Annotated in this window: 77 protein-coding genes; 39 read left to right on the top strand and 38 right to left on the bottom strand. The window is 58.6% G+C overall.

Translation table 11 applies throughout. The annotated features are described in order from the left end of the window. Positions 1–95: 95 nt before the first annotated feature. The gene (gene hslU / locus JKL48_RS13170; RefSeq protein ID WP_201983141.1) at positions 96–1,499 is read left to right on the top strand and encodes an ATP-dependent protease ATPase subunit HslU; all 1,404 of its coding nucleotides are present in this window, start codon (positions 96–98) and stop codon (positions 1,497–1,499) included. 78 nt (positions 1,500–1,577) lie between these two features. Here the strand turns inward: hslU and JKL48_RS13165 are convergent, their stop codons facing one another. The 9 genes from JKL48_RS13165 to prfB form a co-directional block, all read right to left on the bottom strand. Continuing rightward, positions 1,578–2,270 carry a hypothetical protein gene (locus tag JKL48_RS13165; RefSeq protein ID WP_201983139.1) on the bottom strand — a complete coding sequence of 231 codons (693 nt, stop codon included), beginning with the start codon at positions 2,268–2,270 and terminating at the stop codon, positions 1,578–1,580. Positions 2,271–2,303: 33 nt separating this feature from the next. Continuing rightward, positions 2,304–3,815 (bottom strand): SusD/RagB family nutrient-binding outer membrane lipoprotein, encoded by a 1,512-nt coding sequence (locus tag JKL48_RS13160; RefSeq protein WP_201983137.1) that lies wholly within the window; start codon positions 3,813–3,815, stop codon positions 2,304–2,306. A 102-nt stretch (positions 3,816–3,917) separates the two neighbouring features. Next, complete coding sequence (locus tag JKL48_RS13155) at positions 3,918–7,079, bottom strand: SusC/RagA family TonB-linked outer membrane protein (protein WP_201983135.1); 3,162 nt, start codon at positions 7,077–7,079, stop codon at positions 3,918–3,920. Between the two features lie 1,360 nt (positions 7,080–8,439). Continuing rightward, a complete protein-coding gene (locus tag JKL48_RS13150) occupies positions 8,440–9,162 on the bottom strand; it encodes a hypothetical protein (RefSeq protein WP_201983133.1) in 723 nt (240 codons plus the stop codon). A 42-nt stretch (positions 9,163–9,204) separates the two neighbouring features. Next, positions 9,205–10,890 (bottom strand): SusD/RagB family nutrient-binding outer membrane lipoprotein, encoded by a 1,686-nt coding sequence (locus tag JKL48_RS13145; RefSeq protein ID WP_201983130.1) that lies wholly within the window; start codon positions 10,888–10,890, stop codon positions 9,205–9,207. Positions 10,891–10,893: 3 nt separating this feature from the next. Beyond that, entirely contained in the window at positions 10,894–14,142 is a 3,249-nt protein-coding gene (locus JKL48_RS13140; protein ID WP_201983127.1) for a SusC/RagA family TonB-linked outer membrane protein, read from the bottom strand. Between the two features lie 265 nt (positions 14,143–14,407). Further along, positions 14,408–15,847 (bottom strand): SusD/RagB family nutrient-binding outer membrane lipoprotein, encoded by a 1,440-nt coding sequence (locus JKL48_RS13135; RefSeq protein WP_201983125.1) that lies wholly within the window; start codon positions 15,845–15,847, stop codon positions 14,408–14,410. Between the two features lie 20 nt (positions 15,848–15,867). Next, positions 15,868–19,101 (bottom strand): SusC/RagA family TonB-linked outer membrane protein, encoded by a 3,234-nt coding sequence (locus tag JKL48_RS13130; protein WP_201983123.1) that lies wholly within the window; start codon positions 19,099–19,101, stop codon positions 15,868–15,870. Between the two features lie 260 nt (positions 19,102–19,361). After that, a protein-coding gene (gene prfB, locus JKL48_RS13125) for a peptide chain release factor 2 (RefSeq protein WP_201983121.1) occupies positions 19,362–20,439 on the bottom strand; the annotation gives its coding sequence in 2 pieces (ribosomal slippage) (positions 19,362–20,378 and positions 20,380–20,439; 1,077 coding nt in all). A gap of 237 nt (positions 20,440–20,676) precedes the next feature. Between prfB and JKL48_RS13120 the strand changes: the two genes are divergently transcribed. From JKL48_RS13120 to JKL48_RS13110, 3 genes are read left to right on the top strand one after another with little or no spacing between them, the layout of a single operon-like run. Continuing rightward, positions 20,677–21,051 carry a CZB domain-containing protein gene (locus tag JKL48_RS13120; protein ID WP_201983119.1) on the top strand — a complete coding sequence of 125 codons (375 nt, stop codon included), beginning with the start codon at positions 20,677–20,679 and terminating at the stop codon, positions 21,049–21,051. 25 nt (positions 21,052–21,076) lie between these two features. Next, on the top strand, positions 21,077–22,636 hold the full coding sequence (locus JKL48_RS13115; RefSeq protein WP_236668777.1) for a sensor histidine kinase: 1,560 nt from the start codon (positions 21,077–21,079) through the stop codon (positions 22,634–22,636). Positions 22,637–22,691: 55 nt separating this feature from the next. Continuing rightward, positions 22,692–23,135: a response regulator gene (locus JKL48_RS13110; RefSeq protein WP_201983116.1), complete on the top strand. Its 444-nt coding sequence runs from the start codon at positions 22,692–22,694 to the stop codon at positions 23,133–23,135. A gap of 26 nt (positions 23,136–23,161) precedes the next feature. Here the strand turns inward: JKL48_RS13110 and JKL48_RS13105 are convergent, their stop codons facing one another. Both JKL48_RS13105 and JKL48_RS13100 read right to left on the bottom strand, forming a co-directional pair. Further along, positions 23,162–23,737, bottom strand: a complete 576-nt coding sequence (locus JKL48_RS13105) for a ribonuclease HII (protein ID WP_201983113.1) — start codon at positions 23,735–23,737, stop codon at positions 23,162–23,164. A 95-nt stretch (positions 23,738–23,832) separates the two neighbouring features. Further along, entirely contained in the window at positions 23,833–24,081 is a 249-nt protein-coding gene (locus tag JKL48_RS13100; protein WP_201983110.1) for a hypothetical protein, read from the bottom strand. A gap of 463 nt (positions 24,082–24,544) precedes the next feature. On the opposite strand from JKL48_RS13100, the gene JKL48_RS13095 reads away from it, so the two are divergent. The 9 genes from JKL48_RS13095 (at position 24,545) to JKL48_RS13055 (ending at position 33,944) form a co-directional block, all read left to right on the top strand. Next, the gene (locus tag JKL48_RS13095) at positions 24,545–25,129 is read left to right on the top strand and encodes an NUDIX domain-containing protein (protein WP_201983108.1); all 585 of its coding nucleotides are present in this window, start codon (positions 24,545–24,547) and stop codon (positions 25,127–25,129) included. A 93-nt stretch (positions 25,130–25,222) separates the two neighbouring features. Next, a complete protein-coding gene (locus tag JKL48_RS13090) occupies positions 25,223–26,047 on the top strand; it encodes a lysophospholipid acyltransferase family protein (RefSeq protein ID WP_201983106.1) in 825 nt (274 codons plus the stop codon). A gap of 26 nt (positions 26,048–26,073) precedes the next feature. Beyond that, positions 26,074–26,361 carry an Asp-tRNA(Asn)/Glu-tRNA(Gln) amidotransferase subunit GatC gene (gatC, locus tag JKL48_RS13085; protein WP_168671800.1) on the top strand — a complete coding sequence of 96 codons (288 nt, stop codon included), beginning with the start codon at positions 26,074–26,076 and terminating at the stop codon, positions 26,359–26,361. A gap of 4 nt (positions 26,362–26,365) precedes the next feature. Then, positions 26,366–29,146: a tetratricopeptide repeat protein gene (locus JKL48_RS13080; protein WP_201983104.1), complete on the top strand. Its 2,781-nt coding sequence runs from the start codon at positions 26,366–26,368 to the stop codon at positions 29,144–29,146. Positions 29,147–29,157: 11 nt separating this feature from the next. Then, a complete protein-coding gene (locus tag JKL48_RS13075; protein WP_201983102.1) occupies positions 29,158–29,877 on the top strand; it encodes an ABC transporter ATP-binding protein in 720 nt (239 codons plus the stop codon). A gap of 156 nt (positions 29,878–30,033) precedes the next feature. Beyond that, positions 30,034–30,582 carry a cob(I)yrinic acid a,c-diamide adenosyltransferase gene (locus tag JKL48_RS13070; RefSeq protein ID WP_201983100.1) on the top strand — a complete coding sequence of 183 codons (549 nt, stop codon included), beginning with the start codon at positions 30,034–30,036 and terminating at the stop codon, positions 30,580–30,582. Positions 30,583–30,739: 157 nt separating this feature from the next. Beyond that, entirely contained in the window at positions 30,740–31,804 is a 1,065-nt protein-coding gene (locus JKL48_RS13065) for a branched-chain amino acid aminotransferase (RefSeq protein WP_201983098.1), read from the top strand. A 220-nt stretch (positions 31,805–32,024) separates the two neighbouring features. Further along, positions 32,025–33,128, top strand: a complete 1,104-nt coding sequence (gcvT, locus tag JKL48_RS13060) for a glycine cleavage system aminomethyltransferase GcvT (protein ID WP_201983096.1) — start codon at positions 32,025–32,027, stop codon at positions 33,126–33,128. A 96-nt stretch (positions 33,129–33,224) separates the two neighbouring features. Then, positions 33,225–33,944, top strand: a complete 720-nt coding sequence (locus tag JKL48_RS13055) for a 2-phosphosulfolactate phosphatase (RefSeq protein ID WP_201983094.1) — start codon at positions 33,225–33,227, stop codon at positions 33,942–33,944. Between the two features lie 115 nt (positions 33,945–34,059). On the opposite strand, the gene JKL48_RS13050 is transcribed toward JKL48_RS13055, so the two are convergent. Together JKL48_RS13050 and dtd are read right to left on the bottom strand one after the other, a co-directional pair. Continuing rightward, complete coding sequence (locus tag JKL48_RS13050; RefSeq protein ID WP_201983091.1) at positions 34,060–34,386, bottom strand: nucleotide pyrophosphohydrolase; 327 nt, start codon at positions 34,384–34,386, stop codon at positions 34,060–34,062. Between the two features lie 25 nt (positions 34,387–34,411). After that, entirely contained in the window at positions 34,412–34,858 is a 447-nt protein-coding gene (gene dtd, locus JKL48_RS13045; protein ID WP_201983090.1) for a D-aminoacyl-tRNA deacylase, read from the bottom strand. Between the two features lie 96 nt (positions 34,859–34,954). On the opposite strand from dtd, the gene JKL48_RS13040 reads away from it, so the two are divergent. Then, on the top strand, positions 34,955–36,475 hold the full coding sequence (locus JKL48_RS13040; RefSeq protein WP_201983087.1) for a hypothetical protein: 1,521 nt from the start codon (positions 34,955–34,957) through the stop codon (positions 36,473–36,475). A gap of 10 nt (positions 36,476–36,485) precedes the next feature. Here JKL48_RS13040 and JKL48_RS13035 read toward each other — a convergent pair whose 3' ends face one another. The 4 genes from JKL48_RS13035 to JKL48_RS13020 form a co-directional block, all read right to left on the bottom strand. Then, positions 36,486–37,904, bottom strand: a complete 1,419-nt coding sequence (locus JKL48_RS13035; RefSeq protein ID WP_201983085.1) for a hypothetical protein — start codon at positions 37,902–37,904, stop codon at positions 36,486–36,488. A gap of 108 nt (positions 37,905–38,012) precedes the next feature. Then, positions 38,013–39,227 (bottom strand): OmpP1/FadL family transporter, encoded by a 1,215-nt coding sequence (locus JKL48_RS13030; RefSeq protein WP_201983082.1) that lies wholly within the window; start codon positions 39,225–39,227, stop codon positions 38,013–38,015. Positions 39,228–39,625: 398 nt separating this feature from the next. Next, complete coding sequence (mltG, locus tag JKL48_RS13025; protein ID WP_201983080.1) at positions 39,626–40,672, bottom strand: endolytic transglycosylase MltG; 1,047 nt, start codon at positions 40,670–40,672, stop codon at positions 39,626–39,628. A 167-nt stretch (positions 40,673–40,839) separates the two neighbouring features. After that, a complete protein-coding gene (locus JKL48_RS13020; protein ID WP_201983078.1) occupies positions 40,840–42,006 on the bottom strand; it encodes a ribonuclease D in 1,167 nt (388 codons plus the stop codon). Positions 42,007–42,317: 311 nt separating this feature from the next. Between JKL48_RS13020 and JKL48_RS13015 the strand changes: the two genes are divergently transcribed. Further along, positions 42,318–45,392 carry a SusC/RagA family TonB-linked outer membrane protein gene (locus tag JKL48_RS13015; RefSeq protein ID WP_236668775.1) on the top strand — a complete coding sequence of 1,025 codons (3,075 nt, stop codon included), beginning with the start codon at positions 42,318–42,320 and terminating at the stop codon, positions 45,390–45,392. Positions 45,393–45,443: 51 nt separating this feature from the next. Further along, positions 45,444–46,832 carry a RagB/SusD family nutrient uptake outer membrane protein gene (locus JKL48_RS13010; protein WP_201983073.1) on the top strand — a complete coding sequence of 463 codons (1,389 nt, stop codon included), beginning with the start codon at positions 45,444–45,446 and terminating at the stop codon, positions 46,830–46,832. A 243-nt stretch (positions 46,833–47,075) separates the two neighbouring features. Here the strand turns inward: JKL48_RS13010 and JKL48_RS13005 are convergent, their stop codons facing one another. Together JKL48_RS13005 and JKL48_RS13000 are read right to left on the bottom strand one after the other, a co-directional pair. After that, complete coding sequence (locus tag JKL48_RS13005; protein WP_201983071.1) at positions 47,076–47,987, bottom strand: prohibitin family protein; 912 nt, start codon at positions 47,985–47,987, stop codon at positions 47,076–47,078. Positions 47,988–48,072: 85 nt separating this feature from the next. Next, complete coding sequence (locus JKL48_RS13000) at positions 48,073–48,537, bottom strand: hypothetical protein (RefSeq protein WP_201983069.1); 465 nt, start codon at positions 48,535–48,537, stop codon at positions 48,073–48,075. A 151-nt stretch (positions 48,538–48,688) separates the two neighbouring features. Here JKL48_RS13000 and JKL48_RS12995 point away from each other — a divergent pair, with 151 nt between their 5' ends. Next, on the top strand, positions 48,689–48,979 hold the full coding sequence (locus JKL48_RS12995) for a hypothetical protein (protein WP_201983067.1): 291 nt from the start codon (positions 48,689–48,691) through the stop codon (positions 48,977–48,979). Here the strand turns inward: JKL48_RS12995 and JKL48_RS12990 are convergent. The 4 genes from JKL48_RS12990 to JKL48_RS12975 form a co-directional block, all read right to left on the bottom strand. Then, positions 48,976–49,401 (bottom strand): DUF2721 domain-containing protein, encoded by a 426-nt coding sequence (locus JKL48_RS12990; protein ID WP_201983065.1) that lies wholly within the window; start codon positions 49,399–49,401, stop codon positions 48,976–48,978. The two genes, JKL48_RS12995 and JKL48_RS12990, sit on opposite strands and share 4 nt — an antisense overlap. A 97-nt stretch (positions 49,402–49,498) precedes the next feature. Then, the gene (locus JKL48_RS12985; protein WP_201983064.1) at positions 49,499–49,807 is read right to left on the bottom strand and encodes a hypothetical protein; all 309 of its coding nucleotides are present in this window, start codon (positions 49,805–49,807) and stop codon (positions 49,499–49,501) included. A gap of 86 nt (positions 49,808–49,893) precedes the next feature. Further along, positions 49,894–51,189, bottom strand: a complete 1,296-nt coding sequence (locus JKL48_RS12980; RefSeq protein WP_236668774.1) for an S-adenosylmethionine:tRNA ribosyltransferase-isomerase — start codon at positions 51,187–51,189, stop codon at positions 49,894–49,896. A gap of 152 nt (positions 51,190–51,341) precedes the next feature. Beyond that, a complete protein-coding gene (locus JKL48_RS12975) occupies positions 51,342–52,142 on the bottom strand; it encodes a class I SAM-dependent methyltransferase (protein ID WP_236668773.1) in 801 nt (266 codons plus the stop codon). Positions 52,143–52,365: 223 nt separating this feature from the next. On the opposite strand from JKL48_RS12975, the gene JKL48_RS12970 reads away from it, so the two are divergent. After that, on the top strand, positions 52,366–52,965 hold the full coding sequence (locus JKL48_RS12970) for a hypothetical protein (protein ID WP_201983063.1): 600 nt from the start codon (positions 52,366–52,368) through the stop codon (positions 52,963–52,965). Between the two features lie 98 nt (positions 52,966–53,063). Here JKL48_RS12970 and priA read toward each other — a convergent pair whose 3' ends face one another. Continuing rightward, a complete protein-coding gene (priA, locus tag JKL48_RS12965; protein ID WP_236668772.1) occupies positions 53,064–55,607 on the bottom strand; it encodes a replication restart helicase PriA in 2,544 nt (847 codons plus the stop codon). 310 nt (positions 55,608–55,917) lie between these two features. Here priA and JKL48_RS12960 point away from each other — a divergent pair, with 310 nt between their 5' ends. Beyond that, positions 55,918–60,885 carry a fibronectin type III domain-containing protein gene (locus JKL48_RS12960; protein WP_201983060.1) on the top strand — a complete coding sequence of 1,656 codons (4,968 nt, stop codon included), beginning with the start codon at positions 55,918–55,920 and terminating at the stop codon, positions 60,883–60,885. A gap of 250 nt (positions 60,886–61,135) precedes the next feature. Here the strand turns inward: JKL48_RS12960 and JKL48_RS12955 are convergent, their stop codons facing one another. The 5 genes from JKL48_RS12955 to rpsF form a co-directional block, all read right to left on the bottom strand. Further along, a complete protein-coding gene (locus tag JKL48_RS12955) occupies positions 61,136–63,241 on the bottom strand; it encodes a thioredoxin domain-containing protein (RefSeq protein ID WP_201983059.1) in 2,106 nt (701 codons plus the stop codon). A 67-nt stretch (positions 63,242–63,308) separates the two neighbouring features. After that, positions 63,309–65,987: a GSCFA domain-containing protein gene (locus JKL48_RS12950; protein ID WP_201983058.1), complete on the bottom strand. Its 2,679-nt coding sequence runs from the start codon at positions 65,985–65,987 to the stop codon at positions 63,309–63,311. A gap of 100 nt (positions 65,988–66,087) precedes the next feature. After that, positions 66,088–66,531, bottom strand: coding sequence for a 50S ribosomal protein L9 (rplI, locus tag JKL48_RS12945; protein WP_201983056.1), 444 nt, complete (start codon positions 66,529–66,531; stop codon positions 66,088–66,090). A gap of 96 nt (positions 66,532–66,627) precedes the next feature. Further along, positions 66,628–66,861: a 30S ribosomal protein S18 gene (rpsR, locus tag JKL48_RS12940; protein ID WP_035561439.1), complete on the bottom strand. Its 234-nt coding sequence runs from the start codon at positions 66,859–66,861 to the stop codon at positions 66,628–66,630. A 57-nt stretch (positions 66,862–66,918) separates the two neighbouring features. Next, positions 66,919–67,296, bottom strand: coding sequence for a 30S ribosomal protein S6 (gene rpsF / locus JKL48_RS12935; RefSeq protein ID WP_201983054.1), 378 nt, complete (start codon positions 67,294–67,296; stop codon positions 66,919–66,921). A gap of 417 nt (positions 67,297–67,713) precedes the next feature. Here rpsF and JKL48_RS12930 point away from each other — a divergent pair, with 417 nt between their 5' ends. The 18 genes from JKL48_RS12930 to JKL48_RS12845 all read left to right on the top strand — a co-directional run bounded on the left by JKL48_RS12930 (position 67,714) and on the right by JKL48_RS12845 (position 89,390). Continuing rightward, positions 67,714–69,042: a c-type cytochrome gene (locus JKL48_RS12930; RefSeq protein WP_201983052.1), complete on the top strand. Its 1,329-nt coding sequence runs from the start codon at positions 67,714–67,716 to the stop codon at positions 69,040–69,042. 101 nt (positions 69,043–69,143) lie between these two features. Then, the gene (locus JKL48_RS12925) at positions 69,144–72,167 is read left to right on the top strand and encodes a TAT-variant-translocated molybdopterin oxidoreductase (RefSeq protein ID WP_201983050.1); all 3,024 of its coding nucleotides are present in this window, start codon (positions 69,144–69,146) and stop codon (positions 72,165–72,167) included. 11 nt (positions 72,168–72,178) lie between these two features. Further along, positions 72,179–73,636, top strand: coding sequence for an NrfD/PsrC family molybdoenzyme membrane anchor subunit (gene nrfD, locus JKL48_RS12920; protein ID WP_236668771.1), 1,458 nt, complete (start codon positions 72,179–72,181; stop codon positions 73,634–73,636). Continuing rightward, complete coding sequence (locus tag JKL48_RS12915; RefSeq protein ID WP_201983049.1) at positions 73,629–74,156, top strand: DUF3341 domain-containing protein; 528 nt, start codon at positions 73,629–73,631, stop codon at positions 74,154–74,156. Before nrfD ends, JKL48_RS12915 begins: the two co-directional genes overlap by 8 nt. After that, positions 74,156–74,902, top strand: coding sequence for a c-type cytochrome (locus JKL48_RS12910; protein ID WP_201983048.1), 747 nt, complete (start codon positions 74,156–74,158; stop codon positions 74,900–74,902). The genes JKL48_RS12915 and JKL48_RS12910 overlap by 1 nt, the downstream gene beginning before the upstream one ends. 6 nt (positions 74,903–74,908) lie before the next feature. Then, positions 74,909–76,216, top strand: coding sequence for a quinol:cytochrome C oxidoreductase (locus tag JKL48_RS12905; RefSeq protein WP_236668770.1), 1,308 nt, complete (start codon positions 74,909–74,911; stop codon positions 76,214–76,216). 98 nt (positions 76,217–76,314) lie between these two features. Continuing rightward, complete coding sequence (locus tag JKL48_RS12900; RefSeq protein ID WP_201983047.1) at positions 76,315–77,388, top strand: cytochrome c oxidase subunit II; 1,074 nt, start codon at positions 76,315–76,317, stop codon at positions 77,386–77,388. A 21-nt stretch (positions 77,389–77,409) separates the two neighbouring features. After that, positions 77,410–79,302 carry a cytochrome c oxidase subunit I gene (locus JKL48_RS12895; RefSeq protein WP_201983046.1) on the top strand — a complete coding sequence of 631 codons (1,893 nt, stop codon included), beginning with the start codon at positions 77,410–77,412 and terminating at the stop codon, positions 79,300–79,302. Positions 79,303–79,372: 70 nt separating this feature from the next. Continuing rightward, entirely contained in the window at positions 79,373–80,515 is a 1,143-nt protein-coding gene (locus tag JKL48_RS12890) for a COX15/CtaA family protein (protein ID WP_201983150.1), read from the top strand. A gap of 66 nt (positions 80,516–80,581) precedes the next feature. Next, the gene (cyoE, locus tag JKL48_RS12885) at positions 80,582–81,433 is read left to right on the top strand and encodes a heme o synthase (protein ID WP_201983045.1); all 852 of its coding nucleotides are present in this window, start codon (positions 80,582–80,584) and stop codon (positions 81,431–81,433) included. Positions 81,434–81,526: 93 nt separating this feature from the next. Continuing rightward, positions 81,527–82,114 (top strand): cytochrome c oxidase subunit 3, encoded by a 588-nt coding sequence (locus JKL48_RS12880; protein ID WP_201983044.1) that lies wholly within the window; start codon positions 81,527–81,529, stop codon positions 82,112–82,114. 22 nt (positions 82,115–82,136) lie between these two features. Next, the gene (locus tag JKL48_RS12875) at positions 82,137–82,910 is read left to right on the top strand and encodes a cytochrome c oxidase subunit 3 (RefSeq protein WP_201983042.1); all 774 of its coding nucleotides are present in this window, start codon (positions 82,137–82,139) and stop codon (positions 82,908–82,910) included. Positions 82,911–82,997: 87 nt separating this feature from the next. Continuing rightward, on the top strand, positions 82,998–83,342 hold the full coding sequence (locus JKL48_RS12870) for a cytochrome C oxidase subunit IV family protein (RefSeq protein ID WP_201983040.1): 345 nt from the start codon (positions 82,998–83,000) through the stop codon (positions 83,340–83,342). A gap of 3 nt (positions 83,343–83,345) precedes the next feature. After that, positions 83,346–84,020 carry a thioredoxin domain-containing protein gene (locus JKL48_RS12865; protein ID WP_201983038.1) on the top strand — a complete coding sequence of 225 codons (675 nt, stop codon included), beginning with the start codon at positions 83,346–83,348 and terminating at the stop codon, positions 84,018–84,020. After that, positions 84,004–84,579, top strand: coding sequence for a DUF420 domain-containing protein (locus tag JKL48_RS12860; protein WP_201983036.1), 576 nt, complete (start codon positions 84,004–84,006; stop codon positions 84,577–84,579). The genes JKL48_RS12865 and JKL48_RS12860 overlap by 17 nt, the downstream gene beginning before the upstream one ends. 38 nt (positions 84,580–84,617) lie before the next feature. After that, entirely contained in the window at positions 84,618–84,878 is a 261-nt protein-coding gene (locus JKL48_RS12855) for a hypothetical protein (RefSeq protein ID WP_201983034.1), read from the top strand. Then, positions 84,878–85,276 carry a DUF983 domain-containing protein gene (locus JKL48_RS12850; RefSeq protein WP_236668769.1) on the top strand — a complete coding sequence of 133 codons (399 nt, stop codon included), beginning with the start codon at positions 84,878–84,880 and terminating at the stop codon, positions 85,274–85,276. Before JKL48_RS12855 ends, JKL48_RS12850 begins: the two co-directional genes overlap by 1 nt. 268 nt (positions 85,277–85,544) lie before the next feature. Then, complete coding sequence (locus JKL48_RS12845; protein WP_236668768.1) at positions 85,545–89,390, top strand: sensor histidine kinase; 3,846 nt, start codon at positions 85,545–85,547, stop codon at positions 89,388–89,390. Between the two features lie 10 nt (positions 89,391–89,400). Here the strand turns inward: JKL48_RS12845 and JKL48_RS12840 are convergent, their stop codons facing one another. Then, the gene (locus tag JKL48_RS12840; RefSeq protein WP_201983033.1) at positions 89,401–89,994 is read right to left on the bottom strand and encodes a Uma2 family endonuclease; all 594 of its coding nucleotides are present in this window, start codon (positions 89,992–89,994) and stop codon (positions 89,401–89,403) included. A 157-nt stretch (positions 89,995–90,151) separates the two neighbouring features. On the opposite strand from JKL48_RS12840, the gene JKL48_RS12835 reads away from it, so the two are divergent. Beyond that, on the top strand, positions 90,152–93,964 hold the full coding sequence (locus JKL48_RS12835) for a hypothetical protein (RefSeq protein WP_201983030.1): 3,813 nt from the start codon (positions 90,152–90,154) through the stop codon (positions 93,962–93,964). 175 nt (positions 93,965–94,139) lie between these two features. Here the strand turns inward: JKL48_RS12835 and JKL48_RS12830 are convergent, their stop codons facing one another. From JKL48_RS12830 to JKL48_RS12820, 3 genes are all read right to left on the bottom strand, one after another. Then, positions 94,140–94,751 (bottom strand): 3'-5' exonuclease, encoded by a 612-nt coding sequence (locus JKL48_RS12830; protein ID WP_201983028.1) that lies wholly within the window; start codon positions 94,749–94,751, stop codon positions 94,140–94,142. Positions 94,752–94,941: 190 nt separating this feature from the next. Beyond that, a complete protein-coding gene (locus JKL48_RS12825) occupies positions 94,942–96,414 on the bottom strand; it encodes a DUF6056 family protein (RefSeq protein ID WP_201983025.1) in 1,473 nt (490 codons plus the stop codon). A gap of 169 nt (positions 96,415–96,583) precedes the next feature. Then, positions 96,584–98,560: a beta-N-acetylhexosaminidase gene (locus JKL48_RS12820; RefSeq protein WP_201983023.1), complete on the bottom strand. Its 1,977-nt coding sequence runs from the start codon at positions 98,558–98,560 to the stop codon at positions 96,584–96,586. 137 nt (positions 98,561–98,697) lie between these two features. Between JKL48_RS12820 and JKL48_RS12815 the strand changes: the two genes are divergently transcribed. After that, positions 98,698–100,506, top strand: a complete 1,809-nt coding sequence (locus JKL48_RS12815) for a hypothetical protein (RefSeq protein WP_201983021.1) — start codon at positions 98,698–98,700, stop codon at positions 100,504–100,506. Positions 100,507–100,514: 8 nt separating this feature from the next. Here the strand turns inward: JKL48_RS12815 and JKL48_RS12810 are convergent, their stop codons facing one another. From JKL48_RS12810 to JKL48_RS12790, 5 genes are all read right to left on the bottom strand, one after another. Then, a complete protein-coding gene (locus tag JKL48_RS12810) occupies positions 100,515–101,864 on the bottom strand; it encodes a DUF58 domain-containing protein (protein WP_201983019.1) in 1,350 nt (449 codons plus the stop codon). A 112-nt stretch (positions 101,865–101,976) separates the two neighbouring features. Beyond that, positions 101,977–103,044, bottom strand: a complete 1,068-nt coding sequence (locus JKL48_RS12805) for an AAA family ATPase (RefSeq protein ID WP_201983017.1) — start codon at positions 103,042–103,044, stop codon at positions 101,977–101,979. Continuing rightward, entirely contained in the window at positions 103,045–103,305 is a 261-nt protein-coding gene (locus tag JKL48_RS12800; RefSeq protein WP_201983015.1) for a hypothetical protein, read from the bottom strand. It lies immediately after the preceding gene. A gap of 13 nt (positions 103,306–103,318) precedes the next feature. Further along, positions 103,319–104,860, bottom strand: a complete 1,542-nt coding sequence (locus JKL48_RS12795; RefSeq protein ID WP_201983013.1) for a DUF4350 domain-containing protein — start codon at positions 104,858–104,860, stop codon at positions 103,319–103,321. Positions 104,861–104,877: 17 nt separating this feature from the next. Then, positions 104,878–105,648: a DUF4129 domain-containing protein gene (locus JKL48_RS12790; RefSeq protein ID WP_201983010.1), complete on the bottom strand. Its 771-nt coding sequence runs from the start codon at positions 105,646–105,648 to the stop codon at positions 104,878–104,880. Between the last annotated feature and the right edge of the window lie 141 nt (positions 105,649–105,789).

The raw sequence follows: 105,789 nt of genomic DNA, 5'->3' as shown, positions 1-105,789 counted from the left end.
AAGTAATTCGACCGATTGGACTACTTACTGCGGGCAAGATGCTTCGCTGCGCTCTGCATGACGTTCTTTTATCAACTTCTTCCCGTACATAGTTCATGCTCAATCAAGATTTTCTGACGCCGGCCCAAATTGTGGCCGAACTCGATAAATACATAATCGGCCAGCACGAAGCCAAGCGCCACGTCGCCATTGCCCTGCGCAACCGCTGGCGCCGCCTGCACGCTCCGCTGGATATGCAGGCCGAAATCGTGCCCAACAACATCCTCATGATTGGGGCCACCGGCGTGGGCAAAACCGAAATTGCTCGCCGCCTGGCTCATCTCGCCGATGCCCCTTTTGTGAAAGTAGAAGCCAGCAAATTCACCGAAGTCGGCTACGTGGGCCGCGACGTGGAAAGCATGGTGCGCGACCTGGCCGAGCAAAGCGTGAACCGTGTGAAAGCCCGCCGCCAGGAAGCCGTGAAAGCGCAGGCTGCCGAAGCCGTGGAAGAAGTCATTCTCGATGCTCTCATTCCGGCCATCAGCCAGCCGGCGGGTGCCAAAACCGGCCTCGGCTTCGGCAGTGGGGGAGGGGATGGCGTGCCTCAATCCGACGCCGAGCTGAACGAGCGTACTCGCGAGCGGTTCCGCCAAAAAATTAAAAACGGCGAGCTCGAAGACCGTAAGATTGAAATTCAGGTGCAGCAGGCCGGCCCCAGCGTGGGCATCATGGGGGCGCCTCCCGGCATGGACGAGGGCACGCTCTCGGGCATTCAGGACATGCTGGGCAACATGCTGCCCAAGAAAACCCGCAAGCGCAAAGTGACCGTGGCCGAAGCCCGCAAGCTTCTGCTCGACGAAGAAGCCGCCAAGCTCATCGACATGGACGAGGTGAAGGACGAGGCCATCCGCCAGTGCGAGAATGCCGGCATCATCTTCATTGATGAAATTGACAAAGTAGCCTCCAGCGGTGGCAGCGGCAAGAGCGGCCCTGACGTGAGCCGCCAGGGCGTGCAGCGCGACCTGCTGCCCATCGTAGAAGGCTCGGCCGTGAGCACCAAGTACGGCATCGTCAACACCGACCACATCCTATTCATTGCCGCAGGCGCCTTCCACGTCTCGAAACCCTCCGACCTCATTCCCGAGCTACAGGGCCGCTTCCCCATTCGCGTAGAACTGCAAAGCCTCACCAAGCACGACTTCTTCCGCATCCTCAAAGACCCTAAAAACGCCCTCACCAAGCAATACGAGGCGCTGCTAAAAGCCGAAGAAGTAGAACTGACCTTCGAGGATGACGCCTTGGAGCGCTTGGCTGAAATTGCCTCCGAAGTGAACGCCGAGGTCGAAAATATCGGCGCCCGCCGCCTGCACACTGTCATGAGCCGCCTGCTCAACGACATTCTCTACGACGTACCCGACAAGATTGGGGCCAACGCCCGCATCCTCATCACCGCCGCGCTGGTTGATGAGCGGCTGGGCGACATGGTGAAAAACCGGGATTTGAGCCAGTATATCTTGTAGTCACAAACGACCTGTAGGGTAAAGAAAAAGCCCTGACCGATTCGGTCAGGGCTTTTTCAATGCAGCAAGCAATAGTTGTTACAATGCTACGCGCACCCGCACCTGGGTTGGGATAATTTGTCGGCCATCTTCGAGCGTGAGCAGGAAGAAGTAGCTCAGTTGCACAGGTGCTGTGAGGGAGGCAACCGCAACCGGAGCTGCTCCAAGGAGGGCAAGGCCGGTGGCACCATTATCCAGCAATGGACCAACGCGGTTGCGGTAGTCGTTGTAAGCCAATAGGCTGGAATTGAAGGTGATGGTGTTGGTGCCATTGCCAGGGGTGACAGTAGTACCGGGATTCGCTGCATTGCCGTTGTAGTTCAAGGCCAGTTCGTTGGGTGTGATGGCCCGGGAAGGAACCGTAGCGGTGGCTACACTCGCAACGTTATTCTGCAAGTAGTTGAGTCCGGCGGCTCCGGTGGCGACGCGAGTAATCTCCTTAATCTTTCCCTTGTCTGCTGGAATAGAAAAAGTAATGGAGAAAGCTCCTGGTTGCGCGGTCGTAGGAGTAGCGGGCGACGGAGTAGTCGCGGGCGGTACAATGGCGGTTGCGCCCTTGACCTCGATTACTGGAAAGCGCTCGAAATAGGTTGCGTTTGTTACCGTAACAGGAATGTCCGCGAGGCTGTCCTGTAGCGGACCAAGTTGATTATCGCCGTATTCCTTCTTGCAGGAAAAGGTGCCAACCAACAGCAATAGCAAAGCACACAGAGAAATGACGTTATTTTTCATGAGAAGCATGTAATGATTAATAAGTAACGGGCATTAGCGAACATCCCACCACACCTTCTCCGTTGTATTGGGTGTGGGTTTGGGAGCATTGTTGGCATTGCCAGAAGTTTCTGAGGCCGGTAGCACGAAGCGGCGCGGTAAGGTGCCGTTGTCGCCTTGTGGATTGGCCACCAACGCCAGCCTAGGAAAGCCCGTGCGACGGTAGTCGTTGTAGGCCTCGTAACCGTTGCCGACCCAAGCAATCCACTTTTGGGTCATAATTTGGTTCAACTTCTGGTCGTCTGTGCCCGATAATATTGCCACCTTGGGATTGTTGGTGAAATAAGTTGTGATGGCGGCATCCGTTACCCCAGCTTTCTGCATCGATGCGCGGATAGCGTCTTGGTATAAACTTTGAACCGTGGCACCAGTGCTCCCTGTTGATGTACCCAGCACCAGTGCGGACTCAGCCATAATGAAGAGGCGCTGGAAATTGGTAATCAGGCGGATGGGAGCCGACCCCGATGAACCAATGAGGTAGGTACCGTAACGCGAACGATAGTTGATAGCCGGGCTGGCCGTCAGGTTCAGGGTTGGTACGGCGGCGCCACTGCCGTTCTGGTAGCCGGTGAAGACACCCACAGTCGTGACAGTTCCCGTGATGTTAACCGTTGTGGTTGGCGTTGGTGTCTGATTGAAGAAGAACGGCAGCCGCGGGTCGTTGCGCACAGCCATGCTGTCGAGCAAGCGTTGGCTGAGTAGCATATCGGCAGGGCGTTGTACGTAGCCGAAGTTGTAAATAGGGTTTTGGCTGTTGCCAGCGGAGCCAAAAGGAACTTCGAAATCTTCCGTGTTTGCTGAAATGTAGCTGGTGGGGCCTTGGGCCAACACTGCGTTGATGATGGTTCTGGCAAAAGCAGGGTCGCGCTTGCTAACCGTATTGGCCAGCTTCAGCAGCAACGTATTGCCCATTTTTTTCCACTTAGCCAAGTGAGCCTGCGTGAGCGCAGCGGTTGCGTTTGATGGGTTGCCGGCGCCGTATACCGGGTCGTCACTGCTCGTAGGATTAAAGGTGCTGGGCTTGTCGAGGTCAGCCAAGCCCTCTTTAACCAAGTCAAATAAACTCTGGATATTGAGGGACGCATTGCCCTTGTATATGTCTTCTTGCTTGTCGAAACGAGGTTGAAGTTTGTCCAGGAATTGCAACGATTCAGAATAAGGAATGTCGCCCCAAAGGTCAGTTGTCATGGCGAAGTTGTATGCCTTGAGCAACTTGCCGATGCCGGCATACGACGGGCTGTTGAGTCGGTTCGCGGCTTCAATCATTTTCTGGCTGCCTTTTAGCGAACCCGAATACAACTCGCCCTGCCATTGGTTGTCGAGACCTCCGCGGATGTTGTAACGGTCTTGGTCCAAAGCTTGGTTGGCCACACCGGCTACGTGCTGCACCAAAAGCGAAGTAATGCGGTTGATTTCGTTGCCGTTACTGAAGCCGGTTTCGATTATCGTGCTGGGAAGGAGGTTGGAAGGAGTGGCCACCAACGGGTTGTTGGGGTCGGTGTTCACATCCAAGAACTTATCTACGCTGCAGCCTCCGGTTCCCAGCAATACCGTTACCAGGGAAAGGCCTATGATTCTCTGTAATTTCATATCAAGAAGGAGAGAAGATTAAAAGGTAAAACGGAGGTTAACTCCGTAGTTGCGAGCATTCGGCGCGCCTTGGAGTTCGAGGCCGCGAATGTTGCCAGCACCCTGGGTGTTCGTCTCTGGGTCGAAGGGCGCATTGGGGGCATAGTAGAACAAGTTGCGGCCTGAGAACGTGATGCTGGCGCCGCCAATTGGAGTGCGCTCCAACAAGCCTTTAGGCAAAGAGTACCCCAGCGATACCTCCCGCAGACGAATTGCCGTGGCATCATACACATTGAGGTCGCTCTGCAAGCCAAACGAAGCCCAGTAGTTCTGTGCATCCACCTGGATGTTGTTCGGGCGGTAAGTGCCATCTCCGTTGGGAATCACGCCTTTAATTACCCGAGGAGCGTCCCGGTTGGCGCCAGTTTCTTTCAAGGTGCCAGCGCTTTTGTAGGAGCCCGTACTGAACGATACAACGTCACCGCCATAGATTTCATCCACCAGGAATGAAGCGGAGATGCCTTTGTAGCTAAATGTGTTCGTAATGCCTGCCTGCCATTTCGGGTTAGGGTTGGCAATCACCTGGTTGGTGAGGTCGGGGGCAAACAGGCCCGAAGTCGGGTTGATAATGTACTGACCAAAGTAGGGGCTGGCAGGGTCGGTCACCGTGGGCTTCTTGTTGCCGCGGATGACGCCGTAAGGCTGGCCTACTACAAAGGAAGGGCTGGTGCCTGTGAAGGTGTTGCCATTGATTTGCGACTCGGTCACGCCCTCCGAAATTTCCTTAACCTCGTTGCGTATGCGGGTGAAGTTGGAGTTGATATCCCAACGGAAACCGGCGGATTTGATGGGCGTAATGTTAACCAATGCTTCAAAGCCGGTGTTGTCCAAGCGACCAACGTTGGCGTAGCGTTGCAGGAAGCCCGACGATGGAGCCGTCGAAACCGGTACAATCTGGCTCTTGCTGATGGTATGAAAATACGTCAGGTCGAAAGTTAAGCGGTTATTGAAGAAGCCCAGATTGGTGCCCACTTCATATGAATTTGTGAACTCGGGCGTCAATGTTGCCCCACCGCCTGCCGTCTGTGCATAGTCGAAGCCCGCATACGTACCAGCAGTATTAGTCACAGGGAATGTGATGTTGGCGACGTTGTTGCCTACTGTGCCCGTAGAGCCATAGGTTGTTACAAGCGTGTAAATGGGAGCATCCCGGCCTACACGCGATGCGTTGGCGCGAATCTTACCGTAGGAGAAGTACTTATTGGAAATCTTAAACGCGTCGGTAAAGACAAAGCCCAATGTGGCTGAAGGGTAGAAGAAGGTATTGTTGGCCAGTGGCAGGGTAGAAGATTGGTCGGCGCGGCCGGTCAATTCCAAAAACAGATAATCGTTGTAAGCCAACGATAACTGCCCGTAATACCCTAGCAGACGGCGGGTTTGACTGGTTTCAAAAGTCCCTGTGTAAACTTTCGCGTTCGATGAATTGAAGAAGTTAGGAAAAATCAGGTCGCTGGCCTGGGAGGTAATGGTTTGCAAGCGGCGCTGGTTGATGTTTTGGCCCAGCAGCAAGTTTGCGCTAAGGCCATCCGTCAGAAGATTTTCCTTTTTCAAGGTTATCAACAGGTCACCGTTGAACTCCGAGCGGTAAAAAGACTGGTCAATAATTTGCCCGGTAGCCGCTCGAATTGAACCCAAGTCATATACCTGCTTGCGTCGGTCGGTATACGTATCGAGGCCGGCACGGTAGGCCACATTCAGCCAAGGCGTAAACTCATAGCTCAGGTTAGCCACGTTGATGAAGCGGGTCAGGTTAGAAGTCGTTTGGTTGCGCTCAAGGCTCCAGCGCGGATTTTCGGTAACGCCCGCAATGATGATGGGACGATACGATATGGGGTCGATATAGGGCAGGCCCATCAAATCGTAGCTGCGCGGGATGGACTGAAGCCGGCCAAACGCCGAGCCCCCGTTGCCCTGCTGCGGCCCTATCTGATTGGTTTGAATGAAATTGACCGAACCACCCGCGCGAAGCTTGTTAACCAGTTTCGTGTTGCCGCTCAGTTGTACACTGGTCCGGTTCAACTCAGAGAACCTCGTAATACCTTTCTGAAGCGTATTGTTGACGTTCAGCGATAAGTTCTGGTCAGCATTGCCACCGGCAATGTTTACCCCATTCTGCAGGATGGTGCCTTGCTTGAAAAAGTCTTTAATGTTGTCGGGGTAAGCCCGGTAATCCAACGTGCTGCCGTCAGCCAGCAGTAAGCCATTGGCCCGTGTGGGAGTGGTACCAAAGCGTGGTCCCCAAGAGAGCGTGGAGCCGGTGTTGGGGTCACCATTCGTGAGTTGGTCAACATACTGCGTCCCTTGGCCGTACTCATTCTGGAACTTCGGCAGGCCATATATCTGCTGAAATGAGAGGCCCGATGTTACCGTTACCTCCAACTTCTTGGTCAGGTTGCGTCCCGATTTTGTAGTGATGATGATAGCTCCCGAAGCAGCCCGTGAACCATAAAGCGCGGCGGCTGCCGGACCCTTAAGAATGTTGACGCTCTCAACATTCTCGGGGTCAATGTCAAGTGCTCGGTTTGATTGCTGTGCTCCAAACAACGTGTTCGAAGTGCGGTCGAGGTCGTTGCTGATAGGAATACCATCCACTACAAACAGGGGTTGGTTGCTGCCTTGCAGTGACGTAATTCCGCGGATGTTGATGTTCGTAGAGGCCCCAGGTAGGCCGCTGCCAGTTACAATAGACACACCGGACACTTTGCCCTGCAAGGCATTGAGCACGTTGGGTTCCGATTTTTGCGAAATCTGGTCGGCTTTGATTTGCTGCGTTGCGTAGCCTAGCGAGCGTTGGTCCCTCTCAATACCCAATGCCGTTACAACTACTTCGTTGAGTTGCTTAACATCTTGAGCAAGTGCGATGTTGAACTGCGACTCGCTGCCGATGGCACGCTCCTGCGACGCCATGCCAATCGAACTAAACACCAGGGTGCCCCCCGATTCAGGTACACTTAAGCTGAAGGCGCCATCGGCATTAGTAGAAACCCCATTGGTTGTACCTTTTAAGAGTACCGTTACGCCAGGCAGCCCACTATTGGTTGCTTGGTCCGTTACCCTCCCAGAAACAGTGCGCGTTTGCGCTACGGCGCCATGTAGAAGAGTAAACATGAGCAAAACACTCATGAGTAAGATTTTTTTCATGTGAGAAAAGTGAAGTGAGAAAAGGGTTTAAACTATGCAATTGCCAAAAATAGCACCTAACAAGAAATTTATAAGAAAATTGAAGCCTTTTTGTTTAAATAAATGCAAACAGTTGAAAATTCTACAACTAACTATTGAAGCTGTTTAGAAGGTTTGCCTCGGGTGCCTATTGGTCATCCTAAGCTCAGCGAAGAACCTTATCACGCCTGCAGAATCGCCGTTCCGTTGGGATAAGGTCCTTCGCTATGCTTACGATGACAGTGGTTTTTGCTTTCTAGACAGCCTCATTAGTAACTCAAGGTGAGAGGTTAAACTCAATTCGAATGCCAGTGCTATTGACATGTTGGTATATTACCAAGAAAAGACTACTACTATACCAGTGGGTGAAACGTTAATAGTTATCAAATTAATGATAGTCTGGTATTTAAGTAAGGACTTACTCAGTTGAAACGCTAAGCAGCTGATAATCAAAGTCAAGAGCGAAACTTAGCTTTTGTTATAAACCACTGATTTATAGTATGTATAGCATTCGAAGTGCGTAAGTCCTATAAGTAATGCATCGTGGTATAGTCTGCTATTAAGGGTATGTAATGCGGTCTGATAAAAATAGAGAGTGAATCAAAATGAGTTGCATTTGAGACCATAGTCGAACTGTTACGGTGACTGGTGGCCGAGGGCGGCGTGGCGGTACAAGCTGAATAGATTAGTATGACTGAGCCTGAAAGAATTAGAGCTCGGTTTTAAGCGGTAGGTGCTCCAGTTGGCGTGAAATACTGGCTGTTAACAGACTACGTAATACGCGGCCGGTGGTACACGTAGAACTGGCGCACAGGTATGCTAGGCGATGTGCTGGCAACTACTCGCAGGCACGGCTGGCTGAAGAAGGCTAATGTCCAAATGTGGCGTAGCGCCTCGGTCTTGAATGCCTAGCCTTATTTACGTTCAATGCAGGTCAATGTTGTCCAACTGGCTTTTGTTGCCCTAACAGGTGAGCTATAGCCTCTCTCCTGTATATGTCATGATTAGAGCAACTTCGGAGTCAGGGTACATGCTACACCATGTAGGGGCGGAGCCTGCCCCCGCCCGTCGTGGAACGGAATCGGTGAAGCGGCGCAACTAGCCGGGCGGGGGCAGGCTCCGCCCCTCCAGTCACTGACACCGAATGCGAGGTAAGCTACCTGAAAACAGGACTGCTCCAGCCTTACGACCCCTATTGGGCACTACCAGCTTGGGATTTCCTGCGACCATGCCTACTCAAGGCAAGCGCCTACTTCCACGTATATTCCAGTAGGGTAGCTATACGCAAAAGGCCAGCTTCCGCAAAGAAGCTGGCCTTTTAGAAAGTTGAGTGGGATTCGAGCTAGTCGCGAATTACTGCAACGGCTGCATAGGGGAAGTTTACCTGAGTGGTGGTAGCTAAAACATCTACTGTCCTAGCTACCGTGCCATTGATGTTATCAACCACCGAAGTCTTGGTTACAGGGGTAAGAATCACCCGGCTATCGTCATCCAAGATGTATTCAAAGGTGAAGACTACTGCATCCGAACCTTGCTTAATGGATATCAGGTTGGCTTGCGTATTAGAAGGCGCTTTTACTGTGAATAGATAGGGAAGGGGCAATGCAGGCGCTACCGTGCCGGTTTGGCCAATAATCCGCTTTAGGTCGGTCAGGGCATCTTGACTGTTGAGCGATATCGTAACCGGATAAGATGTATAAGTTCCGACCAGTACGCGTGCGCCGAAGCTGCCGCCACTAGCGACGTAACCACTGAAGCTGGCTCCCGTGAGCAAGCTTTTGTAAACTTCTACGGCCTTTACTTTTTTATCGCGTGTATTGTCAATGTTGAATGTGAACTCAAAAACCGGGCGGGTAGGGTTGGTTAAGTTCGCCAGCGCATTGTTGCTGGCCCGGGTACGGGCGAAGTCGTAGTGATTTTTATTTGGGTCCGACGAGATTTGCAGGTTGACCATTGGCACGGTCCCCGAAAGCTTGGGAGCTGGTAATTTGCTGTCCTCGCGGCATGACGAAAGCACGCCAACAGTTGACAGGAGCAACAGGAAATGATTTAGGTATTGTTTCATGGAACTTAACGATATAAGTTGAATGCAGCGGCTGGCCGGAGCCTAGCGTTCCCAAAAGATTGGAGTGCTGGGGTCTTTTTGGGTGCGGGGAGCATTGGGATTGAGCAGCAGGTCATAGGTGGGATAATACAGCCGCCGCGGGAATACCCCTGAACCCACTGTGCTGCCGTCGTCGGGCAACAGTCCCAGCGAAACGTTGGCAACCTGCGACGAGACCCGAATCTTGGGATGGTGGGTGCGCCGGAAATCTGTGTATACATCCACGCCGTACCCAAAACTGGCTACGTACTTCTCGTACATAATGACCTCCAGCTTGTCTTCGACCGTCGGCGCTGCGTTGTAGCGGGCCAGCATGGCCGTAACATAGCTTCGGATGTTGGGCGCAGGGTTTGCGGCCGACGCAGTATCTGGAATAATCGGGCTGGCATCGGCGGCAGCAACTACGTTTACCTTTTTGAATGCTGCTCGCACGCCTGCTTCCAGTGCCGTTGCGGCGGCAGCAGAGTTATTGAAAACCGTCAGTTGCAGTTCTGCCTCAGTGAACTTGCGGCTGTAGTAGGTGAGCAAGCGCTGGGGGGCCGAGGCTTTGCCTTTGCCCGCCGCCGAACTTACCTTATTGCCCAGACCATCATCGTATTTGCCCCCGATAGGATACAGGCCTTGCACTGTTTGCACCGCCGCCGTGGAAGCGGAACTGGTGAACGCGCCCGATGAACCGGGCCGCACGGTTACAAAGCGCGGGTCAAGTGGACTGATATAGTCCTGCTGGGTGGTGGTGCTGCCCTTCGCTATCTGGTTGTAGAAATAGTAGGGCACGCGCGGGTCATTTAGGGTCACCATACCCTCATAGAAATAGCGGCCAATACGGTTCTCGGGGTTAGCGCTATAATCCTGTGCGTAGCCGGGGTTGCGGTTGTCCGGGGTTACGGAGCTATTGTATACAATCTGAAAATCACCACCTTCTTCCATAAGCTGCGACGAAAGCAAAGGTGTAACCTGGCTTTGTACCACGGCATTGGAATTCGTCTTGCGAATCTGGTTGTACAGTTTCAGCTTAAGCGTACGGCCAAAGCGCTTCCACTTGTCAGGGCTACCCCCGTAAATCAGGTCAGCTGCACCGACGGTTCCTGTGGTCGGCTTGTCTAGGTTGGCTATGCCTTCGTCTATTAAGGCGAACAAGCCTTGAATGGAACCAGTGCCGTTGTAGATATCTGCATCCTTATCAAAGTGCGGCGCATCGTTAACGGCACCTTGCAAGGCTTCCGAGTAGGGTACATCTCCCCACAGGTCTACTATCTGGCTGAATACGTATGCTTTCTGAAGTTGCGCAATTCCCACATAGTCCCACCGCTTTTCGGCAGTGCCTTGGGTAATAACCAATTCGTTGTTCACAAGCATGCCACTGTAAAGGCCACCCCACTCGCCACTAAATGAGCCACTGGTTTGCTGAAAGTTGCCAATGTTGCGTGTGTTGTACAACTGTTGCATCAGCGACATTGTGTACTGGCTCAGGCCGCCCACGTTGTCGCCCAGGTTTTCGGCCATGGTAACCTGCGTCACTGGCAGCACTTGGGCCAAGGTAGCCGACGTGGGTGACAGCGGGTTTACGTTGACGTCGTAAAAATCTTTGCAGCCAGGCGCGACGGCCATCATGCCGAGGAAGGCTAGCGCAAAGCAAGTATTAGAAAGTTTCATGTCTATAAAAGTCAGAAGGCCAGGTACAAACAACGGTTAGAAATTTACCCGCAGGTTCACGCCGTAGCGCTTCGTGTTGGGCGCATTGGTGAGCTCAAATCCTTGCAGATTGCTGGCACCGAAAGTGCTTGTTTCTGGGTCAAAATTGCTGTTTTTGGGCAGGTTAGGCGAGTACCAATACAGGTTGCGGGCCGAAACTGAAAGATTAACTAGGCCAAATGGTGTTTTCCCGAGCAATTTCTTGGGTAAGTCGTATCCTAGTGTCACCTCTCGTAGGCGCACCGTCGTGGCATCGTAAATCGACTGAGCATTATAGCCATTGGTAGCGGCGCCGCCGCCAGCGCCAGCACTGGAGAAATAATAGTCGTTCAGCGAAATAGCTGTGGTATTACGCACGGCTTTTCCACTTGCATCCAAGACAGCGGACTGGGTAGCGGGGTTCCAGCTAACCCCATCGATAATAACCAAGCGGGTCCGGTCCTCCGTGTCTTTCGTTACCCCCCGGCCCAATTCTTCCTGTAGCGTCGACGAATACAACTGGCCGCCTTTGCGGTAGTCAACGAGCATATTAAGCGTCAGCCCCTTGTATGTAAACTGGTTGATGAAACTCATCAAAAAGTCTGGGTTGGGGTTCGCAATAATCTGCGGCGTGGGGTTGGGTATCAGGCGTCCAGTAATCGGGTTCACATATAGTTCCCCGTTGGGGTCGCGCAAAGGAGCGCTGCCTTGAATGACGCCGTAGGGCTGCCCTGGAATGAGCAACGCCTGCATGTTGAAAACACCGCCCAGGATTAGGGTGTCGCCCCGTGACGTTGTGCTTACTACGATGTTGCGGTTACGCGTAAAGTTGAAGGTGCTGCTCCAGCGAAAACCTGCTGCTTCAACCGGTACCAGCGTCAGTGCTACCTCAAAGCCCTTGTTGCTGATTTCGCCAAAATTGGTCCAGCGAGTGTTGAAACCAGTGGCGGTTGGGAGATAACGGTATGCAATCTGGTTGGTTGAACTCTTGTTGTAGTAGGTTCCATTGAACGAGATGCGGTTGCGGAACATGGTCAGTTCCGTACCTAACTCCAACTCGGTAGAAAATTCTGGGGTGAGACCCGGATTATTCACCGTAGTATTCAAGCTAATGGCTGATACACCATTAAAAGGAAATGCATTAGTCAGGTTTTGTGCATTGGGCACGTAACCCGGTGCGCCCGAACGGTAGGCAGGAGCATCCTTACCCACCCGGCCGTAAGCCACCCGCACCTTGGCCAAGTCCAACCAACGATAATCCAGTTTTAGCGCTTCGTTTAGCACCAATGCGACAGCCGCGCTGGAATAGAGGAAAGAACGGCCGGTATTGCCATGGCCAATGGCACCCAGTACGCCGTCCTTGTTCAAGGTCGAGGAAAAGTCGTTGCGTGCGGTCAGGGTTACGAAGGCGAAGTTCTTGTAGCCCAGTTGCGCATTGGCTAGCAGACCCATCAGGTGCCGATTCGAATACGCATAGCCGTATGTGGTTTTCTGAGCGGTGTTTTCGATGTTATCGATGCCAAAAGTGATGATATTCGTCCCGATGTACGATTTGCCATCGAATTTACGAGAGTTGATGTTTTGGCCCATGCTAGCAGTCAGGGTCAAGTCTTCCGTCAAATTTTTGTTGAAGTTCAGCAGTAAGGTTTGCTCAAACTCCGTGTTCTGGAGCGCATCCTCAATCACTTGGCTAACGCCGAAATTGGCCAATGAGCCCGGACGAATTACAGAGGTGCGCAAGTCAGTGTACGTGTTAATGCCGCCGCTGTAGCTGACGCTCAACCAATCCTTGATAGCATATGAAAGGCCCACGCTGCCCACAATGCGGTCAACCCGTGACTTGTAGATGGCATTCTCTACTGACCATAGGGGGTTATCGGCCTGAGAAGTCAGCCAAGCAAATACGGGACCTTTGGTTACCGGGTCTTGATAGGGGAGGCCTTGCAAATCAAGGCTGCGCGTCAGGAACATGGTGCGAGCGAACGCCGAGGCACTACCAGCCAGCAGGTTGTTGGCACCTTGCAGCGGCCCCTGCTGGTTCGTATTGGTGTAAGCCACGTTGCCGCTCACCGTCAGCTTGTTGAAACGACCCGAGCCACCAGCACTGATGTTGTTGCGCACAAACGACGAATTGGGAATGATGCCCTGCTGGTCGGCCCGCGAAATGATGGTGGTGAAGCTGGAGTTTTCGTTGTTGCTGCTCAGCGACAGCGAGTTTTCGAATAGGTGCCCGGTATTGAAGAAATCCTTTACATTGTTGGGGTACGCCTTGTACGGAATCTTGGCTTTGGCCGGAATATTGGGGAAATCTGGATTGCCGGCTTGCGGATGGGCGATGGAATCAGGCGCTCCTTGCGCAGTGTTGCCAAACTCCGGGCCCCACGAGCCATTAGCGCTGGAGTTCACGAAGTTAGCGCCAGCGCCGTACCGATTTTGATAGTTAGGCAAAGCCGCGATTTTTTCAATCGAGTAGCCGGTGGTGTACCCTACCTGGATGCCTTTGGCACCGCGCGCGCCGCCGCCGCCAGTCTTAGTCGTAATAACGATAACGCCACCAGCCGCCCGCGAGCCGTAGAGGGCCGCCGCCGCTGCCCCTTTGAGCACGTTGATGGAGGCGATGTTGTTCGGGTCGACGTCGGCCGTGCGGCTCGAATAAGAAGCACCGTTGGCAATTGGGTTATCCGACTCCGTTTGGGAGTTGTCGTACGGCACCCCGTCAACGATGAACAACGGTTGGTTTTCACCAAAAAACGACGTGTTGCCGCGGATGGTGATGCGCGACGAAGCACCCGGCACCCCGCTTGAACTGAGGATGTTTACACCTGGTACCTTGCCCGAGATGGTCCGCAACAAGTCGGGCTCGGATTTTTGCACGACTTGTTCAGACTTGATTTCCGAAACTGCGTAGCCCAGCGCCCGCTTTTCGCGCGAGATACCCAAGGCCGTAACCGTCACTTCATCCAACTGCTTGTTATCAACGGCCAGGGAGATATCCACTACACCGGAGGCCCCGACCGGCTGTTCAGAGGTGAGGTAACCCAGGTATTTGAATTGGAGTACCGCGCCGTTATTAACGTTCAGGGCAAAGCGTCCATCGGCATCGGTTGCGGTGCCAGTCGTGGTTCCTTTCACGATAACGCTCACCCCTGGCAGGCCTTCGTTCGTGCTTTTGTCGATGACGCGGCCCGACACCGGGCGGCTTTGGGCCCAGCTCCGCCCCACAAGGGTCAGCAGCAGGAGCAGGCTTAACAGTAAGGTTTTCTTCATTGAATGTAAAAGTGGGTGTGTTTGAGAAGGGAAAAAACTGTTAGGGTGGCAGTATTCTAAAAGTTGAAAGTACTGCTTTTTGATGAGTTTCCTCGGCCAGTAGTGGTAAACATGGCCCTGAGTACAAGATGTTGCATTCTAGAATATCGTATACTCACTAGGCTTCTGGTTCAACTCTATTGATGCAATACCAAACCAAAATGCATACAAAAATAAAAAGGGCTGCCAGTTACGGCAGCCCTTTTTATTTTATTTAAACCTTTCTCTAGAATTTATCCCAGAAAATCTTCGTCGTTACCACATCTCCACCAATGGTAGAAGCTGCGGCCGAGTTGTTGGCTGCATTCAGGTTTTTCTCCGTTGTTGGGTAAGGCAGGCGAACGGGGAAAGCCGAAATGGCAGATGTGGGAGCCGTAATCTTCGGCCAGTCCAGCCGCCGAACTTCCTTGTAGGCTTCTACTGGGTTGTTGTACAGGGCGTAGTATTTCTGAGTGCCAATCTTCTGCCGATAGTCACCGGCAGCTGTTGTATAAGCAACAGCAGGTTGGGCCAGATACGTTGCAGCACTGGCAGCAGTGAAGCCAAACGATTGGATTGAAGAAGTAATTGCCGCGTTGTAGTGCGATTCAGCAGTGCCGGTTACTCCCGTAAAACCACGGGCTACGGCTTCTGCCAGCAGAAACTCTACTTCCGAGTACGTTTGGAGCACACCTGGCAGCGTGGGGCTTTCTAGTGCTGCACCAGGTGCCGAGTTGTTGTTGTAAGCACTGGTAGCGCCGGCGGTGCCGCCTACATAAATAGTGGTGCCTACTTTCGGCTTGAAGTAGTACGGCAAACGTGGGTCATTCAACGTAACCAACTGGTTGATGAAAAACGAAGTGCCTACGAAATCCTGGCGGTTGAAGACAGGCGAAATATCTTCATAAAGCGGGTTGGTGTTGGGCTGAGACGAGGTGAAAGCTAGGACCGCATTATCGGTATTGGAAGCAAACGTTTTACCAAATGCCTGTTCAGCTTTCGTTTTAGCGGTTGCGGCATCTACATCCGCAACCGTTAGCGCCATGCGAAGCTTGAGCGAATTGCCAAACTTGGCCCATTTAGCGACGTCGCCTGCGTAAATCAAATCCCCGCTCCCCAGACCTGCCGCGCTGGGAGTCAGTGCGGCCAGTGCTGCGTCCAAGCGGGTAAACAAGTCCGCGTAAATGCCCGCCGCATCATCGTACTTGGGCGTTGGCTTGGTAGGGTCCAAGGCTTCGCTATAGGGTACGTTGCCGAACGTATTCACCAGAACAGTCCATGTATATACGGCCAGAATTTCGGAACAGGCTTTCTGGTTGGCTTTTACGGCCGGCTGCAACGAAATATCAGCGTCAATTACCCGGTTGGCCTCCTTGAGGTTACTCAGGACTCCCACGTACATTTCTGCCCAGAAATTCCGGTTAATGGTACGGGTTTCGTAGTCGTAGTTGGATTCGTCCAAGTAAGTAGTTTCGGTCCAATACTGCACATACAGCCGGAAAGGGTTCTGGTTGACGTTTGTGCTGGTGATTTCCCGAACCAAGCGGCGTTCGGCACCCGCTACCAGGGTGCTACCAGGGACAACGGTGGCACTTTTAGGGTCTACGTTGTAATCAGTCAGGCTGTCTACGCACGAAGTAGCGCTCAGCAGCAAAGCAGTTGAGCAAAGTATAAGAGTCTTTTTCATGATGATAACCGATTGGAATATTAGAAGCTGAGACGAAGGTTAGCACCAAGGGTACGGGTAGCAGGGTAAGAACCCGACTGGTAGCCCTGAGCCAAGTTGCCGGAACTCAAACCGTCCTCCGGGTCGCTGTAGGGAGTGTTCTTGTGAATAATCCACAAGTTGCGGCCAATGATGGAGAAATCCACTGCCTTCAGCAACGTCACGTGAGAGAGTACCGACTGTGGAAGCGAGAACGTCAGCGCTACCTCACGAAGTTTCACAAAGCTGGCATCGTACACAAACGCAGCAGCAGGGTTGCGGCGGTAGCCATACAGGCCGTATTCGGCGTTGGTTACGCGCTTGGTGTTGGGGGTGCCGTCGGGCAATACGCCCGGCAGGATGATGCCACCGCCTTCAGCCAAGGGCAGGCGCGAGGGCTTGCCCAGGTCGTTGAGTTCTGCCGTCTCGGGGCTCTGGCCGATGGCCAGCCCGTAGTAGCGGTCGAGTGAGAAAATCTGCCCCCCCGACCGTACGTCAACCAGGAAGCTCAGCGATACGCTCTTGTAGGATACGGTGTTCGTCACACCTCCACGCCAGCGGGCGTTGGGGTTTGCAATGTTCTGGTTTGCGGCGGTAAGGTAGTAGCCGGTGGTAGCGCTAATCACCTTCTGACCGTCTTTGTACACGAAGTCAGAGCCCCGCAGTACGCCAAACGGCTGGCCAACGGTGGCGTTCGAGGAAATGCCGCCCTGGTAGGTTGCCACCTGGATGTTGTCCGAACCTTGGGTGAGTGAAACCACTCGGTTATCGTTGTGGGTAAAGTTGGCGTTAATTCTCCAGTTAAAGCCGTTTGTGTTTCGCACCGGCATTACGTAGGCCGAAACCTCAATGCCACGGTTCCGTACTTCGCCGGCGTTGATGAAGCGGGAGTTGTAGCCAGTGGCCTGCGAAACGTCAACCGCTATAATCTGGTTGATGGTGTTTTGCTGGTAAACGGTTACGTCGAAACCTACACGACTGTCTAGGAAAGAGGCTTCGATACCGGCTTCGCCGCTACGGGTCAATTCAGGCTTCAGGTCCGCGTTGTTTTTAATAGTCGGCAGGGCAAAAAGTGCATTGTTGCCAAAAGCAGTGGGCTTGGTATAAATGTCATATACGGCGAGCTGGGGCGCACCCGACCCAACCTGGGCGTAGTTGACACGAATTTTGCCATACGAGAGCCACGGCGTTTTTTCTTTCAAATCTTCCGAGAATACATAGCCCAACGCCGCCGATGGATATACGTAGGTATTGTTGGCTAAGGGCAGAGTCGTGGATTTGTCGCGGCGAATGCTCAGGTCCAGGAACAAGCGCTCACGGTACCCAAGCGTGGCATTGGCAAAAACGCCATCGCGACCAACTTGTATTACACTCTCCGTTGGTGGGGTGAGGGTACCAGCCGAGTTACTGAGCGAGTACAGGCGCGGCACTACCAAGCCGCCGTTGGTGGAGGCGTAGATAGATTGGTTGTTGATACGGTTCATGTTGGCACCAATCAAGCCACGGAGCGCGAAATTCTCGCTGAGGTGGAAATCGAAGTTGCCAATCAGGTCATAGTTGTACTCGCGGGCTGTGCGGTTGTAGCGGTGATAATAAGCCAAGCCAATGGCTCCTACGGCATTACGCTCTTCCTGCTGTTCATCGTAGGTGTCGGCGGTTACCCGGCCAAGGACGTTGAACCAGTTGGTAAACTTATAGGTAGCGGCTACGTTGCCAAACGTCCGGTTGCGGCTATCGTTTTCGTAGTTTTCGTAGCGCGAGAAGTAGGGGTTGTTCCAGAAAATGGGCGAGTAGTTGCCATTGGCTGGGTCGGTCTGGTTCCAGGTAGCGTTGGTCTTGTTCAGGTTATAGGCATTCTCCAGTTCTTTGATGTCCACGTTGTTGGCCCACCACTGACGGAAAAGGGTCATTTGGTTTTCAGCGCCGCTACCGGAGCCATAGCCTGTGCCATAACGGCCCAAACCGGTTGTGCGCGAATAGTTTACCGAGGCACTAACGGTCAGTTTGGGTGTCACGTTGAAAGAACCTGCGAAGTTGACAATGTTCTTGCCGACTTTGCTATTGGGCAAAATGCCCTTCTCGGTGTTGTTGGAATAGCCAAGCTTGAAGGTGCCGGATTCGCTGCCGCCATCAATGGTGATGCTGTTCAGGTTGCCGACAGCGGTTTGGAAGAAGGTGCTGGGGTCGTTGGCAGCAGTTACCCACGGAGTAGCCTGGCCGAAAGTAGGCGAACCTGGGACGAAAGAGTACCACTGACGGACTTTCAGGTTGGGGTCGTAAGCAGCGCCAAAAGAACCATCTTCATAAGCCGGTACTACCAGTTGGGTAGGGTCGGTGCTCAGGTGGTCAAAGAATTCGTTGCCGGCGGGACCGTAGAATTTACCGTAGCCTTCGCCATACTGCTTCTGGTAGGTAATAAAGGTGCTCTTGTCAATTTTGCCAAACGTCACGCCGCTGTTCACATTGACGCCCAAACGGCCTTTGCGGCCTTTTTTGGTGGTAATCAGGATAACCCCGTTGGCTGCCCGCTCGCCGTAGAGGGCAGTAGCGGCCGCACCTTTCAGCACCGTAGTGGTGGCAATGTCGTCGGGGTTGATGTCCGAAGCAGCATTGCCATAGTCGTAGCCGCCCCGGCCGGTCTGCTGGTTAGCCGAGTTGGTGTTGGAATTGCTAATCGGCACGCCATCGACTACAAACAGCGCCTGGTTGTTGAAACCAATTGACTTGGTGCCGCGGATAACCACGTTGCTTGAGCCGCCCAAGGTGTTCGATTGGGTGATGGCCAAGCCGGCCACTTTGCCCGACAGCGAGTTGATGGGGTTGGGGTTGCGGGCTACCGTGATGTCACTGCCCTCAATTTGAGTGGCCGAGAAAGCCAGCGAGTTGCGGGTCCGCTCCACGCCGAGAGCCGTTACCACTACCTCATTGAGCTGCTTGGTATCGGTAGCCAGCGTGATGTCGATGTTGTTGGAGCTACCAATGTTCACTTCTTGCGAGGCATAGCCAATAAAGCTAAAAGTGAGGGTAGTAGTCGTGCTTGGTACGCTCAGCGTGTACCCACCGTCTGCGTTAGTGCTGGTGCCTACGGTGGTTCCCTTTGCAAGCACGGTCACGCCGGGTAGGCCTTGGTTAGTGGCCCGGTCTGAGACCTTACCAGATATGGTTCGGTCCTGCGCTTGAGCCTGCTGCAACAGAGCTACAATAAGCGCAAAAATCAACAATAATGATTTTTTCATGCGTTCAAAAAAGTTGGTGAGTGAAAAGAAGAAAGAAACGTAAAATACAGATAATATTTGGCAAGTATAGGGTAAAAAAGTGTCAAATGCGGCAAGGCCACCAATAGGAAAAAGAACATTTGATGTAATTCTGAATATTTGGTCTACATAGTTCAGGTTGATAATGAAGGCGATGTTGCAATAATTGGTATGCTTTACTACTACGAATTAAGGAACTTGGGTTATTGGTTGAAATAGAATTATTCCATAACAAGATGCTATTAATTCTGCATCAAAAACCCCTTAATAAATTCATCCAAGTCCCCGTCCAGCACGTTCTGCACGTCGGTGCGCTCAATGCCGGTGCGGAGGTCCTTGATAAGCTTGTAGGGGTGTAGCACGTAGTTGCGAATCTGGGAACCGAAGTCGATGCGCTTCTTGGTGGCTTCCACTTTGTCGCGCTCGGCGTGGCGCTTGTCCATCTCAATCTGGTAAAGGCGCGACTTGAGCATGCGCAGCGCGTGCTCCTTGTTCATGAGCTGGCTCCGCTCAATCTGGACGGCAATGATGATGCCGGAGGGCGCGTGGGTGAGGCGCACGGCGGTTTCCACTTTGTTCACGTTCTGGCCACCCGCGCCGCCGGCCCGGAAGGTATCCCAGGAGATGTCGGCCGGGTTGATTTCGATGTTGATGGTGTCATCAATCACCGGGTAGGCAAAAACGGACGCAAACGAGGTATGGCGCCGGCCGCTGCTGTCGAACGGCGACATGCGTACCAGCCGGTGCACCCCAATTTCGCTCTTGAGGTAGCCGTAGGCAAAGTCGCCGTCGATTTCGAGCGACGCCGACTTAATGCCGGCGCCTTCGCCGGGTTGGTAGCTGATTTGCTTCACCCCGAAGCCGTGGCTTTCGGCCCACATGATGTACATGCGCATGAGCATTTCGGCCCAGTCCTGGCTTTCGGTGCCGCCGGCGCCGGGGTTGATGTCGATAATAGCCGAAAGCTGGTCTTCTTCGTCGGAAAGCATGCGTTTGAACTCCAGCGCTTCCACCTTTTGCAGGGCGGCGTCGTAATCGGCCTGCATTTCGGTTTCGGGCACTTCGCCTTCTTTGTAGAAGTCGTAAAGCACTTCGGTATCGGCCAGCGTTTGCTGCACGGCTTCGAAATCATCCGTCCAGGTTTTAATCGGCTTGATTTCGCGGAGCGTGGCTTCGGCGGCTTTCGAGTCGTCCCAAAAGCCGGGTGCGGTGGTCTTCGCCTCGTAGTGGGCTAATTGTTCTTTGCGGGCATCGTAGTCAAAGATACCTCCTCAGGGCCTCGGCGCGGCCCTTCAAGTCCTTAATCTGGTCTTGGGTCATTGGTGAAAAATAAAGAAGCAACTGCCCGCTTGCCCACAGCCGCGTGGCGGGGTACAGCGGGGAGTAAAGCACGAAAGTACCGAATTTGAGCCCCCCGGCCTATTCTTGCTCCATTATACCGCTGGTTCGGGGCAAATTCCGTGCAGGAACAGCATTTTTTGGCTGCTCCACGTATTGGGTTCGTACGGCTGTGTTTATGGCCCCGTACGTCGCGGGCAAGCCTTCCTTTATTATTTTATGACGACAGAAGAGTTGAAGCGTGATTTTGAGTCGGCGCTCATCAAGCATGTGCACTTCAAAAGCAAGCTGCGCTCTTACCTTTTTGGCAACGGTGGAGCGGAAGGGCCTTTGCGCGACCCCGAGCAGTGTGGCCTTGGCCTATGGATAGCCGACCGGCTGCGCGGCCACGGCGTGTATGCACACCTGCCCGAAGCCCGGCTTTTCGACCGGCAGCACATCCTCATCCATGCGGAAGCCAACCGGCTGATGGATATGCACGCCGCCGGCCGGATGGAGGAGGTGACGGCCGGCTATGGCCCCCTGCAGAGCATTGCCGACGAAATGGTGGCGCTGCTCCAAACCATGGAAGCCAAGCTGCGTAGGGGAGCTTGACGAACGTGCCACCACGCGCCCTTGCATGAAAATAACACTCACTACAAAGCTGTTTGCCGGGTTTGTGCTGCTGCTGGCGCTGTTCGCAGTCATTGTGCTGTTTTATTACCAACTGGCGGGCCAGGTGCTGCGAAACGCACAACGGGTGGAGGAATCGCAGAAAGTGTCGAACCGCGCGGCCAACCTGCTGCGCAACATCATTGACATGGAAACCGGCTTTCGGGGCTACCTCCTCATCGGCAATGAGCAGACGTTGGAACCGTATTACGACGGCGAACGACAGCTAATAGGCCGCTTTGCCGAGTTGCGTGGCCTGGTAATGGACTCGCCCGACCAGGTAAAGCTGGTGGACCAGGCTCAGCGCCTCTTCCAGCAGTGGTCGGGATACAGCCATTTGATGGTGGCCGAAAAACGGGAAGTTCGCCGCCGTAACCTGCACCAAAGCGGGCTGGAAGGGCTAGCGCACCGCTCCCTCACCGAAGGGCTGACCGGCAAGCAGGTGATGGACAACATCCGGGAGCGGCTGGCCGCTTTTGAGCAGCGAGAAGCCCTCACGCGCAAGCAGCTGCGTCAGCAACTGGACTCCAGCATTGCGCGGGCCGAGTGGCTGTCGGCGGGCTTGGCGGTGGCCGCGCTGGTGTTGGGGCTGCTGTGGGCCGTGTACATTGTGCGGCTGTTCAGCAAACGCCTGCGCAACATGCTGGACCTGGCCCGGCGCATGGCCGACGGCGACTATAATAGCCAAATTGTAGACACCGCACAGGACGAAGTAAGCGAACTCACGGCGGCCCTGAACGTGATGGCGCGCACCGTAGGCGCCAACATCAACCAGCTGGAAAACCGCAACCAGGAACTCGACCAGTTCGCCTACGTGGTGTCGCACGATTTGAAGGCCCCGTTGCGGGGCATCGAAAGCGCATCGCGCTGGATTGAGGAAGACATGGGCAAGGACCAGCTGCCGCCCCACATCCAGGAGTTTCTGGGGTTGATGCGCCAACGGGTGCACCGCATGGAAAAGCTCATCACCGGCATTCTGGACCTGGCCCGCATCGGGCGCACGGCACAGGCCGACGAAACGGTGTTCGTGCGCACGCTGCTGCGCGAAATCATCGATACCCTTAATCCACCGCCCGGCTTTAAGGTAGAGTTGCCGTTTTTTCTGCCCACCCTCACCACCAATGCGGTGCAGCTCCAGCAGGTATTCACCAACCTCATCAGCAACGCGTTGAAGTACCACGACCACCCCGAATCGGGCACCGTGCACATCAGCTGCGACGACGCGGGCGAATTTTACTTGTTTTCAGTGGCCGACGATGGGCCGGGCATTGCGCCGGAGTACCACGACCGTATTTTTGTCATCTTTCAGACCCTTACGGAGCGGGATACTTTTGAAAGCACGGGGGTAGGGTTGGCCATTGTGAAGAAAATAGTGGAGCGCCAGGGCGGCCGAATCGGAGTCAAATCAGCGGAAGGTCAGGGCGCTAAGTTTATTTTTACCTGGCCCAAGCACCCGCCCAAAGTCAAAAATGCTGTTGCAACTGTAGCCGCCGCGCCCAATTCTACCGTATTAACCCCTATCCGATAACAGCCGCAAGCTGTTTCTTGCGGGCATATTCCCGCTGTTGACCATTGCTTAGCCTATGTCCGCCGACCATCCCACGCCCAGCATCCTGCTCGTGGAAGACGACCAGATGGACGTCATGAACGTGCAGCGCGAGTTGCGCCGCCAGAACATCAACGTACCCCTCATTCATGCCCGCAACGGCCGCGATGCGCTCAAAATGCTGCGCGGCGAAGGCGATGAACCAAAAATTGCTAAGCCCAGCCTAGTCATGCTCGACATCAACATGCCCCGCATGAATGGCTTGGAACTGCTGGAAACACTGCGCGGCGACCCCGAATTTGCAAGCCTAAATGTGTTCATCATGACCACCTCCGACCTCGAATCGGACCGCCTGAAAGCCCAGCAACTGGCCGTTAGTGGCTATATCATCAAGCCACTCAGCTTCGATACTTTTGGGGAGGGTGGCACTAGCGTTGACGGCTTCAGCCTGTTTCTGGACCTGCTGAAGCTGAAAGACTAACGAATGCCCTGTGCCTTTAGGCGCTGCTACAGCAGGCGGAAACCCATTCGATGGTGAGGGCTGGGGCCATGCGTACGGATGGCATCGCGGTGGCGCTGCGTGGGATAACCAGCGTTTTGCTCCCAGCCGTAATCCGGAAATTCAGCGGCCAAGGCCAGCATGTGTTCGTCGCGGAATGTTTTGGCCAGAATGGAGGCTGCCGCAATGTTGCGGTACAGCGCATCGCCGCCAATGATGCAGGAGTGTGTGTAGCCCACTAAAGGCCGAAACCGATTACCATCAACCAGTAAGTGGCCGGGCACGACGCCCAATGCCGCTACGGCGCGGTGCATGGCCAAGTAGCTCGCCTGCGCAATATTCAGGCTGCTGATTTCCTCGACCGACGCCTGCCCCACGGCCCAGGCCACAGCCTCCGCACATATTTCGGGACGCAACGCCTCGCGCCGTTTGGCAGTGAGCTGCTTGGAGTCGTTGAGAAAGCGCGGGTTAAAATCGGGCGGCAGAATGACGGCCGCTGCGAACACAGGGCCGGCTAGGCAGCCGCGCCCGGCTTCGTCCAGGCCCGCTTCAAGGGCATGGCCCGAATAATTGGCAGTTAACACGTAGCGGTAAAAATGAACACGGGGCAGTTATCAGCGGGCTTTGCGCTTTCGCGGCCAAAGCTACTCACTGATAACTGCCCCCTGCTACTGGGTTTTTAGTGGCGGCCGGCGGTGCTGCCTTCGTCGGGGGTGCCGGTTTCGCCGCGGCGCTGCCCTTGGCTGTCGCGGGGACCTTCGTCGATTTCGTCGTCTTCATCGGTCGTCACGTACTCGTTGGTGACGGGTCCGAGGCCATTGGTTGTCTGCGCGAGGTCGGCTTCGGCCTGGGCGTGCTTGAGGTTGAACAGGGGGTCGTGCTCTTCCGGGGTGGCGTTTTGCTTGGACTTGGAATTGGGCTGAGCCATGTGACAGGGGCCGGCCGGGATATGGGCAGCCGGTTCCTGCTGGTACGGCCGCGCCGTGCTTTGGGTTGAAGGCAGAACAACGCGTTTCTGTTACATAGATTGCGGCTTTGCCAAGAGCTGGGCACACAAAAAAGGCCGCCGCACAAGTGCGACGGCCTTAAAGTGGCGGGTCCGGCTTAGAGGTGTCTACCCCACCTTTTCAGCCAGAGCGCCGCCGCACGAGAGGTCCTTCCTTTCCACATTTCCAGCCCGTGCGGGGGTACTTATGGCTCAAAGATACAAGATTTGCGGAGCGTTACGCAATTGTTTTTGGACTAATTGCCCATTTTCGACGCCCAACGCGGCAGTTGGCACGGCGAATGACGCAATATAGCCTATAAACGATGTCTGAGGCTGGCAGCCAGCGTGTAATTTTATCAAAAATTTATTCCTGCTTTTTTCAATACCCCTATCATTTTTTAGCATGCTGCATTCCGCTGCTCCCGATGTTGACGAAACCCACAACCCCTGGCAAACCCTGAGCTCGGAGGTGAAGTACCACAACCCCTGGATTTCGGTGCGCGAAGACCAGGTGCTGAACCCTGGCGGCGGTCGGGGCATTTATGGCGTGGTGACGATGAAAAACAAAGCCCTGGGCATTGTCCCCATCGATGACGAGGGCAACACCTGGCTGGTGGGGCAATACCGCTACCCGCTGAACGAGTACAGCTGGGAAATTCCGATGGGCGGTGGCCTGGTGGAACTGGACATTCTGGAATCGGCCCAGCGCGAGCTGAAGGAAGAAACCGGCCTATTGGCGGCCCGCTGGACGCGCATTGCCCGCCTGCACACCTCCAACTCCGTAACCGACGAGGAAGGCTTCGTCTTTCTGGCCGAGGAACTGACCCAGGGTGAACTGGAACCCGAAGAAACGGAAGACCTGCGCATCTGGAAGCTGCCGCTGGCCGAGGCCATTCGCATGGTGATGGACGACCGGATTACGGACGGCGTGAGCGTAGCGGGCCTGCTGAAGGCGGAGAAGGTGCTGGCGGCAAGAAGTAAAAGTTGATAGCGAAAAGTTAAAAATTGACTGGGTGGGCGTTGGCGCAAATCGGTTTTCAACTTTTCACCGGCAACTTTTAACTTCTTTACCTTTGCCCGTATGCGTCACTTGCTTCGATATATCGGCCAGCGCCTCTACACTACCTGGGCGGTGTTCTGGTTCATCGTGCCGTTTGTGCTCACTTACCCGCTTCAATGGTTTTTCAGCCGGCGGCCCGATGGCGGCGGGGTGGTGCACGCGCTGAACCGGTTCTGGTCGACGCTCTCGATTGTGATGTGGGGCATGCCCGTGGAAGTAGTGCGCGAAAGTGAGGAGCCCGCGCCGCAGCCGTGCGTGTACGTGGCCAACCACGGCTCTTACGTCGACATCATGCTGCTGTTCAAATACATTCCGGGCTTTCTGAACATGATGGGCAAAGCTTCGCTGGCTAAAACGCCGGTGTGGGGGCCGATTTTCGGACGCGTCTACATTACCGTGGACCGGGCCAGCGCCGTGAGCCGGGGCCGGGCAGCGGTGGCGGCGCGGCGCGGTCTGTTAGCGGGCAAGAGCATTGCCATTTTCGCCGAAGGCCGGATTTCGCCCGCCCCCGGCAAGGAGTTGCTGCCGCTGCTAGACGGCGCCTTTCAGCTGGCCATCGAGGCCGGTGTGCCGCTGGTGCCCGTGGGCATGCCCCTGAACCACATGTTTATGCCCGATGTGGCCGGCAGCCTGCGGGTGCGCTACCACCGCCTCAAAATTGTTTTTCACCGCCCCATTCCCACTGCGGGCCTCACCGTTGCCGACATTCCGGCCCTGAAAGAACGGGTGGCGGCCCTGCTGGCCGGCGATTTTTTGCCCGAAGGTGCCATGAAGCCCGGCCCTAGCACCTGGCGTGACCCGGCCAGCCTGCCAGTTGCACAAGAGCCGCAACCTGCCAATTCATAATTTATAATTCAACACTCATAATTAGCATGAGCACCGACCTAGGTACCCTGCGCGGCTTGGCCCACCTGGCCCGCTTAGAATTTGACGAAACCCGCGAGCAGCAGATGCTCGGCGACCTGAACAACATACTCGATTTCGTGGCTCAGCTGGAAGGGCTCGATACGACGGGCGTGGAGCCGCTGGTGCACCTCTCACAGGAAATCAACGTGCTGCGCGACGACGAGGCCCGCAACACCGTGAGCCACCAGGACGGCCTGCGCAATGCCCCGCGCAAGGATTCGGACTACTTCCGGGTGCCCAAAGTGCTGGAATAATTTGGTGACGCCGCAACTTTCGACCCCACGCCCGACCACCCGGCCCAACTGGCTGCTGCTCCTGGCAGCGCTGGCGGTGGGGCTGGCCGGTTTCTACTACTTTACGGGTGAAGCCAGTACGCTCCCCCTGCGGGAAGTGCCGCACCTGAAAGCCATTCCGCTGACCTTGGACAGCGTGGCCGCTGGGCCGGTGCAACTGCCGGTGCAGGCCAGCGGATTCATCGTGACCCTGACCCATGACGTGGCTGGGCCGTTTACGCAGCCGCTGGCCGCCGGGCTATTTCTGGGCCTGCTGGCGGTGGTGCTGGCGGGCTGGGTGGCCGTGGCGAGCACGCTGGACAGGCTGCCCTTTGTGGCGGGCATGATACCCGTTATTTTCTTCCTGCTGTCGCTGAATACGGAGGCGCTGGGCGTATTTCAGACCAACGAACGGTATTTTCTGTACCTGATGCTGGCCCTGATTGGCGGCGGTGGTTTTGTGCTGCACGCTTTTTTTGAGAACCTGACGCTGGGCTGGCGGGCCGTGATTATGGGCGTGCTGGTGGCGGTGCTGAGCGGCTTGCTCTTCGGCCAAAGCCTGCCAGTTTCCGAAACCCTGCTTCAGTTGGCGGCCTATGCTACGCCCGGCGGCGCGGTGTTGGTGGCGCTGCTGGTGTTGTGGGTAGGGGTGGAGAATATTCGCGCCTTGTTGTGGTTCAATACCCAAGCGGAGCAGCCCAGCGGACGTTTCGGCTTGCTGCCGTTCGTGGCGGCGGCGGGGCTCTATTCGGGCGTGCTGCTGCTGTTTGTCTGGAACAATGACAGCCTGGAGCTGTGGCCGGGCCTGAGCCTCGACCCGCTGGTGCTATTGGTGCCAGCCGTGGTGGCCGGCTGGCTGGGCCTGCGTCTGCGCGCGGCCAGCTACGGCGACTGGGTGCCCTACCGGGAGGCAGCCGTGCTGTATCCGCTGCTGGTGATGGGAGCGGGGGGCGCGCTGGCCTATGCTTTTGCTACGGCCAATACGCCTTTGCTGGTGGCGGCCCGCAGCTTTACGGGCACGGCGCTGGCATTCACGGGCAGCGCGTTTTTGCTTTATGTGCTCATTAATTTTCTGCCGCTCATTCAGCGGCGGCTGCGGGTGTACCGGGTGGTATTTGAGCCGCGCCGGATGCCGTTTTATCCGGTGTATATTCTGGCCATAGGCGGCATTCTGGTGCTGCAGTCGCGCCTGTCCTTCCCGCTGCCCGACCAAGTGATGGCCGGGCAGTACAATAACCTCGGCGACCTAGCCCGCCAGCAAAGCGAAGCCAACCCGGACGACCTCAGCCTGGCCGGCCTGGCCGAGCGCTACTACGCTGAAAGCGGAGACGTGCTGTATCGGGCCAACCTGCACGCCGAGTTTGGCCGGGCAGCCCTGTACCGTTTCCGGCAGCAGCGCCAGAACGAAATCAATTCCCTGCGCCGGGCCCTGTTGCGCGGCCCCAGCGAGAAAGTGTCGCTGCGCCTGGCTTCGCTTTATAACGAGCCCACCGACCTGTTTGAAGGCCTCGATATTCTTCGGCTGGGCCTGAAGGCTACGCCCCGCAGCGCTGCCCTGACCGGAGATTTGGCCCAATTGTTTACCAAAACTGACTTAGCGGATTCCGTGGCCCTTTACCTGGACCGGACCGAGCAGCTGGCCCCCGGCAGCTACGCCAGCCGTACCAATCAGCTGGGCTTTTTGCTCAGTCAGAACCTGCTGGCAGCGGCGCAAAAGTTAGGCAGCAACACGACCGTGAAAACCACCGAGCCCGCGCTGCTGAGCAATATTACCCTGCTTCAGTTACGCGGTGTGGCCCCGGCTGCGAGCTTGCCTACAGTCTCCGGTACCGGCCCGCTTGTGCTGGATGCCGCCAGCTTTGCCCAGCTCTACCACGAAGTTTTACTGGCCGTAACGCGCCATCCGGCCGAGTTGACGCCGGCCGTGTTTGCCCGCCTCAACCAGCTCAGCGGCCAGCAGGCCAATGCTGATTATTACGAGCAGCTTCTATTTCTGCAGGCCTTGGCTCGGCACGCGGTAGGGCAGGAGCAGGTGGCACGGCAGCTGCTGGCGCCGCTAGCGGCCGGCACGTCGGGCACGGCCTCCTACTACCAGCAACTGCTGGGCCTGTGGCAGCTCCAGCAAGGGCAGTACGCCACGGCCGCTTCCCAATTGGCCCTTGCTGCTGCACACGGAGCTACCCAAGCTCCCGAAATGCGGGTGTATGCGCTGGCCCTGAGTGGCCAGGCAGACTCGGCCCAGGTTGCGACGGCTCGGTTGTTGGCTTCGACCGATACGGCACAGCGAAAGCAGGGACGGCAGGCGCAACAGCTGCTGGCCGGCGAGCAGATAGTTCCCGGCACGAAGCGTGCGCATGCAGGCGACGACTGGCTGGCCCAGGCCCAACAGGCCGAACAGCAAAACAAAGCCGCTGCTGCCGACAAAAGCTACCAGCGCATTGTGCGCGAAGCCCCGTTCAACGAAGCGGCGGTGCTGGCTGCCGGCCGTTTCTACACGCGCCGGGGCGATAACACAACGGCCTACGCTGCCCTACGGGCGGGCCTGGACGAAAACCCACAGTCGCCGCAGCTGTTGCGGGCCTACGTGCTGGCAGCGGCCGATGCCGGCCTGACCGACTACGCCGCCGACGCTTTGGCCCAGCTGCGCCAGCAGCTTGCCCCAGCGGCTTATGCTACATTAGCGGCCGAGTACGCCGCTCGTCAGGCAGCCCGCCAGTCGGCTGCGGCGTCCTTCTCTGGGGCGCCGGCTCCTTCTTCTCTGCACTAAGTATTTGCCCCATGAATCCGAACGTTATTGAAACCACCGACATCGCCAAAAATTACGTCATGGGCACGGAGGTCATTCACGCCCTGCGCTCGGTCAGCATCCAGATTCCGCGGGGCGAGTACGTCGCATTTATGGGGCCGTCGGGTTCGGGCAAATCCACGCTGATGAACATTGTGGGCTGCCTCGACACGCCTTCGAAAGGCCAGTACATCCTCAACGGCCAGGACGTGAGCCGCATGAGCGACAACCAGCTGGCCGAAGTACGCAACAAGGAAATCGGCTTCGTTTTCCAGAGCTTCAACCTCTTGCCCCGCGCCTCCGCCCTCGATAACGTGGCCCTGCCGCTCATTTACGCCGGCCTGAGCAAGCGCGAGCGCAACGAGCGCGCCCTGGAAAGCCTGCGCTCAGTGGGCCTCGCCGACCGCGCCTCGCACCGCCCCAACGAGCTCAGCGGGGGCCAGCGTCAGCGCGTGGCCATTGCCCGCGCCCTCGTGAACAACCCCAGCGTGCTGCTGGCCGACGAACCCACCGGCGCCCTGGATTCCAAAACCAGCCACGAAATCATGGATTTGTTCGAGGCACTGTATTCCAAAGGCAACACCATCATCATGGTGACGCACGAAGAAGACATTGCCCGCTATGCCCACCGCATTGTGCGCCTGCGCGACGGATTAGTAGAATCCGATGAGGTGAACCACGACGTGATGAAGCATGCCGTGACCGGCCATTAAATAAATGAATGGTGTAACGACACAACGAACGTCATGCTGAGCGCAGCCGAAGCATCTCTCCCGCATAACTAATCCAATCAAAAGGTATTTAGTATTGCCCGCGAGATGCTTCGACTGCGCTCAGCATGACGTTCTTAGAAATCTAGTTCCTAGCCAATGAAAATCTACACCAAAACCGGCGACAAGGGCCTGACCTCACTCATTGGCGGCACGCGGGTGCCCAAAAGCAGCCTGCGCATCGAATGTTACGGCACGGTGGATGAGCTGAACGCCCACATCGGGCTGGTGCGCGACCAGGACGTGAACGCCTCCCGGCGGCCCATGCTCAAAGAAGTTCAGGACCGACTCTTCACCATCGGCTCGGCTCTGGCGGCCGACCCTGAGAAGTCGAAGATGAAGCTGCCCGACCTGCATGCCGCCGACGTCACCTTGCTGGAAGACGAAATGGACCGGCTGAACGCCGATTTGCCGGAGCTGCGCGCCTTCATTTTGCCGGGCGGGCACCCCGCCGTGAGCCACGCCCACGTAGCGCGTTGCGTGTGCCGCCGCGCCGAGCGCCTAGTCATCCACCTGGCCGAAGACTCGTTCGTGGCAGAATTAGTCGGCGTGTATTTGAACCGACTTTCCGACTATCTGTTTGTGCTGAGCCGGGCCATGGCCCACGACTTGGGCGTAGAAGAGGTAACCTGGCAGGCTCGCCTGTGAGTTGAATAGCCAATATCTACGTTTGAGCAGCCGGCCTTGGCAAAGGCATTTTGCTATTATTTTAGGTAGATTCCTGCCATCGGTGCCTGCGTTTTATTGCCTCACCACCCTCTAATCTCCAAACTCCCACCCACTCTTCACCCTGAATCTGACTCCTATGATTGACATCCTCCCGATTCAAATCCAGCCGACGGCGGCTTCGCGGCTGGCCGAAGTCGACTTCGACCACCTCGAATTTGGCAAGGCGTTTTCCGACCACATGTTTTCGGTGGACTACCGCGACGGCGAGTGGCAGAATGCGCAAATCGTACCCTACGGCGACATGGCGGTGAGTCCGGCAAATTCGGCCCTGCACTACGGCCAGGCTATTTTTGAGGGGATGAAGGCCTACCGCCAGGCCGACGGCGGCGTGGCATTGTTCCGTCCCCTCGACAACTGGGCGCGCCTCAACTCTTCGGCCGAGCGCATGTGCATGCCCACCATTTCGGAGGAGTTATTCATGCAGGGGCTGACGGAGCTCATTCGCCTCGACGAAAAATGGGTGCCCAGTGCGCCGGGCTATTCGCTCTACATCCGGCCGTTTATGTTCGCCACCGATGGCTTTATCGGTGTGCGGCCTTCGGATTCGTACCGGTTCATGATTTTTACCTGCCCGGTGGGCCTTTATTTCAACAAGCCCCTGCGGGTGCGCTTCGAGCAGAAATATGTGCGCTCGGCCGAGGGTGGCGCGGGCTATGCCAAGAACGCCGGCAACTACGGCGCCGCCATGTATCCCACCAAACTGGCCCAGAATGAAGGATACAACCAGCTCATCTGGACCGATGCCTCGGAGCACCAGTACGTGGAAGAATCGGGCACGATGAATGCCATTTTCGTGATTGATGGCCGCGTGGTGACCCCGGCCCTGAGCACCAGCATCCTCGACGGCGTGACGCGCCGCAGCGTGCTGGCCCTGGCCCGCGACATGGGCCTGACCGTGGAAGAGCGCCGCGTGAGCAGCCGCGAAGTGATGGAGGCCCAAGCCGCCGGCAAGCTCAACGAAGCGTTTGGCGTGGGTACGGCGGCTACCATCGCACCCATTGCCACCATCGGCTACCAGGGCCGCGACTACGACCTGCCCGCTACGGATGCTTCGGCCTTCTCGCGCCGCGTAGCAGCCGCGCTGGACGCTATTCGGACCGGCGAAGGCGCCGACATTCACGACTGGATGGTGCGGGTATAATGCTCGCTAGAACGTCATGCAGAGCGTAGCGAAGCATCTCGCGTGTGGTAGCAATTATTTTTCAACGATTAAATCACTACTGCACGCGAGATGCTTCGCTACGCTCTGCATGACGTTTCAGCAGAAAAGCCGCTTCAATCCGAAGCGGCTTTTCTTTTTTGTCCCACCTTTGTAGCCGCAAGCGTTTCCCACCCCCTCATTCCGCCACACCGCTACTCTCATGACCGTTTCCCTGAAAACCGTTACCCTCAACGACACGCACCGCCAACTAGGTGCTAAAATGGTGCCCTTTGCCGGCTACGACATGCCGGTGCGCTACTCTTCTGACCTGGACGAGCACCACACCGTACGACGCGCGGTGGGCATTTTCGATGTGTCCCACATGGGCGAGTTTCGGTTGCGGGGCCCGCAGGCGCTGGACCTGATTCAGCGCGTGACCAGCAACGACGCCAGCAAGCTCACCGACGGCAAAGCCCAGTATTCCTGCCTGCCCAACCATGACGGTGGCATTGTGGACGACCTACTGGTGTACAAGCTGGCCGATGAAGACTACCTGCTGGTTGTCAACGCCTCTAACATCGAAAAAGACTGGAACTGGATTCAGCACCACAACACGCAGGGCGTGGAGATGGAAGATATATCGGACCGCACCAGTCTTTTCGCCGTGCAGGGCCCGAAGGCAACGGCCGCACTCCAAACGCTCACCGACGTGGATTTGAGCAGCATTCCCTACTACTCGTTTGTGCAGGGGACCTTTGCAGGCGCGCCCGATGTCATTATTTCGGCCACGGGCTACACCGGCGCGGGCGGCTTTGAGTTGTACATCCCAAACGAAAGCGCGGCCGAAGTTTGGGAGAAAGTGATGCTGGCCGGGCAGCCCTACGGCATCAAGCCCATTGGCCTGGGCGCCCGCGACACCTTGCGCCTGGAAATGGGTTACTGCCTCTACGGCAACGACATCGACGATACCACTTCGCCCCTGGAAGCAGGCTTGGGCTGGATTACCAAGTTCACGAAGGAGTTCACCAACTCCGAAAACCTTAAGAAGCAGAAAGAAGCCGGCGTGAGCAAAAAGCTGGTGGGCTTCGTGATGGACGGCCCCGGCATTCCGCGCGGCCACTACGAATTGGTCGACGCCAACGGCCAGAAAATCGGGGACGTGACCAGCGGCACGCAGTCGCCCTCGCTCAGCAAAGGCATTGGCCTGGGCTACGTAAAAACCGAGTTTGCCGCGCCCGGAACCCAGATTTTCGTGCAAATTCGGGGCAAGAACCTGCCGGCCACGGTGAGCAAGCTGCCGCTTACCAAAGGCACGGAAGAGTAGGGTAGTTGTCAGTTGGTCGTTGTCGGTTGTCAGGTCGTTCTGGAAGCTGACACCAGACCCCAACAACTGACAACGACCAACTGACAACTAAAACCAATGCCCAAACTAGATATTTGCTTCTCCCCGGAGCTGCTGCCGCTCTATGACTTACGCGGCCAGGTGGCCGTCATCGTGGATATTCTGCGGGCTTCCAGCACCATTGTTACAGCACTGGGAGAGGGTGTGACCCACGTTTTTCCGGTGGCTTCGCTGGAAGAATGCACGGCCTACGGACTACAGCACGGCTGCCTTACCGCCGCCGAGCGCGACGGCATCCAGGCCGCTGGCGTCGACCTGGGCAACTCGCCCTTTGGCTTTCTGGATGCTGCCCGGCCTGTGCGCGGCCGGGCGCTCACCATCAGCACCACGAATGGCACGACGGCCCTGCGCCGCTCACTGGCCGCCGCCGAAATAGTGGTAGGGGCCTTTTTGAACCTGGAAGCAGTGGCCGATTTTGCCCGCCACCAGCAGCGCGATGTGCTGGTGGTGTGTGCCGGCTGGAAGGGCCAGTTTTGCCTGGAGGATACCGTGTTTGGCGGCGCACTGGCCGAACGGCTGGCCGAGGACTTCGACGTGCGCAGCTCCGACGCTACCCTGGCCGCGCTGCATCTGTGGCAACAGGGCAAAGCCGATTTATCGGCCTACCTGCTGCAGTCTTCGCACGTGCGCCGGCTCAATTCGTTGGAAGCCAGCCAGGACTTTGAATTTTGCCTGCAAATGGATACCTACGCATCGGTTTTGCCTATTTGGCGCGATGACCGGCTGGTTAGGAATTGACCGTCTGTCATGCTGAGCGCAGTGAAGCACCTTATCACGTCCGAGCGACTAATACGGGCGTGATAAGGTGCTTCACTGCGCTCAGCATGACAGACAATTTGTATAACAAATATCCTTACCTCAGCTTCTCATTATCCTGATGCCGCTGGCTGTCGCGCTGAGTCTTTTTGGCTAGGTTGCGAGTAAGCGCGTCGGTGAGGTCAACGCCGGTTTGGTTGGCCAGGCAGATAACCACGAACAGGACATCGGCCAACTCATCACCCAGTTCCCGGCCTTTATCGGATTCCTTAAAGGACTGCTCGCCGTACTGCCGGGCGATGAGGCGGGCCACTTCGCCCACTTCTTCGGTGAGGATGGCCATGTTGGTCAGTTCGCTGAAATAGCGGACGCCGGTGGTCGTTATCCACGTATCAACGGTTTTTTGGGCTTCTTCGATGGTCATTTTGGGGAGCGAATAACGAGGATAATCAGGCTGGCGAATCCAGCACAATGGTCACCGGGCCGTCATTGAGCAGGCTCACCTGCATGTCGGCGCCGAAGATGCCAGTGGGCACGGGCCGGCCCAACTCGGCGGCTACTAGTGCTACGAATTGCTGGTAAAGCGGCTCCGCCACGGCGGGTGGCGCGGCCCCAATGTAGCTGGGACGGTTTCCTTTGCGCGCGTCGGCCAGCAGGGTAAACTGGCTCACTATCAGGACCTCCCCGCCGACATCGACTACGCTGCGGTTCATCTGGCCATTTTCATCATTGAAGATGCGCAGCTGCACCAGCTTGCGGCACATCCAAGCGAGCGAGGCGGTAGCATCGGTGGGCGCAAAGCCGGCCAGCACCAGCAAGCCCGGCCCAATGCGACCGGTCAACTGGCCTTCGACGGTCACCTGGGCTTCGCGGACGCGCTGAATAACAAGACGCATAAAAAAGGGAGGGGTAGGAAATAAGGCCAGGAGCAAACAGACCAGTTATTGGCTCAGTGGTGCCGACCTTCGCGCCGGCTCACACCAAATACCTTCATGCCTTCACCTGCCGCTGCAAATAACGCCTCCAGCTCAGCTAGTCGCACGCTCTGGCTGCTGCTTGCGCTGTTGGTAGTGGCCGGCCTGCGGCTGTGGCGGCTACCCGAAGCTGGGCCAGCCGACTACGATTCGGTGCGTAACTGGCAGGTAGTTCAGGAGTTGGCGCAGGGCAATTTTGCGCGCCTGTTCCACCACGGCAGTCCGGGCTTTCTGCTGCTGTACACGCCGGTGGCAGCGCTAACACACCAATTCCTGGTGTTTCAAGCCATCAACGCGGTACTGGGGCTGGCGGGGCTGGGATGGTTTGCGGCCTGGGTAAGCTGGCAGGCGGCGCTACGTGGCCCCGAGGCGGCGGGGCTGGTGCTGCTGGGTGGCACGTCGCTGCTACTCACGTTTTCGGGGCGCGATTTTACCATGAGCTCGCCCAGCCTGGTGCTGGCGGCGGGGCTGCTGCAAAGTCACTTTGCGCGGCTGCAACGGCCAAGCAGTAGGGCGGCCTTGCGGGTGGCGGCCTGGCTGGCCGTGGGGCTGTGCTTCAACTACAAATTTCTGTTTGCGGTGCCCATTCTGACGGTGCTGGAAATGTGCCGGGCCGACGGCTTGTGGCAGCAGCGTGGCCTAGGGGCGCGGGTGCTGCTGGTGCTGGCCGCGCCCTACGTGCTGTTTGGCACACTGGGCGTAGCAGTGGGCCTGCCGTGGTACCGGTGGCCGGGGTTCTACGTGCGCACCGTGGTGCCACCGGCGGCCAATGTGGCTGGCCGGCAAGCCACGCTGCACCTCGATTTGCTCTACTACGTGCGTTACCTGCTGGATTTCGAATCGCCGCTGCTGCTGCTGGGGCTAGCGACAGCGGGGTGGTTGGGGTGGCGGCAGTGGCGCGGCTGGCGGCAATGGCGGTTGCAACCCGTGGCATTGCTGCCCTATCTGCTGGCATGGGCCGGCTGCCTGCTGGCGGGCATGTCGCTGCTCATTAAAGCGCCGCGTGGATTGCTGTTTGCCTATTTACCGCTGGCGGCGCTGGCCGTGCTGAGCGGGCGCCGCCTGCTGCCCGGCTGGGCACTCACGGCATTGATACTGGCAGCCGTGGGCCAGAACATGTATCGGATTCAGCGGCAGCTATTCGCCCCACTGCCTGCGCGGTATCCGCAAGTGGCAGCCTGGCTCCGGCAGCACGAGGCCACCCAGGTAGCCAGCACCGTGGGCCTGAGCCTTTCACCTTATCTGGCTAAAAACCAGGTGCTAACCGTCATTACCGACGAGCAGCAGCTAGCCGCGCTGCGCCGTCAGGGCTGCCAATACGTGCTATTGGACGGCTACTGGCAAGTGGCGGGCGTGGCGCACTTCGACTCGTTGCGCCGCCAGGTGCCGGTGGCGGCGTGGCCCAACCCGCAGTTGCAGCAGCCGCTGCTGTTTCTGGAGCACTCCGAATACACAGGTTTGGATTATGCCCAAACCCTGGCCGCTAGCCGGGCCGCGGTGGCCGACTCGCTGCCGCTGCGTCTGTACCGGTTGCAGTAGGCGGCCAGGTTTACTGCGCTGTAGCCGGCAGCTTGTTCACGTCAATGGCCGGAATGTTGGCCTTATATGCACGATTGATGGCCGTAATAAAGGCGTTGGCCAGCAGGCCATTGCCGCGCGGTGTGAGGGTATAGTAGTCGAGTGAATAAAAGTTTCCGCGCACCGGCTCCGACGAATACTGCACGCCATTGACGAAAATAACCCCCGCCACCTGGTTGAAAAGCACGTCATCAAGGCTAACGGTTCGGCTACCGGAATTAGGGTCGACTATTGCCACTTTATACTTGAGCGCCAAATCATTAAGTGCATTGTTGTAACTGTTGATGGCTCCGGTGATACGGACCATTTCGGTCGCATTTTCGAGCACATCGGCGTTGCGCAGGGGATTTAGGGCGTGACGGCCGTAGGGGAGCATTCGCACGCTGCCGCCTACAGTCACCGCCGTGAGCTGACCCACGCGGGGCAGTGCCGTGGCCAGAATGTAGTCGGAATCGGTAATGTGCCGGGCGGCAGCCCCTCCGAAAGGGTCTTCGAAATAAATCCGGGCGGTATCGCCAAAAGAGGCTTGCAGACGGGCTTCCACCACGTTGCCTTTGCCCAAGCCCACCAGCGGCAGCGCCGTGATGCTGGGCAAACGGGCAATGATGCCGGGCCGGCCCCCGGCCGCCAGCACGGCCAGCAGTTTGTCGGCATTATTACGCAGCAGGTTGCCAAACGTCAGGGAACCAGGCACCGTCCCGCAAGTACCGCCGCTGCGCACGTAGGGCAGAAAATCGTCAAGGCCCTGAAAGAACGTGAAGAAGGTAGCTGAACTGACCGCAGTGGTCACCGTTTGCAAGTACGTGCGGCTGTCGGCGGCCGGTAGCAGGCGCTCGAAATAGGGATTGAAGGCAATGCCGGGGCGAGCGTTGGCTTCATTGCCGAGGCCCGCGGTTTCTATCTGGCTCAGCAGCAGGCCAGGTACGCCCAGGTTTTGGGGCAGCGCCGCAGCGGTGGCGCTGCGCGTGAGCAGACGCAGGGTGTCGGGGCCGCCGCAGGCCGACGGATTGATGACCGAACCGCGCACGGCTTGGCCAGCCACGCGCCGGGTGCGGGCGTAACCGGTCGTGGTAAAATCTGCCAGGTTGAAGTAGCCCGACCCGGAACCGGCTTCCAGAAGCGGCTGGGTGAACCCCGCGTTCGACGTAATGCTCTGGAACTGTTTGGCCAGCAAGTTCGGAAAGGAATATTCCTGGCCAAGGCGCGTAAGGCCACCTGCGCTCAAGCCGGCCGTGTAGCTGTCGCCCACCGCCACATACCTGGTGAGGTCGACGCCCGTGGTGGGTGTGGGCGTGTCTTGACCAGGCGCGCAGGCCGTGAGCAGCAATGCTACTGCACAGGCCACCACGCTGCCACCCCGGTGCCTGAAGTTCAAACCAGAAATCATCATCACGAAATTGGAATCAGCAAAAGTTGAGAAGAGGGGGCTGCGGCATGTTGGACTGCAAACCATAATGAAGTGGCCTTCTAAAAATCCGTCCTGCTATTGGCCGCCGCCTTAAAACGCCACGGCCACACCCACCGAAGCCGAGTGGGTGAGGGTGCGATAATTGCCGCTCACAGTGTTCGCCGCCTTGTTGGTGCGGTTGGCGCGGGCGGTGCGCAGTTGGCCGTAGTCGAAGGCGTAGCCGGCCTCCATGGCGAGGCGGCGGCTGAGCTGGTAGCTCAAGCCAGCCGAGGCTCCGAGGCGGTTGGCGTCGATGAATTCGGGATTAATGTACTCGTCTCTAACAGGCGTTTCGTCGTAGTGCAGCCCGCCCAGCACCAGCAGCTTGGGCAGCACCTGGTATTCGGCCCCCACCCGGAACACCATCGCATCCTCGTAGCGGCGGGTCGTTTTGAGGGTGCGGGCCGGGGCCGGGCCGCTGGCGGCCACGTTCAGCTTCAGCGAATCGAGGGTGCTCCAGCCGCTGAGGGTAAAGTCGAACGTGAGCAGCAGTTTGGGCGTGATGCGGTCGGCAATGCCCACGGAAAGTGTGCTGGGTAGGTTTATCTGGGTACTCACGTTGGCCGAGGCCGGGTTGAGGCTGGCATCGCGGGCCGGCACCCCGGTAGAGGCAAGGGTGCCGGTGTTCATTTTCAGCTTCACCCCGCTGCGGTAGCTGATGCCGAAGGCCAGGTTGTCGCCGGTGCGGCCGTAGAGGCCCACGTTCAGGCCGATGCCCGAGCCGCTGGCGCTCAAACTGGTCTGGGCGTTGGGGTCGTCGTATTCGCCCAGGGCCCGGCGCTGGGTGTATTTGCCAAAAGCATACACGAAGCCTACCCCCGCGCTGAAGTTGTCGTTGAGCTTAAAGCCGACCGTGGGCTGCACAAATACCGTCCGGAGCTGGCTTTCCTGAATCACGGAGCGGCCTTCCCAGGTGTCGGGCCACTTGGTGTGGTAGCCGTAGGGCGTAGTCACGGCCAGGCCCAGGCTCACGCGCTTGCTCACGGCGCGGGTGGCGTAAAAGTAGCCGCCGGGCTGAATGGCCAGCTCCTGGTCGGTGCGCTGGTAAGTGTCCTGGCCAATGTAAGACGAGCGCCGTACCTGGCCCAGGCCGCCGAAGCTGAAGTGCAGCAGCGAGTCTCCCCACTGCGGCAGCAGGCCGGGGTTGGTGCTCAGGCCCGCAATGCTGCCGATGTAGGCCGTGCTGGCCCCGCCCAGGCCCACCAGCCGGGCGCCCTGTGGGCCGGTTTCGAACCCGCTGGCCGCAGCCGTCAATCCAGAGAACACCGGAACTAGAAAAAGGAGACGTAGGCGCATACGAACGGTTTTGCGGGAAATTGGGAAACAAAAGTACGCAGGCGGGCGCTAGCGGCCTCGCCGATGCGCATCAAGGATAAAATTCCAGGTTGTGCAACGGTCTGAGCAGCTATACAGCTTTCTGCCATTGGCTGCGGCCTGGCGTTTGTGCATGGAATTGTGCGCGGCAGGAGGCTCAGTTTCACGGCGGCAAGCTCTAAAGGGAAGTCAGGTAGAAACTGCCGGGTCCATCTTCGTTCATCATGCTCCTCTGGCATGCGCGCAACCAAGCCTATCCCTCCTACTTCTTGTCATCCTTCGCAAGCCCGGGCTGACGCGCGAAGCGGCCGAGGTCATTCGCCTAATTCCATGACCCGTTTGTGCTCAACTTATTTTTTCACCCCCAGGCTATCGAGCCGGTGCTGGTAGCGGCGGGCGTTTAGCTTGTGCTGGGCATAGGTTTCGGCGAAATCCGAGAAGCCGCTGCCGTCGGGCCGGGCGCAAAAGAACAGGTTTTTGTTGTGCGCGGGCTTGAGCACGGCCAGCAGCGAGCCGGGCAGGGGCGTGGTGATGGGGCCGGGCGGCAGGCCCTTGTGGCGGTAGGTGTTGTAGGGCGAATCTACTTTTTTGTCCACGTTCAGCACGCGCTTGCGGGTGCCCAGGCCGTGCAGGGGCCAAAGCAGGGTAGGGTCGGCTTGCAGGGGCTGGCCGTTGCGCAAGCGGTTGAGGTACACGGCAGCAATGAGCGGCTTATCGGTGGGCTGGGCCGTTTCGCGCTGCACAATGCTGGCCAGCACGCTCACCTGGGTGCGCGTCATGCGCAGCGAGTCGGCCCGCGCCTGGCGCTGTGGCGTCCAGAACCGGCGGTAGCGCGCGGCCATCGAATCCAGGAGCACCGAGGCGCTGGTGTTCCAAAGCAGCCGGTACTGGCCGGGAATGAACATCGTACGAATGGTGCAGGTATCGAGCCCGTAGCGGTGCTGCAAGCCCGTATTATCGCCGAGCAGCAGCTCCAGCTTGAAGGAATCGGTTTCGAGCAACCCACACACCCGGCGCGGCAGCTGGTCGATGTAGTGAAAGGGCTTCAACTCAAGCTTCACCGTGTCCTGACGGCCCAACAGAAGCATCTTCACCAGGTCCACGTTGCCCATGTTGGGGTCGAGGCGGTAGCGGCCGGGCTTCACGTGCGGGGGGTAGTCGTGGTGCTCAGCTACCCACTCAAAAGTGCCCGGTTCGAGGAGTAGCTCGTGTTTTTTCAGCGAATCGAGCACCGCCGCGTAGCCCGTGTCGGTGCGGACATACAGGTAGGCCGGGCCTTCGGGAAAGACCGTGACGTTGGGCCGGTACAGCACCCGCCACGCCGCGTAGCCACCCGCGCCCAGCACGGCCAGCAGCAACAGGATATAAGGCAAGAAGTGGCGGAAAGGCTTAGGCAAAAGCGGTAACACGGAATAAGTAAACAGCCGCAGTGAACGGCCGGGCATGGCGCCAACCTATTGTAATGGGCCGCCGAACACCCCCCACGGCCACGGCAAACGCAGTTGCCGGCGCGACAGAGCGCTGCCCGGCATCCGGCACTGCGTTCCAGTCAAATGTGGAACGGTTAAAACGGGTCCGCAATTGCGGCGTAGTCCTCGCCGTGCTTCTCAGCAGAACCCCGCAGGAGCTGCTGCTGCCAGGGGCGCAGGGCCGCTGCAGCGCCTTGCTCGATGATGTCGGCGATGAGGCGGTTGCTGAGCACCATGTTGGCCATGGTGGTGCCGTGGTCGCTGACGAGGTGGGTTTTCAGAGTGTTCAGCAGCGTTTCGCGGGCTTCGGCGCGGGTGGCGGCGGGGCCATTGAGGCGGCGGCGGAACGGAAACTTGCGCTGCTCGGGGGGCAGAGGCGCATCGGGCTCCAAATCGGTGGTGCCAATGGCCAGGAGCTGCTCGGCGTAGGGCGAGCGTTTCAATTCGGGGTGCAGTCCATTGGCGGTGCGCAATTGCAGGGCGGTTTCGATGGGCTGGCGGGTGAGTTCGGCCAGTTTGTCGTTGCTGAGAACATGGTAGGGCGGCCGGTCAAGCTGCCGGGCCACGGCATCGCGCAGCATGTAGAGCTCCCGGAAAATGGGCATCTCCTGGGGCGAAATCTTGTATTTGGCCGCATTCCGCGACCACGGGCGCGGGTCGTCGCGGCCGTAGCGCACGGCTTCCAGGGCCAGGTTTTCCTGGGCGGCCCAGTCGGCGCGGCCCAGCTCGGCGAGGCGGGCGCTGAGGCGGTCAGTCAGCTCAAACAGGTAGAGCACATCGTTGGCGGCGTACTCCTTTTGGGCTTCGGTGAGCGGGCGCTTCAGCCAGTTGGACTTCTGCTCGCCTTTGTCCACTTCAAAACCCAGCTCGGCCTGAATAAGGCGGCCCAGCGAAATGTTGTTGTCCTCGGCAGCCAGCAGGGTGAATTGCACGCTGGTATCCACGATGTTGCGGCAGTTGACGCCGAAAACTTCATCGAGCAATAGAATATCCGACTTGCAGGAGTGAAATACCTTGGCCACGGCCCGGTCGCGCAGCACCGCGAATAGCGGCTCTAGGTCGGCGGCCATGTCGGGCAGCGGCAGCGGGTCAATCAAGTACGCTTCCTGCCCATCGAACACCTGAATGAGCGCCAGGTGGCGGCCGTAGCGGTGGCGCATGTCGTCGAATTCCAAATCGATGCCAATGCGGGGCAGGGTGGCAAAATGTGCGGCCGCGGTGGCGATGGCGTCGGCGGTGGTCAGGTAATGGATGGTGGGCATTGAAACAAAGAGCAAGTCGGCGGGGCCGGCACCTGGCGAGGCAAGGCTGGCGCGGTAAAGGTAGGCATGTACGGCAGCAGATGGTAAAAAGGAAGCGCGCGCTTTAAACTTGGGGGGGCAGCATGGTTAATTATCTTTGTTTTAACATTTATGGAAAAAATCTGCAAACAATGTATAATTTGCCGACTGATTTTGCACAATATTTAACGTTTCAATCAAAACGCTGCATGAATGAAAAAACACCGCTCATTAAGTACTCACTAACCCCCTCTCTAATGAAATATAAACTCTTTACTCACATCAGAATTTTCTTGTTTTTGGTTCTGAGCCTCAGCACGTTTTCGGCGTGGGCGCAAACCAAAGCCATCACCGGTCGGGTGGTGGGCACCGACGGCAGCGGCATCCCCGGCGTGACGGTGCTGGAGCGCGGCACCGCCAACGGCGTGAGCACCGGCGCCGACGGCTCCTTCAGCCTGAGCGTGCAGCCCAACGCCACGCTTGTTATCAGCTCGGTGGGCTTCACCGGCCAAACGGTGCCCGTGGGCAGCCAGTCGACCCTGAACGTGACGCTGGCCGCCGCGGCCACGGAACTGAACGAAGCCATTGTGGTGGGCTACGGCACCCAGCAAAAGGCCGACCTGACCGGCTCGGTGGCCACCCTGTCCAGCAAGGACATTGCCAACGCCCCGGTGCAAACCTTCGAGCAGGCCATCCAGGGCCGGGCCGCGGGCGTGGTCATCGAAAACTCCAGCGGCAAGCTGGGCCAGGCCATTAAGGTGCGGGTGCGGGGCACCTCGTCGGTGAGCGGCGACACGCAGCCGCTGTACGTGATTGACAACATTCCGATTCAATCGGATAACTTCTCTTCCACCAGCGCCCCCACCAACCCGCTGGCCGACATCAACCCCAACGACATCGAGAGCATCACCATTCTGAAGGATGCGGCCGCGTCGGCCATTTACGGCTCGCGGGCTTCCAACGGGGTCGTCCTCATCACCACCAAGCACGGCCGGTCCGGCGACACGCGCTTCAACCTGGGCTACCAAGTGGGCGTGAGCCAGGCCACGCACGTACGCGAGTTTCTCAACGGCAAAGAATACGTGGAGCTGCTGACGGAGGCGCTGAAGAACAGCGGCCGGACCGATGCCGCCAACGCCACCCGCCTCCAGGGCTACGCCGCCGGCGTGCCCGTGGACGCCAACTACAACGTGGACACCAACTGGGCCGACCAAGTGCTGCGCAAGGCTGCTTTCAGCCAATACGACCTGAGCGCCAGCGGCGGCAACGAGAAGACCAAGTTCTTCCTCTCGGGGCAGTACAGCGGGCAGGAAGGCATCGTGGTGGGCAACAAGCTCAGCCGCATTGCCTCGCGCCTGAACGTGGACCACCAGGCTTCCAAGCGCCTGACCCTGGGCGTGAACGTGGCCCTCTCGCGCACCAACAACAGCCGCCTGCCCAACGACAACCTGTTTTCCAACCCGCTGCAGATTGTGGCCTTGGCGCCCATCACGCCCGTGATTGACCCGCGCACGGGCCTCACCAGCGGCGCGCTGGACCTGACCACGGGCAAGCCCAACACCAGCTACCCGTTTTACTACAACCCGCTGCTGGGCCTGCAAAACAACGCCGCTACCTATGCAGCCATCAGCTACCGCGCCCTGGGCAACGTGTATGCCCAGCTGGAAATTCTGCCCGGCTTCACCTTCCGCTCGGAGCTGGGGGCCGACCTGCTGAACCAGGACGAAGACCAGTACAGCGCCCGCGTGACGGTGGTGGGCAACAGCTCGGCCGGCAACGGCTACGCCTTCAGCGCCCACACCACCAGCGGGCGCTACATCACCAACAACTTCTTCTCGTACCGCAAAACCCTGGCCGAGCAGCACACGCTGGAGGCTACGCTGGGCACGTCTTACGAGCAGCGGAATGTGAACTACACCAGTACGACGGGCAGCCAGTTTGCCAGCGACGCGTACCGCACCATCGTGAACGCGGCCACCTTCAACTCCGGCAACTCTTCCGGTACCAGCAACGCCCTGCTGTCGTATTTTGCCCGTCTCAACTATTCCTTTGCCGGCCGGTACCTGCTGGGGCTGAGCGCCCGCGTCGATGGCTCGTCGCGCTTCGGCGTCAACCACCGCTACGGCTTTTTCCCGGCGGCGTCGGCCGGCTGGGTGGTCACGGAGGAAAGTTTCCTGAAAGACCAGAAGGTGCTGAGCTTTTTGAAGCTGCGCGTGAGCACCGGACTCACCGGCAACCAGGCCTTTACGGATTTTGCGCCGCTGGGCTTGTACGCGGGCAGTGCGGGCTACGTGGGCATTCCGGGCCAGCGCCCCTCGCAACTGGCCAATCCCGACCTGAAGTGGGAATCGACCCGGCAGACGGACGCCGGCGTTGAATTCGCCTTGTTGGATAACCGCATCAGCGGCGAGGTAGACGTGTACCAGAAGCTCACCACCGACCTGGCCCTGAACGCGCCCGTGCCGGCAACCGCAGGCTTCACCAGCATCTTCAAGAACGTGGGCAACTTGGAAAACAAGGGCATTGAATTTGCGCTGACCACCCGCAACCTCACCGGCGCCTTCACCTGGACCACCACGGCCAATGCCTCGCGCAACTACAACAAACTGACCAACCTCACGGGGCAGCCCATTGCGGGCAGCTACCTGAGCCGCGCCCAGGAAGGGTTCCCCATCGGTACGTTCTTTGGCCCCGAGTTCGCCGGGGTCGACCCCGCCAATGGCAATGCCCTGTATTACATCAACAAAGCAGCCGACAATCCCTCCGGCGCGGCCAGCGTGGACCACAGCACCGGCACCACCACCAACATCAACCTGGCCCAGGCCGTGCCCCTGGGCAGCCCCAATGCCACTTGGACGGGCGGCCTGACCAACACGTTTACTTTCAAAGGCATTGACCTGAGCGTCACGTTCATTGCCGTCACCGGCAACAAGATTTTTGACGCCGCCGGGCAGTTCTACTCGGTGGGCTTCAACAACGGCCCCGACAACCAGACCCGCGACCAGCTCAAACGCTGGCAGAAGCCCGGCGACATCACCGACGTGCCCAAAGCCATTTACCTGGGCGGCAACGGCATCGGCAACTCCTCGCGCTTTGTGTACGACGGCTCCTACGCGCGCCTGCGCACCCTCACGCTGGGCTACAACCTGCCCAGCGCACTGGTGAAGAAAGGCTACCTGCAGTCGGCCCGTGTGTATGTGCAGGGCCAGAACCTGCTCACCTTCACCAAGTACCCCGGCAACGACCCGGAGGTGAACACCGACTTCCTCGGCACCACCACCACCACGGGCAACATCAACCAGGGCATCGATTTCTACTCGGCGCCCCAGCCCCGCACCATCACCTTTGGCGTCAACGTTGGCTTCTAGCCGGCGGGCCGCCACCGCGCGACCCGTTTCCTCCTTCAACTCATATTTGGTATGAAAAAAACATTCTATGTGCTGGGCGCGGCGCTGCTGCTGGCAGGCTCCCTCACCAGTTGCGACAAAAAGCTGTCCATCGACCCGGTCAACAGCATCAACGCCGAAACCGCCCTCCAAACGTCCTCTGATGTGGAGGCGGCGCTGGTTGGCTGCTACACGGGCCTGCAAAGCACGTTCAGCTACGGCGGCTACATTCAGCTCACGTCGGACCTGCTGGCCGACAACGGTGACGAAACCTTCGTGGGCACGTTTGCCGACCCGCCCCAGATTTACCGCAAAAACATCCTGCGCGACAACGGCTTTGTGTCGTCCATCTGGATAAACGCCTACAGCACCATCAACCGCGTCAACAACGTGCTGGCCAACATCGACAAGCTCGACTCGCCCGCCAAGAAGAGCCGGGTCGAAGGCGAAGCCAAATTCATCCGGGCGGCCTTGTATTTTGAGCTCGTGCGGCAATTCGCCAAGGACTGGAGCGACGGCACCCCGTCCGCGAACCCGGGCGTGCCGCTGGTGCTCACGCCCACCAAAGCAGTGGACGCCACCAGTCAGGTACGGCGCAACACCGTGGCCGAAGTGTACGCCCAGATACTGCTCGACCTGACCGACGCGGAAACGAAAATCGCGGGCATGACCGCGCTACCGGCTTTCGCGGCCAATGCCTCGGCCGAGATTTCGAACTATGCGGCCGCCGGCCTGCTGTCCCGCGTGTACTTGCAGCAGGCCCGCTTTCCCGACGCCGCCGCCGCGGCCAACCGGGCCACTGCCGGGCCTTTCTCCCTGACGTCGACCTACGCGGCCGAGTTCCGGTCGGGCGCCACCAACACCGCCGAAGACATTTTTGCCGTTCAGATATCGGCCCAGAGCGGCAGCAACGCCCTTAGCACTTTCTACAAAGTACGGGGCGACGTGGCCATCGAGGACAAGTTTTTCAACCTGTACTCCTCCACCGACGAGCGCAAGACGCTGTTTACCACCACGGGCGGCAAGCGGCTCACGGGTAAGTTCGACGCGGTGAACGGCGTGGGCAGCAACGTCAAGGTGATACGCCTGGCGGAAATGCTGCTGAACCGGGCCGAAGCCAACCTGCGCGCCGGCACCGTCCTCGGCGCTACTCCGCTTGCCGACATCAACCGGGTGCGGGCCCGCTCAGGGGCGCCCGTGCTCACTGCCGTGACCCTGGCCGACATCCTGCTGGAGCGCAAGCTGGAACTGGCTTTTGAGGGCTTCCGCCTCGGCGACCTCAAGCGCAACAAAGAGTCGGTAAACGAGCCACTGCCCGGCACCGCCGTATTGCCCTGGAATTCTCCTCGCCTAATTTTTCCAATACCCAAGCGCGAAACCGACATCAACCCCAACCTGGAGCAAAACGAGTATTACAAGTAAGTACCCGTGCAGAAGTAATCGTATTCGCTCGAACGTCCTGCTGAGCGCAGCCGAAGCATCTCTACCGCGCAAGTCATTAGGTTTACTGTTGCAGTAGAGATGCTTCGACAAGCGCAGCATGACCACCTTTTTACTATCCGTTTACGTTTGCTTGACGACTTAATAGCCCCGGCTGATACGCAGCCTTGGTTCATAAAAAAGGCCCGCAACTCGTGTTGCGGGCCTTTTTTATGGTAAAGGTTTTTACTTGTCGCCGAGCAGCAGCTGCGGGCCTGTGCCACGCCCGTTGCCCATGATGATGACCTTGGCGTTGGGCGAAGTGGCAATGGCCTGGTTGGCCTTGATGGTTTCGTATTGCAGCAGCTTGTCGCTGAGCTCGGTGTTCACAATGCGCTGGTAGTCGGCAATGCCCTGCGCTTCCACGCGCTTGCGCTCGGCTTCCTGCTTCTCTTTCTGGAGCACGAACTGCATTTTTTGGGCGTCCTGTTCGGCCGAAATCTTGCTTTCGATGCTGGTTTTTACTGATTGCGGCAGTTGGATGTTGCGGATGAGCAACTGGTCGAGCTGCAGGCCGCTGCTCCGAAAATCCTTCTCAATGGCGTTCAGAATACGGGTTTGAAATTCCTCGCGGCGCGTCGAGTACAAGGCCACGGCATCGTAATACACGGCATTGTCGCGGATGCGGGTGCGCGAAATGGCCCGCACAATCTTGTCCTGGTAATCCTCGCCGATGGTGGCCAGGATGCGCGGGGCCTGGGCGGGCACTACGTGGTAGAGCACCGTCAGGTCGATGACAACTTCCAGCCCGTCGGCCGAGAGCACCCGAATGGCGTCATCGCCTTCCTGCTGACCTTCGCCGTGCTGGGCCGACATGGTGTAGTTCTGCGTGCGGGTATCAAAACGGGTTACGTCCACCAGCGGGTTCACCACGTTCAATCCGGGCTGGAGCACGCGGGGTTGCACCTGTCCAAACAGCGTTTGTACGCCCACCTGGCCCACCCCAATCTGCACCACCGTGCTCAGGGCTACTCCCAGTATCATAAACGCACCGCCCAAAAAAAGGAGGCCGCCGCGCAGGCGCTCCAGCCGTTCGGAAAAGCGCGAGGCATTCAGCCCAAGCACGAGCAGAATGAAGCCAAAGATGGTCAGGGTCATGGAATGTGGGGTGAGGTGTTAGGGAAATAAATCAGAACGGTCCTGCTTCGACTGCGCTCAGCAGGACCGTTCTGCCGATGCTCAGCTATTCGTCTTCATCGTCGCTGAAATCCAGCGTGCGGGCCAGGTCTACGCCTTCCTGGGCCACTTCTTCCAGCAGTTCGGGCGCGTCCGCATCCAGGGTGCGGCCGAAGAGGTTGAGCAGTTCCTCACCCTGCTCGTTCACGTAGAGGTCTTCGTAGAGGCGGTCGAACAGCCGGGCTTCGCGGCCCACAATGCGGTCGATATCCTCCGGCGAGCGGGCCTCGTTCAGGGCGCGGTGCAGCACATCGAGCACCTGGCGGCTGGCGTCGTGGTCGCCCAGTTCCGACACCAATTTCAGCAGGCTCATGGCCAGGCCCAGGCGCATTTGCTCGAAGCGAAAGGGGCGTTGGGCGGGCGGGGCGGTGCGCAGTTGGTCGGAGGCCTGGCGGGCAGTGGGGGTGAGGTAGTACTTCACGTCGTTTGGCGCGGTGAAGGCGAGGTGGAGCAGTTGTTCGTAGGGCGACATAACACAAGGGGCGGCGCGGGTGCCGAAACACGGCCGGGTTTGGTGCGTAAGCTAAAAGCCGAAAGGTACGCGGCGCAGCCAAGCCACCGGAGTAATCGCACATCGGCGGCCCGCATTACGCCTTCCCTCCACTTATTTTTTCTTGTTGTTTATGACGCACAAAACCAAATGGCTGCTTTTTGCCCCGCTGGGCTTGGCCACCATTGGCGCCGGAGCCAGCATGGTGCACTGGGCCGGCAGCCTCAAAGACCAGGGCCTGCCTGCTTCAAAATGGCTCGCTGCCGGCACCGCCGCGCTGGTTGTTTTCAACGCTGGCGTGAGCCTGTTTGGGCGCGGCGTGGTCGAGAACGTACTCTACGAAGTGCGCGAAAAGCCCCAGCCGGCGTCGGATAGCCCGGTCGCCCTCGAAGCAACCAACACCGGCCACAGTGGGCTGAATTAAGATGACCGCAGGGCATTCTGGCGCTGGGCTTCGGCATCTTCAATATCGTCGAGCTCGATGTTGAGCGCATCCACCGAAATCTGAATTTCGACTAGGGCCATGCCCAGCGACACCAGCAGCGCCAGTAGGCTGGCCCCAAACAGCAGCTGGCCGGCGGTGTTCAGGCCCGCATACACCAAAAACATGGTGAGCACGCAGCCAAACATGCTGCCAATGCCCACGGCCTGCATGTTGCGGATGAGGACCAGCCGCTGGCGCAGGTTCTGAATCTGGCGCCGCAGAGGCTCGCGTGGGGCATCTACATACTGCAATTTGAGGCTGCGTACCACATTGGCCAGCCCCAGGAAGCGGTTGGTGTAGGCCAGCAGCAGCAACGAGAGCGCCGGAAACAGCAGCGCCGGCGTGGTCAACGTAATTTCCATGCCTGAATGTACCGCCCGTGCTGGCTAAAGCACAAAAAAGCCTCGCCAATGGTGGCGAGGCTTTTTACTTGTGGAAAGGAAGGCTAGGAAGGGCTATCTATTCGGTTTTGGCTTCCATTTTAGCGGTGCCCTCTTTTACTTTGCTGCCCACTTTCTGGGTGCCGTGCTTCACGGCGTGGCCGGTTTTCTGAGCACCGCGTTTCAGGGCGTGGCCGGTTTTGTGGGCTACGTTGCCGGCGGCGTCTTTGGTATTGTCGATGGCCTGACCAGCGTTGGTTTTGCCGGTTTTGGTTACCACTTTGGTGGTGCCGTTGTCACGCACTTTCACTTCCGTTGAAGGAGTAGTTTGCGCAAAAGCGGAAGTTGCGAAAGCGGAAAGGGCGAGCAACAGGGTTACTTTTTTCATGATAAAGGAGAAAGAAAAAGGGTGATGTGGGGCTTGTACGCGGCCCATTGGCAAAGGTTATTGCATGGATTGTGCCAAGCTTTTTCTTAATCTTCGGCGGCCAAAATTTGCTCAGAGCCAGGGAGCAGAAGGGAACTGTCGCCGTAGCTCAAAAACCGGTAGCCATGGCGTAGGGCGTGCTCATACACGGCGCGCCAGCCGGTGCCTAGCAGAGCGGCTACCAGCAGCAGCAAGGTGCTTTCGGGCTGATGGAAATTGGTTATCAGCCCATCAACCAGCCGAAAGCGGTAGCCGGGCGCAATCAGCAGCCGGGTGCTGGCTTCCAGCGTATCGGTGCCCAGGGCCTCCAGGTAGCGCAGCAGCGCAGTAAGCGCTTCTTCCGGACTTATTTGGGTCGCTTCCGGGGCCATATCATAGGGTTGCCACTGTGTCACGAGCAGCTCGGATGAGCCGGGCGCAGTCGCGTTGGGTTGCAGCAACAGGCCTGCCCCCAGCCAATACAGGGTTTCGAGGGTGCGCAGACTGGTGGTGCCCACGGCCAGCACCGGGCGGGGTCGGTGCGCCAGCAACTGCCGCAGCAGCGCTGCCGTCACCAAAATGGGCTCGGTGTGCATGGGGTGGTCGGCCATGCGGTCGGCCTTCACCGGCTGGAACGTGCCCGCCCCCACATGGAGCGTGATGTGGCCCGTTTGAATGCCTTTTTCCTGAAGCTCGGCCAGGATTTCGGAGGTGAAATGCAGGCCAGCGGTGGGCGCGGCCACGGCACCCTCGGCGGCAGCATACACGGTTTGGTAGCGCACGGCATCGGCGGCCGTGTCGGGCCGGTCGATGTAGGGCGGGAGGGGCAGGTGGCCGGCGGCCCGCAATACTTCGGCAAAAGGAAGCTCGGCGGGTGTCCACCGAAAAGCTATTAGCGCGGTACCGGCCTCCTGGGTTTGGCGCTCGGCGTGCAGGGTGGCGGCCTGGCCGTCAGCAGTGGCAAATTCCAGCCTGACGGGGCCGGCTTTCCAGCGGCGGCCGTTGCCTATCAGGCAGCGCCACGTGCAGCTCCCGGTTTGTTGCAGGGCCAGCTCCAAGCTGCGGTGCGGCGCCACGGGCTCCAGGCAAAACAGCTCGACTTGGCCACCGGTGGGGCGGCGGGCCAGCAGCCGGGCCCGTACCACGCGGGTATCATTAAAAATGAGCAGCGAGTCGGCGGGCAGCTCGCCGGGTAGGTCGCGAAAGGTTTTATCGGAGATAACACCGTCTCTGCTTACCAAAAGGCGACTGGCGGCGCGGTCGGGGAGGGGCTCCGGGGCAATGCGCTCGGCCGGTAGCGGGTAGGTGAAGTCGTGAATGGAAATCTGGCGCGGGTCGGGGTTCATGCCCGCAAAGGTCGGCATTGAACCAGTACCCCGAAATGAACTTTCGGCCCGCCCCAACGATGAAGCTATGTAGAAAGTCAGCAGGACGTTTTACAGGACTTTCTAAACAGCTTCTTTATGTTGAACCTCGCCCAGACGGACCGAAATGAAATTTCGGGGTACTGGTTCCGCTACTTCCGCTTAAACAGCAGCAGGTGTTGTTGCGGCAGCGTTTCGATGGAATCGGCCAGTACCAGGCCCACGGCGGCCATTTCCTTGCGGGCCTGGGCCACCGTCATCTTGTGAATGCGCTTGATGGGCACATTCGCGTCCTCGGCGCGGTACTCAACCAGGGCCAGGCGGCCGGTGCCGGGGCGCAACGCCCGCCGAATGGCCCGGCCCATCTCACGCGGGTGGTCAAACTCGTGGTAGGCATCTACGATGAGCACCACATCTACACTATCGGCGGGCAGGGCGGGGTTGGTGGTGCTGCCCAGCACGGGGCGAACGTTCGTGTTTTTCAGCCGGCGCTTGTTGTCCTGCAGCGCCGCAATCATCTCGGGCTGGATGTCGACCGCCAGAACCTGGCCCTTCGGTACCCGTTTGGCCAATTGAAAGGAGAAGAAGCCAGTGCCGGCACCGATATCGGCCACCACATCGGTGGGTTTCAGCTTCAGTTCCTTCAGTAAGAGGTCGGTGCCTTCTTCCTGCTGCCGGCCTTTGCGCTCCAGCCAGGTGGCGCCTTCGTGGCCCATGACGTGGGCAATCTGGCGGCCCAGGTAATAGGTGCCAATGCCGTTGGGGTCGCGGGGCGGGGCGGTTTCGTAGCCGCTGGTATCGGTAACTACTACGGACTGCATCCGGCGCTCCATGCTGACCGAGGGGCGGGTTTCGGCGGGGAGCTGGGTGCAGCCCAACGCCAGCAAACCGGCGCTGCTGCTCATTCCCATCACCCCCAAAGCACGCTGCCAAGTTGAAAAACAGTACCTCATACGGATTGCAAGTAAGTACATATTGGCTTAGTCAACAGCAAATCGAGGCCGTGCGTTCAGCCACAAAACCGGCTTCGACCCGCGCCAGTCAACGTCGTGGGTTGGCTGCCCATTCGCCTTGCCCAAGGTAGGCGTCGTCAATTAAAATACCTGCCCTACCCATCTATTTGCCGTTTTGGCCGTAGAACGGGCAATTACGCTTACTTCTTACCCCCGATTGTTTATGAAAAACACCTCCTCTCCCCTCGCTAAACTCCTGGCTGTGGCGGCCTGTGCCCTCATGCTGGGCAGCTGCAACCGAGCCGAATATGCCATGCTTCCCAAAGGCAGTTCTTACCACGGCGTGAGCCGCATGGCCACGCCGGTGCCTGCTGCTCCTGCGGCCGTCATCACTCCCGCGGCAACCGAAGTGCCCGCCACCGCTCCTGCGGCAAGCAGCACTCCCGAAACCCGCACCGCTCTCCCAGCTGCTGTGGCGGCCAAACCCGCCGCAGCCCCGGCCCGGACAGCCCCCGTTACCACGCCAGCTACGGTGGCGGCCACTACCACTGCTACCCCGGCGCCCAAGTTGAGCCTTGTCCAACGCTTGGCTTTGAGCAAAGTGACCCGGCAAGCCGATAAGCTCATAAAGCAAGCCGGCTCGGTGCGTCAGCACGACAATTCGGCCTCCGTGGCCAAAGGCTCTGTAAGTGGCAACCTGCGCATTGGCATCATCCTGTTGCTGGTAGGCCTGATTGTGAGCTTAATCAACGGATTTATCGGGAGTATTATCGCGCTGATTGGTTTGATTTTCATCGTGCTCTGGTTGCTCGACCAATTGTAAGACTTATTGCATGCTTTATCAAAAAGGCCCGCTCGATGCATCGAGCGGGCCTTTTTTAGTAAAACTATTTCTGTAGTGCGGGCCATATAGGCCGATGCTCACATCGGGTCCACGTCGGCTACTAGGCGGGCTTGCTTGAACTCTTTCTGGTCGCGCACCACGTCCATGGCTTCACAGATGTGTTGCTTGGCTTGCTTGAGCACCGTGTGGGCCCGGTCGAGCTTGATGGTGATTTCCTGCAGATAGAAGTTGCGGATGCGGAAAATGTAGGGCGCTTCGGGGCCCAGCACGGCGGCGCCGCCCAGGCGGTCGACCAGCTCCTGGGTTAGCAAAATAGCGGCTTGTTCGCCCAGTCCTTGCTCTACGTGCTTCACCGTGAGCTTGATGATGCGCATGAACGGCGGGTAGCCGTGCTCGCGCCGCTGCATGATTTCGTAGTTGTAAAATTCCACGTAATCGTTGCGAATGACTTTGTCGAAAATCACCTGCGTGGGGTCGGCCGTCTGGATGATGACTTTGCCCTTCTTGCCCTTGCGCCCGGCCCGGCCGCTTACCTGCACAAACATCTGGTAGGCTCGCTCGTGGGCCCGGAAATCGGGGTAGTGAATGATGCTGTCGGCGTTGATGATGCCCACGAGGCTCACGTTGGCAAAGTCGAGGCCTTTGGTCACCATCTGGGTGCCCACCAGCACGTTGGTGGTTTGCTTCTCGAAGTCGGCAATGATTTGCTGGTAGCTGTTTTTGGCGCGCGTCGTATCCAAATCCATGCGCTGGATATTAGCCTGGGGCAGCATAATTTTGAGGTCGTCCTCAATCTTTTCGGTGCCGAAGCCCTGCGTTTTCACGGCGCGGGAGCCGCAGGCGGGGCACTTGGTCACCATGGCTTCGTGGTAGCCGCAGTAGTGGCAGCGCAGCTCATGGCTGTGCTTGTGGTAGCTGAGGCTCACGGCGCAGTTGGTGCACTTGGGAATCCAGCCGCAGTCCTGGCAGGCCACCACGGGCGCGTAGCCGCGCCGGTTCTGGAACAGAATGACCTGTTCCTGCCGGCCCAGGGTGCGCTCCACTTCGCCCAGCAGGTCGGCGGTGAAGTGGTTGTGCATGGTCTTTTGGTCGCGGGCCTTGCGGGTGTCTACCAGCTCAATATCCGGCATGCCCGCTTCCCCAAAGCGCTTGGTGAGGCTCACTAGTCCGTAGCGGCCCTGCTTGGCCTGGTAGTAGGTTTCGACGGCTGGCGTGGCCGAGCCCAGCAGCGTTTTGGCGCCCTGGAAGTTGGCCATCATCAGGGCTACTTCGCGGGCGTTGTAGCGCGGGGCGGGCTCGTACTGCTTATAGCTCGATTCGTGCTCCTCGTCCACGATGATGAGCGCGAGGTTATCAAACGGCAAAAACACCGCCGAGCGCACCCCAATCACCACCTGAAAGCGGCCGGAGAGTACGCCGTTCCACACTTCCACCCGTTCGTTGTCGGAGAATTTGGAGTGGTACACGCCCAGCCGCGAGCCGAACACGCGCATCAGGCGCGTCACAATCTGGGCCGTGAGGGCAATTTCGGGCAGCAGGTACAGCACCTGCCCGCCGCCCTCCATGGCCTTGCGAATGAGGTCGATGTAAATCTCGGTTTTGCCCGCGCCCGTCACGCCGTGCAGCAGCACGATTTCCTGCTGGCCAAAGTGCGCCATGATTTCATCGCGCGCCGAAGTCTGGGCCTCGGTGAGCGAGAAATTCATTTGAATGGCTCCCTCGTTTTCCAGCGGGAACCGGCTCACAATCTGGTCGAACTGTTCCAGTACGCCGTTTTTGATGAGCGTGTTCACGGCCGAGGCCGAGAGGTGGGGGCTGCTGGTCAGGTAGGGTTTTTCAATGCCCGCGTGGTTGGCGTGCTCGTTCTGGTGCACCGGCACTCGCTGCAGGTACTTCAGCAGCACATCCAGCTGCTTGGGCTTGGTAGCGAGGCTCTCAAACAGTTGCTCTAGTGAGGCTTCTGATACGAAATGATGCGCCAGGCGCACCTTCTTCACCACTTTGGGCGCGTACTTGTCGGCGGTGTGCTCAAAGAGGAAAATGACGTCCTTGTGCATCAGCGACTTTATCACCTTGTGAAAAGAGGTGATGCCCAGCAGGTCGCCCACTTCGGTAAAGGTCAGGGCTTTGCCGTCTTCCACCGTGCCCAGCGCGTCCACAATCAACGCTTCCTGCGCGGAGAGCGGGTACTCGTTTTCTTCCCTGGAAAAAGCGGGGTGCAGCTGGATGCGCGACTCGGAGCTGAGCTTGAGCGCCGAGGGCAGGGCCGCGTTTATCACCTCGCCAATGGTGCACATGTAATAGTCGGCCATCCAGCGAAACAGCTTGAGCTGCGGCTGGGTGACCACGGGTGCATCGTCGATAAATTCGAGGATGTACTTGGCCTGATACTCTTTGGGCGCGTTTTCGTGCACGGCGGCCACAATGCAGCTAAGCGTCTTTTTGGCCCCAAACTGCACAATGACGCGGCCCCCGATTACCACGTTGTCGTTCAGCTCATACGGCACCCGGTAGGTGTAGAGCCGCGGCAGGGGCAGGGGCAAAATAACGTCGGCAAACAGCGTCACCCGGTCGGCCGCCGGGGCGGCTGCGGGCGAAATAAAATCAAGCGTCAGACTCAAAACAGCGGATAGGGTAGGGGAATAGTAAAGATAAAGCCCCGGCTCCCCGTCACCAACCCCAATGCCGCAGCATAAGTTGGCGGGCGGGCCCATTCCCGGCGCTCATGCCACGCAGGAAAATCCTTCTTAAGGACGGGACAGCATCAGAGCCAAGGCGGTTGAAGCCCTTGTTTTTTGGAAGTATAAGTACTCGAATATTCATTTGGTGGCTAGATTATTGCTGGAAAATTTATAGCTTGAGCGGCCAGAGTACGGTTCGACTTAAGCCCGCCATTTTCCCTCCCTTTTTCCATCTCCTCACCCCCACCTTATGAAGATAACCATACGCTTACTATCCCGACGCGTGGCCGTGCTGTGGGCCGTGCTTGCACTGCTGGGCAGCAGCCGGGCCCTGGCCCAGGTGGCCAACGACGACTGTGCTACGGCTGTGCCACTGACGACATCCAGCGTGTGTACCGTGCCGGTGAACGGCACGGTGGCCACGGCCACCCAGAGCCTGGCACCCACTGCGGCCTGCGGCATCGGCCTCACGTCGGCGCTTGATGTGTGGTACAGCTTCACGGCCACCAGCACCAACCACCTCGTAACGCTGGCCCCGCGCTTTGCGGCCATCCTCGACGTGCGCTCGGGCACCTGCGCCAGCTCGACCAGCATCTTCTGCACCACCATTGCCAACAACAACACTTCGGCCGTCTCGGTGGGCGGCCTGGTGGGCGGGCAGACTTACCTCATTCGGGTGTATCCGGCCACCAATACGCCTCCCACCGGCATCAGCAGTACGTTTGCGCTGTGCATTGGGCAGGGCGCTACGGGGCCAAACAACGACGACTGCATCGGGGCCATCAGCGTGCCGGTGAACACTACCGGGACGTGCACCAACACCGTGAGCGCCGATAACACCCTGGCCACGGCCAGTGTGGGCGTGCCGGCACCCCTCTGCGCCAACTACCAGGGCCGCGACCTGTGGTTTTCGGTAGTAGTGCCGGCCAGCGGCAACGTAACGGTGCAAACCGTGGTGGCCAGCACCGGCACCGACGTGGGCGATACCGGTATGAGCATGTATTCGGGCACTTGCGGAAACTTGGCGGGGCTGGGCTGCGACGATGATGCCGCCGGCAACCTCAAGTCCCTGCTGACTTTCACGGGCCGCACGCCCGGCGAAGTGCTCTACATTCGGGTGTGGTCCTACAATAACCAGAATAGCGGCACCATTGCCGTGTGCGCCACTACCCCGGCACCCTTGGTGAATGATGACTGCGCCAACGCGGTACAGTTACCAGTTACCACCGCTTGTAGCGTCCCAGTTAGCGGTACTCTCGCTGGCGCTACGCAGTCGCTGCCTCCATCTGCTACTTGCAGCCCCGGCATTACCACAGCCAATGACGCTTGGTACAGATTTGTAGCAACAGGGGCTACTCAGACGTTAACTCTAAATAGTAGTTTTTTTGCTGCTGTGGAGGTGCGCTCAGGTACCTGTGCTAGTTCTGCCAGCGTCTTTTGCGGTACGGTTACCTCTGGACAAGGGCTGACCCTGAGCGGCCTCACTAGCGGCCAGACTTATTTTCTGCGTGTTTACATCAATACAAATTTTTCGCCCACTAATCTTCAGTTTACGATTTGTCTGACTCCTGGACCTGTTCCGGCTACCAACGACGACTGCGTTAATGCTGTGACGTTGCCGGTAACCTCAGGTTGCACGTCGTTAGTGAGCGGTACCCTAAGCGGTGCTTCACAGAGTCTGCCACCCGCGAGTTGTAGTGGTACTGGAGTTACTATAGCCAATGATGTATGGTACAGCTTTACAGCAAGCGCGGCTACCCAAACGCTGACGTTTAACGGCGGATTTCAACTAGTTGCTGATGTCCGTTCAGGAACTTGCATTAATTCTGCTAGTGTGTTTTGCGGGGTTGCTTTTCCCAACCAGCCTATTACCGTGTCCGGATTAACTGGTGGGCAAACATATTTTTTGCGGTTATATGCTAATAACAACATCCAGCCGGTAGTTACTACTTTTACCCTGTGCCTCACGCCCGGCCCGGTACCGCCCGCCAATGACGAATGCACCGGAGCCATTCCGCTTACGGTTGCGACGGCCTGCACACCCGTGACGGGCACAGTGGCCGGGGCCTCGCAGTCGCTGCCGCCCACCACGGGTTGCGGCTTTGCCACCAATGCCAATGACGTATGGTACAGCTTCGTGGCCGGTGGTGCCACCCAGACCTTGGCCTTTACGGGCAACTTTGGGGCGGTGGTAGAAGTGCGCTCGGGCACCTGCGCCACTTCAACGAGTGTGTTCTGCGGCACCACGTTCACGGGTCAGCCCCTGACCCTGGCGGGCCTCACCAGCGGCCAAACCTATTTCCTGCGGGTTTTTGCCAACGCAACGATTCAGCCATTGCCGGCCAATGCCTCCTTCTCGCTGTGCCTCACGCCGGGGCCCGCTGCGGCTGCCAACGACGATTGCAGCCAAGCCGTAGCAGTGGCCGTCGTGGTGGGCTGCGCCACTTCCACCAACGGCACGGTGGTAGGTGCCTCGCAGTCGTTGCCCCCCACCACCAACTGCGGTTTTGCCACCACGGCGGCCGATGTGTGGTATAGCTTCGTGGCGGGCGGCACTACCCAGCAAATCACGCTCAACCCACGCTTTGCGGCCGTGCTGGACGTGCGTACCGGCACCTGCGCCAGCTCGACTAGCCTGTTCTGCACCACTATTTTCGCGGGCAACACGACGGGCACGGTAGTGGGCGGCTTGACCAACGGCCAAACCTACTTTATCCGCATATATGCCAACAGCACGGTGCAGCCCATTCCGGCCAATGCCACCTTTACGCTTTGCGTGAGCCCGCCGCCCACGCCGCCCGTCAACGACGAGTGCTCGGGGGCTATTCTCCTGACCGCGGGCGCCACCTGCACCACGCCGGTAAGCGGCACGGTAGAAGCAGCTTCGCAGTCGTTGCCGGTCACGACGGGCTGCGGTTTTGCCACTACGGCGGCCGACGTGTGGTACCGCTTCGTGGCCAACGGCTCGGCGCAGCTCATTACCCTGAACTCCGCATTCCAGGCCGTACTGGACGTTCGGACGGGCACTTGCGCCAACTCGACCAGCGTTACCTGCGCTACGGTGCTGCCCAATAATACGGCGGGCACCAGCATTGGCGGCCTGACCAACGGGCAGACGTATTACCTGCGCATCTACTCCAACACCACGATTCAGCCCACCGGAACTGCCGCCGCGTTTACAGTATGCGTAAGCACACCCCCGCCGACGCCCGTAAACGACGACTGTGCCGGCGCTCTCACCCTGCCCGTGCAGTTTGGTACCACTTGCGTTAGCCAAACCACTGCCGATAATACCGCCGCTACCGGTAGTACCGGTGTACCCGCTCCCACCTGCGCCAACTACCAGGGCCGCGACCTGTGGTTCCAGGTAACGGTGCCGGCTTCGGGTACGGTTACGGTGCGCACGGTTATTCCCACCATCGGTACCGATGTAGGCGATACCGGCATGAGCATTTATTCGGGCACCTGCAGCAACCTGACCCAGATTGGCTGCGATGATGACGGCGCCGGCGCACTGAAATCGTTACTGACTTTCACGGGCCGCACGCCCGGCGAAGTGCTCTATGTGCGGGTGTGGGGCTACGGCGGCACGCGCCTGGGCACGTTGGCGGTGTGCGCTACCTCGCCCACCAACTGCGCCACGCCCACGGCCTTGGCTTCGGCCAACCTCACCAATGGTTCGGCTCAGCTGAGCTGGCAGCCGGGTGGTTCTTCCACCACGGGCATCACCTACACGGTAGAATACGGCCTGCAGGGCTTTGCCATTGGCACGGGCACGGTGCTCACCGGCCTCACCACGCCCTCGGCCCAGCTCACCGGCTTGCAATCGGCCACGGCGTATTGCTTCTACGTGCGGCAGGACTGCCCCGGTGGCAATGGCAGCAGCGCCTACGCGGGTCCGGTTTGCTTCACCACGCCCTGCGCCGTGCCCGTCAGCCTGACGGCTACTGCCATCACTTCCACCACCGCCCTGCTGGGCTGGCAGACCAGCGGCACTGCCCCCAGCGGTGCCTCCTACACCATCGAATACGGCCCGCAGGGCTTCACCCAGGGCACGGGCACCATTATTTCTGGTGCCACCACTACCAGCTTCCAGCTGAGTAACCTGCAAGCGGCAACGGCTTACTGCTTCTATGTGCGGCAGGACTGCCCCAACTCTTCGGGCGGCGGGGCCTTTGCCGGCCCGGTTTGCTTCACGACTTCGGCCCCATCCACTACCTGCCTGAGTCCAACGGCTTTGGTGGCGGGTAGCCCCACTGCCAGCAGTGCCCAACTCAGCTGGCTGCCGGGTGGCACCCCCGCCACGGGCACTACCTACTCGGTGCAGTACGGCCTGCAAGGGTTTGCGCTGGGTACTGGTATCACGGTCAGCGGGTTGGTCAACCCTAGCTACCTGCTCACGGGCCTGGCTGCTACTACGGGCTATTGTTTCTACGTGCGTCAGAACTGCCCCGGTACCAATGGCAGCAGCTCCTACATCGGCCCGGTATGCTTCCAGACCACTACCACGGCCGGTGGCCCCGCCAATGATGACCCTTGCGGCGCCGTAACGCTGGGTGTACCGGGCACCACTACCACGGGCCCCATTATTTCCAGCACCAACACGGGGGCTACCACCAGTACGCAAACCGGCATCGGGGCTCCCACCTGCTCGGCCAATACCACGCCCCGCGATGTGTGGTTTACCATGACGCCCGCCGCTGGCGTCACGAGCGTTACCCTGGCGTTCACGGGTTCGGCAGCGGGCATGGTTCGGGTGTTCACGGCGCCCAGTTGCTCCGCGGGTCCCTTCACGCTGGTGACGTGCCGCAGCAGCGGCGCCAACAACACCGGCCTCTCCGCCGTGGTGGTGACTACCGTGCCCGGCCAAACCTATTACGTAGCCGTGAGCGGCTACGGTGCCGCCGATACTCCTGGCCCGTTCACCATCTCCGCCACGGCCCCAACGGCCACGCGCGCGCAGGCCGATACCAACGCCCTGCTGGTGTACCCTAACCCCAGCAATACCGGCCAACTCACCCTCAAGCTGAGCAACACTTCCTTCAGCACGATGAAAGTGAGCTTGGTGAATGCGCTGGGACAAACCGTACGTACCGAGACACTGCGCAGTGGCAGCGCTGAGCAGGTGATGAGTACCCACGGCCTGGCCACGGGCATCTACACCGTCCGGGTACTGGTCGGCTCCGATGTTCTCACCCGCAAAGTGGTGCTGGAATAAGTGCGTGAAAGCAGCACCATTGCATTGTGAAAAAGGGAGTCAGGCATTGCCTGGCTCTCTTTTTTATTGCGAAGCTGTTTAGAAAGTCTGATTGCCTACACGTCTGTCATCCTGAGCGCAGCGAAGGACCTTATCACGTCAGAACAACGCCTATTCTGACGTGATAAGGTCCTTCGCTGCGCTCAGGATGACAACGATTTTGACTTTCTAAACAGCTTCTGCTCACACCCACGCGGGCTGCAAACCCCTCCTATACCTGCGTCAGGGCCTGCTGCGCCTCTGCCACACTGAATACCGGGGCCAGGCACGCTTGGTTGCGGCACACGTGCACCGCCGTGCGGTCAGGCCCGCCGGGCTTGAGTAGCTTCAGCAGCGGTAGGGCCGAAGTACTTTCCGTTCCCGCCACCACGGTGTCGAAGAGAAAGCTTCGCTGTAGCTCTTCCCGAAATTCATCGGCCTGGGGACCAATAATGGCTACTTCGGCCCCCGGCCGCAGCAGCGCGGCATACAGCGAAGCCCAGTTGGTGAGGTGCTGCGGCTCCTTCACCACAAGGTGGCGTACCTGCGCCAGCATAGCAGTAGCCAGGTCCGTGTAGCGGACGTTTTCGAGGTGGCGACCCAGGCGGCGCAGGTTGTGCGCCATCACCGAGTTGGAGGCAGGAATGACGTTATCGAACAGCTCTTTTTTGCGGGCAATGAGGGGCTCGGCGCTGCTATCGGTATAAAAAAACAGTGTCTCTTCGGCGTCGAAGAATTGCTCCAGCACGTATTCGGTCAGCGCTTCGGCCCGCTGGAGCCAGTTTTCGGCAAAGCTGACTTCGTAGAGGCTGATGTACGCCTGAATGACCAAGGCGTAGTCTTCCAAAAAACCGCTGATGCTGGCCCGCCCATCCTTGCAGGTACGGTAGAGGCGCCGGCCGTCAACCAGATTCGCCTCAATAAACCGGGCGTTGTGCTCGGCCATTACCAGAAACTCTGGCTCGGCAAAAGCCCGGTAGGCATCGGTCAGCCCCTGCAGCATCAGGGCATTCCAGCCGGTCAGGATTTTATCGTCGAGGCCGGGGCGCACGCGCGTGGCGCGCACGGCCATTATTTTCTGCTTCCAGCTGGCCACCAGTTCCGGCACCAGACCGGGCGCTAGCTGGTGGGCGGCGGCAAAGGACTCATCGGTTTCGCGGCGGTGCAGAATGTTGCGCCCGTGCTCCCAGTTGCCCAATGCTGTGCAATTGTAGTAGTCCGAAAACAGCGGTTCCTCGTCGCCCAGAATCTCGCGCAGTTCGTCTTTCGTGAAAACGTAGAACTTGCCTTCTTCGCCCTCGCTGTCGGCATCTAACGACGAATAGAAGCCGCCTTCGGCATTCGTCAACTCCAGCCGGATGAATTCGATGGTGTCGTACACCACATCCCGAAATAGCTCATCCTGGGTGATTTGGAAGGCTTCGCTGTACAAGCTCACTAGCTGCCCGTTGTCGTAGAGCATTTTTTCGAAGTGCGGAGCCAGCCACTCGCCATCCACCGAGTAGCGCGCAAAGCCGCCGTGGGCCTGGTCATAAATCCCACCCCAGGCCATTTCGCGCAAGGTCAGCACTGCCTGATTCAGCACTACCTGGCTGCCGCTGATGGCGTGGGCCCGCAGCAAAAACCGCCAGATGCTGGGCATCGGAAACTTGGGGGCGCGGTTCATGCCGCCGCGTTCCCGGTCGAATTGCACACCCAAGTTGTATACCAGCAGCTTGAATTCTTCTTCCGATACGCCGGCTGGGCCCGTTTCGGGCGCCACGCCAATGGCTTGCAGGGCCGTATAGTCGGCTTCCTGCGCCGCATTGCGGTTTTGCGCGCCATATTTCTGCAGCTCACTGGCCCCAATCACTTCCATAAACCGCTCGGCCGACTGCTCCAGCTCGGCCCGGTGCTCGCCCGCGTACGCCTGGCCAATGTTTTCCAGCAGCTTCACCCAATTGCCCTTTGGGAAGTACGTGCCGCCATAAAACGGCTTGGCTTCCGACGTCAGAAATACGTTGAGCGGCCAGCCGCCCTGCAAGCCCATGGCGTGCACCGCGTCCATGTAAATCTGGTCCACGTCGGGCCGCTCTTCTCGGTCTACTTTGATGCACACGAAATGGGTGTTCATTACCGCCGCCACGGCCGCGTTTTCAAACGACTCGCGTTCCATCACGTGGCACCAGTGGCACGCCGCGTACCCAATGCTCACCAAAATAGGCTTCTGCTCAGCTTTGGCGCGGCTTAGTGCTTCCGGGCCCCACGGGTACCAGTCCACCGGATTATGGGCGTGCTGTTGCAGGTAAGGGCTGGTTTCCTGAGCAAGTCGATTGGACGGGAGCGAAGCATGGGCCATAAGAAGCAGGGTAGGAGGGGTGCTAAAACAACAAACCCGGCAAAAAAGGGCCGGGTTTGAGAATAAATTAAGCTGATTTTGCCGACTTCTTAGGCGGCTTTGCCTTTGCTGCCGGCGTTTTAGCTGCTGGCTCTGTCGTCGGTACTTTGGGCTTCACCACGTTCTTAGCTGCTTTGGACACTGCCGCTTTTGTTGCTACCGCTTTCGCGGGTGCTTTAATAGCAGGCGCGCCATTTGGGGCATTTTTGGCCTTAGTAGCGGGCTTGGATTTCGCCGTCGGTTTTGATGGTGGCGTCGGCGCCAATTCCAAAGTAGCTTCTACCACAACCGGCACTGCTTCGGATGCAGGTTCAACGGGCTTGGCTTTCCCTGAAGCAGCTTTTGCTTTCGCTGCCGAAGCAGGCTTTGGCAAAATATCCGTTTTCGCCGCGCCCTTCGCCGCTGCGGATTTCTTTGCGGCTACGGGCTTTATGGGTTCGGCAGTAGCCTCCACCAAGCTGGCCGAAGAACCAGTCAAACGGCCCCCAGCTACCTGCGTGCGCACCAGAGACGGGTCCTGAACGGGAACTACCGGCGTATCGATGGCCGGTTTTTCCGCCCGCGCCCCACTAACGGCCCGGGCTTTCGACCGACGCGGCTGGCGAGCAGCCGGAGTGGGCGGCATTGCATTAGCAGCCGGCTCAGTAGTTTCCCTCGTGCCTTCCGCCGCGGGAGTGGCGCTGATAGAAGCAGGTACCGCTAGTTGCGGACGTTCATCTGCCACCGGCCCGGAAAGTTGCTCGGCTGTGCCAATAACGCTGTTGCTGACAGGTAAAGCTTCGTCAAGCGTTACAGTGCTTGCGTCAACAGTGCCAAGGGTGGCCGCTTTGGCCGTTTTCTTCTTCCGGTTGCGGCTGCTTCGGGAGCTGGAAACAACGGTTTCAGGCGCTACTGATAAGGCAGCCACCGCCACTTCTGTGGCCGGTGTGGCACTGGGAGCAATGCTTGCAACCGGCGTGGGCAATTCAGCATCGGCCGTTGGGACATCAGCAGCCACGGCTTCAGCCGTAGGCACTACAAACAAGGGCACGCGTGGCACGCGGCCGGGCTCCTGGCGCCGTCCACCACGTTTTACCGGCACCGATTTGGTGATGACGGAGGATTTTTTCTCCGGCACTACCGGCGTACTGCCCACTCCGGCGCCCAGGCCCTGTGCAGCATCAATGGTTCCGTCAGGCGCAACGGCTTCGGCTCCCGGCAGCAGTTCGCCGGCGGCCAGTCGGAGCGCATGCTTGCGCGCCGTGCGCTTAGCGCCCCCGCGGGAACGGCGCTTCTTTTTCTTTACCGGCTCCGCGCCGACAGCGCCCGCTTCGCTGTTAAGGCTGGTGGCGTATGGCTCCGGCAGCACCTCTTCAAGTGCCACCAGTGCGTCACCTACGGCATTCGGAACAAGCGGTACGGCCTCGTTTTCTGCTGCAAAAGCTGCCACTTGGTACTGCTCATTCTCATTGGGCACAGTCGGCTGGCCCTTTTCGCGTCCGTCGCGGCGGCCCCGCTCTGGCCGGCCCGCCCGAGCTGCGCGTTGCGCCCGAAATTCCTCCGGTGATAAGCGCGGTGGCCGGCTTTCAGTGCTAAGCGACTGCCCCAACGCCGATTCCAGCGTGGCTTCCGCCGCTTCGGCAATGCCCGCAGGCCGCGCCACCGCCGAAACCACTGTGCCTTCGCCAATGTCAATCCGTTCTTCGTCGTCTTCCACCTCGGCTACGGGCGCCGGTTGGCGTAACGCTGGCAGCGCGGCTAGTTGGGTCCGCACCTGGTTAAGCTCGGCGTCCACGTTTACTTTCCGCAGGCTTAGCTGCTCCAGTTTTTCGCGGGTGCTTTCCAGAAACTGCCGGTGCTCCGGCGCCGCCGCAAACAGGGGCCGGTGCCCCAACGACTGCCGAATGGTGGCCCATTCCTTGCGGAAACGACCAAATTCCGCATCGAAATACGTGCGAGCAAACTTGTCCCAGATATAATCTTCCGCAACTTCCGACGGGTGTAGCATGTCGGAAGCGTAAAAACGGTAGTCCCGCAAATCATCCACCAGCAACTCGTACGCCGGGAAATAGGCCACGCCGGGCAGCAAGTCGCTCACTATATGCGTAGCCACCCGCAACACCGATTTGCTGACCGAATTCAGTTGCAGCGTATCCTTCAAATGCCTTACTGGGCTCACGGTCAGCACAAAGCGTAGCTCCGGGTTGATGCGCCGCAGGTAAGCGTGCGTTTCGGCCAGCGCGTTAATGATTTCGTCGGGCGTCAGCATTTCCCGCACAAACAAGTCGGCCGGTTGCTTATGGCAATTGCTCACCAGTTCGCCGGTTTCGCGCAGGCGGTAAGTCCACGCCGTGCCCAGCGTCAGCACCACCACATCGGCCGAGCGCAGAAATTCCCCCGTGCGCTGCACCAGCGCCTGAATGGTTTGCAGCAGCTCTACTGGCGACTCGGCCCCAAGGCTGCCGTGCAAGTCGTAGCTCTGCCAGCGGCCCCGCGCTTCCACCAAGTGCTGCTGCCAGTCCACTTCCTCGCCGGCTGCCGCGCGCAGCAGCCGGGCCAGCGCCAACGGCTGAAACACGGTGCCAAATGGATTCACCAGCGTGTCCACTTTGTTCGCGGTCAGCCTCGCCCCCATGCTATCAGCGAAGCAGGAGCCCATGGTGAGAACCCGCGCCGTGCGCGCCAGTTGGCCCGTGGCCGGGGCAATTATCAATTCAGTTCTAAACATTAAAGCAAAAATAGGCCGGAACCCGGCTCTAGCCCGAGGACCTTAATAAAAAAAGCCCTACCAAGTGGCAGGGCTTTTCTAAACAGTTGCGCAGCCGAAACTACTCGGCTACTACGCGGAATTTCACCGCGTGCTTCACTTCCTTATGCAGGTTAGCGGTAGCCGTGTAGTCGCCAGCAGCCGAAGGCTCCTGGTCGAACGACAAACGCTTGCGGTCCACATCCACACCCTTTGCTTTCAGCGCATCGGCCAGTTGCAGAGTGGTTACGCGGCCAAAGATTTTGCCGCTCTCGCCCACCTTGGCGGGGATTTCGAGCACCATGTCGCCAATCTGGTCGGCAATGGCTTGGGCGTCACCTTTGATTTTGTCGGCTTTGTGAGCGGCCTGGCGCACGTTCTCAGCCGTGATTTTCTTGTTGGTCTTGTCGGCCAGCATGGCCAAACCCTGGGGCAACAGGAAGTTGCGGCCGTAACCCGATTTCACGGTTACGGTGTCGTTCTTGTACCCGAGGCCCTTAACGTCGTCTTTGAGGATGATTTCCATGTCGTGATGAGATGTGAGACACGAGACACGAGACACGAGAAAGTGGGCGAACCCAACCTTACTCTATTCTCACGTCTAACGTCTCATGTCTAAAGTCTATTTCAGGGCGTCGGCTACGTACGGCATCAGCGCCAGGTGACGGGCTTTCGCGATGGCCTGGGTCACTTTGCGCTGGAATTTCAGGCTGGTGCCGGTGAGGCGACGGGGCAGCACGCGGCCCTGCTCGTTCACAAACTTCAGCAGGAAGTTCGGGTCTTTGTAGTCCACGTACTTAATGCCGTTCTTCTTGAAGCGGCAGTATTTCTTGCGGGTGTCCTGCGGCTTATTCATAGCCGACCGGTCGTTGTTATTCCGGTTGAATGCGGGAGATGCCATGTCGTTGCTAAATTATTGGGCTACGGCTTCGGTTTCTTTGGCCGCTTTCTGCTGGTTCATCTCACCGTTGCGGCGGCGCGTGTTGTACTCCACGGCGTGCTTATCGAGCACCGTCGTGAGGAAGCGGATAACGCGCTCGTCGCGGCGGAACGCCAGCTCAAGCACGTCCACGATGTTGCCTTCGCCAGTGTAGGACAGGCAGAAGTAGTAGCCGGTGCTTTTCTTTTGAATTGGGTACGCCAGCTTGCGCAGGCCCCAGGCTTCCGTGGATAAAAGGGCGGCGCTATTTTCCTTAAGCACCTGGGTGAACTTCTCGACCGTTTCTTGCACCTGGCTCTCGTTCAATACGGGAGTCACGATGAAGACCGTCTCGTAATTTCTAACTTCCATTACGATGGTGGTGAATGTGGGGGGTGAAAAAATTGATTGGGGCGCAAAGGTACTGACTTTCGGGCACATTGCCAAAGCTCCGCCTATGTTTACTCCAGCCTCAAGGTTAGAGCAACCGATTAGTTTGATAACTGTTAGTGTAGTGCTGGGCTGACTGTACCACCCAAATAGCTAGCCGATAAGCCCCCATCATCATGGCCCAAACCATTGTAGCTGCTGCCCGCCAGGCTGGTAATTTACTATATAGTATGCCCCGCAAAACAATGTATTAGCCCGTTATTTGGTATTATTCTAAATAAAGCCAGAAGCAGATTTGATGCTCAAAAATGACTTCTCGCTTTTTGCCGCCTACGATTCCTGACCTACATTTGTGGCCTTGAAATGCCCCTAGCGTTTCGTTTTACCGTCTATTTTCGTATGAATAGCATTCGACTTCGTTCGTTACCTCATCTGCTGCTGGCGTTTGTGCTCACGTTTGCCGGCATCCAGCAGGCTTCGGCCCAAGACGCCGCCGCCGTGAAAAAAGAAGGGGTAACACCCGGTGCCACTGCAGCCGCCACCCCCGCTACTGCCGCCGCTCCCGCTGCCGGTGGTGGCGACGCCGCCGCCATTGCCGCCGGCGATGCCCTGTTTAAAGGCAACTGCGCCCAGTGCCACGCCGTGAATGAGCAAGTGGTCGGTCCCGCGCTGGGGGGTATCACCAAGCGCCGCCCCATCTCCTGGATTTTGCCTTGGGTGAAAAACTCGAGCAAAGTGGTAGCCAGCGGCGATGATTACGCTGTCGCCCTGTTCAACAAGTTTAATAAGCAGCAAATGCCCTCGTTCGCCCTGTCGGACAAGGAGATTACTTCCATCGTCGCTTATATTACTTCGGAAGAAGGCAAGGGCGGCGTTACCGCTAAAAATGCCGCTGCAACAGACGGCAAAGACGGTGCTACTGCAACTGGCGGTGCTGAAGAAGGCGCTGGCAAATACGTTGACATCCTCCTCATCGTCCTGGTAGTTGTGCTGATTGTGCTGGTGGTAACGCTCGTTATCATTGGTAACCTGATGAAAGACGTGCTGCGGGGCCGCAAAGACCTCGACGGCCGCGACATCGAAATCCTAGAGCAGCGCTTCGACTGGAGTAAGTTTTACCGCTCGCCCGTGCTGCGCGGTATTGTGGGGACGGTTTTCGCCCTGGTTTTACTTTACGAAGGCGTACAAAGCGTCATGGCCGTTGGCTTGAACCAGGGCTACCAGCCTACTCAGCCCATTGCTTTCTCGCACAAGCTGCATGCGGGCGAACACCAGATTAACTGCGCCTACTGCCACACCTCAGTATATAAGAGCAAGTCGGCTAACATTCCTTCGGCCAACATCTGCATGAACTGCCACGCGCAGATTAAGACGGAGTCGCCCGAAATCAAGAAAATCTATCGGGCCATTGAGCGCAAGCAGCCCATCCAGTGGGTGCGCATCCACAACCTGCCTGATTTGGCTTACTTCAACCACTCGCAGCACACGCAGGTGGCCGGCCTTCAGTGCCAAACCTGCCACGGCCCCATCCAGAACATGGAAGTGGTGTACCAGTATTCGGCCCTCACCATGGGCTGGTGCATCAATTGCCACCGCGAGATGCCCCTCAACACGAAGGATAACAAGTACTACGACAACCTCGTGAAGCTGCACGACACCAAGAATGCTGGTGCACCTTTCACCGTATCGTCGAACGGCGGCACCGAGTGCTCGAAGTGCCACTACTAACCCAAAATTGATTGTAGTAGTCAGTACTGGGTAGTCAGTATTGTGAACTACTGGTTATTGATTACTGACTACCCAATACCGATTACTGATTACCATTTCAAATGAAGTACTGGAAAGGAATTGAGGAACTGGAAAGCGCTCCGGAATTCATGCAATCGGCTTTTGCCGAGTTCATGCCGGTCAAGGAAAGCCACGAGAGCAGCGATGCTACTGCGGCCCCCCGTCGTGATTTCCTCAAACTAATGGGTTTTGGTGTGGGCGCTGCGGTGCTGGCATCGTGCGAAACGCCGGTTAAAAAGGCGATTCCCTACCTGAACAAGCCCGAAGAAGTTGACCCGGCTATCTCCAACTTCTATGCTTCCACCTACTTCACCGGCTCCGATTACAACGCCGTGCTGGTGAAAGCCCGCGACGGCCGGCCGATTAAGCTGGAAGGCAACCCGGAGTCGCCCATTACCAAAGGCGGCCTTTCGGCTCGTGCACAGGCTGCTGTGCTCAGCCTCTACGATGGTGGCCGTCTGCAAAACTTTGCTATCAAAGGCCAAAAGGCTGAGGTGAAGCAGGTTGACCAGGAAATTCAGAGCAAACTGGCCGCGACAACTGGCCGCATTGCCATCGTTTCGCCCACCATCATCAGCCCAACCACGAAGAAGGCTATTGCTGAATTCGCGGCGCGCTACCCCAATACAACGCACGTAATGTATGATGCGCAGTCGGCCACCGGCCTGCTGCAAGCCAACAACGGCGTGCTGCCGGCCTACGATTTCAGCAAGGCCAATGTCATCGTAAGCCTTGGCGCTGATTTCCTGGGAACCTGGATTTCGCCGGTAGAATTCGCTAAGCAATACATCGTAAACCGCAAGGTGAGCAGCGACAAGCGCACCATGTCGCGCCACCACCAGTTCGAAACCACCATGTCGCTCACCGGTTCCAACGCCGACGTGCGCGTACCAGTGAAGCCTTCGGAAATGGGTGCCGTAGCACTGGGCCTGTACAATGCCGTGACCGGTAGCGGCTCGACCGGCAACGGCTCTTATAGCAAGCAACTTGCTACTGCCGCCGCTGAGCTGACCGCTAATCGGGGCGCCAGCCTCGTTGTATCTGGCTCGAACGACCCGGCCGTGCAGGCCTTGGTAGCAGCCATAAACCAAAGCCTCGGCAACCTGGGCACAACGGTTGACGTGGTAGCTCCCAGCAACCTGCGCCAAGGCGACGACGCTCGCATGGCTGCTTTGGTAAATGACATGAACAATGGCAGCGTTGGTGCTGTGATTTTCTATAATGCCAACCCGGTATACAACCACCCGCTGGGTGCCAAAGTGAAGTCGGGCATTGCCAAAGTGCCACTCACCATCTCGCTCAACGACCGTCTGGACGAAACCGGCAGCCTCTGCCAATACGCCGCTCCCGATAACCACTGGTTGGAATCGTGGAACGACTTCGAGCCCAAGCGCGGCTACCTCAGCCTGTCGCAGCCGGTTATCACGCCGCTCTTCACAACGCGTCAGGCCCAGGAAAGCCTGCTGCATTGGGCTGGCAATAACACGACGTATTACAAGTACCTGCGTGCCAGCTGGCGCGGCGTAACCCCCACCGATGCTGCCTGGGACAAGGCCGTGCACGACGGGGTAGCCACCGGCACCGCGCTGCCCGCTGCTCCGGCCATGCTGAATGCTGCGCTGAGCCCGGCCGCTGCTGCTTCGCAAATCAGCAGCGCGGCCAAGCCCAACGGCGTTGAGTTAGCTCTGTACGAAAAGGTAGGCTTGAGCGCTGCCGGTTCGGAAGCCAACAACCCCTTCCTGCAGGAATTGCCCGATGCTATTTCGAAAGCAACCTGGGGCAATTACGTTGCCGTGCCACGCAAAATGGCCATCGACAACAAGTGGGAGCAAGGCGATGTTGTGAAAGTGACAGCCAACGGCTACAGCATAGAATTGCCGGTTCTGATTCAGCCCGGCCAGACCAATGGCACAGTAAGCATTGCCCTCGGCTATGGCCGCACACTAGCTGGCAAGGTTGGTGATAAAGTGGGCGAAAACGCGGCTCCATTGGCGCTGATGGCTAACGGTATTCAGTACATGAATGCCGTGACGCTGACCAAGACAGACGCTACCTCGCCTATTGCTCAGACCCAGACGCACCAGACGCTGATGGACCGCCGCCCGGTGGTGCAGGAAAACACGCTGGCCAACTACAAAAAGAATCCGAAAGAGGTAACGGAATACGAAAAGATTGCTACCCCCGATGGGCTCGAAGCGCCCAACAAGGTGTCGCTGTGGCAGGATTATCAGTACAACAACCACCACTGGGGTATGGCCGTGGACCTCAACTCGTGCATCGGCTGTGGCTCGTGCGTGATTGGGTGCCAGACCGAAAACAACACCGCCGTCGTAGGCAAGCAGCAGGTAATTAACCGCCGCGAGATGCACTGGATGCGCATCGACCGTTACTATAGCTCGGACACCCATAAGGATTCGTTCGAAACCAAAGGCAAAGTAGGTACCTACGCCGCCATGGAAGACCCGTCGGAAAACCCGCAGGTCATCTTCCAGCCCATGATGTGCCAGCAGTGCAACCACGCACCCTGCGAAACGGTGTGCCCGGTACTGGCGACTACGCACAGCTCGGAAGGTCTCAACCAGATGACCTACAACCGTTGCATCGGCACACGCTATTGTGCCAACAACTGCCCCTACAAAGTGCGTCGCTTCAACTGGTTCTCGTACTACTCAAACGAGAAGTTCGAAACGGTAAACGGCCACATGTTCACCGACCTCGGCCGCATGGTGCTGAACCCGGATGTGACGGTTCGCGCCCGTGGCGTGATGGAGAAATGCTCCTTCTGCGTGCAGCGCATTCAGCTTGGTAAGCTTGAGGCGAAGAAGCAGAAGCGCCGCCCGATTGATGGCGAAATTGTGACGGCTTGCGCTCAGTCGTGCCCCACCGAAGCCATCGTATTTGGTGACATGAAAGACCCCAACAGCCGCATCAGCAAGCTCCTCCGCCGTGAGGACGGCGAACGCGCCTTCCACTCACTCGACTCCATCAATGTGCAGCCGAACGTGACGTACCTGACGAAGATTCGGAATTCGGAATCGGAGTTCTTCGCTAAAGAAAACGCTTAATTCAACCCATTATGCAGCACGTATCATCCATACGCGAGCCGCTCGTAACTGGCGGTAAGACGTTACACGACGTAACGCAGGACATCTGCTATCAGGTGGAAGCCAAACCCAACCTGCGTTGGATGGCGGCCTTGAGCGTGGCCTTATTTTTTCTGGGCGTATTCTTCTACTCCGTGTACCGCACCGTGTGGTACGGCATCGGGGAGTGGGGCCTGAACAAAACGGTTAACTGGGCCTGGGACATCACCAACTTCGTGTGGTGGGTAGGTATCGGCCACGCCGGCACGCTGATTTCGGCGGTACTGCTGCTGTTCCGTCAGAAATGGCGGAGCTCCATCAACCGTGCGGCAGAAGCCATGACCATCTTCGCCGTAATCTGTGCGGCCATGTTCCCGGTGCTGCACATGGGCCGTCCGTGGTTGGCATTCTACGTTTTCCCGCTGCAAAACACGCTGGGTTCGCTGTGGGCCAACTTCAATTCGCCGCTGCTCTGGGACGTATTTGCCATCTCGACCTACTTCACGGTATCGTTGGTGTTCTGGTACATCGGTCTGATTCCAGATTTTGCTTCGATTCGTGACCGTGCTAAAGGGCCTATTGCCAAGTTCAGCTACTCCATGCTGAGCTTCGGTTGGAAAGGTTCGGCTAAAGCTTGGTCGCGCTACGAAACCGTTTCGCTGATTCTGGCCGGTGTTTCGACCCCGCTAGTACTTTCGGTACACACCATTGTATCGATGGACTTTGCTACCTCAGTAGTACCTGGCTGGCACACCACCATTTTCCCGCCCTACTTTGTGGCCGGGGCTATCTTCTCAGGTTTTGCCATGGTGCTTACTCTGATGTTGATTACCCGCGTGGTATTCCGTCTGGAAGACTATATCACGCTGGAGCATATTGCACTGATGAATAAAATCATGATGGTAACCGGCTCCATTGTGGGCGTGGCTTACATCACGGAGTTCTTCATTGCTTGGTATTCACAGGTGGAGTTTGAGCAGTACGCCTTCATCAACCGCGCTACCGGCCCATACTGGTGGTCGTATGCTTCGATGATGACCTGCAATGTGATTACGCCCCAGCTGGTGTGGTTCCGGCGCGTACGCTATAGCATTCCGCTCACGTTCATCCTGTCTATCATCGTGAACATCGGGATGTGGTTCGAGCGCTTTGTAATCATCGTGACTTCGCTGCACCGCGACTACTTGCCTTCGAGCTGGGCCATGTTCTCGCCTTCTATCATTGACATCGGCCTGTATGTTGGTACGCTAGGCCTGTTCTTCACGCTGTTCCTGCTGTTCGCCAAGTTCTTCCCCGTGATTAACATGGCCGAAGTGAAAACTATCCTGAAGTACACCGTGGACAACGGCCCGACTTACAACCCCGAGAAGGCCCACGCCGCTCACGCTCACCAACCCGCCATTCACGGAGCTCCAGCTTCGGCACCCGTAACTTATAACAAGCATGACTAAGCGCTTTGCCCTCGGCATCTTTGATGACGAAGACGTGCTGCTGCACGCCATTGAAAACATTCGCGCGGCGGGTGTGAAGGTATACGACGTGTTTTCGCCTTATCCAGTGCACGGCATCGACGATGCGCTGGGCATTGAACGGTCACGGCTGCCCATTGCAGCTTTCTTCTTCGGCATGACAGGTTTGTCCTTCGCGCTGTGGATGCAGATTTACATGCTGGGTTTCGACTGGCCGATGATTATCGGTGGTAAGCCGCACATCGCGCTGCCAGCCTTCGTGCCCGTTGCCTTCGAATTAACGGTATTCTTCACTTGCCACGGCATGGCGCTTACCTTTTTCACCATTACAGGGCTGTATCCGCGCTTCAAGACCCCGGTAATGGATGTGCGGGCCACCGACGACAAATTCGTAATGGCCATCGAGTTGGATGAAACCAGCTCGCAATTTCCCCGGCTGACCCAACTGTTGCGCGACAACGGCGCTTCGGAAGTCAACCAAAAAGAAATGACCAATAACTAATGACGCATCCGCTGAACCTGAGCCTGCGCGTTTCGGCGCTGCTACTGTCCCTGGGGTTGGCCACCACGGCCTGCACCCACGACGGAAACGACCCCGGTGTGGAATACGCCCCGGAGATGTACGAATCAATTCCTTACGACCCGCTGAGCCAGACCCATTTCAACCCGGTCAACTCCTTTGGCATCAACGAGCGCACTCCGGCTAATGGCACGGTACCGAGAGGCAAACTGAACTACTACGACCACATTCCCAAGGACAGTGTGCGGATGGCGGAGCGGTTGCTTCACAATCCTTACGCTTACACCAAGGCCAATCTGGAAGAGGGGAAAGTGCTTTACACGCGTATCTGCTCGCACTGCCACGGCGAACAAGGCGATGGGCAGGGTTTGGTAGGCGCGAAGTTTAAAGGTGTGCCGAACTACTCGACGGGTGCTTATAAAACGATGAATGACGGCCACATCTACCACGTCATCGAATGGGGTCGGAACCGCATGATGCCACACGGCTCCATTGTGAACCCCGAAGAGCGTTGGAAAATTGCCATGTATGTACGCGTACTCCAGCGTGGCGAAGGACCAGATGCGCTGAGCAAGCTAGTATCTAAAGGTCCTGCTGCAGTAGCCAGCGACTCAACCGAAATGAAAGATGCCACCAACCAAGCACCGGTAGGACAGGCACAAGCCGGAACCGGTTCGGAAACTCCCGGCGAAGGCAAAACGAAAGCAACTAACGGCACCGCCAACTAACGCACTATGGCAACTCTGACGCACCACGAAAGCGCCACGGCTGAACAGCTCGTCGTTACGGATGGCGCCCGTAAAACTTTTATTGCCATCATCGTTGTCGGTGTGGTATTGCTTGTACTTGGCATTCTGGCTTCCGTAATGGGCTGGGGAGCCGAAGAACACGCTGAAGCCTCCGGCCACGCTGCAGCGGCACACAATGCAGCACACGAAGAAGGCGCAGTTTGGCTGAAACGGCTGATTATCAGCCTTTGGCACAGCAACCTGTTTTTCCTGGGTGTTTCAACAGTCGGGACGGTATTCATGGCTATCAACTATGTGGCGTATGCTGGCTGGTCGGTACTGGTGAAGCGCATCTCGGAAGCCCTCAGCGCCTGGGTAATTCCTGGTGGTGTAATCATGCTCGTTGTGTTCCTAATTGGTCGCCACGACATTTTCCACTGGACCCACGAGGGCATCATGGATAAGGGCAGCCCGAACTACGATGCCATCATTGCGGGCAAGAGTGGTTTCCTGAACCTGCCCTTCTACCTGATTCGCACCATCGTTTACTTGGCTATCTGGGCATTTTTCAGCTGGAAGCTGCGCCAGTTGTCGTTGCAGGAAGACCTGTACGGCGGTACCGTGTGGTTCCACCGCAGTATCAATGCTTCGGCCCTGTTCTTGGTATTGTATGCCGTAACGTCTTCGATGTCGGCTTGGGACTGGGTGATGTCGGTTGATACGCACTGGTTCAGCACCATGTTTGGCTGGTATGTTTTTGCTTCGTGGTGGGTATCCGGTATTGCTGCCATTGCCCTCACTGCTATTTTCCTAAAACAAGCTGGCTATCTGCGTGCTTTAAGCTCCAACCACCTGCACGATTTGGGCAAGCTGATGTTCGGTTTCAGCATTTTCTGGACATACGTTTGGTTTGCGCAGTTCATGCTGATTTGGTACGCCAACCTTCCTGAGGAAGCTGTTTACTTCAATCAGCGGTTGGGTGGATTCGAAGGCCGCTACACTGGTATCTTCTTCTTCAACATTGCCATCAACTTCGTCTTCCCCTTCCTCGGATTGATGACGCGTGACGCCAAGCGTCAGATGATTATCATGAAGATTGTTGCCATTGCCATTCTCTGCGGCCACTGGTCCGACTTCTATTTAATGCTGATGCCGGGCACTATGAAGGGCGAAAACGGGTTCCTGATTGAGATTGGCGTAGCGGCTATCTTCCTCGGTGCTTTCCTGATTCTGTTCACGCGCCGCTTGGCTTCGGCCTCGCTCGTTCCGGTTAACCATCCGTTCTTGGACGAAAGCATCCACCATACTACCTAAGGTTAGATTTTAGTATAAAGTATTAAGTAGCAAAACGGCCGGCTGGCTTTTCAACAGTACTTAATACTCACTACTCGGTACTTACTACTACAAACTCAATGACTGTTCTGACCATTTTACTGGTGTTGGTGTTGCTACTGGTCGTATTCGGCCTGTTGTTTCGCTTACAGATTCTCACTTCCATATTCTCGGGTACATTCACCCGTGACATAGGCATGAGCAACAGCGTGAATGCTGTTCTGATGCTCGTGTTTCTGATTGGTGGCGGTGCGTGGTTTGCCTATTCGTTCGTTGAGAACTTCGGCAAGATGAACCCGCCCATTGCTTCGGTGCACGGGCACCAGATGGAGCGCATGTTCTGGATTACCATGGCCGTAATTGGCGTGGCTTTCGCCATTACTCAAATTTTGCTTTTCGTTTACGCTTACAAGTACCAGCATAAAGAAGGGCGCCGGGCTTACTTCTTTGCTCACAACAATACAATTGAAGTCATCTGGACAATTATACCCGCCATCGTAATGGCGTCGCTGATTTTTGCTGGCTGGAAAGCTTGGACCCGTATTACTGGTCCGGCACCGAAAAATTCGGTGGTATTGGAAGTAATGGGCAAGCAGTTCAACTGGCTGGTGCGCTACCCCGGCCGCGACATGAAGCTCGGCGTGGTAAACTACCGCATGATTGATGCCGTGAACGAATTCGGCTTTGACCTAAGCGACAAATCTGCCTTGGACGATTTCACGACCAACGAAATCCACGTACCGAAAGGCGTGCCGGTATTGATTAAAATTCGTTCGCGCGACGTGTTGCACGCCGTCTATATGCCGCAATTCCGCGTGCAGATGTATGCAGTGCCAGGTATGCCGACCCGCTTCTGGTTTACGCCTACTACCACGACCGATGAGATGCGCGCCAAACTGGGCAACCCCAAGTTCAACTACGAACTGGCTTGTAACCAGCTCTGCGGTGGCAGCCACTTCGCTATGAAAGCGACCATTATTGTCGACGAGCCGGATGACTATCAGAATTGGTACGCAGCCCAGCAGTCGTTCTCGCAAAAGAATCCTGATGTGCTGGCTGCTTTCAAACAGAAAGCCAAAACAATGGTTGCTCCCGTGGCGGCTGCCACCGATGAAAAAAAGGCACCGGTTATGCCTCTGGCGGCTTCCAACTAAAACTACTAACGGTATCCTGCTATGTCAGACCTGACACCCAAACCCAATCTTTCAGCTGGCGTGCAAGCGCAGGGCGGCGTTGGTTCCGCACCGGTGCCCACTGCTGAGCACGGCGACCATCTGCTTCACGACGACCATGACCACGAGCATCACGACCAGCATTGGCTGTGGAAGTACGTGTTCAGCCAGGACCACAAAGTAATTGCAAAGCAATTCCTTATTACGGGCATGTTCTGGGCCATTCTCGGTGGCACGCTTTCGAGCTTGTTCCGCTTGCAGCTTGGCTGGCCCGAAAGCTCCTTGGAGTGGCTCAAGCCCTTCCTCGGCGGCTGGATTCAGGCTGGTAAGCTGAACCCCGAGTTTTACCTTGCCCTGGTGACGATGCACGGTACCATTATGGTATTCTTCGTGCTGACGGCCGGCTTGTCGGGTACATTCTCGAACTTCTTGATTCCGTTGCAGGTAGGTGCCCGCGACATGGCTTCGGGCTTCATGAATATGCTCTCGTACTGGTTTTTCTTCCTGTCGGGCATCATCATGTTTTCGTCGCTGTTCATCGAAACCGGTCCCGCTGCAGCCGGCTGGACAATTTATCCGCCGCTAAGTGCTCTGCCCCAGGCCATTCCCGGTTCCGGCACGGGTATGACCCTGTGGCTGGTGAGCATGGTGTTCTTCATCGTATCGCAGTTGTTGGGCGGTGTCAACTATGTGACGACGGTTATCAACCTGCGTACCCGCGGCATGAGCATGAGTAAGCTGCCGCTCACCATTTGGGCGTTCTTCCTCACGGCCATTCTCGGTATCCTGTCATTCCCAGTTCTGTTTTCGGCAGCGCTGCTGCTGGTTTTTGACCGTTCGTTTGGTACCTCTTTCTTCCTGTCGGATATCTACATTGCTGGTCAGGCACTGAGCAACCAAGGCGGTTCGCCGGTATTGTTCCAGCACTTGTTCTGGTTCCTGGGCCACCCCGAAGTGTACATCGTAATCATGCCGGCCATGGGCATGGTGTCGGAGGTGCTGGCTACCAATGCTCGTAAGCCCATTTTCGGCTACCGCGCCATGATTGGCTCGCTGATTGGCATTTCGCTGCTGTCATTCGTGGTTTGGGCCCACCACATGTTCGTGACGGGTATGAATCCTTTCCTGGGTTCCGTCTTCATGTTCCTGACGTTGATTATTGCGGTGCCTTCGGGTGTGAAGGTGTTCAACTGGCTGGCGACGTTGTGGCGCGGGAACATCCGCTTCACGGCTGCCATGTTGTTCGCCATTGGCTTCGTGTCCCTGTTTATTTCGGGCGGTCTGACGGGTATTATCCTCGGCAACGCTACGCTCGATATTCAGATGCACAACACCTACTTCGTGGTAGCTCACTTCCACTTGGTAATGGGTAGCTCGGCTTTCTTCGGCCTGTTTGCTGGTGTCTATCACTGGTTCCCGAAGATGTTCGGCCGCATGATGGATGAGAAGCTGGGCTACATTCACTTCTGGCTGACATTTGCAGGGGTGTACCTCGTATTCATGCCGATGCACTATGTAGGTATCGCCGGTTTCCCCCGTCGCTACTATGCTTGGACTGGCTTTGATGCTTTCTCGCAATTCGCCGACATGAACAAGTTCATCTCGATTGCGGCTATCATCGCCTTCTTGGGTCAGTTCATCTTCATCTTCAACTTCTTCTACAGCATCTTCCGTGGCCGTCGTGCTACCCAGAATCCCTGGAACTCGACAACACTGGAGTGGACTACTCCCATCATCCCTGGCCACGGCAACTGGCCCGGCGAGATTCCGGCTGTGTACCGCTGGCCCTACGACTACAGCAAACCCGGCTCGGATGTGGACTTCATCCCTCAAAACGTGCCGTATTCGCAAACGCAGTCGTCGAACCTGCCGTACGAACAAGAACTGGCTGACTAGTCGGCCAAGTTAGAAAAATCCCGAAGCGGGCCGCCTAACCGGCGGCCCGCTTTTATTTTTGCACGAATTCATGGATAGGTCGTTTTCAAATTCAGTCGCTCGTCGTTTTCGCTTCGTTAGCATCCTGACGGTAGTAGCTGTTTATCTACTGATACTCGTGGGCGGTGTAGTGCGGAGTACGGGAAGTGGCATGGGCTGCCCCGACTGGCCTAAGTGCTTTGGCCGATGGGTGCCCCCAACGGAAGCTAGCCAGTTACCTGCAAACTACAAGGAAGTATATACTGCCCAGCGCGTGGCCAAGAACCAAAAGCTGGCGCGCACACTACAACGCTTAGGCTTTGCGCAAGTGGCAGGCAGCATTTTTGCCCACCCCACTCAATACATTGAAACCGATTTCAACCCGGTGAAAACCTGGATTGAATACGTGAACCGTTTACTAGGCGCGCTGATTGGAATATTTGTATTCCTGACCGTGGTGTTTGCTTTGCCCTACTGGCGGCATGACCGGGTGGTTTTTTGGCTGGCGTTTGCCTCGTTCATTCTTACGGGTGTGCAAGGCTACCTTGGTTCATTGGTTGTATCGACCAACTTACTGCCGGTAATGGTGACTGTTCACATGGCGCTGGCACTGGTTATTGTGGCCTTGTTGCTTTACGCCATGGACCGCGCGGAGTGGGGGAGGGCAACCGGAGGTGTAGCAAATGAGAGAGCTACTGTAACTGAGATGCCTGCAGCAGTTCAAGCGCCGAAAGCCGCTGTGCTTCTGTGGCTATGGGGTGCTTTGCTGCTCACTTTTGGGCAAATAGTACTCGGCACTCAGGTGAGGGAGCAGGTGGATATCGTGTCGGCAGCAGCTGGTTATGCGGGGCGTGCTACATGGGTTTCCCAGTTGGGCGCCGTATTCAGCATCCACCGTACCATGTCGGCGGTGCTGTTGCTGGTCAATGTCTACGTTGGTTATGAGGTGTGGCAATTGGCGCAGGCCCGATTGCGCAAACTCGTGATGGCCATGGTGGCCATTATCGGTCTGGAAATAGTAGCTGGCATTGTGCTGGCATCTTTTGCCTTGCCAGCCGCCGTGCAGCCAGTGCATCTTACGCTGGCCACAGTGTTGTTCGGCATTCAGTTCCTGACATTGCTGGCTGTAGGTCGCGCCCGAAAAAGCCCGGAAACTATCGCGCCCACGGATGCTGTCCGTCGGGTTGTTGCGTAACTTTGCGGCCCCGTTTGGCTTGGGCTCTTGAAGCTTTGGCAAACGACGAAATTATTCCAGGTATTGATGGTGAAGGCCCGCGCCTATTTTCAGCTGCTCAAATTCCGGCTTTCGCTCACGGTGGCGTTTTCCAGCGCCATTGGGTACTTGCTGGGGGCGCATGAGTTTAGCTGGGGCCGGGCGCTATTGGTGTTGCTGGGCGGTCTGCTCGTAACCGGCTCCGCCAACATCATTAACCAAGTCCATGAGCGGGAACTCGATAAGCTGATGACCCGCACGGCCAAGCGGCCGCTGCCATTGGGCATCATTACGCCGGCAGAAGCGTTGGTATTTTGCGTATTTCTGGGCATCGCCGGGCTGGGCTTGCTGTGGTATTGCTTCAATCCGCTCACCGCAGGCTTGTCGTTGCTTTCGCTCATCCTATACGGGTTTATTTACACTCCCCTGAAAACCATCTCACCTATCTGCGTGGCAGTGGGTGCCATCCCGGGAGGACTGCCGCCGCTGATTGGCTGGGTGGCGGCTACCGGATACATTGGTGTTGAAGCGTGGGTGTTGTTTGGAATTCAGTTTATGTGGCAGTTTCCGCACTTCTGGGCCATTGCCTGGGTGGCCGATGACGATTACAAGCGGGCCGGCTTCAAGATGCTGCCCACGCCTGGCAACCGCGACATGCGCACGGCTTTCCAGATTATGACCTACACGCTGTTGCTTATTCCGCTCAGCCTGCTTCCGCTCGAATTCAATATTGCGGGCCGGGTATCGGCTTTGGTCGCGGTGGTGTGTGGGATATTGTTTTTGCTGCTCACGGTGCAGCTCATGCGCACGCAGTCGCGCAAGGCGGCCCTGCGCATCATGTTTGCCTCTTTTCTCTACTTGCCCATCGTACAAATTGCGCTGGTGCTGGACAAAATCTAGTTGCCAGTTGTTAGTTGTCTGTTGTCAGTCGCAACAGGCTTGCCTGAAAAATACTAACAACCAACAACTATCAACCAACAACTAGTATAGCCTATGAATCCTTCCGAAACGTTATCCGAAAAGGAAGTCGGCCTTGGCTGGCATCCCAAGCGCGTGTTGCTCGTTCTACTTATTTTCAGCATTGTGATGATGTTTGCTGCCTTTACCAGTGGCTACATTGTTCGGCGTGACGAAGGCAATTGGCGCGAGTTCGACCTGCCGGCTTCGCTACTCGTCAATTCTATTCTCATTGCACTGAGCAGTGCCAGTATGCAATGGGCTTATTTCTCAGCCCGTAAAGACGAAATCAGCCGCGTCAAGACCGGGCTGATTGTTACTCTGGTGCTGGGCTTGGCTTTCCTGGCCGGACAATACCACAGCTTCGGCGACCTGGTGGCCGGCAACACTTACTTTGGCGGAGCCGACGCCAATCCGTCTGGTTCATTCGTATACGTGCTCATGGGCGTGCACGCTTTTCACTTGGTGACGGGGCTTATTTTTCTGGCCGTGGTGCTGAAGCGGACGCTTAATTATCAGGTGCATTCGCGCGCCATGCTCTCCATTGGCAACGCTACCTTATACTGGCACTTCCTGGGCGGGCTTTGGCTGTACCTGTATTTGTTCTTACTTTTGAACCACTAACAACGACGTTACGCTGTCCGCTATGGCCCAATCGACCACTTTGCCGCACCCCGCGGCTTCCGCTACCCAAGATGCCCCGCGCACCGGCAACTGGGATGGCGGCAACGAACCCTTTAAGGCAAGCTACGGCAAGCTGATGATGTGGTTTTTCCTGCTGTCTGACGCATTCACCTTCGCCGCCTTCCTCACCACCTATGGCATGATTCGCCATAAGCACGAGGTATTCACGGGCGAGGCCAAGGATTTTGTCTTCAGCTCGCGGTGGTGGCCCATTCCTGACCACGTATTCAATGCCTTCCCCGGCATGGGCGAGGCCAACGTTCCCCTCGGTTTCGTGGCTTTGATGACCATGATTCTGATTCTGAGCTCGGTAACCATGGTATTGGCCGTAGAAGCCGGCCACCGCATGGACAAGGCCGATGTGCAAAAATGGCTGTTGTGGACCATCCTGTTCGGTGCAACTTTCCTGGGCAGCCAGGCATGGGAGTGGAGCCACTTCATCCACGGCCACACCGAAGGAACAGTAATGGCCGACGGCACGGTATTCCACGGCGCTAATCTGGCCATGAACCAATACGGTCCGGTACTTTTCGCCGACCTGTTTTTCTTCATCACGGGTTTCCACGGCACGCACGTATTCTCCGGGGTTTGCCTGCTCATCTGGTGTTTCATTGCCACTACCAACGGCACCTTCGAGAAGCGTGGCCACTACGAAATGATTGAGAAAATCGGCCTCTACTGGCACTTCGTTGACTTGGTGTGGGTGTTTGTGTTCACCTTCTTCTACCTCGTTTAAAAGAGTGTTGAATGCTGAATGTTGAGTGCTGAGTTATTGACTTGGCCAACATTCAACCCTTAACCCTCAACATTCAAAACTTAAAAAATGGCTTCTCACGCAACCACTGAACATACGCTGGCTCCCGGCGAAATTGCCAAGCCGAACACCGGCTGGATTTGGAAAACTTTTGGGGTGCTGGTTGGCATCACGGCCGTGGAATTCGTCTTCGTGTTCCTGATGCACCCAAGCACGCTTCGCAACAGCATCTTTATTGTACTGACAATTCTCAAAGCCTTCTTCATCGTGGGCGAGTTCATGCACTTGAAGCATGAAACCAAAGGGCTGATTTGGACCATTCTGGTGCCAGTGGCACTGCTGGTGTGGCTGCTGGTGGCCCTGATTACCGAAGGCTCGTTCATCGGCGAAGTCCTGCAAAACATGTTCAAATAGCGGATGCGGCCCCGCCAAACCTTGTTGTTGGGGCTGCTGCTATTGGTGCCGGTACTGGCCTTTTTGTTTCTGTACCGCTTCGGTTCCAACCGTTACGCGCTGCCCACTTACCTGCCCGACCACGTGGATTCCACGCGCGTTGACGGGGAGTGGCGGCGCGATACTATTTTTCACCAAATTGCGCCCTTCAGCATGTGGACTTCAACGGGCCGCATGGTGAGCAGCGAGGAACTGGGGAAAGGGCTTTATATCGCACAGTTTTATGGCGACGATGCAGCCAGTACTGCCGTAGCCCGTGCCCTGCTGCGCGTGCAGGAGAAATTCCGCAAGGAGCCCCGCGTGCACTTGGTGACTTTTGTGCTGGACGGCGGCAAACGGGAAGATGCCCTGCTTACCAGTCTAGCCGAACGGTACGGGACCATTGCCGGCAAGTGGTTTTTTCTTACCGGTGCCTCGGATACGCTCAGCCGGCTCACGCACGAGGAGTTCCGCCTGACTTCGGACCCCAAGCGCCTACCGGGAGCAGTGTATACCACCAACATCCCCGCCGGCCGGCTGTTACTAATTGACAATCAGCGCCGCGTGCGCGGTATATACGATGGTACCGACGGGCGCGAAATAGACCGATTACTCACGGAAATCACCGTGCAGCTCTACGATTATGAACACCCCCACTGAACAATTGCACCCGCCAGTACTGGCTCCTGGCGACTATACACGCTACAAACTCATCCTTGGCACGCTGGGAACGGTGGTGCCGTTGCTGGTGGCCGTGCTGTTTTATTACAAGGGCATTTTCAAAATTCCGGGGGCCGGCCCGTATTTGCACGCGCTACCGGCCGTTAATGCTGTGTTGAACTCGCTGACTGCGGTTGCGCTGGTGGTGGGTTTTTACTTCATCCGGCAAAAGAATGTGCTGGCGCACCGTGCGGCCATGGGCATTGCCTTCGGGTTGGGAGGGCTTTTTCTGCTGTCGTATGTAGCGTATCATTCGCAGGTAGATAGCACCAAGTTTGGCGGAATAGGCGCAATACGAGCAGTTTACTTCTTCCTGTTGCTGACCCACATTACCCTGGCAATTGTGACGGTGGGCTTGGTGCTGTTTACGCTGTATTTTGCCCTTACCGGGCAATACACCAAGCACAAGGCCATTGCGCGCTGGACGTTTCCGGTCTGGCTGTATGTTTCGGTGACGGGCGTTGTCGTGTATTTCATGATTTCACCGTACTATACCTGATTGGGAAACTTTGCTTAATCCCTTGTGTTGCACCCAGTATGAAAAAGACCTTTTTTGCAACCGCTTTTGCCCTGCTCGTGGGCTTGATGCTGAGTGTGGTGCCGCTGCTGGCATCGGCGCAATGCACAATGTGTAAGTCGCAGGTGGAAGCGGCCCGGCAGGAGCGCGACGACCACGACGTAGCAGGCCTCAACAAAGGCATTGTGTATATGATGACCGTGCCCTATATCCTGATGGGGGCAGTTGGTTACTTCTGGTACCGGCGCACACATCCAAAAACGAAAGCTGCGAAAGCGTAATGGCGCCGCCCACCGCGGCTATTCCTTCCACGGCGCTGGCGCTGCTGGAATTGCGCTGTCCGCGTTGCCATACGGGCAATTTATTCACGCATTCGGCGCTGAGTACCAAGTTTATGGAAATGCCGGAAGCGTGCCCAATATGCCGTCAGACGTATGAGCCGGAGCCGGGGTTCTACTACGGCGCGATGTACATCAGTTCGGGATTCTCAACTGGAATTCTGCTGGCCATTGGGTTTCTGCTTTATTATTTGGCCCACGACCCCGCTCTGTGGGTGTATGTGGCCACGGTAGGAGCGGCCGTGCTGCTCATCACGCCCTTGTTGTTTCGCTATTCGCGTGCCGTAATGCTCTACGGTTTTGGCGGAGCCAGCTTCGACCCCCATTATTTATCGCGCTAATTACAAACAAGTTGGAAATATGGAGAATGCTGCCAACGGGCAGCATTTTTTATTAGGCGTGGATTTTGCGGGGCGTGCGCGGCCGGGCTTGGGAAGCTGTTTGGTGCTTTGGAACTCCAAGCTGTTTCGATTTGCTGAGGCGAACGGAACCCAAGCTACCAGGCGCCGAAGCCATTGTTTCAGGTAATTATTGGCTCTGAATCCTTTTTTCTTGCATCACACGCGCTACCCCATTTCGTCTGTAACTGATACGCCTGCGTGGCGGCGCTTGCCCTGGCTCTTGCTGCTGGGGGCCACCTTGTGCTTTGCCGGTGGCTACTTGGCTAGCCGCTATGCCCAGGCGCCAAGCGTAGTGCAACGTACCGATGTGGCCCGCCTGCAACAACTGGTGCGCGCCGCCGAGGCCACTGCCCGCCGCGAAGCCGACACGGTGGCCGCCGAACTGCCACGGGGCAACTACAGCTTCCAAAAGCTGCTGGCCCAGACGACTTATCCTACCTGCGTGTTGGAAAACGGTACCTTGCGCTACTGGTCCGATGCTACCCTGCGCCCAGAGTCGGAGGCGGCAGGCGCTGCTCCCGAACGACTCATTGAAACCTCGCTAGGCCAATTTCTGCAGTTGCGCCGCCTGGCGGGCCGGTACCTGATATTGGTGTATCTGCCGTTGAAACGGCACTACGGCATCAGCAACCGCTACCTGCGGGAGGGCGGGGAGCAGGCCTTATTTCGGGGGCTGGATTTGAAAGTGGTGGCCGATAGTGCTGCCCGTGGGCCCGCCCGCTTTGAGGCGGCAGACGGTCATTACTTGTTTTCGATTAAACGACTTCAACCTAACCCGCTCACTGGCCAGTACGTGCCGTTGGGACTGCTCAGCCTTGGCAGCCTGCTCTATGCGGCGGGGTGGCTTTTGTTGGCTTGGCATTGGTGGCGAGCGGGCAATACCAAGGCCGCCGTGGCCGCTCTGGTGTTGCCTTTAATGGTGCTGCGAGCGGTGCTGCTCTTCCTGGGGCTGCCGTATTCGTTTATTGAGCTGCCTGTTTTTGACCCGCGCGTGTACACTGCGACCTGGTGGGCCCCTTCCCTAGGCGACTTGTTGCTGGACGCGCTGCTGGCCTTGCTGGTGGCCGCGGGGGGCGGCGCGCTCTGGCAGCGAGCGGATGTACTAAAGCGCGTACGCGCACCGCGCACACCGGCCGGACAAGCGCTGGCCGCCATAGGCATCGGCTTGGCATTTTGTGGTTGGTTGGGGCTGCTGTTTGCGTACTATACCATTGCCTTTGGTAGCTCGCAGCTGAGTTTGGATATCACGCGCAACCTGCAGGTGACCGGAAGTTGGCTGCTGCTGGCGCTGGCGGTGCTGCTGCACACGACTGCGTGGCTGGTAGGGCTATTTGGCCTGACGCAACTGGCTGGAGCCTTGCTGCAACATGTGCCGCGCCGGGTGCTCCTGCTGGGGCCGGCCCTGGCGGCCCTGCCAACCCTGGGAATTGGATTGGCCCTGGGGCAGCCGTGGGTGCTGCTGGCAGCGGTATTGCTGCTATTTGCCGCGATGGTGCGGGCGGTGAATTTGCGCCCGGCGCCCACCACGGGCGGCTACCAGGCGTCGATGCTGCTGGTGTTGCTGCTGGCGCTTACCTCGGCCACGGGAGCGTTGGCGCTGTATGCGCATTTCGAAAAGCAACTGTTGGTTGATAAGCAACGGCTGGCGAGCAACCTGCTCATCGACAACGACCTACAAGGGGAGTTTTTGCTGGGTGAGCGAATGCGTGGTATTGCCGCCGACCCTTTTGTGCGGCGGTCGTTATCGGCCGCGTTCGGGCGGCCCGAAGCTGTGCGGGAGCGCATTGCCCGGCAATACCTCGGCGATTACTTCGACAAATACGAAAGCAACATCACGCTATATGATGCTTCGGGCGAGCCTTTGGGAGCCGTGCCCGGCACGCCCCGGCTGCAGCAGTCGCGCGAAGCCACCGAGTGGCAGGCCACACCCACCGACCAAGCCGGGGTGTACCTGATGCAGTCAGATAATCCGTTTGGCTCGCGGCGGTACGTGGCGCACATTGTGGTGCCCGGCCAGCGCGTGAATGGCCAGGGACTGCCTCTGGGGGCGGTGCGCGTGGAGCTTACGCTAAAAAAGCTGAAGTCCTACAGCGTATTGCCCGAGCTGCTGGTCGACCAGAAGTTCTTTCAACCGGGGCTGGCTACCGAGCTCAGCTATGCCGGTTACACCCACGGCCGACTGGTGTACACGGAAGGCGACTTCGACTACGCCAACCGCCTTCCCACGGCCCTGCTAAGCGAGCCGCGCCTCAAAACCACGGGCATCACGCGCCGGGGCTTTCACCACTTCGCCGTGGCCGGGTCGCAGGACCGCACGGTGGTGGTAACCACCGCCACCTACTCGGCGAGCGACTGGCTTGCCAATTTTTCGTTTCAGTTTCTGCTGGCGTCGTTTTTCTGGCTGCTGGTGGCCGGCGTAGCCTTGCTGCTGCGGGGGCGGGCAGTGCCGCGGCTCAACTTCAGCACCCGCATTCAACTGTTGCTGAACGTGGGGATTGTGGTGCCGTTGCTAGTGGTAAGCGTAGCCACGGCCAGCCAGCTCATTGCCTCGTACCAGCGCGATTTGTCGCGGACTTACGAGCGGCGCGGGCAACTGGCCCTGGAAAGCCTGCGCCGCCAGCGCCACCTGCTCTCGGACAGCACCGCGCGGCCCACCCTGGCGGCGCTGGCCAAAAACGTGGCCGCCCTCACCGAAACCGACCTGAACCTGTATGATGCTCACGGCGAGCTGCTGGCCAGTAGCCAGCCCCTCATTTTCGATGCCGGGCTGCTGGGGCCCTTGCTGAATCCGCAGGCCGTGGTGGCTTTGCGGGAGCACAACCGGCCGCGGGCCTTGCTCACGGAGCGAGCCGGTTCGCTGTCGTTCAACTCTTTGTATCTGCCGGTGCGGGCCGCCGCGGGCGAAGCGGTGGTTGCCGACCTGGCCGGCCATGCCATTGGCCACGCGGGCGGCCATGCCCACCGCGCTGTGCCAAACAAACCCGCGGGGCCAGTGCCACAACCCAGCGAAAACACTGCCGCCGATGACATGGCCATGCCGACCGGCCCCATTCTGGGCTACGTGGGTATCCCGTTTTTCGACTCGGAAAAGGAGCTGAACACTAAGCTCACCGAGCTGTTTACCACCATTTTGAACATATTCACCCTGATGTTTTTGCTCTTTCTGGGGTTGGCGTTTCTGGCGGCACGGCAGCTTACGGCGCCCCTGAAGCTAATCACCGAAAAGCTCACCCAAACCACCCTTACCGGCGAAAATGAGCTGCTGGACTACCGCAGTTCCGATGACGAAATCGGGCTGCTGGTGCGCGAGTACAACACCATGCTTACCAAGCTCGAAGCCAGCAAGCGCGAGCTGGCGGCGCAGGAAAAAGAAGCGGCCTGGCGCGAAATGGCCCGGCAGGTGGCGCACGAGATTAAGAATCCGCTTACGCCAATGAAACTGAGCCTGCAGTTTCTGCAAAAAGCCATTGCCGAGCGCCGGCCTAATGCCGAAGAGCTTATCAGCCGCATCAGCCAGACACTTATTACCCAAATTGACGTGCTGAGTGACATTGCCACCAGTTTCAGCACGTTCACCAACCTGCCCACCATGCGGCCCGAGCGGCTGGACGTGGCGGCAATACTGCGGCGCTGCGCGGCCCTGCACCAGCCCGATACCGACGACGGCGCGTTGGAATTGGATGTGCCGGCCGATGCCGAATCGGGCCGCTACGTGGTGTATGCCGATGAGAACCTGCTGGTGCGTACCTTCAACAACCTGCTGATAAACGCCCGCCAAGCCGTGCCCGAAGGGCGTGCGCCGCACATCAACGTGTCATTGGAAGCCCAGGGCGCGGGCAGTGTGCGGGTCGCCATCCGCGACAACGGGGCGGGCATTCCGGAGGAGGTGCGCGAGAAGGTTTTTGTGCCCAATTTCACCACCAAAGCCAGTGGCTCGGGCATCGGGCTGGCCGTGGCCAAGCGCGGCATTGAAAGTGCCGGCGGCAAAATCTGGTTCGAAACGGAAGTAGGCGAGGGGACGGACTTTTTTATAGAGCTGCCGCTGGCCGGGTGACGCGCCGGGGCTATTCGCCGGCAAAAATGTCGGTCCACTCCAAGGCTAGGCCAGGAAGGGTGGCCACTGGAATAGGGCCAGGGGCCGCGTATTCGGCCGCGAGACGATACTGATTTTGGTCGAGCACATAGCAGGCGACGGTTTTCAGGCCCGGAAATACTATCCAGTATTCCAGCACCCCGCTTTCTTCGTAGAGGTCGAACTTGCTGCGGGTGTCGCGGGCCGTATTGCCGGGCGAAAGGATTTCCACAATCCAGTCAGGCGCACCCAGGCAGCCGCGGTCATCGAGCTTAGCCCGGTCGCAAACCACGCAGATGTCGGGCTGCACGACGGTTAAAATCTGCTCATCGCCATTAGCGCCGCTGGTGGTCAGGCGCACGTCGAAGGGGGCGGAGTACACTTGGCAGGGATGACCCTTCAAATAAGTGTGCAAGGAGCTAAAAATATTGCCCGAATATACTTGGTGCATCCGACTGGGACCGGCCACCGGGCGGATAAGCTTGCCCTTAATAAGCTCTACAAACTCCCCGGACCGCCACGTCAGGTAGTCAGCGTACGTGTAAGTTTTGGTAGGGTCGAGCTGCGAAAGGTCCGTGATGAGCATGGCGGGCTAGGTACTAAGTGTCTCTTGCCGTAAAGATAAGGCCCGCTGCTACGGTGGAGAAAGACGGCCATGAGGGCTTCTTACGCAGGTAGCCAAACCAGTGCGGGCACGAAACCACCGCTTGCCCGCGTTACCCGCCAAACCCGACCTTTACCGCATGATTCGTCCCTTACGCCTGTGCTTCCCCCTCGTGGGCCTGCTCGTTGTGGCGCTACTTGGCGGTAGGGGAGAGGCCTGGGCGCAGGCGCGAATGACCAAAGCGGGCGAGGCGCCGCCGCCCAGCACCCGGCGCTGCCGCTGGGTGCGCCTCGCGCCGGGCCGCGATACCACCCGCTTCACGCTGAGCGATACGCTGACCGTGGTGCCCTCTTCGGTGAGGGCCAATGGGCGCGGGCTGGACTACGATGGGCGCACCGACCGGTACCTGTGGGTGCGGCTCGCCCCGCGCGATGCAGCGGGTAAGCCGCTGCCCGATTCGGTGGAAGTGTGCTACCGGGTGCTGCCTTTGCGGCTATCGGCGGCCCGGTTTCGGCGGCCGCGCAGCCTGATGGACAGCGTGGGGTTTCGGCAGCCGCTGTCGCGGTTCGAGGATTTCTCAGTGAAGGAGCAAATTCTCAATACCCCCGGCATCAGCAAAACGGGTAATTTGTCGCGGGGGCTCAGCTTCGGCAACACGCAAAACGTGTTTGTGAACTCGGCCCTGAACCTGCAGCTGGAAGGCCAGCTGGCGGAAAATATTCACCTCACGGCCGCCATTTCGGACCAGAACGTGCCGTTTCAGCCCGAGGGCAACACCCAGCAGCTCCAGCAGTTCGACAAAATTTACATCACCCTTACCAACCCCAACTGGAACCTGACGGCCGGCGACGTGGTGCTGCGCAACAAGCCCGACTACTTCCTGCGCTACTACAAAAACATCCAGGGCGCGGCCGCCGAGGCCAATTTCGGGCCACCCATGGTGGGCCTGGCCGGTACCGGGGCGGCGCAGGGTGTGTCGAATGCGGTGTTTCTGAACGGCATGGCCGGGCAGGTGGTGAATGGTTCGGCGCCGGCCTCGCTGAACCCGCCGGCCGTGAGCCAGCCGCAGCTTACCGACCCCAACCGCCAGGTGCCCGGCGTGGCACCGCCGCTACCGCAGGGCGACCGGGCCGGCGTGACGGGCGCCACCGCCACCGGCGCGGGCGTGCGCAAGGGCGTGGCCTGGCGCTCGTCTACGTCCATTGCGGGCGGGGTAGCCAAGGGCAAGTTTGCCAGCATCACCGTGGCGCCCATCGAAAACGTGCAGGGCCCTTACCGCCTCAGCGGCCCCAACGGCGAGCAGTACATCATAGTGCTGGCCAATTCGGAGAAAGTGTACCTCGATGGCCGCCTGCAAACCAGGGGGTTCGACGCCGACTACACCATCGACTACAACCTGGCCGAAGTCACCTTCACGCCGCGCCACCTCATCACCAGCAATTCGCGGATTAAGATTGATTTCGAGTATTCGGACCTCAACTATTCCCGCTCGCTGGTGACGGCCAGCCATTACCAGCAGGTGGGCCGGCTGAGCGTGCACGGCAACTTCTACCAGGAGGCCGACAACCCCGACAATGCTCCCAACCTCAGCCTCGACAGCACCTTGCGCGTGCGGCTGCGGGAGGCCGGCAACGTGGCCGTGGCCTCGGCGCCCGGCGGCGAGGGACCGGTGAAATACGACCGCCGCGTGGTGCAATACCACCTCGACGCGCAGGTGCCACCGGGAGGCACCCAGCCGGTGCCGGTGTACACCTTCGCAGGGCTCGATTCGGTGCGGGCCACCTACAACGTGCGCTTTACCGACGTGGGCGAGGGCAACGGCGACTATAAGCTGAGCACCAGCTACGTCAGCGCCAACGGGCGGGTGTACGAGTACGTGAACCCTCGGCAGGGCCGCTACCAGCCGGTGCGCCTTATCCCGACGCCGCTGCTGAAGCAGCTGGCCACGGCCGGCGTGAGCTACCAACTGGATAGCAGCACAACGGTGTATGCCGACGTGGCCCGCTCGCGGCTCGACCGCAACCGCTTCTCGCCGGAAAACGACCAGGACGGGGCGCTGCACGTGGGCTACGCCGTGCAAAACCGCCGCCTGCCCACGGCCCTGGCCAACAGCGTGCTGCGCGGCTACCGCCTGCGCTCGACCCTGGATTATGAGTACACCGGCAAGCGCTTTGCGCCGATTGACCGCTACCGCGACATCGAGTTTGACCGCAACTGGAGCAACGTGAGCACCACCCAGACGCTGGGTACCACGCCCGTAGCCCGTGAGGACAACATCCTTAACTTCAGCGTGGGGGCGACGCGTGATGCCAATAACAACGTCAACTACCGCCTGAGCCGGCGCTACCGGCCGGGCGAGGTGAATGGCTTGCAGCACTGGCTGGACGCGGCTCAGAAAGTAGGCAACCTGGAACTGCGCGGCTCGCTCTTTTTGCTGAATTCGGATGCCGGGCGCTTCCACTCCGACTGGGCGCGGGGCGAGGCCACGGGCCGCTTTGTGGGCGGCCGCATTGTGCCGGGCTATGCTTACCGGTTTGATAAAAACCGGGTTAGCTCGACCACGACCGATACCGTTCGCTCGGCTAATTACTTTGATGAGCACGACGTGTTTATCCAGAGCCGCGACTCGGCCCGCACCCAGTACCGCCTCGACTACACCTACCGCCGCGACCAAACCCCCAACGCCGAGCAGAATGCGTTGCAGCCGCGCGGCGTGGCCCAAACCTGGCAGGGCACGCTGGCCTCTCGCCTGGGCAAAACCCAGGATGTGCGCCTGCTGGCCACCTACCGCGACCTGGATTCGTTGGGCCGCGCCCGCAACCGCACGGTGCTGGGCCAGGTGTTTTACAACGCCAGCCTGCTCCAAAACCAGATTCGCTCCGAACTGAACTACAGCGTGGCCACCGGCCGCGAGCTGAAGCGCGACTACTCCTTTCTGGCGGTGCCCGCCGGCCAGGGTACGCACTACTGGCGCGACACCAACGGCAACACCCTGCAGGAAAAAGACGAGTTTTTTGAGGCGCAGACGCCGGATGCGCAGTACCGCACCTTCATCAAAGTGTACCTGCCCACGGCCGACTACATCACTGCCTTTACCAACCGCCTCAGCTACCGCCTCACCACGGCGGCCCCGCGCGGCTGGCGCGAGGCCGGCGGGCTGCGGGCGGCATTGGCGCATTTTGCCACGCTCACCAGCATCACCGTCGACCGCCGCACCACCAATACGGCGCTGCTTTCGCGCCTGAGTCCTTTCAGCTTTGATAAGGAGGACGAACAGCTGCTGGCGTTCAACCAGCTGTTTCGCAACACGCTCTACTTCAACCGGTCCAATCCCATTTTTGGGGGCGAGCTCACGGTGCAGCAAACCCAGCAGAAAACCCTGCTGGCCCAGGGCTTCGATGTGCGCAACCTGAGCACCCAGAGCCTGCTGCTGCGCCGCACGTTGGCCACCTCGTTCACGGGCCGGCTGACGACGGCCCGCGACATTCGCGAATCGACCAGCACCTACCTGCCCACCCGCAACTACCGCCTGCTGATTTACAACGTGCAGCCCGAAGTCAGCTACCAGCCCACGCCCAGCCTGCGCCTCACCGGCACCTACCAGCGCACCCACAAGCAGAATACCCTCGACATTGCCAACGCAGAACTGCACCCCGGCATCTTCGACGACCTGGGCCTCGAAACCCGCCTCAGCCAGGTGAGCAAGCGCACCGTGACGGCCGCCACGCACTACACCCGCGTGCAGTTCGACGCCGACCCCACCCAGCTCAACTCCGTGGTAGCCATCGAAATCCTGAACGCCCTGCGCCCCGGCAGCAACTTCACTTGGAACCTGAACGTGGAGCAGCGCCTCAGCAACGGCCTCAACATCACGCTGGCCTACGACGGCCGCAAGGCCAGCGGCCTCAATACCGTGCACACCGGCCGCATGCAGGTGGCGGTATTGTTTTGAGGAGATTGTGCCCAGTAGCAAAATTGACCGTCATGCAGAGCGCAGCGAAGCATCTCGCGTGGGGTAGTAATCAAAATGATTGAACGATTGGATTAGTAGCAGCACGCGAGATGCTTCGTTGCGCTCTGCATGACGGTCAGCTTCGTTCCTCATCTGTAGACTTAACATTGAACCCTCACCAGCGGCGCACGGCTACTTTCGCCGCCCGCGCCGCCAGCCCGGCCGTGAGCTCGCGCTGCTTGAAGCACAGCGGCAGCGCGGCTCCCGAGCGGAAAGCCTGTACCGTGATTTCGGCGCAGGCGCGGGCGTCGCTCAGGGCGTCGTGGTGGTTGAGGGGAATGTTGAAATAGGCCGCTACGTGGTCGAGTTTGTGGCGCTCCAGGTGCGGCCAGCACACCTTGGCCAGCTTGACGGAGCACAGGGCGTGAAAGGCCGGAATCGGGAGGCTAAAATCGCGGCAGGTGTACTCAAGCACGCTCACGTCGAACGCTGAATTGTGGGCCACCACGGGCTGGCGGTGCAGGTAGGGCAGCAGCACAGGCCATACGTCGGCCAGCGTAGGAGCATCGTACAAGTCCGCTTCGGCAATGCCGTGAACCTGCTGATTGCGCCAATCTACGCGCAGCTCGCGGGGCCGCAGCAGAGTCTGGAATTCTTCGACAATCTGGCCGTTGTGCACCCGCACCACGCCGATGGCGCAGGCGCTGTCGCGGCGCTCGTTGGCGGTTTCGAAGTCAATGGCCGTGAACGTAAGATTGGCCAGCGACTGGGTAATTTCTGCTTGCATAATAGGCAAGATAAGGTCGCAGCGCTTAATAATTAAGAGAGAAATAATTGAGACAAGCCGTCAAAACGTCATGCTGAGCGCAGTCGAAGCATCTCGCGTGTATTAGTAATTCAATCGATTGGGTCACTATTGCACGCGAGATGCTTCGACTGCGCTCAGCATGACGTTCCTTTTGCTCATTGCTCATTGCTCATTGCTCTTTAAGCTCAACGCCCTTATCGCAGCACACATCGGGCACCTCGAAGTATCGCTCCATCACGCCGTTGATGTTGCCCTCGCAGCCGGGCGTGAGGTCGATATCGAATTCAATATCGGTGCTGAATTGGCGCAGGGGAATGAGCACCCGGCCATAGGGCAGGCGCAAGGGCGGCAGGGTGATGCGCGGCCGCTTTTCCTGGTGCGCCGCCCGCAACGCCGCAAAGCGGGCCTGCATTTGCGCGTTGAATGGGGCGGCGCTGGTTAGCAACTCCCGCCAGGCTTCCGGCGCGTGCCCGGCACCCAGCAAGCCCGCCAACCACAGCAAAGCCAGAAACGAAAGCTTCGGCGGGGGCGAAAAAAGCATCGTGCGTCGTGGCCGCTGCCGGCCCAGCAGCCACCCCAGCACCGCCGTGGATAGCAGCAGCACGAGCAGCATTTCGTTCTGGGCGCGCAACAGGGGCGGCCCCACCACCAAGTAGCGAAATAACAGGAAGCCAGCAAAATTCAGGGCGCCAAAGCCCAGCAGCACCGCCCACCACTGGCGGCGTGTGAGGGGTTTCACGTCGAATTCGGCACCTGCTGGCTGGCGGCCTGCCCACAGCCCACTGGCTGCGGCCGCCAGCACGCTCACGCCAATGAGCGGCTTCAGCAGAAAAAGAGCCATTGAATACAGCGCCCTCGGAACCAGCACCAGCCAGCGGTAGGCATGGAGCGGGTCGGCGGGTGGGGCCATGGCGGCGGCGCGGGCCCAGTTTCCGGGAGCAGCGGCCGCGATGGCCACGGCTACTGCCCCCATGGCTAACCACAGCGCCCATTTGGGGCGGCCCGCCGGGGGCAGCGCAATGCCTAGTAGCGCCAACACGGGCGCAGTTTGCACCAGGGTAAGCTCGTTGCCGGTCAGGGCAAACAGCAGCGGGAAGCAGGCAAGCGCTGCATTGCGCCACCTCGCCGGCTCCGGACCCCAGCCTGCCCGCAGAGCCAGGGCGGTAAAATTCAGCAGTCCAATCAGGGGAATCTGGTAGGCTACGGCTCCGCAAAACCAGTACAGAAAGGAAAATGGGGCAGGTGCGGCGTTGCAAAACAGGCCCAGCAGCAGCGCGGCCAGCCACCCGGCCCGGCTCCAGGAGCAGCTCCCGCGCAAGGCCGTGTGCAGCAGCGCCCGCAGCAAATGCGCCAAGCTCGCCCATTGTGCTACAAACAGCGCCGCTGCCACTGCTTTCACCCCCGCTAGCCAGCCGTAGGCCACGGGGTTCAGCGCGGTCATGATAAACGTGGTGGTGAAGCGCCCGGTCCAGGTTTGGAACAGCCAGAGCTGCGTGCCCCAGGTGCCGTGTTCCCGCATCCAGTAGGCGTTGCGAAAGTCGTCGAAAAACGGCTGATTGAACGCGGTGAGCAGCAGAAACGGTGCCAGTACCAGCACTAGCGTCAGGCGGAGAAGTGAAAGTAATGCGGATTGGCTGGGCAAAATGGATGAAATTGGAAGTCTGTTAGCCCGTCATAAGGAGGCGCAGGTAACGTCATGCAGAGCGGAGCGAAGCATCTCGCCTGTGGTAGCGGCCCATTTGATTGGATTACTTACTGCACGCGAGATGCTTCGCTGCGCTCTGCATGACGTTCCATTAGTTGCAAATCTCTCACAATCCCGCCAGCTTGCGGGCAGCCTTCACCACGGCCAGTTCGGCCTGCCCGGCGGGGGCCTGCGCAGCATCCAGGGCGGTGCGGGCCGCTGCCAGCCAGGCAGGCGTGGGAGCCTGGCCGGTTTGTAATTGAGTGAGGCGCTCCAGTACCATCGTTGCGACGGCGGCCAGTTTCGTGGAAAGCGGCGCGTATTCGGTCAGGCTGGGGTTGCTGGTGAGCATCGGTTGCAGCACTACGTCGTTGGCCTGCCAGCGCAGCGCCTGGGCACGCAAGGCCGCCAACTGGCGCGCCGAGGCTGGCAGCCAGTTAGGCGAAGTGGGTTTGAACGCTACTACGCTGTCCACCAGCGTACCAAAGCGGCGGGCCACTTCCGATTCGGCCGGCGCGGCGTCGACCAGTCGGTTGTAGCGGGTTTCGGTGGTGTAGGTATAGCCTTGGAAATGACGCTTGTACTCCTTCACAGGTTCCAACACTTCGGCCAGCGTGCGCAGCGGAGCTATATTAGATGAGCCGGCCAATTGCTTGAGCAGCAACTCCGGTGCCCGGCGATGGCGCAGGCCCAGTGTTTCCAGCTCCGCCGAAACCAGGGTGAGGCGGCGGTACATGTCGGGCACGTCCTGAGTAGCGGCCTGGGGCGACCACAACCGCTCGGCCACCGCAGCAGCGCGGGGCCAGATGCGCGACTCCAGGATGGTAGAATCAGCAAATTCAGCCCACATGGCCGCCTCACCGCCCAGCACCAGCCGCTGCTCGGCGGTGGTCAGGGGCGTGTCGGGCGGCAAAGGGTCGGCGGCGTAGGAACTGGCGGCGGAGTAGTTCAAATCCAGGTAATAGCCGCTGGAAAGGAGCACCGGATGGCCCAGCTTAGCCGCGTCGTTCAGCGTTTTCTTGCCGCGCCAGCTTTGGATAACGGTTTCCCTGGGCAAATCCGGCCCCAAAATCTCGTCCCAGCCAATCATAATTTTGCCACGCTTTTGCAGCATGGCCAGCACCCGCCGGTTAAAGTAGGTGTGCAGCTGGTGCTTGTCCACGGTTTTGCCATCGGCTTTCACCATGCCCTGGGCCCGCATGTAGGCCACGATGCGGGGCGTGCGCCGCCAGTTGCGCCCGTCGTTCTCATCGCCCCCAACGTGAAAGTACGGGTCGGGAAACAGCGCCGTCATCTCCGTAAACAGCGAATCCAGAAAGGTATAAGTGGTTTCACGCGTGGGGTCGATGGCCACGTTGGTGGTGCGCCACAGCTTGTAGGGCGCGTAAGTGGAGTCGGCGGATTTGAGGCGCGGATAGGCCACAATCCAGCTGGTGCTGTGGCTGGGGATGTCGAACTCGGGCACCACCCGAATGCCGCGCGCCGCTGCGTAGGCCAGCACCTCGCGCACCTCGGCCTGGGTGTAGTAGAGGCCATCGGTGCTGCCAGCGGTTTGCAGGCGCGGAAACACCTTGCTTTCAATGCGAAAGCCCTGGTCGTCGGTCAGGTGCCAGTGCAGCACGTTCAGCTTCACGGCCGCCATGCCATCAAGGTTGCGCTTGATAACGGCCACGGGCATAAAGTGCCGCGCCGCATCGAGCAGCAAGCCCCGCCAGGCAAAGCGCGGCTGGTCCCGGATATCGACTTCGGGGAGGTAGCGCTGCTTTTTTTCGGTGCGCGGCAGCTGCTCCAGCGTAGCCAGGGCCCGCAGCACCCCCAAGCTGGTAGGAGCGTCGATGCTCACGCCCATTGGCGTCACGCGCAGGCTATACCGCTCTTCGTCAAACTTCTCCGGCAGGCTCACGCGACCGTAGCGGATTTGCAGCACCGGGCCAGCAGTGGGCTCCGCCGGCCCTTGCAGGCGCGTGAGCAGGCGTTGGGCCGCCGCACGCACGGCCGGGTCAGCAACGGCATCGAGCTGCAATTTCAGCGGCTTGTTGAGCGGCAGGCGGCCCTGGCCCCAGTGCATTTCGGCGGGTAGAGGTAGCAGGCTGGGCTGAGCCACGGAAATCGTGCTTAGCAGCATCCAGAGGCAACCTACAAGGAATCGGAATCGCATCATCGGGCCAAAGTACGCAAGCGCCCAAGGTCGATGCCGGTTTTTTGCCGAATTTGCGGGGATTTAGGTTCAGAACTCTCCCTATGAAATCTCCTTCCTGGCTGGCTTGGCTGTTCAGCAGCTTGTTTGTCATTTCGGTAGCACTGGTTGGGCATGGACTGTGGCCTGGGGCGAAAAATCAAAATGCGACCCGCGTCATTGTCTGGGATGTGTCGGGCTATTACCTCTACCTGCCGGCTATTTTTATTCACCATGACCTGAAAGAATTGCGTTTTCATGACCAGCTGCTGCACGATTACGGCCCCACGCCCGACTTCCAGCAAGCCTTCCGGCACCCTGCCAGCGGGCACTACGTCATGAAGTATTCGGCGGGTATGGCGGTGCAGTATTTGCCTTTCTTCCTGGTGGCACACGTCCTGGCGGGCAGGCTAGGGTATCCGGCCGACGGTTTTTCGCCACCCTACCAGCTGGCGCTTCTGCTGGCTAGCCTGCTGGTGGCTTGCCTGGGGCTGGCCTTGGTGCGTCGGGCCTTGCTGCCCCGCTTCGGGGAGTGGCCCACCGCTCTGACGCTACTTGCTGTTGTGCTGGCTACCAATTATCTTGATTATGGCGCCCTTGCGGGGGCCATGACGCACAACTGGTTATTCACCTGGTACGCTGGGCTGCTGTTGCTGACGCCCGCGTTCTACCGCCGGCCCACAGCTGGGCGCGCATTGGCCATTGGAGCCGTACTGGGTATCATGGCTTTGACGCGGCCCTCCGAAATCCTGGCCGGCCTGATTCCGCTGCTGTGGGGGCTGCAACCAGCAGGAGCCGCCGTGCGCGAACGGCTGGCATTCTGGCAACAGCGGGTGGGCCTGTTGCTGGCCGCGCTGCTGGCGGGCGGCCTGATTGTCAGCATCCAGCCGCTGTACTGGCATTACGTGAGCGGTGATTGGGTGGTGTACAGCTATCAGGACCAAGGTTTTAGCTGGTTGCGTCCGCATTTGTGGGAAGGCGTTTTCAGTTTTCAGAGCGGCTGGCTGCTGTATTCACCCCTGCTGCTAGTGGCGCTGTTGGGGTTTGGGACGCTGCGCCGGCAGCAACCGACGGCTTTCTGGCCAATCTTGGTGTTCATGGTGCTGTTTACCTACGTCACCTTTGCCTGGGACGCGTGGCTCTATGGTGGCTCGCTGGGCCAGCGGGCGATGGTGCAGAGCTACGCAGTGCTCGCCTGGCCCTGGGCGGCAGCTTACCGGTGGCTGCTGGCGCGGCGGCCGTGGCTGTGGGCCTACGCCGGGTTTGCCGTACTCGGCAGTTATTACAACCTGTGGCTGACCTACCAGGCCCACTTTGGCGGGCTGCTCGTAGCTGGCCAAATGACCAGGGCCTATTGGTGGCGGATACTGGGGCGCTACGAGGTGCACACCGAAGACAGGCTGCTGCTCGATACCAACTACGACTTCACCGGTACCCCGCATAACGAGCGGGTGCTCTGGCAGGAAGACTTTGAGAAAGCGCGCAACGGCCAGCCCTGCGGCCAGCCGGCCCTGCAAGGACACTGCTCATTGCTCCTGGACAAGGCTCATCCCAGCAGTCCCGAATACCGCATTCCGGCGCAGCGGGGCCAGTTTCAATGGGTGCGGGGCCGTGCCCTGGCCAGTAGCACGCTGGGCGAGCAGGTAGAAGGCAAAATGACGCAATTTGTGGTGCGGTTTTGCCAGGGCTCGCAGGTGGTGCGGGAGCGTACCGTACAGTTTCAACGCGCCTTGCAGCCCGACTGGCCGCGGGAGTTGACGTTTTATGTGAAAGCGCCGCACCAGGATTTTGACCATGTAGTTGTGGTATTCCTGCATCACGGTCCCGCCACGGTTCGGTTCGACAACGCGCAGCTTGTTGCTTTCGACGATTAAGGCCTGAATTATATCAGCCCTCGGGCCTTGAATTCCAGGTACTTATTAATGGTGTTTACGGTCAAATCCTTCGGCGCGGTCAGCAGCGAGTAGATGCCGTAGCGCTGCAACTCAAGCACAATCTGGCGCTTTTCCTGGGCGAATTTCTCGGCGATGGTCTGGTTGTAAACGTCTTCCGTGGTGGCGGCCGGCGCATCCAGAAACGCCCGCAGCTCGGTGTTTTCGAAGAATACCACCAGCAGCAAATGGTCCTTCGCCAGCCGGCGCAGGTAGGGCAGCTGGCGCTGCATGCCGTGCAGGGTTTCAAAGTTGGTGAAGAGCATGAGCAGGCTGCGCTGCTTGATTTTGGCCCGCACGGTGGCGTACAGCAGCTCGAAATCGGTTTCGAGGTACCTGGTTTTCTGGCGGTAGAGGATTTCGAGCAGCTTGAGCAGATGGCCCGGTCGGCGGTCGGCGGCCAGCATGGTACCGGGCTGGTTCGAAAACGTGAGCAGGCCGGCTTTGTCGTGCTTGAGCAGGGCAATGTTGCTGACTACCAGCGTGGCATTGATGGCGTAATCGAGCAGGCTGAGGCCATCGAACGGCATGCGCATCACCCGGCCTTTGTCGATGAGGCAATAGACCTGTTGCGCCCGCTCGTCCTGAAAGTGGTTGATGACCAGCGCATCATCGGCCCCGGTGCCGGCGCGGCGGGCCGTGGCCTTCCAGTTGATGCTGCGCGGGTCGTCGCCGGCCACGTAGGGCCGGATTTGCTCGAACTCCAGGCTGTGGCCCACCCGGCGGATGCGCTTCACGCCCACTTCCGTCAGGCGGTTGTGGATGGCCAGCAGCTCGTATTGCCGCATTTGGAGGAAGGAAGGGTACACCGGCACCACCTTGCCCTGCTCGTAGCGGAAGCGCCGCCGCACCAGCCCCAGGGGCGAGGCCGCGTAGATGTTCAGCGCCCCAAACTCGTACTCGCCGCGCTTCACCGGCCGCAGCTGGTAGTAAATCACCTGCGTTTCGCCGGGCTTGATGTCCGTTTCAAACAGCACATCGCGCCGCTGAAACTGGTGCGGAATCTCGTCAATCGTCTCGGTGTGAATGGGGAAGCGGTAGCGGTTTTCGAGGTAAATCCGCACGTCATTGTCCGAGCCGTTGGCCAGCTTCTCGCCCAGCACGCGGCGGCCAAATACGGGCACCTGCTGGCCTTTGGCCGGAGCGTAGAGCATCAGCGCATCGAGGAGGACCAGGGCCACGAACAGGCCTAGTACGATTTTCAGCGGGCTCAGCAGCCAGGGCAGAAAAAAGGCCACGACGAAGCCGGCAGCCAAAGCAGCCAGCGCCTGGAAGAAGCGAGAGGTGAGGAAAAGAGGCATATTCGATAAATTTCAGCGCGCAGGGTTTCGCAAAGAGAGCAGAGGTCCGCAAAGGCTAAAGTCCTCCTTGCATTGCCTCCGCGGGCCTCTGCTCCCTCCGCGAAACCCTGCGCTACCGTGGTACTTCCACGCTCTGGATAATCTGCTTCACCACCTCGTCTGGGGTGCCGCCTTCCATTTCGCGCTCGGGGGTGAGCATGATGCGGTGGCGCAACACGCTGGGCGCCAGAAACTGCACGTCTTCGGGCGTCACGAAGTCGCGGCCGCGCAGGGCGGCCAAGGCTTTGGCGCCGTTGAGCAGGGCCAGCGAGGCGCGGGGCGAAGCGCCCAGGTACAACGACTTGTGCGTGCGGGTCTGACCCACTAGCTTGGCGATGTATTCCAGAATATTGGCCTCCACGCGCTGCTGGCGCACTTGCTGGCGCAGGTCGGCCAGGTCGGTAGCGCTTAGGATGGGCTGCACGGCCTCCAGGTTGGTGCCGCCGAAGCCGCTGTGGTGGCCGCTCAGAATCTGCACTTCCTCGGCCAGCGTGGGGTAGCCCACGTGCAGCTTGAAGAGGAAACGGTCGAGCTGGGCTTCGGGCAGGCGGTAGGTGCCTTCCTGCTCCACGGGGTTTTGGGTGGCCAGCACCAGAAAGGGCTCCTGCATGGCGTAGGTGGTGCCGTCCTGCGTCACGGTGCGCTCCTCCATCACCTCAAACAGGGCCGATTGGGTTTTGGCCGGCGCGCGGTTGATTTCGTCAATCAGCACCACGCTGGCGAAAATGGGGCCGGGCCGAAACTCAAAATCCGCCTTGTTCTGCCGGAAAACGGAGGTGCCCAGCACGTCGCTCGGCATCAGGTCGGGCGTGAACTGGATGCGGCTAAACGGCACGGCCAGCGTGCGGGCCAGTAGCTTGGCCATGAGGGTTTTGGCCACGCCCGGCACGCCTTCGAGAAGTACATGGCCATCGGCCAGCACGGCCGTGAGCAGCAGCTCCAGCAAATCGGTCTGGCCGACAATGATTTTACCGATTTCCTGCCGGATGGCTTCGGCCTGCGCCGTGAGGCGGGCAAAGTCGGTGCGCGGAGCGAAGGCAGTTTCAGGCGTAGCCGGCGCTTCCGGGGCGGCGGCAGGGGTAGCCGTGTCGTCGGGGGTCGGGGCTTGCGGAGAGGTCAGGTCGAGGTTTTCGGGTTCCATTTAGAGCGTGCTGGCGTAGCCAAGTAAGGTTTGTGCAGTTGCTTCGTCGGCGCAGGCGGCGAGCAGGATGGCGTGAATTTTCGCGGCGTATTCTTTCGAAACAAGGTGGTGATGGTAGCGGCGCAGGTCCTGGAGCAACTCGCCCGCCTCATCCCAGTCAACGTCCATGAGGGCTTTCTCCGACGCGGCGGCCTCCTCAATGAAGCGCTGAAAATTCCATTGGTACTTGATAAGAATGGCGAGTTTGGCAACCGTTAGCATGTCAATCAGGAGATTAGCGGCGGGCTTCGCGCTTGAAATCACTCAGCGCCCTGCTCAGCTGCAACAGCTGCTGGTCGTTCATTTGGGGCGCGGTGCGGGCGAAGTTTACCAAACGTAGCAGCTCATCGACGCGGGGCCGGGCCACGCCCGCCTTCTGACTGAGCCGTTCCCGAAAGTCCTCGTCGCCAAAATCGGGGCTGGTTTCCTGGAAGCGGGTGCGCAGGTAATCCAGAAACAGCCCGACTTTTTTCTCCGCAATCAGCGCGTGGCTGCTGCCCTGGCGGTAGAGGCTGGCCACGGTGCGCGTAAACAGCAGCGTGGTGTTGGGCAGTGGCTTGAGCGTGGGAATAATGCGCTGCCGGCGGCGGGCTTCCACAAACACAAACAGCAGCCCGCCCACTACCAGCAGGTACCAGGCCGTGTTCAGGGCCTCGTGCCCGCTCACAAGGCGCAGCAGCGACTGGTTGCCCACGCGGCCTTGTTTCTGGTATTCGTCCCACCAGGTGGGGCGGGCGGGCAGGTAGGAGAGGGCCGTGGCGGCAAACTGGCTGGTGGCCGGCCGCAACAGGTAATAGTTGCTGAAAGCCAGAGGTGCAGTACAGAAATAGAAGTGGCCGCGGCCGTAATCGAAGCGAATAAATACCGCTTTGCCTTGAGCATCGACTGCGAGCGTGCGGCCGATACGTCCGGAGTCAACAGCCAGTCGTTGTTCAACCCCATTGCCCGGTAGACGAAGGCGAACTGCCAGTGCCGGGTTAGTGAAATGAATATCAACTGAATCAAGCGTAGGAAGTCCGTTTGCCCCTGTGTGGGTAGATAATTTCGGATAGATAACGTGAAATCCTAAGCTGTCGAATAGCAAGCTGCGGCCGTTGGTGAAACTTTGGGTGGCTACAAATACATCGTTGCCGTGGCCTACAAACTTGAATAATGATTGCGCATCAAGCTTGCTCAATTCAAAATTTTGAGTAATAAATAGATAGTTAGCGCGGGCCGCCAGCAAGTTGCGTTCGGTCCAGGGCGTTTCGTCGTCCTCTTCGTCGTCTTCCTCGTCCTGGGCGCTTGCCGTAGCGCCAGCCGCTCTCGAATCTGCTGTATCAACTACAGCGGTGTTAGCGTCGTCATCCTGGTCGGCTGCGCTTTCTAATTTGCGCTGCATTGAATCCACTTCCGATTTTCGGACGCCGTTTGCAGCTAGCAGGCTGTCGCGCTGCTGGCTGCCGCGGGCATTTTGCGCCGTCGCGGTGCTGTCGGTTCGGGTCGTGTCGGGCTCGCCAATTTCGGTGCGGGTTTCGGCCTCGCTCATAGCGTCGCTCATTTCCAGCGACATGCCAGTGAGCTGGTTGTAGATAGGCAGGCGCGTGGTGCTGATGGAATCGGTGCCGAGCAGGCGCGGGAGCTGGTCATACAGCACGTAGGTGCCGTATGGAATCTTGTCCTTATTGATGAGCGTGGGCGTCCAGTCCACCGGTTTGGGGCGGTAGTATTCCAGCGCCACGTAGGCCCCAAACAAGGCCAGCAGCCCCAGCAGATACCAACGAAATGTCCTTGTCATGGCAGCAGCAAGTTAACTCAGGCCACGCGGCGAACTGCGCCGCCCACCTGGCTTAGAAAAGCGCGGTGCCCCTCGCGCACCCGCGCATACAGCGGCCCCGACAGCGCCAATTCGCCGTACCACACAAACTCAAACTGCCGGGTGATTTCGCGGAAGCCGGCCCGCAACGGCCCGGCCGCCGGCAGCTCGGCCAGGTAGGCGTGGTTGGTTTTGTCGGGCTGCCACTGAATGAGGCCGCGGTCCGAAAGCGCTTTGAGCAGCTCCAGATACCCCAGCCGGACGGCCAGGCGCCAGTTGCCGGCCGCTTCGGCTTCGGCCAGCCGGCTGGCAAAGTCTACTTCGTGGATGTTTTCGGCGGCTGTATCGTAGGCCAGTGCCACGCGCCGGGGCGTGCGGCTCAGCAGGGCCGTAAAATCAATTTGCAGCAGCTTGAGAACCACGAAAACGCCCGCCACCAGGAACAGCGCATAAAACACCCAGCGCCAAAAATGGCTGTAGCTGCGGCTGGTCAGCCATTCGGCAATGGCCTGCCGCACCCGCGCCCAAAAGGCCTGCCAGGCACTTTCCTCGGGGCGCGATGTGGGCTCCACGTATTGAAAATCGCGCTGGCCGCGTAGCTCCTGCAGGCGCGCCTCATCGGGCCGGCGCAGGCGCGGGGCCGGGCCCGTATCGGGCGGCAGCGGGCGGGTGGCGGGCGGCCGTTGGGGGCCAGGAGCGGCCCCATGGGCTGGCGCTGCCCCAAGGGCCACCAGCAACAGCAGCCGAAACCAAAAGCAGAGAGCAGGCACGAGCGGGAAAGCGGGTAAGGAAATTAGCGGTTGAGGAGTTTTTTGACCGTCATGCAGCGCGCAGCGCAGCATCACGCAGGCCGATGCGGAGCTAGCAGCTGACTCTCTAACGCACCTGGGAGGCCACGGGGCCCGCCGGGG

It is taken from the genome of Hymenobacter rubidus (genome assembly GCF_016734815.1).
GTDB classification, from domain to species: domain Bacteria; phylum Bacteroidota; class Bacteroidia; order Cytophagales; family Hymenobacteraceae; genus Hymenobacter; species Hymenobacter rubidus.
Note: the sequence above shows the minus strand (reverse complement) of the source record. Positions and strands in the feature narration are given on the sequence as shown.

Bases quoted from the DNA above. Each gene is read 5' to 3' on its own strand.
- hslU (WP_201983141.1), top strand. From the start codon at position 96: ATGCTCAATCAAGATTTTCTGACGCCGGCCCAAATTGTGGCCGAACTC.
- JKL48_RS13165 (WP_201983139.1), bottom strand. From the start codon at position 2,270: ATGAAAAATAACGTCATTTCTCTGTGTGCTTTGCTATTGCTGTTGGTT.
- JKL48_RS13155 (WP_201983135.1), bottom strand. From the start codon at position 7,079: ATGAAAAAAATCTTACTCATGAGTGTTTTGCTCATGTTTACTCTTCTA.
- JKL48_RS13150 (WP_201983133.1), bottom strand. From the start codon at position 9,162: ATGAAACAATACCTAAATCATTTCCTGTTGCTCCTGTCAACTGTTGGC.
- JKL48_RS13140 (WP_201983127.1), bottom strand. From the start codon at position 14,142: ATGAAGAAAACCTTACTGTTAAGCCTGCTCCTGCTGCTGACCCTTGTG.
- JKL48_RS13135 (WP_201983125.1), bottom strand. From the start codon at position 15,847: ATGAAAAAGACTCTTATACTTTGCTCAACTGCTTTGCTGCTGAGCGCT.
- JKL48_RS13130 (WP_201983123.1), bottom strand. From the start codon at position 19,101: ATGAAAAAATCATTATTGTTGATTTTTGCGCTTATTGTAGCTCTGTTG.
- JKL48_RS13120 (WP_201983119.1), top strand. From the start codon at position 20,677: ATGACGACAGAAGAGTTGAAGCGTGATTTTGAGTCGGCGCTCATCAAG.
- JKL48_RS13115 (WP_236668777.1), top strand. From the start codon at position 21,077: ATGAAAATAACACTCACTACAAAGCTGTTTGCCGGGTTTGTGCTGCTG.
- JKL48_RS13110 (WP_201983116.1), top strand. From the start codon at position 22,692: ATGTCCGCCGACCATCCCACGCCCAGCATCCTGCTCGTGGAAGACGAC.
- JKL48_RS13100 (WP_201983110.1), bottom strand. From the start codon at position 24,081: ATGGCTCAGCCCAATTCCAAGTCCAAGCAAAACGCCACCCCGGAAGAG.
- JKL48_RS13095 (WP_201983108.1), top strand. From the start codon at position 24,545: ATGCTGCATTCCGCTGCTCCCGATGTTGACGAAACCCACAACCCCTGG.
- JKL48_RS13090 (WP_201983106.1), top strand. From the start codon at position 25,223: ATGCGTCACTTGCTTCGATATATCGGCCAGCGCCTCTACACTACCTGG.
- gatC (WP_168671800.1), top strand. From the start codon at position 26,074: ATGAGCACCGACCTAGGTACCCTGCGCGGCTTGGCCCACCTGGCCCGC.
- JKL48_RS13075 (WP_201983102.1), top strand. From the start codon at position 29,158: ATGAATCCGAACGTTATTGAAACCACCGACATCGCCAAAAATTACGTC.
- JKL48_RS13070 (WP_201983100.1), top strand. From the start codon at position 30,034: ATGAAAATCTACACCAAAACCGGCGACAAGGGCCTGACCTCACTCATT.
- JKL48_RS13065 (WP_201983098.1), top strand. From the start codon at position 30,740: ATGATTGACATCCTCCCGATTCAAATCCAGCCGACGGCGGCTTCGCGG.
- gcvT (WP_201983096.1), top strand. From the start codon at position 32,025: ATGACCGTTTCCCTGAAAACCGTTACCCTCAACGACACGCACCGCCAA.
- JKL48_RS13055 (WP_201983094.1), top strand. From the start codon at position 33,225: ATGCCCAAACTAGATATTTGCTTCTCCCCGGAGCTGCTGCCGCTCTAT.
- JKL48_RS13050 (WP_201983091.1), bottom strand. From the start codon at position 34,386: ATGACCATCGAAGAAGCCCAAAAAACCGTTGATACGTGGATAACGACC.
- dtd (WP_201983090.1), bottom strand. From the start codon at position 34,858: ATGCGTCTTGTTATTCAGCGCGTCCGCGAAGCCCAGGTGACCGTCGAA.
- JKL48_RS13040 (WP_201983087.1), top strand. From the start codon at position 34,955: ATGCCTTCACCTGCCGCTGCAAATAACGCCTCCAGCTCAGCTAGTCGC.
- JKL48_RS13035 (WP_201983085.1), bottom strand. From the start codon at position 37,904: ATGATGATTTCTGGTTTGAACTTCAGGCACCGGGGTGGCAGCGTGGTG.
- JKL48_RS13020 (WP_201983078.1), bottom strand. From the start codon at position 42,006: ATGCCCACCATCCATTACCTGACCACCGCCGACGCCATCGCCACCGCG.
- JKL48_RS13010 (WP_201983073.1), top strand. From the start codon at position 45,444: ATGAAAAAAACATTCTATGTGCTGGGCGCGGCGCTGCTGCTGGCAGGC.
- JKL48_RS13005 (WP_201983071.1), bottom strand. From the start codon at position 47,987: ATGACCCTGACCATCTTTGGCTTCATTCTGCTCGTGCTTGGGCTGAAT.
- JKL48_RS13000 (WP_201983069.1), bottom strand. From the start codon at position 48,537: ATGTCGCCCTACGAACAACTGCTCCACCTCGCCTTCACCGCGCCAAAC.
- JKL48_RS12995 (WP_201983067.1), top strand. From the start codon at position 48,689: ATGACGCACAAAACCAAATGGCTGCTTTTTGCCCCGCTGGGCTTGGCC.
- JKL48_RS12990 (WP_201983065.1), bottom strand. From the start codon at position 49,401: ATGGAAATTACGTTGACCACGCCGGCGCTGCTGTTTCCGGCGCTCTCG.
- JKL48_RS12985 (WP_201983064.1), bottom strand. From the start codon at position 49,807: ATGAAAAAAGTAACCCTGTTGCTCGCCCTTTCCGCTTTCGCAACTTCC.
- JKL48_RS12980 (WP_236668774.1), bottom strand. From the start codon at position 51,189: ATGCCGACCTTTGCGGGCATGAACCCCGACCCGCGCCAGATTTCCATT.
- JKL48_RS12975 (WP_236668773.1), bottom strand. From the start codon at position 52,142: ATGAGGTACTGTTTTTCAACTTGGCAGCGTGCTTTGGGGGTGATGGGA.
- JKL48_RS12970 (WP_201983063.1), top strand. From the start codon at position 52,366: ATGAAAAACACCTCCTCTCCCCTCGCTAAACTCCTGGCTGTGGCGGCC.
- JKL48_RS12960 (WP_201983060.1), top strand. From the start codon at position 55,918: ATGAAGATAACCATACGCTTACTATCCCGACGCGTGGCCGTGCTGTGG.
- JKL48_RS12955 (WP_201983059.1), bottom strand. From the start codon at position 63,241: ATGGCCCATGCTTCGCTCCCGTCCAATCGACTTGCTCAGGAAACCAGC.
- JKL48_RS12950 (WP_201983058.1), bottom strand. From the start codon at position 65,987: ATGTTTAGAACTGAATTGATAATTGCCCCGGCCACGGGCCAACTGGCG.
- rplI (WP_201983056.1), bottom strand. From the start codon at position 66,531: ATGGAAATCATCCTCAAAGACGACGTTAAGGGCCTCGGGTACAAGAAC.
- rpsR (WP_035561439.1), bottom strand. From the start codon at position 66,861: ATGAATAAGCCGCAGGACACCCGCAAGAAATACTGCCGCTTCAAGAAG.
- rpsF (WP_201983054.1), bottom strand. From the start codon at position 67,296: ATGGAAGTTAGAAATTACGAGACGGTCTTCATCGTGACTCCCGTATTG.
- JKL48_RS12930 (WP_201983052.1), top strand. From the start codon at position 67,714: ATGAATAGCATTCGACTTCGTTCGTTACCTCATCTGCTGCTGGCGTTT.
- JKL48_RS12925 (WP_201983050.1), top strand. From the start codon at position 69,144: ATGAAGTACTGGAAAGGAATTGAGGAACTGGAAAGCGCTCCGGAATTC.
- nrfD (WP_236668771.1), top strand. From the start codon at position 72,179: ATGCAGCACGTATCATCCATACGCGAGCCGCTCGTAACTGGCGGTAAG.
- JKL48_RS12915 (WP_201983049.1), top strand. From the start codon at position 73,629: ATGACTAAGCGCTTTGCCCTCGGCATCTTTGATGACGAAGACGTGCTG.
- JKL48_RS12910 (WP_201983048.1), top strand. From the start codon at position 74,156: ATGACGCATCCGCTGAACCTGAGCCTGCGCGTTTCGGCGCTGCTACTG.
- JKL48_RS12905 (WP_236668770.1), top strand. From the start codon at position 74,909: ATGGCAACTCTGACGCACCACGAAAGCGCCACGGCTGAACAGCTCGTC.
- JKL48_RS12900 (WP_201983047.1), top strand. From the start codon at position 76,315: ATGACTGTTCTGACCATTTTACTGGTGTTGGTGTTGCTACTGGTCGTA.
- JKL48_RS12895 (WP_201983046.1), top strand. From the start codon at position 77,410: ATGTCAGACCTGACACCCAAACCCAATCTTTCAGCTGGCGTGCAAGCG.
- JKL48_RS12890 (WP_201983150.1), top strand. From the start codon at position 79,373: ATGGATAGGTCGTTTTCAAATTCAGTCGCTCGTCGTTTTCGCTTCGTT.
- cyoE (WP_201983045.1), top strand. From the start codon at position 80,582: ATGGTGAAGGCCCGCGCCTATTTTCAGCTGCTCAAATTCCGGCTTTCG.
- JKL48_RS12880 (WP_201983044.1), top strand. From the start codon at position 81,527: ATGAATCCTTCCGAAACGTTATCCGAAAAGGAAGTCGGCCTTGGCTGG.
- JKL48_RS12875 (WP_201983042.1), top strand. From the start codon at position 82,137: ATGGCCCAATCGACCACTTTGCCGCACCCCGCGGCTTCCGCTACCCAA.
- JKL48_RS12870 (WP_201983040.1), top strand. From the start codon at position 82,998: ATGGCTTCTCACGCAACCACTGAACATACGCTGGCTCCCGGCGAAATT.
- JKL48_RS12865 (WP_201983038.1), top strand. From the start codon at position 83,346: ATGCGGCCCCGCCAAACCTTGTTGTTGGGGCTGCTGCTATTGGTGCCG.
- JKL48_RS12860 (WP_201983036.1), top strand. From the start codon at position 84,004: ATGAACACCCCCACTGAACAATTGCACCCGCCAGTACTGGCTCCTGGC.
- JKL48_RS12855 (WP_201983034.1), top strand. From the start codon at position 84,618: ATGAAAAAGACCTTTTTTGCAACCGCTTTTGCCCTGCTCGTGGGCTTG.
- JKL48_RS12850 (WP_236668769.1), top strand. From the start codon at position 84,878: ATGGCGCCGCCCACCGCGGCTATTCCTTCCACGGCGCTGGCGCTGCTG.
- JKL48_RS12840 (WP_201983033.1), bottom strand. From the start codon at position 89,994: ATGCTCATCACGGACCTTTCGCAGCTCGACCCTACCAAAACTTACACG.
- JKL48_RS12835 (WP_201983030.1), top strand. From the start codon at position 90,152: ATGATTCGTCCCTTACGCCTGTGCTTCCCCCTCGTGGGCCTGCTCGTT.
- JKL48_RS12830 (WP_201983028.1), bottom strand. From the start codon at position 94,751: ATGCAAGCAGAAATTACCCAGTCGCTGGCCAATCTTACGTTCACGGCC.
- JKL48_RS12815 (WP_201983021.1), top strand. From the start codon at position 98,698: ATGAAATCTCCTTCCTGGCTGGCTTGGCTGTTCAGCAGCTTGTTTGTC.
- JKL48_RS12810 (WP_201983019.1), bottom strand. From the start codon at position 101,864: ATGCCTCTTTTCCTCACCTCTCGCTTCTTCCAGGCGCTGGCTGCTTTG.
- JKL48_RS12805 (WP_201983017.1), bottom strand. From the start codon at position 103,044: ATGGAACCCGAAAACCTCGACCTGACCTCTCCGCAAGCCCCGACCCCC.
- JKL48_RS12800 (WP_201983015.1), bottom strand. From the start codon at position 103,305: ATGCTAACGGTTGCCAAACTCGCCATTCTTATCAAGTACCAATGGAAT.
- JKL48_RS12795 (WP_201983013.1), bottom strand. From the start codon at position 104,860: ATGACAAGGACATTTCGTTGGTATCTGCTGGGGCTGCTGGCCTTGTTT.